The following is a 110024-nucleotide window of genomic DNA, read 5'->3' as shown; positions in this document are numbered from 1 at the left end:
GGATGGAGGACGGACTGGCCGACGACCACCGCGAGCGTGAGGAGCGCGACGCTCCCGGAGTCCACGAGGGGGAAGAGGGCGAAGGAGAAGGCGCCCATGAGGACCGCCCCGCTCAGCACGACGGGGCGGCGGCCGACCCGGTCGGACAGCGCCGACCAGCCGAGGATTCCGATGACGGCGAGTGCCGAGGAGAGGGTGAGCGCGTTGAGCACGGCCTGCCGTGGCTGTCCCGCCTGCACGGCGTAGGCGATCAGGTAGGTGGTCAGCGCCCCCTGGGCCACGAAGGCGCCGAGCCCGACCCCGACCGCGAGCAGCAGGTTGCGCGGGTGGTTCCGCAGGACGTCGAGCAGCGGCAGCTGCGGGCGCGGCGCGGACGCGGAGGCCGCCTCGCCGGCCGCCGCCGTGAAGACCGGGGTCTCGGCCACCTTCAGCCGGACGAAGAGGCCGACCCCCAGCAGCACGGCGCTGAGCAGGAAGGGGATCCGCCAGCCCCAGGCGAGGAACTGCTCGTCGCCGGTGAGCGAGGAGGTGGCGGTGAACGCGGCCGTGGAGAGCACCATGCCGCACGGTGCGCCGGCGTTGGTGAAGCTGGCCCACAGGCCGCGCCTGGTCCTGGCGTGTTCGGCCGACACCAGGACGGCACCACCCCACTCGCCGCCGACGGCCACGCCCTGGACCACGCGGAGGATCACCAGCAGCACGGCGGCCCAGCTGCCGATCTGCTCGGAGGTGGGCAGACAGCCGATGAGGAAGCTCGCCACCCCCATGAGGACCATGGTGATCACCAGCATCTGTTTGCGTCCGAGGCGGTCACCGAAGTGCCCGAACACCAGTCCGCCCAACGGGCGCGCCAGGTACCCCACCGCGAAGGTGCCGAAGCTGGCCACGGTGCCGGCCAGCGGGTCGAGGTCGGAGAAGAAGATCTGGTTGAAGACGACGGCGGACGCCGTCCCGTACAGCAGGAAGTCGTAGTACTCGATGACGCTGCCGATGAAGCTGGAGGCGACGGCGCGCCGGAGCTGCTGGGGATCGCCCGCCGCGCCGGACGGCGGGGCCGGGGGCGGGGTCGGGGACGAGGTGCTGGTCATGGTCGCCACCTAAGGGAGGACGGAGACGCGGGAGAAAGCGGGGACGGCGCGGGCACGACGGCGGCGGGCCGGGCGGGGACCGCACGGCCGGGGACGGCCGGCGGGGAGACGGACAGGCCGGAGCGCGCCGCGGGGTGTGGGCCCGCCACCCGCCGGAACCGGCCGGCCGGTGTCCCGTCGGCGTCTTGGAAGGTAGGAGCAATAATTGGCGTCGTCAATAGTTGTGTCAGCCCTCGCCCATGCCGCATGCTGGAGAGGTCAGGGAGCCGTACCGCCAGGGCCCCGCAGAGGCCGCCGGGGGGGGGAGACAGCCATCACCAGCACACCGCCAGAGACCGCGTCGATGCCCGCCGCCGGCGTCGTGGACGGTGACGAGCCGTGGATGCGCTCGCTCCACGCCGACACCGGATACCTGCTCTACCGCCTCGGTCTGCGCTCGGGACAGTTGTTCAACGCGACCCTCCAGGAGTCGGGGCTGCGGCTGCGCCATTACGCGATGATGCGCTTCCTGGCGACCGTGGAAGGAGCGCTCCAGCGGGAGCTGAGCACCCGCCTGGGGTACGACCCCAGCGCCATCGTGGGCCTCGTCGACGACCTGGAGTGCCGCGGACTGGCGGAGCGGCGCCCCTCCCCCACCGACCGCCGGAGCCGCATCGTGGTGCTCACCGAGGGGGGCCGGGACTTCCTCCGCAGGGCGGAGGATTCCAGCCGCCGGGTCCGCGACGAGCTGCTCGGCCCGCTGGACGAGCCGGACCGGCGCACCCTGCACGCGCTGCTGCTGCGGATCGCCGCCCCCGGGACCGCCGCGGCCGAACCGCCGCCGTCGTCCTGACCCTGACGCCCGGGCCGCTCCCCGCGCCCGCGGGTTGCGGCTGCCCCATCCGGCTGATCATGGCAGTGGGGCTCCCCGCGCCGCATGGCCGGCCCCGGCCCGGGTAAGCGCGGGACACCAACACCGAGGAGGTGCCCGTCATGGTCGTCGGCATCGTCGCCGTCTGCGTCGTCCTGGCCGTCCTGGCCTTCGTCCTGCCGCAGGTCTCCCGCCACCCCGAGCGCGGGACACAGCGTTCACTCGGAGCCGGCACCCGGGTGACCGGCAAGGCGCCGGGCCCGCTGGGCCGCCTGTTCAGCAAGCCGTTCCGCAGCAGCTCGCGCGCCGTCGGGCGCAGCGGCTCCGCCGGGCGCCGGGCCCGCGGTCGCATGCCGTTCTGAGCGGCTCCGGACGCCGTTCCTCCTCGCACCTGAGCGGGAAGGCGCCCCCGTCCCGTGCCGCCGCACCACCGCCCACCGGGCGGGGCGCGGCGGCACGGGACGGGGGCGCCGCACGTCGTGGCGCCGGCCGCGGCCCGCGGGGGTTCGGTCCCCCGGGGCCGCGGCCGGCCCGGTGTCACGGCCGCGGGGCGATCACCTCGGCGCCCTCCCGCACCTCGATGGCCATCAGGGGGCAGGAGTCCGCCACGTCCAGGACCTCCTCGTCCGGCTGCACCTCCGCGTTGCGCGGGCGGGCCCGGTCCTCCTCCAGGACGAAGAGCTCGGGCGCCGTGCCCACGCAGACGCCGGAGCCGAGGCACCGGCCCTGATCGACCTCGATGTGCCAGGTCATGTTCACCACCCGATCGGCAGGGTGCGCGGTCCGCGCACGATCATCTGTGTCTTCCACTCGACCTCCCCGGCCACATGGAGCCGCGGGAAGCGCCGCAGCAGGGCCCGCAGAGCCTCCTGGAGTTCCAGCCGGGCGAGCGGCGCGCCCAGGCAGTGGTGGGCCCCGTGGCCGAAACCGAGGTGCTGGTTGCCCTGACGGCCGAAGTCCAGGGTGTCGGGTTCACCGAAGCGGCCGGCGTCGCGGTTGGCCGCCGCCATGGACACCAGCACCGCCTCACCCGCCCTGACGAGTGTGGACCCGACCTCGATGTCCTCCGTGGCGTAGCGGGGGAAGGCCGCGCCCGCGCCGAGCGGCACAAAGCGGGTGAGTTCCTCGACGGCGCCCGGCAGCAGGTCCGGATCCTCACGCAGCCGCGCGAGATGATCAGGGTGGTCGAGGAGGGTGAGCACGAAGTTGGGGATCTGGGTGGCGGTCGTCTCGTGGCCGGCGACGAGGATGCCGATACACAGATCGATCAGCTCCAGCTCGGTGAGCCGGCCGTGGTCGCCGTCACGGGCGGTGATGAGGGCGCTCATCAGGTCGTCGCGCGGCTCCGCGCGGTGGGCTTCGATCAGCCCGGCCATGTAGCCGCGGAGTTCCTCACGGCTGGCCATGAACTCCTCCGCGGTGAGGGCGCTGGTGGACAGCGCGGCGTCGCTCCACGCCCGGAAGAGGGGCCGGTCCTCCTCGGGGACGCCGAGGAGGCGGCAGATGACGGCGACGGGCACCGGCAGCGCGTAGTCCTCGACGAGGTCCGCCGGCGGGCCGGCCTCCTCCATGGTGTCCAGCAGGTCCTCCGCCAGGGCGCGGACGGCCGGGCGGAGCCGCTCCACCCGGTGCGCGGTGAACGCCTTGGCGACCAGGGCCCGCAGCCGGGTGTGGTCGGGCGGATCCATGCCCAGGATGCCGCTGGTGGTGTGGGCAGGGCCCTGCCGGGGCTCGTCGTGCCGGGCGGCCTCGGCCCGGCTGAAGCGGCGGTCGCCCAGGACGAGCCGGGCCTCGGCGTACCGGGTGACGAGCCAGGCCGGCTCGCCGTGGGGCAGCCGGACCCGCACCAATCCCGGGGCCTCGCGTACCCGGGTGTAGGTGTCCGCCAGCCCCAGCCCGATGGGGTCGTTGAAGGGATAGCTGATCGGTGCGGTCTCGAACGTGGTCACCTGCGCCCCCTTTGGCTGGTGTCGCGCCGGACGGCAGCCCGGCGCCCCCACGGACCGTAGAAAGCCGCTACTCCCGAGTCAACAGCGCCTTTCGGCCCGGGAGTCGGCGGGCGGCCACGGATCCGGCGGGGGCGGGCGCTCCGGCGGTGACCGGTTCAGCCGATGCGGACGCCCCACATGAACGGCATGCCGCTGGTGCTCATCGGCTCGTAGCGGACGTTGGCGCCGGGCTTGGGAGCGTGCAGGATCTGGCCGTTGCCCGCGTAGAAGGCGACATGGCTGAGATCGGAGCGCATGATGACCAGGTCGCCGGGGCGCAGGTCGCTCTGCGAGTTGATCCGGGTACCGGCGTTGGCCTGGGCCTGGGACGTGCGGGGTATCGTGACGCCGGCCTGCGCGAAGGCCCAGGAGGTCAGCCCCGAGCAGTCGAAGGAGCTGGGGCCGGTGGCGCCCCACACGTAAGGCATGCCGACCCGGCTCTTGGCGGCCTCGAAGGCGCTGCCCGTGCGGGCGGTGGCGCTGCCCTGGCTGCCCAGGTCGGCACGGGCGCTGGTGCGGTTGGCGCGCGCCTCCTCGGCCTCCATCTTGGCCTTCTCCTCGGCCGTCAGCTTGTTGAGCAGCCGCTGCGCCTTGGCCAGTTTGCCCTGGATCTCCTTCTTCCGCTCCCGGAGCTCGCCGCGGGTGTCCTCCAGGGCACGCAGCTTCTCGGCCGCCTCGGTGCGCTGCTGCTGCAGCGTCCGCTGCTTGGCCTGGGCCTGCTTGAGCACGGCGAGCTGCTGGCTGCTCAGCCGGTCGAGGGTGGAGGCCTTCTCCAGGTAACCGTCGGGGTCGCTGGCGAGGAGGAGCTGGACGGAGGGGTCGATGCCGCCGCTGCGGTACTGCGCGGTGGCCATCGAACCGAGGCCGTCGCGGAGGTCGTTGAGCTCGGCCTGGCTGCGGGCCACCGTGTCCTGCAGCTTCTCGACCTCCTTGCGGAGCTTCCCCTCCTTCTCGTTGGCCCCGTTGTACTTCTCCGTCGCCTGGGTCGCCTCTTCGTACAACCGGTCGACCTGTGCCTTGACGCCCTTCGCCTTGGGGTCGGGCAGGGGGTCGGCCTGCGCGGTGTTCGCGGAGAGCGCCGCCGCGGCGGCGGTGACGCCGAGCACGGCCTTGTAGGTGCGCTGATGAGGCTGCTTGGGACGACGGTGGGACGCCACGGAGGGCAGCTCCTTATTCCTCGGCCGCCTGCCGGGAGGAGGGCCGCGCTCCCGGCTCCGCCAACCCGGCGGAATCGACGGTGCCTTCGCCGCCGTCCCGGCTGGACGGCCGACCACGCGAAGGGTTCGACGCCGGATCTTAACCTGCTAAGTTTCTTAGCTCCAAGCGCCGGGTACGCCCGGCCCGCCGGGCCCCTTCCCCGCCCCAGGACACGCCTCCTTCATCTCCGGACATCCGCCAATTCTGTTGACAGAATGCCGTTTCGGCCGCTTCCGCCCCGCACGTCCCGTCCGTCCGCGACGACCGGTCCGCGACGACCGGTTCGACGGGCCGGCCCGGCGCGGAAACAACGGACGGGGAGTCGAGGAGGGCAGCGGTGCGACCACTGGGGGAGCTGGAGGCGGAGATCATGGACCGCCTGTGGAACTGGGACCGTCCGGCCACGGCCCGGGAGTTGCTCGACGATCTCGGCACGACCCGGCCGATCGCCTACAGCACCGTCAGGACGGTCGCCGGCATCCTGGTCCGCAAGGGGCTGCTGCGCCGGGAGATGGCCGGGCGCGCCTGGCGTTACGCGCCCACCGCCACCCGGCCACAGTTCACCGCGGCGCTGATGCGCGAGGTACTCGCCGGCACGCCCGACCCCGCGGGCGCGCTCGCCAGCTTCGTGGAGCAGATCTCGGCCACCGAGACCGCCGCGCTGCGCTCGGCGCTCCGTGACGGGCCTGGGGGTGGGGGTGGGGGTGGCGGGACAGGCTGAGGCGGGCCGGCGCACGGCCGGCCGGCTTGTCCGCCCGTCCCCCGGCGCTCCTCCCCGTCCGGCTCTCCCACCACGGTGGGCGGGGGCCGGACGGGGACCGGGATCACGGGTTGCGCTCCCCCATCGTCCGCGCGAACGACCCCGGATCGGTGTCATGGCCGCGGAGGAACTCCCGGAACTCCCAGACGCCGCTCTCGTCGCGGAGGAACTCCGCGACCGTGGCGGCGGTGGCCCCGGCGACCCTCCCGAAGTCGTCCCGGGCCAGCTCCGTGTAGCCGTTGAGAACCTGCACGGAGCTGTTGGAGACCCCGCCGAACGTCCTCCGCCCCTCGCCCTGCTGGATCGCCACCCCGACGACCACGCGGGTGAAGGAGGGTGCCATCCGGTACAGCTCCAGGGTCATGGCCTCGTCGACGCCGAAACCCTGCCCGTTACGGCTGTCCCGGGTGAGGGTGATCGTGCCGTCCGGCGAGCGGCTGTCGAAGTGCACGAGGTAGACCGGCGGGCCGTACGGCTCCTCCGCCGCGTAGGCCCCGGCGATGATGTCGAGATCGACGGTGGGCTCACCGAGGGGACTCGGGTCCCATTTCAGCGCGACCTGGACCTTCTCCAGGCCTTTGTTGACACTTCCCGCGGAGCCCTTGCTGAGTTCGCTCACGGGCCTCCTCTCCCCCGACGACCGGTGTGGACACGTGGTGCGGGCGCCATCGTAGGGCGGCGGACCCGCTGTGTGCAGGCTGCCCCGTGTGGAGCTCCGGGAAAAGCGGCGAGGGCGCGTGCGGGGCCGGTGAAGGAGGCAGGGAGGGCGCACGGGCGGGGCGGCCGGCGCCCGGCCGCGGCAGGGGAGACGGAGCGGCGGGCGCGCGCCTGCGGGAGGCCCCACCGGGCACCCGCCGCGGCCCCGGGCGGTGGGGCCCGCGCACGCGGCGGGGGCGGCACCCGGGTGGGTGCCGCCCCCGCGCGCACGGGTCCGGTGGTGTGGCCGCGTTCAGTGGCGGGGGCGGCCGAACCAGGCCGCGCCGTCCTTCAGCGCCGCGAAGACGACGACCAGCGCGCCCACGATGATCCACAGGATGCCCAGCGGCACGTAGAAGATCCCGGTGACGATCATCAGCGCCCCGATCACCAGGGTGGCGATGCGCACCCCGCTGCCGCCCTTGCCAAACTTGGCGGCCACCACGATCCCGGCGATCGACAGGGCCACCGAGAAGAGGCCGAGGGCGAGCAGCAGGCCGGCCGACAGTCCCTCGGGCAGACCGCCCTGGTTCTCGACGGCGTCCCGCACCTCGGCGTTGTTCAGGGCGGCGCCGCCCGCCGTCACGAAGAAGCCACCGATGATGCCGAGTCCGCCGAAGACGAACAGCAGGACACGCGCCGCCTTGAGGGTGCCGGGCATCTGTTCCGGCATCTGGTTGCCCCCGGGGTGGCCACCGTAGGGCTGTCCGGGCTGCTGCGGGTACGGCGCCTGGCCGTACCCGCCTCCCGGGTACGGGGGCGGCGCCTGGCCGTAGCCCCCTTGCTGCTGCCCGTGGGCAGCAGGATTCCCCCCGCTCTGGGGCGGGCCGTACGGGTTGTTCGGGCCCGCATCACTCATATTCCTGTCCTTCCCGGAGTTTTCACAGGAGGTTGCCCCGGATTGATCTCATGAACCAGCGGAATGTCTCGGTCCGCTCACGATTCCTCACTCCTGACGCGCCGCGGCCCCGGTCGTCGGCGGGGACGCCGGTCCCAGGTGGCGGTGGTGAGGAGTTCGGACCCGGCCGGCGCAGCCTCGGGCCTCACCGTATCCCGGCCCGTCCGCCCGCCCGGCACCAGGTGGCGGCGGGTCCGGCGCACGGCCGGACGTGCGCCGGACCGGCACGGACCGCACGATGGATCCCATGACCGAGATCAACGAACCGCTCGTCCAGCACCCGCCGGTCACCGTCTGGCCGGTCACCGAGGGGGAGCCGCCGTTCCGGCTGGTGGAGATCCACGGTGAGCCGGCCGGCAAGGCCGGGTCGCTCGCGGATGTCGTCACCCTCGCGCACGACGCCGGGCTGGCGCAGGTGGATCTCGACGACCCCGCCGTGGTGCGCTGGGTCGGTGGCGGCAAGTACACCTGGATCCCCCACCACCGGCTCATCTGACGGGCCGGTGGGCCGCGGCCCACCGGGCGCCCCGGCCGGAAAGGGGACCGGCGGCGGGGGTCAGAAGCGCCCGCGCCCGCCGAGGGCGTCACGGACCCGGTCCACCAGTCCGGCTCCCGGCGCGAGCAGCCGGTTCGCGGGCGGGGTACCGGGGAGCCCCGGATGGGGCCGGGTGGGCGCGGTCCGCTCGGCCCGGCGGATCCTCGCGCCCAGCCCGGTGAGGAACCCGCCGGGACAGGACTCCCGCAGCAGCGGGAAGAGATGGCGTTCCTCGTCGTGGACGTGGCCGGTCACCTCGTTGATCAGCCGGACGACGAGGGCGTCGAAGCCGGGGTCGTGCGGCGGGCGGCCCTCCAGGTCCTTCAGCAGCCGTTCGATCTCCGCGTGGCCGGCGATCTCCCGGTCGGCGAGCGCGCCGCCCTCCGGGACGTGACGGCGCACGGCCGGATAGAGGTACTCCTCCTCGGCCACCGCGTGCCGGACGAGCGCCACGGTCACCCGGTCGAGCAGCACGCGGCGCGCCGGCCGCCCGGACGGCACCAGTTGCAGCTCCTCGAAGAGTGCGTCGACCGCGCGGTGATCGGCGGTCAGCTCCGCGACGGCGTCCGCGTCCTCGTCCATATCCGCCCTGCCTCCGTCCTGCCGGGCCACCCGCGGGGACGGCCGCCGGCCGGCCGGCGTCACGTCCACAGCGATCCCTTATAGTCATAATTGTCCGGCTCGCGGCGGATTCTCGCATGTCCGTGCCCGCGCGCCCTCCCCCACCTCCGCCCCCGTCACTCCTCACTCCTTCCGCGTTCCGATCCCGGAAAGGCCGTGCCATGGCCCCAGCCGCCCAGCCGGGCCTGCTCCGCCTGCTGCCGCGGCTGCTGCGCTGCGCGGGACCGCAGGAGATGGTCCGCGTCCTCACCGCGGCTCCGGACGGCGAGCCGGCGCCGCTCGCCGCCGGGCGCACCCACATCTACGTGAGGGGACGGGACGGTCTGGAGGAGTACGCAGCCCGCCCCACGGCCGCCCCCGGCCCGCGGCGCTCGGCGGCCGCCGTGCTGGCCGGAGGCCGGGGACGGCGGACCGGCGGGCCGCGGGCACCCGTCGCGCTGCTCCCGCTCACGGCGGACGGCCGGACGTTCGGGGTGCTCGCGGCCGGGCTCCGGCGCCGCCCGGAAGGGGGCACGTCCCCGGACGGCTCCGGACTGCGGCTGCTGGCCCAGGCCTGTGCCATCCGGCTGAAGGGCCTCGCCCTGGACTCCGCCGAGCCGCTGCTCCGGGCGGTGGAGGCGACCGGGGCCGGCGCCTTCGCCTGGGATCTCATGAAGAGCTCCGTCCACTGGGACGAGCGCGCCTGTGCCCTCTACGGCGTCACCCCGGAGGAGTTCGACGGCGCGGAGGAGACCTTCTTCTCCGCGCTGCACCCGGACGATCTGCCGGTGGTCCAGGCGGCGATCGCCCAGGTGACCGAGTCGGCCGTCAGCACCCCCGGCGCCGCGGCCACCTCCGCCTCGCCGGCCGGCGCTCCGGCCGGCGGCGGGAGCGCCTACCGGCTGGACTACCGCGTGGTGCACCCGGACGGCAGCCACCACCCGCTGCTCGAACACGGGACGGTGCTGACCGGCGGGGACGGGCGCCCGGCCTGCGCCCTCGGCCTGGTGCTGCGCGGGCCCTCCGACGGGGCGGCCACCGCGCCCTCCCTCTCCCCCGACCGGTCGCGGGACGCCTTCCTGCTGACGCTCGCCCGCTCACTCGCCCAGGCGGTGACGGTGCGGGACGTCACCCGGGTGATGACGGACCTCACCCGGCCGGCGCTCGGCGCGGAGGGCGTCGTCATCGGCGTCCTCGAACACGAGCACCTCAGAGTCGTGGCGGAGACCCCGGTCGCGCCGGAGTCCCGCCCGCTGCAGGCACCGGGCCTGGAGACCATGCGGCACGCGACGGAGCGGGACCAGCCACTGTTCCTCGCCGACATCAGCCGGCCGCGCGGAGCGGACCGGACCGGACCGCCGGGGCTTCCCTCCGCCGGGCCCGTGCCCCCGCAGGCGTGGGTGGTCCTTCCGCTGGCCGGCGCGGAGCGGTCCACCGGCGCCTGCCTGATCACCTTCGCCGGCCCCCGGGAGTTCGATGCCGGCGAACGGACGTTCTACACAGCCGTCGCGGCCCTCCTCGGCCAGAGCCTCGAACGCGCCCGCCGCTTCGACTCCGAACACCGCACGTCCACCGGCCTGCAACGCGCCATGCTCCCCCGCGGCCTGCCGGAACTCCCCTTTCTCGGGGCCCACGCCCGCTACCTCCCCGCGACGGGGGAGATGTACGTCGGCGGCGACTGGTACGACGTGCTGCCGCTGCCGGACGGCACGGCGGCACTGGTGATCGGGGACGTGCAGGGGCACGACGCGCACGCCTCCGCGGTGATGGGCCAGCTCCGGGTGGTCCTGCGCACCTGCGCCGACGCGGGCATGAGTCCCGGTCACGTCCTCGCCCGGGCCAACCGGGTCCTGGGCGACCTGGACACCGGTCTCTTCGCCACCTGCGTCTATCTCGTCCTGGACCCCGTCGACGGGTCGCTGGTCGGCGCCCGGGCCGGGCACCCCCACCCCCTGCTCCTCTCCTCCCGCGCGGCGGTGGAACTGCGGCTCACGGGCGGGCCACCGCTCGGGGTCGTCCCGCACGCCGGCTACCCCGTCACGCGGGCCCGTCTCGACCCGGGCGAGACCCTGCTCCTCTTCACCGACGGCTTGGTCGAACGGAAAGGCTCCGACATCGGCGACCGCGTCACACAGACCCTCACCGACCTGCGGGAATGGCTGCGTTCGGCCGAGGAGCGCCTGGGGGTGCCGGCCGACCTGGCCGACCTCGCGGACTTCCTGCTCCGGGAGGACGGGGACGCGGGGCGGCCGGACGACGTCGCCCTGCTCGCGGTACGCCGCGTCGACCGCTGAGACGCCCCCACCCGGGTCCCCGGGTCCCCGGCGCGCCGGGGAGCCGGGGACCCGGCGGAATTCCCCGCCGGCCGGTCCGGAAACGGGCTGCGCCACCCGGGTGACACTCATTTGCTTTCCGTCGCCACCCGTACCAGAGTCGGGCCGCCACCGGCTCCGCCGCCGTGTTATCAAAGCGACGGCACGGTGCCGCGCCCGCCGGCGAACGCGCGCCTTTCGCGGTGGCGGCCGGCGCCCCCGGAACCGAGCAACGCGAGAAACCCGAGCAATCCGATTCCTTCCCACGCCCCGGGCCGGTGGCGGAGAGGCGAACATGGCCGCGGACACCCAGACGAAGAGCGTGACCCGTCCCGGAAGGCCGTCCCCCGGGAAAGTGGCGGTCGACTGGCTGAGCACGACCGACCACAAGAAGATCGGCACCCTCTACATGGTGTCGGCGTTCGTCTTCTTCCTCTTCGCCGGGGCGCTCGCCCTCGTCATGCGCGCGGAACTGGCCCGCCCGGGCACCCAGATCCTCTCCCACGAGCAGTACAACCAGGCGTTCACGATGCACGGCACGATCATGCTGCTCATCTTCGCCACCCCGCTCTTCGCGGGATTCACCAACGCCGTCATGCCGCTGCAGATCGGGGCGCCCGATGTGGCCTTCCCCCGGCTGAACATGCTGTCGTACTGGCTCTATCTCTTCGGTTCGCTGATCGCGCTGTCCGCCTTCCTCACCCCGCAGGGAGCGGCGGACTTCGGCTGGTTCGCCTACACACCCCTGTCCACCAAGCCCTACTCGCCGGGGGTGGGGGGCGATCTGTGGATCATGGGACTGGCGCTCTCCGGGTTCGGCACCATCCTCGGCGCCGTCAACTTCGCCACCACCATCGTCTGCATGCGCGCGCCCGGGATGACCATGTTCCGGATGCCCATCTTCACCTGGAACGTGCTGCTCACCAGCGTGCTGGTGATCATCGCCTTTCCCGTGCTGGCGGCCGCGCTGCTCGCCCTGGAGGCGGACCGGCTGTTCGGGGCGCGGGTCTACGACCCCGCGAACGGCGGCGCGCTGCTGTGGCAGCATCTGTTCTGGTTCTTCGGTCACCCCGAGGTCTACATCATCGCGCTGCCGTTCTTCGGCATCATCACGGAGATCATCCCCGTCTTCAGCCGGCGGCCGATCTTCGGCTACATCGGGCTGGTCGGCGCCACCCTCGCCATCACGGGCCTCTCGGTGGCGGTGTGGGCGCACCACATGTTCCCCACCGGCGCGGTCCTGCTCCCGTTCTTCTCCTTCATGTCCTTCCTCATCGCCGTGCCGACCGGGGTGAAGTTCTTCAACTGGATCGGGACCATGTGGAACGGCTCGCTGTCGTTCGAGACCCCGATGCTGTGGGCCACCGGATTTCTCGTCTCCTTCCTCTTCGGTGGGCTGACCGGCGTGCTGCTGGCCTCCCCGCCGATGGATTTCGAGGTCACCGACAGCTACTTCGTGGTGGCGCACTTCCACTACGTGGTCTTCGGCACCGTGGTGTTCGCGATGTTCGCCGGATTCCATTTCTGGTGGCCCAAGTTCACCGGGAAGATGCTCGACGAACGGCTGGGGAAAATCCATTTCTGGACGCTGTTCACCGGCTTCCACGCCACCTTTCTCGTCCAGCACTGGCTGGGCGTCGAGGGAATGCCGCGCCGTTACGTCGACTATCTCGCGGCCGACGGTTTCACGACCCTCAACACCGTGTCGACGATCGGTTCCTTCCTGCTCGGCCTCTCCACCCTCCCGTTCCTCTACAACGTCTGGAAAACCGCCCGGTATTCGCCACGGGTCCGGGTGGACGACCCCTGGGGTTACGGCCGTTCGCTGGAGTGGGCCACCTCCTGTCCGCCGCCCCGGCACAACTTCCTGACGCTGCCCCGCGTCCGCTCGGAGTCCCCGGCGTTCGACCTGCACCACCCGGCGATCTCCCTGCTGGACGACGAGGAGAACGCCGGGCGCCGGGACGCGGTCGAGCCGGGCGGCGAGGCGGCCGGCCCGGCCGGCGGGGACCGCGACGGCGGCCGGGGCTGAGGTGGCCGTGCGACCCGACCCCGGAGAGGTGGAGGCCGGCCTCGCCCAGCTGGAGGGGTACCTGCGCGGCCGCTCCCACATCGCCGACGCGCACGCCGAGGCGGAGGCCTTCGCCGACCGTCTGCCCTGGCTGACCACCGCCCAGCGCGCCGAGGTCGTCGGGTGTTACGTCCAGGACCGGCTCGCGCTCACCCGGCGCCTCCTGGAGCACGTCGTGGGGCGCGCCGGCGAGTTGCGCGAGGAGTACGGCGCTCGGTACGAGCTGCTCCGCCGCCGGCTGGTGTGCGCCTCCGTGGCCGTGCTGCTGAGTGCGGTGGCGCTGAGCGTGTGGGCCCTGGCCGTCGCCGGCCTGGTGCGCTGAGACCGGGCTGCCCGTACCGCGCGCCGGCCGGGTCCCTGACGGCTCCCCGGCGGTACCCGGCCGTCCGCCGTCGGGCACCATGGGGCCATGACCCGACGCGCGTCCCGCCGGCCGGCCGCCGCACACCCTTCCCCGGGGCCCCTGCCCTGCCCCTGCGGGCTGCCCGCGGTCTACGACGCGTGCTGCGGACGGCTGCACCGCGGTGAGACGGCCGCGGCCACCGCGGAGCGGCTGATGCGCTCCCGGTACAGCGCCTTCGCCGTCGGCGACGAGCCGTATCTGCTGCGGAGCTGGCATCCGCGGACCCGGCCGGCGGCGGCCCCGGCCGATCCGGAGCTGCGCTGGCTGCGGCTGGAGATCCTGGCGACGGACGGTGGCAGCCCGTTCCACAGCGAGGGCCGGGTGTCCTTCCGCGCGCATCACATCCGGCGCGGCCGGGCCGGGGTCCTGGAGGAGGAGAGCCGCTTCGTGCGGGACGCGGGGGCCTGGGTCTATCTGGACGGTGCCGTCTCCGGCGAGAGCGGCTGAGGTCCGGCGGCGGTGACCGGCTGCGTTCCCCGCGACCCCCGTCCCGCTCATGGCCCGTCGGGGGTGCCGAACACCGTCCACGCCACCTGGTCCGGCACGGGCCGGACGGTGCGCCCGGCGACGGCGTTGAGGATGGTCGCGGCGCGCCAGGCGCCCAGGGTCAGGTCCGGCGCGCCGACCCCGTGGGTGTGGAGTTCCGCGTTCTGCACGTACAGCGCGCCGGTGACGGCGGGGTCGAGCGCGACCCGGTAGTCACCGTCGATCCGGTACCGCCCCCGCTCGTCCCGGTCCACCAGCGGCTCCAGCGGCCCGAGGAAGGGCGGACGGCGGGCCGCGTAGCCGGTGGCGGCCACGACCGCCGAGGTCCGCAGCGTGAAGGGGCGGTCCTGCTGGACGTGGTGGCAGCGCAGCCGCAGCCCACCGGGGGCCCGTTCCGCGCCGGTGACCTCCACCCCGGGGTGGAGGGAGGCGCGGGGCGCGGCGCCGCCGATGGTGTGCTCGTACAGCTCGTCGTGGATGTCCGCCAGGGTTTCCTCGCTGACGCCCTTGTGGAGCTGCCACTGCTCGCGCACCAGCCGGTCCCGTACGGGCTCCGGCAGGGCGCGGAAGTAGCGGATGTAGTCGGGGGTGAAGTGCTCCAGGCCGATCTTGGAGTACTCCATGGGGGCGAAGGCGGGGGTGCGGGCCAGCCAGCGGACGAACGGCCCGCCCGCCTCGCCGTCGCCGCTCCGCCGGCGCAGCAGGTCCAGGACGACCTCGGCGCCCGACTGCCCGGCGCCGACCACGGTGACATCGCCGGCGGCGGCCAGCCGGCTCCGGTGGGCACGGTAGGCGGCGCTGTGCACGATCCGCTCCGCCCCGTCGCCGCCCGGCGGGATCCGCAGCGCGTGGGGGAGCACGGGTTCCGTCCCGACGCCCAGCACGACCTGACGCGCCGTCACCTCGGCGCTCCGGCCGGCGGCCGAGCGGTGGGTCACGCGGAACACGCCGCCCGCGCCGTCCCAGGCGAGCGAGGTGACCCGGGCGTCGAACCGGCAGGAGGGAAGGCGCTCGGCGACCCAGCGGCAGTAGTGGTCGTACTCGCGGCGCGGGATGTGGAAGCGCTCGGAGAAGAAGAAGGGGAACATGCGGTCGTGCGCGCGCAGGTAGTTCAGGTACGACCAGGGGCTGGTGGGGTCCGCCATGGTGACCAGGTCGGCGAGGAAGGGCACCTGGAGAACGGTCCCCTCCAGCAGCAGCCCCGGGTGCCAGGAGAACCGCGGCCGGGTGTCCAGGAAGAGCGCGCGCAGCCCGGGGACACCGTCGGCCAGGGCGGCCAGGGAGAGGTTGAACGGGCCGAGACCGACGCCGAGGAGGTCGTACGGACCCTCCGCGGGGGCGCCGGGCGGCGCGGCGTGCGCCGGCGCGCCCTCCCGGGCGGGCTCACCGTGCGGAGCCGCCGGGTCCGGCGCGGTCTCGTGCGGCACGGCGCCTCCCGGGCTGCGGGGAGCCGGGGCCCCGGCTCACCGGCGGAAATCCAGGAGAGGGTAGCCGGGAGGGGCCCGGTTGCCAAGCCGCTGCGGCGGGCCGTTCCGCATGCGGAACGGCCGGTGGGGCCCCGGCGGTGCGCCGGGGCCCCACCGGTCCCTTCCGTCCGCCCGTGGCGGTCCGCCGGGCCGTCAGACCTGGCCGCGCCAGGCGCCGGTCTCCGCTCCGCGGGACTCGATGAACGATTTGAAACGCCCCAGGTCCCCCACGGCCTGCTTCCGGACGAAGCCCAGTTTGTCGCCGACGGAGTCCGCGATGCCCTGGGGGTCGTGGTCCAGCTGGAGCATGATCTTCGTCCGCGTGTCGTCCAGGCGGTGGAAGGTGACCACGCCCGCCTGCCGGACCTCACCGTCGACGGTGGTCCAGGCGACACGCTCGTCGGGGATCTGCTCGGTGATCTCGGCGTCGAACTCCCGCTTCATCCCGCCGATCTCCGTCACCCAGTGGGTCAGGGTCGGCGTCTTCTGCTCGATCCGCTCGACGCCCTCCATGAACCGCGGGAACTCCTCGAACTGCGTCCACTGGTCGTACGCGGTCCGCACGGGGACGCCGACCTCGATGGATTCCTCGACCTTCGACATGCCGGTCCGCTCCTCACCTCGTCGTGTCGGTACGCCGCTCCGCCTGCCCCGGGGGGTGGCGCTCGATGCGTACCGGAACGCGGAAATCCGGGCGATCCGTCCCTGAACGCACCGCGGGTGAAGGAACCGGCCCGCGGAACGGGCCCGTCAGTGGAGGAACTTCAGGCCCGCCACGCAGCCGATGATCCCGGCGAGCAGCAGCAGTTTCGCCACGGACACCGCCTCGCCCCCGGTGGCCATGGCCCAGGCGGCGGTGAGTACGGCGCCGATGCCCACCCAGACCGCGTAGCCGGTGCCGACGGGCACCTCCCGCAGCGCGTAGGCCAGCCCGGCCATGCTCAGGCCCAGGGCGGCCACGAAGAGCACGCTGGGGCCAGGTCGGCTGAACCCCTGCGACCGGTCGAGCGCCGTGGCCCACACGGCCTCCAGCACCCCCGACAGAATCAGCACGGTCCAGGCCATGCCCGCCCTCCCACTTCCCGCTCCGCGGCCCGGCTCCGGGAGACCGGGCCGTCTCCCCGTCAACCTCTCACACCCGGCGGCCGGGGCCGCCTCCGGACCGCGCTTGACATTCCGCGGCGCCGGGGCGGCCGTCCGCTGCCGTCGGAGCGGGGATGGCGGGTCCGCCGGGAAACCGCCCGAGAGGACTTCCGGCTTCCCCCCGACGGACCGCGCCGCGCGGAGCGCGCACGAGGCAGGCACGGCGTGGGGCCCCGGCCGGGCCGCCACCCGGAGCGCGCCGCCCAGGTACGCGCCCCCGTGAACGCCCGGGCGCTCCCCAGCCGGGAAACACCTGCGAGATCATGGTCGCTGTACACCACGGAGCCCTCTCCGTGACCCGACCCGAAGGACCGCACAGTGACCACCTCGGCCGCCCATCCCCCGATCTACCAGCAACTGCTGAACGAACACGGCGACGTGGTCGCCGACGCCCGGAACACCGCCGAGGAGATCCGGCGCGAGGCGGCCGAGGCCCTGGACTGGCACGGTCCGGGGATCCAGCGCCAGCGGCGGCTCCGGGAACAGCGGGGCTGACCACTCCCTCCCCGGCCCGCCCGGGACGGTTCGCCGTCCCGGGCGGTGAGCACGGCGCCCGCCGGCGGACGCCGGCGACCCCGGCAGCCGGCGCCGGGGCCGGAGCTGAGTCGGAGCCGGCGTTCCAGGAGGCGGTCTCCCTGGAGGTCAGCGCCCGCGCAGCCGCTCGGTCTCGCGGCGGTCGCGCTTGGTGGGGCGGCCGGCGCCGCGGTCCCGGTGAGGCACCACGGCCAGTTCCTCCCGCGGAGGCGGCGGCGGGCTCTTGTCGAGGTAGGCCTCGACGGCGGCCGGGGCTCCCACACGCTTGCGGAGCAGGGCCTTCACCACGACGATCCGCTCCCGGCCCGCCAGGCGCAGCCGCACCTCGTCCCCCTGCTTCACCTGATGGGCCGGCTTGACCCGCTCACCGTTGACCCGGACGTGGCCGGCCCGGCAGGCAGTGGCCGCCATGGACCGGGTCTTCGCCAGCCGCACGGACCAGATCCAGCTGTCGACGCGTACCGCTCCCTCGCCCGCAACCATGTGCCCGACCTTACCGCCGGAGCGGGCGGCCGGGCCCGCACGGGGACGGACGCCACAGGTCAGCAGTGCCGCCCGGGCACGGGCCGTCGTCCGGGCACGCTCCACCGCGTCGCGATCCCCCACGGCCGCGGGCGATGACCGCGGCCTTCCCCCGGGCAGGACGCGCCGGGCGGGGGCGGCGACCTCGGATCACACGGGGCCGGGCCTCCAGGTGACCCGCGCGACCTCATGGATGCGGTCCCGGACGCGGGATGAACACCTGTGCCCACAGATGTGGCCGGAGTCGCATTTCCGGCGGCACGGCGCCGGCCGCGGTTGCCGAAATCCAGTGCGCCGGAGCGGAAATATCGAAGATCCCGGGAGGCGCTCCGTCAGGAATATTCCGGAGGCGGCCCCCCTCCGGGAAACCGTGGTTCCACCGGATTTCCCCTCGCTCCGGAAACGTCGGGTGCAGCGCTTCACCGGACACAAACCCGCAGGCCAGAACGGTTGCGTGGAGCCGCGGACGGGCGGGTGGTGCCGCCATCACCGACATCGCGGGCACGCCGCCGGAAAATGCCGCCATAAGCCGTGGGCACGACGCTTTCCCGGCCACCGCCGAAGTGGGGGAACCGTTTCGGTGGACATAGCACGCTCAGCTGTAGACGTGGACAGGAGCGCGAAAGTGTGAGCATCATGAGGCCATGCCTTCAAAAACAGACCTGTCTTCCTCGCCCCCCGAGTACGCGGGGGTGCAGACGCGGGCGGACCACGGTGAATCCGTGGTCGCCCCGTGGGGGGAGGTCGACTTCGGGTCCGCGCCCCTGCTGTACCGGGCCATGGGCGAACTGTCCGCCGGCAACGGCGGCGTGGTGCTCGACATGGCCGACGTCACCTTCATGGATGTCGCCGGACTTCACTTCCTGCGGTTCCTGACCGCCTACGGACACGAGCACCGGGTGGCGGTGCGCACGGTCAACTGGGGCCGTCAGCCGCGCCGTGTGCTCACCGTGGCCGGTTCCCTGCTGCCCGAACCACCCCGGGGGGCGGGCCGGGAGGCCCATCTCACCGCGTAACGGCGCGGACCCCCGCCACACCGGGCCGGGATCGCGGAACCACGGCACGTGTGCCGGATGCTCCGCGCACCACGGGCCCTCCGACGCACCGGGACGGGACCCGGCCCCCGGCCTTCCCGCCCCACCCCTGGCCTCCCGGCCGGGGGCTTTTTCGTTTCCGCCGTTTCCACGGCCCCGGCCGCCGCGACTTCCGCATTCCTCACCTCGCCGGCACAGGTTTCCACCCCGGTTCCCGCAGCGCCGAATCTCCTGTCGCACAAGGGGATTCGAGCCGGAAATCCTTCCGGCGGCTGTTCCCCGGCGGGCTGACGAGGTATCCGGTACGCCGTGTCGCCCCCCGCGGCGCGGAAAACCCCGCAGCCGTTCCCCCGAGGAGAAGGCGGGACGGTCACGAGTCTCCACGGCGGCGGTGGAACAGCTGCCCGCGGGGTCCGGTGAGCACGGCCACGCAGGTGGGGCGAACGGTGTTCCCGCTCGCCGGAATCCTCGGCCTCATCCCCGGCGTCACCACCGGATATCCGACAACGGCCCTCGCGGGGCGCCTCTCCGAGGCGTTGCCGCCCGGGTTCTTCCAGCTCTCCGGCCCCCACGCACCGTCCGTCTGGTCTTCGATGCGGCCGGGCTCGTCATGGCGCCGAACGCGTCCTCCGCCCGGACCTGCCTCGTCGCCGGTGCCGCCGTCCACCTGGTCCTGTGAACGTACGGCCTGGTCGCCGGCAAGGACGGCGCGCGCCAGGATGCCCCGGCCCCACGGCCACCGTGCCGCCACCACCTTCTTCCGCGCCCGCCTCGGACCGGCCGGCGGCGGGTCGCGTCCACACCGCCGGCCGGTCCCCCGGATGGAGGCTCCCGCTGGCGGCGGCGGACGGGCGTGACCAGAGTGAGGACGCGGCGCGTCCGCACGTCCGCGCCGAGACACCCGCCGCCCCGCCGGGGAGCGGCCGACCCCGGGAGGCGATGTGGGGACGGGAACGAGCGGCGACAGCCCCGAGGGGCGGAAGGAGCGGGACGGCGCGCGGGGTGGCGGTGAGGAGGAGCGTCCGGCCGAGGGTGGGCTGCGCTGCCTGGTCACCGGCGCCTCGGGCTATGTCGGCGGCCGGCTGGTGCCCGCGCTGCTGGAGGCCGGGCACTCGGTACGCTGTCTCGCCCGCACCCCGGCCAAGCTCCGCGACCATCCGTGGGCCGGACGCGCCGAGGTCGTCCGGGGTGACGTCACCGACGCCGCGTCGGTGCGCTCCGCGATGCGCGGCATGGACGTCGCCTACTACCTCGTGCACTCCCTCGGCGGCGGCCCGGACTTCGAGGAGCGGGACCGGCGCGCCGCCACCGTCTTCGCCGGGGAGGCGCGGCGGGCGGGGCTCTCGCGGATCGTGTACCTGGGCGGGCTGACGCCGGCGGGCGTCCCCGAGCAGGACCTCTCGCCCCACCTGCGGTCACGGGCCGAGGTGGGGCGGATCCTGCTGGAGTGCGAGGTGCCGGCCGCGGTGCTGCGGGCGGCGGTGGTCATCGGCTCGGGGTCGGCCTCGTTCGAGATGCTCCGCCATCTCACCGAGCGGCTGCCCGCCATGGTGACGCCCCGCTGGGTGCGAACGCCGATCCAGCCCATCGCCGTCCGGGACGTTCTGCGGTACCTGGTGGGATGCGCGCGGCTGCCCGCGGAGGTGAACCGCGCGTTCGACGTCTGCGGTCCGGACGTCCTGACGTACCGGGAGATGATGCGGCAGTACGCGCGGGTGGCGGGGCTGCCCCGGCGGCTGGTCCTCCCGGTGCCGGTGCTGAGCCCGCGGCTGTCCAGCCTGTGGATCGGGCTGGTCACCCCGGTGCCGGGCCGGCTGGCGCGGCCTCTGACGGAGTCGCTCCGGCACGAGGTGGTCTGCCGGGAGCACGACATCGCCGGTTACGTCCCCGACCCGCCCGGGGGGCTGACCGGCTTCCGGCGGTCGCTGGAGCTGGCCGTGCAGCGGATCAAGGAGGCCGACGTGGCCACCCGGTGGACCGCGGCCTCCGTCCCGGGGACGCCCGGCGACCCGCTGCCCACCGACCCCGGCTGGGCGGGCGGCGATCTCTACACCGACCACCGGCGAACCGTCGTCGACGCCCCGCCCGAGGCGGTGTGGCGGGTGATCGAGGGAATCGGCGGACGGAACGGCTGGTACTCGGCGCCGGCCGCGTGGACCCTGCGGGGCTGGGCCGACCAGGTGGCGGGCGGGGTGGGGCTCCGGCGCGGCCGCCGGGACCCGCAGCGGCTCCGCGCGGGGGACGAACTCGACTTCTGGCGGGTCGAGGAGATCGAGCCGGGCCGGCTGCTGCGGCTGCGGGCGGAGATGCGGCTGCCGGGTCTGGCCTGGCTGGAGATGCGGGTCGGCCGGGACGAGCGGGGCCGCACGGTCTACCGGCAGCGCTCGGTGTTCCACCCCCGGGGTTTCGCCGGCCATCTCTACTGGTGGGGCGTCGCTCCCCTGCACGCCCTGGTCTTCGGCGGCATGGCGCGGAACATCGCCTCCGCCGCGGAGCGCGGGGCGGGCGACGGAACGGGGGACGGGTCCCCCGGCGCGCCGCCCCCGGCCGGGGCGGGGGCGGCGGCGGAGGGGCCGGCGGGACCGGCCCGGCGACGCGGTGGCGGGCCGGGCCGGGGGTGAGCGGCGGCGCGCCGGCGGGACCGGCCCCGGGTCACCAGCGGTGGTGCACCTGCGGGCGGATGCTGCGGTCGTACAGCTCACGGACGGCCGCCGAGGTCGCCTCCGGCAGGGGCGGCAGCGCGGCGGCGGCCGCGTTGGCCCGTGCCTGCTCGGGCGAGCGCGCCCCGGGGATCACGGAGGAGACGCCCGGCTGCTGGACGATCCAGCGCAGCGCCGTGGCCGCGGGCGTGGCGCCCTCCGGCGCCAGCCCGGCGAACTCGGACGCGGCCGTGACCCCGGTGGCGAAGTCGACGCCGGAGAAGGTCTCCCCCTGGTCGAACGCCTCGCCGTGGCGGTTGAACGTCCGGTGGTCGTCCGGGCCGAAGGCGGTCTCATGGGTGTAGCGGCCGGAGAGCAGCCCGGAGGCGAGCGGCACCCGCGCGATGATGCCGACACCCGCCTCGGCCGCCGCGGGCACCACCCGCTCCAGCGGCTTGAGGCGGAACGGGTTGAGGATGATCTGGACGCTCGCCGTCCCCGGCCGGGCGATGGCGGCCAGCGCCTCCTCACAGGTCTCCACGCTCACGGCGTAGGCGGCCACCCGCTCCTCGGCGACCAGGGTGTCCAGGGCGTCGAACACGGCGTCCGAGGAGTACACCGCCGTCGGCGGGCAGTGGAGCTGGACGAGGTCCAGGGTCTCCACACCGAGGTTGGCCCGCGACCGGTCGGTCCACAGGCGGAAGTTCTCCAGGGTGTAGTGCTCGGGGCGCTGCTCCACACGGCGGCCCATCTTGGTGGCGACGAAGGTGCCGGTGTCCGGGTGCTCGCGCAGCCAGCGGCCGATCAGCCGCTCGCTGCGCCCGTCCCCGTAGACGTCGGCGGTGTCGAAGAAGGTGACGCCCGCCTCGGCGGCGGCGTCCAGGACGGCGAGGGCGTCGGTCTCCCGCACCTCGCCCCAGTCCCCTCCGAGCTGCCATGTTCCCAGTCCGACGACGGACACCGCGCGGCCCGTCCTGCCCAGTACTCGCTGTTCCATGGCTCGATCATAAGTTCGGCCGGAGGGGGAGAATCCACGGTGCGGTCGCCGGGACCACCCGGGAGATTGCCGGATGGGCGGCCGGGTAGCCGCAGGTTTCACGGAAGAGGCCGACGACCTGCAAAGGACCGCGCATGAGCCCGGTGAAGAACATCTTCGTCATCGGAATGGACGAGTCGAACCTGGACACGTTGCGGGCCGTCCCGCATGCCGGGGAGTACCGGTTCCACCCGCTGCTGACGATCGAGGAACTCCAGATCGGCGACATCCCGATCGCGGACCTCATCGACAAGGCGCAGCGCGAGCTGGACGCCTTCGACGGCAGTGTCGACGCCGTCGTCGGGTACTGGGACTTCCCGGTGAGCACGCTGGTGCCGCTCCTGGCCGAGCGCTACGGGCTGCGGAGCACCAATCTGGAATCCATCGTCAAGTGTGAGCACAAGTACTGGAGCCGGCTGGAGCAGCGGAAGGTCATTGAGGAGCACCCGAAGTTCGCCGTGCTCGACCCGTTCGCGGAGGATGTCCGTCCGCCGTCGGGGCTGGAGTTCCCGATGTGGCTGAAGCCGGTGAAGTCCTTCTCCTCCGAACTGGCCTTCGGGGTGGACAACGAGAAGGAGTTCCACGACGCGATGGCCGAGATCCGGGAGGGGATCTCGCGCGTGGGCAAGCCGTTCGAGTACATCCTGGACCAGCTCGACCTGCCGGCGGAGGTCGCGGAGGCCGGCGGGCAGGCCGTGCTGGCGGAGGAGACCCTGACGGGCGAGCAGTTCGCCTGTGAGGGGTACGTCCACAACGGCGAGGTCACCGTCTACGGCGTGCTCGACTCGGTGAACTACCCCGACAGCTCCAGCTTCCTGCGCCACCAGTACCCGAGCCAGCTGCTCCCCCGGCACGTCTGCGAGCGCATCAAGGACGTCTCCACCCGGGTGATGCGGCAGATCGGCATGGACTCCGCCACGTTCAGCATCGAGTACTTCTACGACAAGGAGACCGACCGGCTGAACCTGCTGGAGATCAACCCCCGCCACTCGCAGTCCCACGCCGAGATGTTCGAGTACGTCGACGGCGTGCCGAACCACCACTGCATGCTCAGCCTGGCCCTCGGCCGGGACCCGCGGCTCCCGGACGCCGCCGGCCCGTACGAGGTGGCCGCCAAGTGGTACCACCGGCGCTTCGAGGACGGCGTGGCGCGCCGGGTGCCGACCCGCGAGGAGGTCGAGCGGGTGGAGGCCGAGATTCCCGGCGTGAAGATCGAGATCGTGCCCCGGCAGGGTGACCGCCTCTCCGCGATGCCCGGCCAGGACAGCTACAGCTTCGAACTCGCCCACCTGTTCATCGGGGCGGACAGCGAGCGGGAACTCCGCGAGAAGTACGACCGGTGCGTGGCGGCGCTGCCCTTCGAGTTCGACGCCGCGCCTGACGGGGAGCTGCACTGAGCGATGCGAACGGTCACCAGCCTGCCCTGCGCGGTCAGGGAAGAGGAACACGTATGGATACCGGTCTCCGACGGGACGCGGCTCTCCGCCCGGATCTGGCGCCCCACCTCCTCGGACGACGAACCGGTCCCCGCGGTGCTGGAGTACATCCCGTACCGCAAGCGTGACCTGTCGTCCGTCCGGGACTCGATCCACCACCCGTACATGGCCGGTCACGGCTACGCCTGCGTGCGGGTCGACATCCGCGGCACCGGTGAGTCCGAGGGCGTGCTGCGCGACGAGTACCTGGAGGTGGAACAGAGCGACGCGGAGGACGTGCTCGCCTGGCTCGCCGCGCAGCCGTGGTGCGACGGCACCACCGGGATGATGGGCATCTCCTGGGGTGCCTTCAGCTCGCTGCAGGTGGCCGCGCGCCGTCCCCCGAGCCTCAAGGCGATCGTCATCGCCTCGTTCACCGACGACCGGTACGCCGACGACATGCACTACATGGGCGGCTGCCTGCTCTCGGACAACCTCGGCGAGGCGGGCACGATGTTCGCCTACGCCACCTGTCCCCCGGACCCCGCCCTGGTCGGCGAGCGCTGGCGGGAGATGTGGCGGGAGCGGCTGGAGAACAGCGGCCCCTGGGTGGCCGAGTGGCTGCGCCACCAGCGGCGGGACGACTACTGGCGGCACGCCTCGGTCTGCGAGGACTACGGCGCCGTCCAGGTGCCGGTCCTGGCGTCGAGCGGCTGGGCGGACGGCTACTCCAACGCCGTGACCCGGCTGCTGGGGAACCTGGACGTGCCCCGCCGCGGGCTCATCGGCCCCTGGTCGCACAAGTATCCGCACCTGGGCGAGCCGGGCCCCGCCATCGGCTACCTCCAGGAGGTCGTCCGGTGGTGGGACCACTGGCTGAAGGGCGCCGACAACGGCGCGATGGACGGCCCGATGCTGCGCACCTGGATGCAGGAGAGCGTCCCGCCCTCTACCTCCTACGAGGAGCGGCCCGGCCGCTGGGTGGGCGAGCCGGAATGGCCGTCCCCGCACATCGAGCGGGTGTCGTACCCCCTGAGCCGGCACCGCGTGGGCGAGCCGGGCGAGACACCGCCCGAGGAGGAACTGACGGTGCAGTCGCCCCTCTCCGTCGGCCAGTTCGCGGGCAAGTGGGCCTCGTACAACGCGCCGCCGGACCTCCCCTACGACCAGCGGGAGGAGGACGGCGGGTCGATGGTGTTCGACACCGGCCCGCTCACCGAACGGGTGGAGATCCTCGGCGCGCCGACGGTGGAGCTGGAGCTCTCGGTGAACCAGCCGGTGGCGATGGTCGCCGCCCGGCTGTCGGACGTGGCCCCCGACGGCCGGGCCACGCGGGTGAGTTACGGGCTGCTCAACCTCACCCGGCGGGACGGCCGCGACGCGCCGGAGCCGCTGATCCCCGGTGAGCGGTACCGGGCCGTGGTGCAGCTCAACGGCACGGCGCAGGCCTTCCCGCCCGGGCACCGGATCCGGCTCTCGCTGTCCACCTCCTACTGGCCGCTGGCCTGGCCGCCGCCGGAGCCCGTCCTGCTGACGGTGTACTCCGGCGCCTCCACGCTGACGCTGCCGGTGCGCCCGACGGCCGAGCCCGACGAGGTGACCGACCAGCCGTTCGAGGAGCCGGAAGGGACACCGCCGCTGGCCACCACCCAGCTCACCCCCGGGGAGCAGCGCTGGACCGTCTCCCGTGACCTGGTCGGCTACAACGCGACCCTGGAGATCGTCAAGGACGCCGGGGAGGTGCGCTTCGAGGACATCGGCCTCGACACCCACCGCCGCGCCTACGAGCGCTACGACTCGGTGGCGGACGACTTCCTGTCGCCACGCGGCGAGTCCGCCTGGACGATGACGTTCCGGCGGGGCGACTGGGAGGTGCGGACCGAGACCCGTACGGTGCTCCGCTGCACCGGTACGGACTTCCTGCTCCACGCCACCCTCGACGGCTACGAGGGCGGGGAGCGGGTCTTCTCCCGCACCTGGAACGAGACGCTGCCCCGCGACCACCTCTGAACCCGGGACCGGGGACACCCCCGCGGCCCGGCACGGCGCGGCGCCCGGCCGGACACCTCCCGGACGGGCGCCGCGCCATGCTGTGCCGGGCCGGGCGGCACCGGGCGGGCCGGCCGGCCCCGCCCGGTGTCAGCGGGCCGGTTCGGGGTGGCCGAACAGCACCGCGTACTCCACGGGCAGCCGGGAGAGCAGCAGGTCCCGCTCCTCGCGGCCGAGGTACCCGGCCAGCGCCGACAGCACCGCGTGGGCGGCCACCCGGGCGCCCTCCTCGTCCTGTCCGGTCAGCCCCGCCACCTGGGCGATGAACCGGCGTACCCCCCAGTCGCGGGCGGCGGCCTCGGCGTCGTTCACCGGGTCGGCCAGGGGCTCGGGCATCTGTTCGGCGAGGCGCCCGGCGGCGTCGGGCGTCAGCCGGGTGCCCAGCGCGGCCAGGACGGCGCGGGTGGCCGCGTCCGCCTCGTCGGCGGTGTAGCCGCCGCGTTCGCGCACGGCATCGAGAAAAGCTCCGTAGGACATGGCCGGCTCACTCCTCCGGGGACCGGGGCCGGACGGGATCCGGGCCCGTGGTGACCTCGTCGTACGGCGGACCCGGGTGGCCGCCGTCCCGCGCGGGACGGCGTGCGTCCCCCTCGAGGTACCTGGTGCCGCCCGCTTCAAACCGGCGCCCGCCGGTGGCTCGCGGCCCCCGGCGGGACCGCCCCGGCCGGGGCACGGCGGGTCCGTGACACGGCGGCCGCTTCACCGCGGCATCCGGTGGCGGGGCGGGTGACGGCGGCGGGACAGGACCACCCCGAGCAGCACCAGCGCGGCCAGGAACACCGCGGCGCCGACGATCAGCAGGTAGAAGAGTCCTTTCACCACCACGCCGGCGATGCCCAGACCGACCGCGACGAGGACGAGGAACAGGAACAGGGCCATGAGGGCACTTCCCTTCGGCTGTCCGGTGTGACCGCGGATCAGCGCCGGGCGAGCCGGCGCTCCCCGGGGCGGTGCCCGTACGGGCGTTCGTAATGGCTGAAGACCTCTTCCTCGCGCTCGGCGAGGAGTTCACCGTCACGCGGGATGGAGGGGGCCGCTCGGGCGAGCTTGCGGGAGACACCCACCTTCACCCGGCCCGGCCCCACGGTGGCCCCGTCCAGGGGGACGAACACGAGCCGGCGCCGGGTGGGCAGCCCGGTGAAGACGGTGGCGAAGGCCGGCTGGTCCGTGGTGGTGTCCACATAGACGGCTTCCAGCTCACCGATCTTGCGCTCGTCGGCGTCCACCACGTCATGGCCCCGCCAGTCCCTGATGTTCTCGGCCTCGAACACCGTCTGCCTCCGTCCTCCGGCCCACCGTCCGGTGCGCCCTCCTCCGTCCTACCTCGGCCGGGCCCGGCGCGCGCGGCGAGAACCCGCGAGCGGCCCAATCGGGCCCCCCGACGGAGGTACGGAAGAGGCCCGGCCGAGCTGTCCGGCGCGGGCGGCCCCGGAGGGGCGGACTCCGTTCCGCCCGCGTCCCTCTGGTGGCGGAAGGAGGTGCCCGCAGGGCCTATCCTGGGCGCGTGGCGAGCGAAGAGGTGCAGCGCCTGGCGCGGGTCCGGATGCAGGTGACGGGCGAGAGCTTCGAACAGGCTCTGGCCGCCCTGGAGGGCCGGGACCCAGGCGGCACCGGACAGGACAGCGGTCCGCCGGCGGGATCCGCGGGCGGTGCGGACGGCGCGGGTGACACCGGCGGGGCGGACGGGGCGGAGGCCGCGGGCGGCCCCGCCCGTGAGGGCGCCCGGGTCATCGGTATGGCAGGACGCCGGCGGGCGGCGGAGGAAGCCCGCGGGGTACGGCGGCGCCCCGGGGAACGGCCGCGGTAGAACCCCCGGGACGGGGCGGAACCCCATCGAGGAGGGCGTCCCCCGCCCGGCGGTGCCCGGGGCGCCGCGCGTGCCCGGGCGGAGGACAGCCGGCCGTCAGACCGGTTCGGCTTCGCGGGCCGGCCGGTCGGGGACGAGCCGGGCCCGCCCGAACAGCAGGGCGTAGCCGCCCGGCAGCCGGGCCATGAGCCGGTCCAGCTCGCCGCGGTCCATCGCGTCCGCCACCACGCTCAGCACCGAACTGGTGTCCCAGCGGGCGGTCGCCGGAGTGGCCCCCTCGGTCCGGGCGGCGATCGCGTCCACGAACGCGGCGGCCGGCAGCGGAGGTGTCGCGGGTCCCCGCGCGGTGACCAGCCGGGCCGCCTCCGGAGGCAGCCTGCGGGCCAGCAGGTCGCGCTCCTCCCGGTCCAGTTGCCCGGCGAGCGCCGGCAGGACCGTCCGGCTCACCCGCTCGGCCTCCCGGCCGGTGGGGTACTCCCCGCGTTCGCGGACCCGCTCGACGAACTCACTCCAGCGCATACGCGCGCTCCTCCTCTTCCTTTCGTCAGGACGGCGTGTCACCGGCCCGGCATGACGGTGGCCGGCGTCCGGCGGCGCCCCGGGGACACGTGGTTCCCCCCGCGGGCCGGGCACAGGGGTGCCGCGGCCGTGGTCCCGGCCGCGGCACACAGGGGTGGGTCAGGAACGGATCTGCCTGCGCCCGCCGCCGCCCACGATCTGGATCTTGCGCGGCTTGGCCTGCTCGGCGACCGGGATGCGGAGCGTCAGCACCCCGGACTCGTAGGCGGCCTCGATCCGCTCGGTGTCGAGGGTGTCCCCCAGGAAGAGCTGCCGGCTGAAGCTGCCCTGCGGCCGCTCGGAGGCGATCACCTCGGCCCCCTCGGGTGCGGGCGAACGGCGGTCGGCGCGGACGGTGAGGACGTTCCGCTCGACGTCGAGGTCGATGCTCTCCGGGTCGACGCCCGGGAGGTCGAAGTGGACGACGAACTCGTCCCCCGAGCGGTAGGCGTCCATGGGGACACCCGCGGGGCGGGTGACGCTGTCGAACACCTGCTGGGCGAACCGGTCGAGGTCGCGGAACGGGTCGGTACGCATGAGCATCACGGGTCAACTCCCTCCGTATGGCACTGGAAGCGATGCCCTGGACACTTCTTATATACACCGCACGAGGAAAGTTGCCAAGCTGCCACTCAACCCTGAGGAAAGGGCAGGTCAGGGAGCGGGGTCAGAGGGTACGGGGCCGAGCTCTCCGGCCCGGGCGGGTGTCCGGGCGGGGCCCCGGGCCGCGGCGGGCCCGCCGCCCGGACACCGCCAGGGCGGGCGCCGGGGTCCCGGCACCCGCCCCCGCGGCCGCGCACCCGCCGTCAGCCGGTGTCCTCCTCCCGCACCAGCGCTCCCTCACCACCGCTCGGTGTGCGGCCGGAAGGAGGAGGCTCCCACGTAACGGCGCATGTAACCGGTGTCGTCGCGCTGGGTGAGGCCACACCGGAGGTAGGTCTCGTGGGCGCGGGCCAGGGCGTCCGGGTCGAGTTCCACGCCGAGGCCCGGCCCGTCCGGCACCCGGACGGCACCGTCGCGGAACTCCAGCGCGCCCGGGGCTATCACGTCGCTCTCCTTCCACGGCCAGTGGGTGTCACAGGCGTAGCTCAGATGCTCGGTCGCGGCCGCCACGTGCACCATCGCGGCGAGGCTGATGCCGAGATGGCTGTTGGAGTGCATGGACAGGCCGATCCCGAAGGAGCGGCAGGCGACGGAGAGGGCCTGGGTGTCGCGGAGCCCGCCCCAGAAGTGGTGGTCGGAGAGGACCACCCCGACCGCCCGGGCGCGGACGGCGGGTTCGAGATCGGCGAAGCGGACCACGCACATGTTGGTCGCGAGCGGCATGGGTGCCCGCGCCGCGACGCGTGCCATCCCCGCCGTTCCCGGGGTGGGGTCCTCCAGGTATTCGAGGACCCCGTCCAGCGCGTGGGCCACCCGGATGGCGGTGTCCGGCGTCCAGGCCCCGTTGGGGTCGATGCGCAGCGGATGGCCGGGGAAGGCGCCGGCGAGCGCGCGGACGGCCTCGGTCTCCTGCTCCGGCGGGAGCACGCCGCCCTTCAGCTTCAGGGACCGGAAGCCGTACGTGCCGACCATCCGCCGGGCCTGCCCGACCAGGGCCTCCGGGGTGAGCACCTCGCCCCAGTCGTCGCCCGCCGCGCCGAGGTGGGCGCCGAACTTGTAGAAGAGGTAGGCGGAGAACTCGACCTCGTCCCGGACCCTCCCGCCGAGCAGGTCGTACACGGGCCGGCCGAGCAGTCTGCCCTGGGCGTCGAGGGCGGCGACCTCGAAGAGCGCGTAGACGCTCGCCAGGGTCTTGCCGACCGAGAAGCCGCCGGTGAGCCCGTGCAGATCGGTGTGGACGGTCTCACCGACCACCCGTTCCACGATCCGCCGCAGACCCGGCAGGTCGAACACGTCCCAGCCCGGGAGCTGTTCGGCGACCTTCCGGGCCTGGGCGAGGAACCCCTCGTCGCCGTAGGACTCGCCGAGCCCGGTGACGCCGTCCTCGCCGACGAGCTGGACGACGCTGCGCAGCGCGTAGGGCTCGTGCACGCCCATGGCGTTGAGCAGCGGCGGGTCGGCGAAGGCGACGGGGGTGAGCACTGCCTCGCGGATCCTCATCGGCCGGCGCCCTCCCCGCCGGGGAGGGAGGCGAGGACGGCGAGCCCGTCATCCAGGATCCGCTCCAGCCGCCGGAGCTGGTCCGCCGACGGCTCGGCCAGCGGTGGCCGGACCGGTCCCACCTTCTGGCCGCGCAGCCGGGCGGCAGCCTTGACCAGGGAGACGGCGAAGCCGGGGGTCTCGTCCCGGAGCGCTACCAGGGGCCGGTAGAACCCCCGCAGCAGGGCGTCCATGGTGGCCCCGTCCTCCTCCGCGAGGGCGCGGTGGAAGCGCTGGGCGATCTCGGGGACGCAGCCGTGCACCGCGGAGGAGTAGCGCCGGACGCCGATGGCGGCGTAGGCGCGGGCGGACATCTCCGCGGTGGGCAGCCCGTTGAAGAAGAGGAAGTCCCGCCCCCGGCCGCCGGCGGCGCGGACGGCGGTGACGATTCTGCTCATCCGTTCGATGTCCCCGTGGCCGTCCTTGAGTCCGGCCACGGAGTCCACGGAGAGCAGGGAGACCGCCGCCTCCTCGGTGAACACGCTGGTGGAGCGGTGGTAGACGATCACCGGGAGAGGGGTGTCCGCCACCGCGTACCGCACGTGGGCCACCAGGCCCTCCGGCGGTCCGGTGACGAGGTAGGGCGGCATCAGCAGGACGCCGTCGGCGCCGGCCGCCGCGGCCGCCGCGATCCCCGCCCGCGCCGCGGCGGCGCCGCCGCCGGCCCCCGCCCACACCGGGACACGCCCGCCGGTGACGTCGAGGGCGATCCGTACCAGGGTGTCCAGCTCACCGGGCGTGAGCGAACCGAACTCCCCGGTGCCGCAGCCGACGAACAGGGCTCCGGCGCCCGCCTCCACGTGGAAGGCGACGTGCTCGGCGAAGACGCCGGGGTCGAGGGCGAGGTCGTCGGTGAAGGGGGTGAACGGGAAGGCCAGCAGGCCGTCGAGTGCGCGGGCGGGCTCGGTCATCGGATCCGGGTCCTCCTCGGTCGGTGGCGGTCGGTGGGGTCGTCGGCGGTCCGCCGCGGCCGGTCGCGGCCGGGGAACGCCGTGCCGCGGCTCATACGGCCGCGACCGGGTCCTTGGCGGAGCCCCCGGTGTCCCCGGTGTCCTCGTCGGGGCGGCCCGCCGTGTCGATCAACTCGTCGGCGCGTTCGCTCGGTTCCGGGGCCAGCAGGCCGAGGCCGCAGTAGAGGGTGAGCGAGACGAGGATCGGCGAGACGACGATCACCGTCTGGGAGCTGTCGAACCCGTAGTAGACGAGGGCGTAGGTGATCAGCCCGCCGGCCCAGGAGACCAGCGCCGCGCGCGAGCCGCAGCGGCGGAACCAGGGCAACATGCCGAGCAGCAGCGGGATCGAGATGGGCCCCATGAGGGCGGCGACCCAGGAGACGACGATGGCGAGGACGCCGCCGAGGTTCTTGGCCTGGGTGGCGACGATCATGCTGAGGGTGATGAAGGAGAACGTGGCGATCCGCGCGGCCAGCAGCTTCTCGTCGGCGGAGAACTCCCGCGCCCGCCGCCACATCACGGGCAGCATGTCGCGGGTGATGACGGAGGAGATGGCATTGGCGTCGGAGGCGACCATCGCCATGGTGTGCGAGAAGAAGCCGGCGAGCACCAGGCCGACCAGGCCGGCCGGGAGCAGGGTCGTGGTCATCACGGCGTAGGAGGTGGTCGGATCCTCCAGGCCGGGCACGATGAGCGGCGCCGCGAACATCGGGATCATCAGCACGAACGGCCAGACCAGGTAGAGCCCGGCGGAGAGCACGGCGCCCCGCCGCGCGGCGTGGGCGCTGGGCGCGGCCATGTAGCGCTGCGCCAGGTTCCACATGCCGCCGTTGTACTCCAGGGTCTTCACCAGGATGTAGACCAGCAGGAAGACGGTGGTGTACTTCGAGGTCGTCGGGGAGAGGTGGCCCTCGGGGAGGTCGCCCCAGAAGGTCCACAGCGCGGAGAAGCCGCCGAGCTCCCCGAGGACGACCCAGATCATGACCAGCCCGGCGAGGCCCTGGATCAGGAACTGGCCGAAGTCGGTGAGGGCGTCCGCCCAGAGGCCGCCGGCGGTGCAGTAGAGCATGGTGACGGTGCCGGTGATGGCGATGCCGGCCACCAGCGGGACCCCGGCGAAGGAGTTGAGCAGCACGGCGACCGCGAACCACTTGGAGGCGACGTCGAACACCTTGAGCAGGCTCCCGCTCCAGGCGAGGGCCTGCTGGGTGGGGATGTTGTAGCGGAGGGCGAGGTACTCCAGCGGCGAGGCGACCCCGAGGCGGGAGGCGAGCCGGTTCCAGCGGGCGGCGAAGAGCCAGCTGCCGATGCCCACGCCGATGCCGATGGTGGCGAAGGCCCAGAAGTAGACGGTGATGCCGTCGGTGTAGGCCACCCCCGCGAAGGCGACGAACATGACGGCGCTGTAGCCGGACATGTGGTGCGAGATGCCGGCGAGCCACCAGGGCATCCGCCGGCCGGCTATGTAGAAGTCCCGGACGGTGCGGACCCTGCGGTGCGACCACCAGCCGATGCCGAGCATCACCAGGAAGTACGCGCACACCACGATCCAGTCGAGAACGTGCATCGGTGCGACCCCTCTCTTTCACATACGTGAATGGAGTCACTCAGGCGAACAGGGTTCGCGCACCTGAATGGCGTTCGCGGAAGTTAGTATGACGTGGATCACGTGTCAACGGTTCGGACAAGGAGCGCCATGCCGCGATCGACCGCCACACCGGCCGCCGGCGGCGGGACGGGCAGCGGGACCGGCCGGGAGAGCGGCGGGGCGGCCGCGGCGGCCGGGGTGAAATCGGCCCGCCGCGCCATCGGCCTGCTGGAGACCTTCGCGGCGAACGGGGCCTGGCTGACCCTCGGCGAGCTGCACGCCATGACCGGGGTGCCGCGCTCCAGCCTGCACGGGCTGCTCCGCACCCTGCACGAGGCCGGCTGGCTGGAGGCCGACGGCGCAGGGCGCCACCGGCTGGGGGTACGCGCCCTCATCTGCGGCACGGCCTACCTCGACCGCGACCCGGTCGTGCCGTACGCCACCGAGGCGCTGGAGACCGTGCGCGACAAGACGGGCTTCACCGCGCACTACGCGCGGCGGGACGGCACGCAGGTGGTGTACCTGGAGACCCGCGAGTCACGCCGTTCCGCGCATCTCGTCTCGCGGGTGGGCCGCACCCTGCCGGCCCACGCCACCGCCCTGGGCAAGGCGCTGCTGGCCGAACTCACCCCGGACGAGATCGCCGCGCTGGTGACGGCCCCCCTCCCCGCGCTCACCCCGGCCACCCTCACCACTCTGGAAGCGCTCCAGGCCGCCTGCGCCGAGGCCCGGGAGCGGGGCTACGGGCTGGAGACGGAGGAGGGCACGCCCGGGGTGCGCTGCGCCGCGGCGGTCGTCCCGTACCGGATCCCCGCCACGGACGCGATCAGCTGTTCCATGCCCACCGACCAGGTCACCGAGGGGGCGGTGGCCGAGGTCGGCGCGCTGCTCACCGAGGTGGCCGGTGACCTGGGGCGGCGGCTGCGGCGGGCGGGTATCCGCTGAGTCCCCGCCACCCGCCGCGCGACGCGGTGCGGCGCGGCGCGACCGGTGTCCGCCGGGGGCTCAGCCGATGACCGCGCCGGTGGCCTGGAGGGCGGTGGTCACCGGCTGGAAGTAGGTCGTCCCCCCCGTGGGTGCAGTCGCCGGTGCCGCCGGAGGTCAGGCCGAGCGCGTCCGTGGCGGCGAAGAGCGGCCCGCCGCTGTCCCCGGGTTCCGCGCAGACATTGGTCCGGATCATTCCGCGGACCGGGCCCTGCGGGTAGTTGACGGTGGCGTTGACGCCCGTGACGGTGCCGGAGTGCACCCCGGTCGTGGCCCCGCTGCGCCACACCTGCCGGCCCACGACCGCGGTGGCCGCCCGGGTGATCCGCTGGGTCGCCCCGCCGCCGAGCCGGACCGCGCCGGCCCCGCCGGCCCCCGTCGCGTACCGGACGAGCCCGTAGTCGACGCCCGGGAACCGGGAGAGCACCCCCACGCCGACGACCTGCCGGTAGGCACCGGCCGACCACCAGGTCGTGCCGCTGCCGCCGCAGTGCCCGGCGGTCAGGAAGTGCCGGGCACCGTTCCGGGTCACGTTGAACCCGAGCGAGCAGCGGTACCGGCTGGACTCGATGGCCTCCCCGCCCAGCAGGTACGGGGTGAGCTCACCGTCCGTCCGCCGGAGCACCGCGGCCCCGCCGGCCGCGTCGACGACCGCCCGCAGCCGGGCCAGCTCTCCCCCGCCGACGGTACGGTCGGCCGTGACGACGAGCCGGTTGCGGCGCGGGTCGGTGAACCAGGCCGTGCCGGGGACGGCCGGCAGGCGGTCCGCGACGGCGTCCAGGTCGGCGGTCGAGTACCGCACGGTCCTCGGCTCGGCGCCGGCGGCGCGCACCGTCGCGGCGGCGGTCCCGGTGAGCACGTTGACCACGAGCCGCCGCGTGCCCGGTTCGTAGTACGCGCCGGCGGCCTTCTCCCCCAGCCGGGCGTCGAGGCGGGCGGAGAGGCCGGACGCGGCGCTGCCGGAGAGCGCCGCCGGGGCGGGAGGCCGGGGGCCGGCGGCTCCGGCGGGGACGGCCACCGCGAGGGCGAGAAGCGCGGCTCCGGCCCCAGCGAGGGCGGCTCGGGCCCGGGTGCGGCGGGCGCGTCGGGCGGGCCGGGGGTCGCGGTGCGTCACGAGCTGCCTCCGGAGGCGGGACCGGGACGGGGTGCCCGGTGCCCGTGGAGCGCCGGGCACCGGTGGCCGGGTGCGCGGCGGGCGGGTGCGCCGGGCGGCGCGCGGCTCCGGGAACGGCGAGGGCCGCCCGCCACCTCGATCCTGGCCCGGCGGACCACCGGGCGCGATGCCGCGGTGGTCAAACGGGTGATCACGCGCCGCGCTCCGCCGGACGCGCCGGCCCCGGCGCCCGGTCCGCCGCGCGGGCCGTCAGGGGGACGTGCCCGGGCGGCGTCCGCCGCGCCGCCCGCCCGGGCGCTCCCGTGCGAGTCGTTCCGCCTCGGCCCGCGCCTCCTCGGCCCGGCGGCGGTTCCGTCCCGCCTCCTGCCGGGCGCGGTCCGCGGGGGCCCGGGCCGCTCGTTCGGCCCGTTCCGCGGCGGAGAGCGAACGTTTCGCCCGGCGCAGTTCCTCCGCGAGGCCGCTGACCTCCGCCCGGGCCTGCTCCAGCCGCCCCCGCGCCTCCTCCAGCGTCTGTTCGGCGGAGCTGGCCCCGTCCTCGCTGTCGGCCGCGGCCCGGGCCAGCTCCTCGGCCGCGGCGCGGGCGCCGCGGGCCCGCTCCCGGCGCTCGCGCCCGGCCCGCTCCTGGGCCCGGGCGTGCTCTCCGAGGTCGGTGACCGAGGCCCGCCGCGCCTCTCCTGCCCCGGGCGCCGCTCCTCCCCCACGGCCCTCCGCCCGCTTCCGGCCGGAACCGCCGGAACGGCGCCCGGCGTCCCGGCCTGCGGGCGCCCGCCCGGGCGCCGCCTCGCGGGACGGCGGACGCAGCTCGTGCACGGTGGCCTCCCCGTCCCCGGTGACCTCGGGGGCGACGGGCTCCGCGCCGAAGCCGGCGGGCGCGGGCAGCGCCTTGGTCAGCCGCCCGGCGGCCAGGGCGCGCGCGGCTCCGGGATCGGCGAGGGCCGCCCGCAGGGTGTCCTCCACCTCCCGGAGCACGGCGTCGGAGACGGGGCGGCCGGCGTCCGCGGTGAGCTGTCCGGCCCGCCGGGACAGCGCGGCCACCAGCTGCCGCCGCCGGCCGGCGAGCTCCCGCATCCGGCCGGCGTCCGCCGGCCGCCGGTGCAGGGCGCGCAGTTCCTCCCCGAGCCGGAGCAGCGACGTGACGCGCGACCGGTCCTCGCGGGTGAGCAGATTCACGGCCCAGGCGGCCAGGGAGGGCCGGCGCAGCGCCCGGATCGCCCCGCGCTCGCCGCGGGGCGCGGCGGCCGCCGCACGGTCCCGGGCCGCGGTGAACTCCCCCGGTGACAGCGCGTAGAGCTCCTCGGCCAGCTCGTCGACACCCATGGGGCCATGGTCTCAGGAGCACACGGATCCGGTCCCGCCGCGACGGGGAACCCGGCCGGAACATGTCTCCCCGGGTCCCCCGCGGGAGCCTCCCCCGCGGCGGGGCGGGGGCCGTCGCCGGCGGGCGGGGACGTGGTCACCGGGCCGGTGGAGGGACCGCCGGGCCCGGGCGCCGGTCAGCGCGGTGCGGGGGCGGTACCGCCGCCGGCGCCGGACCGGCCGCGGACCTCCAGGCCGGCGAGGAGTTCCGCGGTGGCCGCGGCCACCGCGTCGACGGCCTCGTCGAACGCCGCGCGGTTGTGGGCCGCCGGGGCGCGGAAGCCGGAGATCTTGCGGACGTACTGGAGGGCGGCGGCACGGATCTCGTCCTCCCCGGCGTCCTCGGTGAACGGAGGGCGGAGCGTCTTGATGCTGCGGCACATGGGACCCAGTGTGCGGCCCACCGCGTCCCGCCGGTACGGCCACCGGGAATCCGGCCGTACCGGCGGGCTGAGGCGGGCCCGCGCCGTGCGCTCCGGGCGCGGTCCGGCGCGGTCGCCGGAGGGTCAGCCGCGCGGCACCACCTGGGACAGGACCTGCGGCAGCCGGTGCCAGTCGGAGGTGAGGACGCTGGCGTGGCGCGCGGCGAGCAGGGCCACCCGGTCGCGGGCCTCCGTCTCGGACGGGGCCGTCGCGTCGATGGCGGGGGCCACCGCGTGCGCACTGGTCATGATCAGCAGATAGTGGTTCCGGTCGTACCAGGCGGTGTCGATGGCGCCGCCGGCGTAGGCGGAGGCGTCACCGTCGAAGACGACGAACCAGGGGCGCAGCGAGGCGTCGCGGTAGCGCTCGCGCGGGTCACCGGCCTCGGCACGGTGGACGGCGGGGAAGGCGGCGGCCCGCCCCAGGGTTCCGGCGGCGGCGAGATCGCGCAGGTGGATGGCGTACTCACGGTCGGTCCAGAGGGTGTCCAGGGGATTGGACTCCTCGACGGTGCCGGGGATGAGTTCCACCAGGAACCGGCCGGCGAGCTCGTCGCGGCCGGGCCAGCCACCGGCCCGCACCGCCTCGTCCAGGGTGGCGTGCCCGGCGGCGACCTCGGCGGGGCGGAGGAGGGCGTCGCCGAGCTTCTCGCCGAGGAGCGTGTCGAGTTCTGCCGGGCCCATCCCCCGGTCGGCGCCGAAGCCGTCCTTCATCTCGATCTTGAGCAGCACGGGGCGGTGCCCCGGATGGGCGTCGTGCCAGGCGCGGATGTCGGCGAGGCAGCCGGCGAGGCTCTGGTTGCGGGGCCGGGTGCGCAGTTCGGCCGCGGTGGAGGCGTTCTCGCAGTTGTTGTCGTTGCCGACCGGATTCTCGTGGGAGACGCGCCAGCCGCGGCCCAGGGCGTTGGTCCAGACGTCGAGTTCGAGCAGGGCGGCACCGGAGTCGAGGGCGTCGGCGAAGTACTGGTGGGCCGATTTCTCGTAGGCGTTGTGCAGGCCGACGGAGGTGGTGGCCGCGTAGGAGGGGGCGGCTGCCGGGGAGGGGGCGCCTCCGGGGGCAGCGGCCGCGGCCGCCGGGAGGGACGCAAGGAGGACTGAGGTGAGAGCCGCCGTGACAGTGACGGTGACGGTGCGGATGCTGCGCATGCCGGTGACCTGCCTGTCCTGTGAGGGGTGATCAGGTACACGCCAGGCTAGGGAGATCGGCGGCGGGGCGGCAGGGGGCGTCCCGTTGGCAGGCCGGGTGTTCCCGGAGCCGTCATGGGCGGTCCGCCCGCCGCCCGCCGCGCGTTTCCCGGGCCTTCCCTGGCCTTCCCGGCACCGTCTCCTCAGGCACCCCCGCTTCCCCGGGCATCCCCGGCGCCGCCGGTGCCCTCGGCGCCTCCCGCCGCGTCTCCCGAGTCCTCGGCGCCTCCCGTGTCCCCTGCACCTCGGGTGCCGGCGGTGTCGCCGGCATCGCCGTGGTGCCGCGCCCCGGTGTCCCCGCCGCCGGCTCCACCGGCCCAGGCCAGGAGTTCCTCCGGGGTCCGCGGGAAGGACGGCCCGGTGACCCCGCCGTCGAGCAGCCCGTGCGCGCGCAGGACCCGGGCCGCCGCGTGCCCCCAGGTGGGGCCGAGCCCGGCGGCGGACAGCAGCGCGGGGTCGGCGAGCATCCCGGCGGCGGGGCCGGTGCGCGGGCCCCGCGGGGTGAGGAGCGCCGCCTCGTCGGCCCAGCGCAGCGCGAGGTCCACGTCGTGCGTGGCCATCACCACGGTGGTCCCGGTCGCCCGCAGCCGGTCCAGCACCGCCAGCAGCCGTTCACGGCCGCGCGGGTCGAGACCGGCCGTCGGCTCGTCCAGCAGGAGCACCCGGGGGCGCATCGCCACGGCCCCGGCGATGGCGGCCCGTTTCCGCTGCCCGTAGGAGAGCAGGTGGGTGGGGCGGTCGCGGAGCGCCGCGATCTCCAGCGCCGCCAGGGACTCGGCGACCCGCCGGTCCACCTCCTCCGGGGGCAGGCCGAGGTTGAGCGGGCCGAAGGAGACGTCCTGGCCGACGGAGGCGGCGAACAGCTGGTCGTCGGGGTCCTGGAGGACGAGCTGGACGGAGGTGCGCAGCCGCGTCAGCTCGGCCCGGCCGCCGCCCACGGGCCGCCCGTCGAGCCGGAGTTCCCCCGCCGAGGGGCGCAGACCGCCGCTGAGCAGCCGCAGCAGTGTGGTCTTGCCGCTGCCGTTGCGCCCGAGCAGCGCCAGGGACCGGCCGGGGTGGACGGCGAAGGTGACACCGCTGAGCACGGGCGGGCCGTCCGCGTAGGCGTACGCGGCGCGGGCGAGTTCGACCACCGGCGGGAGGCCGGTGCCGGCGGGGCCTCCGGCGGCCCGGGCGGCCGGCTCCGGATCGCGGCCGGGTGGTTCGCAGGTCACGGCAGCAGCCTTTCCAGAACGAGGGTGGCCGCGGCGAGGGCCGCGAGCAGCAGCAGGGAGCCGGCCAGGAAGGGGCGGGACACCGGGGCGCCGGAGACCAGCACCCGCAGGGTGCCGTCGTAGCCCCGGCCCGCGAGCCCCGCCTGCATCCGGGCGGCGCGGGCGAAGGCGCGCAGGAACACCGTGGCTCCCTGCCCGGCCAGGGAGCGCCAGGTGGCGGCGCGGGTGGTGTGGCCCAGCCGGGCCGCCTGCGCCTGCCGCACCCGGGCGAGGGTGTCCAGGAGCAGGAACGTGAAGCGGTAGGTCACCAGGGCCACATCGGTCACCGCGGGCGGTACCCCCACGCGGGTGAGGCGCGGCAGGACGTCCGACAGCGGTGTGGTGAACGCGAACAGCAGCAGCCCGAGGGAGGCGGCCGAGGTGCGCAGCAGCAGCCGCGCGGCCTCGGCCGGGCCACCGGGGGCCAGGCCGGGCGGCGCGCCGTCCCCGCCCAGCTGGACGAGGAGCGGCAGCGCCCCGGTGAGGCAGAAGCCGAGCGGCACCCGGTAGGCGCGCCAGAGCCGCCGCGGCTCCACCCGCGCCGGCCCGAGGAGCGCCGTCAGCGCCGCGAGGGCGACGAGCGGCGCGCCCGGCCAGGCGGGCAGGGACACGGCCAGAGCGGTCAGCCCCAGCGCGAGGACCGCCTTGTCCAGGGGGTGGCGGCGGCGCCAGCGATTGCTGTGCGCCGCCGCGTCGATCGGGAGCACCCGCTCACGCGGACCGGTGCGCGCCGGGCCCGTCCCGGCCGGATTCCCGCCCGCCGGGCGGGCCCTCCCGGCCGGTCGGGACCCCGTCGGGGGCGGGACGCCCACCGGCTCCGGCGGGGGCGGCGGCCTCGTCCGGGCCGGGGGTGCCAGGGGTGCCGGGGGTGCCGGGGGTGCTGCCCGGGCGGTCCGGGCCGCGCGTGGGGACGGCCGCGTCCGGCGGCCCCTCCTCCCAGGGGCCGTCCTCCCGTTCCCCCGGGATGTCCCCGGCCGGGTCTGCGCCGGTGCGGGCGGCCGCGGCCCGCTCCTCGCCCTGGCGCCGGCCCCGGCGCAGGCCGAGGCAGTAGGCCAGCACGCCGGCGCCGATGGCGGCCTGCAGGGCGAAGAGGCCCGACTCCACCTCGGTGGACGGGGGCTCGTAGAGCGGGGCGAACCACGGCTCGTAGCCGGGGGCCAGTTCCCCGATGGCGTCCTCGGCCTGCGCGTCGGTGCCGGTGAACGGCTCGGCCGCGTCCCCGCGGGCGCCCAGCACCAGCGGCAGGGCCGCGAGCGCCACGACGACGGCGAGCAGCAGCAGGTTGATCCGGGTGTGCCGGCTCACCGGGCCACCTCCTCCGGGGACCGTCCGTCCTTCCCGGAGGGCGCGGTGAACAGGCCGAGGCGGGCCAGCGCCGGCCGGTCGGCCTGCGTCAGCAGCCGGATCACCAGCACGGTGAGCACGCCCTCGGCGACGGCCAGCGGGAGCTGGGTCACGGCGAAGACGGAACCGAACTTGGCGAGCGCGGCGGGGAATCCGCCGGCCGGGTCGGGGAACGCCAGGGCCAGCTGGACGCTGGTGACGCAGTAGGTGACGAGGTCCGCGGTGAAGGCGGCGGTGAAGACGGCCGCGGTGAGCGGGGCGCCCAGGCGCCGCAGCAGCCGGTAGGCCCCGTACCCGGCCCAGGGCCCGGCCACCGCCATCGAGAAGACGTTGGCGCCCAGCGTGGTCAGCCCGCCGTGCGCCAGCAGCAGGGCCTGGAAGAGCAAGGTGATCGTGGACAGCACCGCCATGACCGGTGGCCGGAAGAGCACCGTCCCGAGCCCGGTACCGGTGGGGTGGGAGCAACTGCCCGTCACGGACGGGATCTTCAGCGCGGACAGGACGAAGGTGAAGGCCCCGGAGGCCCCCAGCAGCAGGGTGTTCCCGGGGTGTTCGCGGACCAGGCGGGTCAGCGACCGCGCGCCGTGGACGACGAAGGGGGCGGCTGCCGCGGTCCAGGCGGCGGCGTGCCAGGGGGGCAGAAAGCCCTCGGCTATATGCATGGGAAAGCGGACCTCTCCAGCACCTCGTGGATGGACGACACGCCCTGGCCGGTCTCCTGGCTGACGGGTCATGCCGCCCGGACTCCGCCTTCCCGGGCGCCGCGGAGCTCCGCGGCGTCCCAGTGGCTCCCCGAGGGGTGGAACCGGACTTCCCGATCACAGTGGCGAGGGCCGCACCGGCTTTTCACCGGTTTCCCGTGCACCAAGGCCCTGCGACAGTAGTGCGGGGCGCACGGCGAGGACAACCCGGCCCGGGCGGTCCGCCGGGCGCCGGGGGACACGGGGAGAGGACCGGCGGGGAGCACGGGGCGGGACGGGCACGGGCCCGGCCGCGGCGCGTGTTCCCGCCGCGGCCGGGCCCTTCCTCACATTCGGTGCGTCCGGCCGCCCGGGGCCGGCCGGGTCAGCCCTTCGCGGTGCCGGTCTCCTTCTCCGCGGGCGGCCCGTGGTGGACGTCCTTGCACCACTTCACCTTCGCCCGCACCTCGACATAGCGTCCGCTCACCCAGAACTCCCCGTGGCGCGCCAGGTACCAGATCGGGTCGCCCTCGATCAGCTGGGCACGGACCTTGCACTTGATGGGGATGTGGTCACCGCGGTCGCTCTGGCCCACCACCGAGGAGTCGGTGCTGGGGTACTGACGGTGGTTGAGGACGCTCGCCGTGACCTTCCCCACCGGCTCCTCCGGGTGGTGGGGGTCGGCCTGCACGGGCGCCGCGCCGAGGAGCGAGCCGCCGACGAGGAGGGCCGAAGCCGCCGCACCGGCCGCGAGCCCCGCGCCGCGGGACTTGAGCGAGTTGAACATGGCAACTCCTGTTCTGCGAGGAATGTGACAACCCGTCGCTTTCCGCTCGGTTCGTGGGCGAAACGGCGACGGCCCGAAGGTCCCCCGCAGGAGGGACCCCGGTCAGCGCATGGACGACGTGGTGTCACCACCCGGTGAACAGGAAGTGGTTGACGAGGAGCGCCGTCACCGCCTGAAGGAGCAGCCACCGGCGGTGGGAGCGGGCCGGCAGGAGGGCCGCCGCGGGCAGCAGCCAGAGCGTGAACGGGAGCCAGATGCGCTCCGTCTCGGCCTTGCTCATCCCGGAGAGGTCGGCCGCCAGGATCATGCAGAGCCCGGCCGTGGCGAGCAGGACCACACCGCCCGCGCCGCCCGGCCGGCCCGCCCGGTGGGCGCGGATGCCTCCCGGCAGGGCGGCGAGGGCGCGGCGCAGCCCGGCGACGGCCGCGAGCCCGGCCGTGATGACGGCGTTGGCGAGGTTCCCGAAGATCCAGTAGCCGTACGGGCGGATCCGGGCCACCCCCTGGTAGTAGCGGGTGACCAGGAGGTCGTACCCCTCGAACCACCAGAATCCGGCGGCCGTGAAGGCGGCGGTGACGGCGGCGCCCCCGGCCAGCGCGGGCAGCACCGGGCGGACCGTCCGGGCGTACAGCAGGAGGGCCACGACCGGGATCACCATCAGCACCAGCCCGTAACTGAGGTGGACGGTGACACCCAGCAGCACGCCGGCCGCCAGCGCCGTGCTCCGCGGGCGGCGGGCGCCGGGCCGGCAGGCCAGGGCGAACAGGGCGACGGACCAGGCGGCGACGGCCGCGAAGTATCCGTCCGCGGACACCCCGGCCCACACCGCGGCGGGCGCGAGCACGAGGAACGGCGCGGCCCGGCGCGCCCACCGCTCCCCCGCCACCGCACGGAGGGTGACCAGCACGGCCGCCGCGGCCGAACTGCCCGTGAGCAGCACCCACACGGCGGCCCAGGCCCCGCCGGACAGCCCGGCGAGGTCGAGGCCGACGAAGGTGTAGACGGCGCCCGGCGGATGCCCGGCCACATGGGCGGGCCAGTGGTCGGGCGCGGTGAGCAGGATGTGGTCGGTGAAGGTCCGCAGGGATCCCGCCGGGTCGGCGGCGATGCGCTCCACGGCCAGCAGGTACTCGTGCTTCTGCGTGAGGCGGCCCGCGACGCCGCGCTGCCACCCGTCGATCAGCGCCAGCGACAGCGTCCAGGCCAGCGACGCGGCCCAGGAGGCCAGGAGCAGCCGGCGCCACGGCAGCCGGCGGGCGAGCACCGGGCCGTGGACGGCGACGGCCACGGCCACGGCGGGCGCGGCGACCGTGCCCGGGCCCACGTGCGGCATCCAGTGGGCGTAGAGCGGCGGCCATTCGACGTAGAGGACGTCCACACGGCGCTGGATCAGGACGCCGGCGTAGGCCACGGCGGCCACGAACAGCGCGGCGGCGGCCGCCGTGATCAGGTCGGGGCGGGAGGTGTCCGGCCGCGCCGGCCGTGTGCCACGGCGGGTCGCGGGGCTCCTGAGGTGGGTCACCCGGTCACGCTAGGCGCCGGGCCCACCGCGCGGGCCGGACGCGCCCCGTCCGTCACCGTTCCGTCAGATCCGCGCGATCCCCTCCCGGCGGGCGCGGAACGGGACGGCGACGGCAACGGCGGCAGCAGCGGCGGCGATGTCAGCCTTTCGTCATGTGCCGGAGCGGGGCCGGCGGCCCGTCGCCCGCTTACGTTCGTCCCACGCGGGGCGACCGGCCCCGCCGGACACCCCGGAGGCCACCATGGACGACAGCGAGCGGCCCGCGCGGCCGGCGGACGGGCCGCGGGCGGAGGACGGGTCCCCCGCCCCGGCGCCGCGCGCGCGGCCCCCGGCGCTCCGGGGTCCCTTCCGGCCGGGGTTCTGGCGCAGCCCGCTGCGCGGGCCGTGGCTGACGTCCGTGCTGGGCGCCGTCCTGCTGCCGGGGATCGTGGTGCTGTTCCTGACCGGCCTGCTGTCGTACGCGGCGTACAACCCCGGGCTGCCGGGCAACGACACCACGCCGGACAAGGGGCTGCTCGGGGTCTGGCTCTTCCCCTGGCCCACGGAGCCGTACTGGCTCTACCGGTTCACCCAGGGGGTCCATGTGACGCTGGGCGTGGCGCTGGTGCCGGTGCTGCTGGCGAAGGTGTGGTCGGTCGCGCCGCGGCTGTTCACCTGGCCGCCGGCGCGCTCGCTCACCCACGCCCTGGACCGGGTGTCGCTGCTGTTCCTCGTCGGCGGCGGGCTGTTCGTCTTCGCCACCGGGATCCTCAACATCCAGCTGGAGTACCTCTTCCCCGGTTCCTTCTACCGGCTGCACTTCTACGGCGCCTGGGTCTTCATGGCGGCCTTCACCGTGCACGCCGCGGTCCGGCTGCCGCGCGTGGTGCGGGTGCTGCGCGGGCGGCCGGCCCGGACGGCCGAGGAGGACGCCTCCCTCACCGCGCTCGCCGCACCGGACCCGGAGCCCGCGACGCTCTCCCGGCGGGGGGCGCTGGCGGTGGTGGGCGGAGGCTCACTGCTGCTGGCCGCCACCACGGCCGGGCAGAGCGCCGGCGGGCCGCTGCGCGCCACGGCCGTCCTGGCCCCGCGCGGCCGGGAGCCGGGCACGGGGCCGAACGGCTTCCAGATCAACAAGACGGCGGCCGCCGCCGGCATCAGCGCCGCCGACACCGGCCCGGACTGGCGGCTCACGGTGCGCGGCGGGACGCGCGACCTGGTGCTGTCCCGGGCGGAGCTGCTCGCGCTGCCGCAGCGGGAGGCCGAACTGCCGATCGCCTGTGTGGAGGGCTGGTCGACGCCCGATCTGCGCTGGAGCGGGGTCCGGCTGGCGGATCTCGCCGCGCTCGCCGGCGCGGTGGACGACGGCGGGGGACCGGCCGGCGCCCCCGGGGTCTTCGTGGAGTCCGCACAGCGCGGCGGCGCCTTCCGGTCCGCCTCCCTGAGCGCGGGCCAGGTGCGGGACCCGCGCGCGCTGCTCGCCCTGCGGGTGGGCGGCGCCGGCCTGTCGGCCGACCACGGCTATCCGGCGCGGATCATCGTTCCCGCGAATCCGGGGGTGCACAACACCAAGTGGGTGACCCGGCTGACGTTCGGCGGCGGACGGTGACGCGGCGTTCCCCCCTGCCCGGGGGGCGCCGGGAGAACCGGGCGCCGCGAGGACCGCGGGGGTTCCGCGTCCGTGACGGTGAACCACCGTGGACGCTGCCCCTGCTGCTGGGGTCCTTCGCGCTGACGGCGTACGCCGGGGTGCGGCTGCTGGACCGGGACGCGGCGGGGGTCGTGCTGTGGCTCGTCGGGGCCGCGGTCCTGCACGACCTGGTGCTGCTGCCGCTGTACGCGGCGGCGGACCGTGCGCTGAGGACCCTGGCCGGACGGCGCCGGCCACGGCGCCCGGGTCCGGAGGCGGGTCCGGAGGCGGGTCCGGGCCCGGCGGGGCACCGCGCGGACCCGGCCGGCGGGGCCGGGGCGGAGCCCCGCACGGCCGGGGGCCGGGTCAACCACATCCGGGTGCCGGCGCTGTTCTCCGGGCTGCTGCTGCTCGTGTGGTGGCCGCTGATCACCGGCCCGCCGGACTGCTACACGGCGGCGACCGGGCTGGACGGTGAGGGGTTCGGCCGGCGCTGGCTGCTCGTCACCGCGGCCCTGTTCGCCGTCTCCGCCGGCTGGGCCCTGGTCTCGGCGGTCCGGGGCCGGGCGGCGGGGCCGGGCCGGCGGGACGCGGCGGGGCGGCGGACCCGCGTGACCTGAGCGCGGGACGGCGGGACGGGACAGCGGGGTGGGGCGGCGCGCGCGAGGCGCCGCCCCACCCTCGCGCACGGGCCGGAAGCGGCGGGCGGCGGGGACGGATCGCGTCGCGTGGCGCGGCGCGCCTCCTCAGGGGCACGGGTGGACGGGAACGGCGTTGCCCCGGGACCGTCCCGGGGCCGACCCGGGGCCGACCGCCACCCGGTGGGCGCGCGGCCCGGCGCGACGGCCGCTCAGGCAGGGCGCAGGGCCGTGAAACGCCGCCGGCCCGCGGACCACTCCTCGGTCACGCGCCACCCCTCCGCCGCCGCCCGGCGGGCCAGGGCGCGCGGTCCGAGCCAGGCCCAGGGGAAGACGGCCCCGCTGGAACCGCGCCCGTCGTCGAGACGGACGCGGGCGCACTCGTCCAGATCCGCGTGGGCGGTCTCGGCGATCAGCAGCCCGCCGGGGGTGACGAGTTGCGCCACCCGCCGCAGCAGCGCCGACGGGTCGCCGCCGATGCCGATGTTGCCGTCGATCAGCAGGGCGGTGTCCCAGCGGCCGTCGCCGGGCAGCCGGTCGAAGACCGAGCGGCGCAGCGCCGTGCCCCCGGCACGCACGGTCCGGGCGACGGCCGCCGGGCTCAGGTCGATGCCGAGACCGGGCACGCCCCGCTCGGCGAGGGCCGTGACGAGCCGGCCGGGGCCGCAGCCGATGTCCAGCACGGCGCCCTCACAACGCCGCACCACCGTCAGGTCGGCGGCGTCCGCCCGCGCGCACCAGCGCCTCACCTCCAGTTCCACCGCGGTCCCGTCGTCACGCCGCAGGTACAGCGGCCCGCCGCCGGAGCGGAGGGCGGCGTCGTAGGGGGCGGCGTGCCAGGCGTCCGTCCGCGGGCGGGGCGCGGGCAGGGGGGCGCTCACCGGGTGGCCGCCGGCCGGCACGCGTCGAGGGCGCGGGCGAAGTGCCCGCCCGGAGCGGCGGCCGCGACGGCCTCCGCGTCCGCGGGGGTGTCCACGTCACACAGCGGGGGCAGATCCCGGACGCGCAGGCCGGCGCCGGTCAGCCGGCGGCGCTGCGCGGCGCCGGTGTCCGGCCGGGACATCGGCACCCCGAGCAGCAGACCGGGGTCGGGCCGGGCCAGGCCGAGCGCCCAGAAGCCGCCGTCCTCGGCGGGTCCGAACCAGGCGTCGCCGTCCCCCCACTCCCCGGAGGTGAGCGCCGGCGCGAGGTGGGAGGGCGTGAGCTGCGGGGTGTCCATGCCGATGAGCAGGGCCGGCCCGCCGTCCAGCGCGAAGGCCGCGGCCAGCCGCTCGTCGAGCCCGCCGCCGCACTGCTCGGCCACCTCGATGCCGGGGGCAGCCACGGGCCGGGGGCGCCGTCCAGGACGAGGAGGCGCCGGCGCGCGGGCAGGGCCAGCACGGTCTCCAGGGTGTCGCGGAGCGCGGCGGCCGCCAGCGCCGCGGCTTCCCTCGGCGTGTATCGCGGGGTCAGCCGTGTCTTCACCCGTCCCGGGACCGGCTCCTTGGCGAGGACGAGCAGGGCGGCCGGACCGCTCGGCGGCGCGCTGGGCGGGTTCACCGGCCCGTCCTTCCCGTGGGCGCGGAGGCCCCGGGGGCCCGGTCCGGCGCGCGCAGGACGGCCCGCATGTCGCGGACCGCGCGGAGGGTGCCCAGCCAGGTGCCGGTGACCTTGGAGGAGCCGGTGCGGGGGCGGTAGGGGACGTCCGTCTCGCGGATCCGCCAGCCGGCCGCGGCGGCCCGGACCACCATCTCCAGCGGATAGCCGCTGCGCCGGTCGGTGAGGCCCAGGCCGAGCAGCGCCTCGCGGGGCGCCGCCCGCATGGGGCCGAGGTCGCGCAGCGCGGCGCCGGTGCGGCGGCGGACGCTGCGCGCCAGGACGCGGTTGCCCACGCGGGCGTGGAGCGGCCAGGCACCGCGGGAGGTGGGCCGGCGGCGGCCGAGCGCCAGGTCCGCCCGCCCCTCCCGCACCTGCCGGACGAGTCCGGGCAGCAGACCGGGGTCGAGGGAGGCGTCGCAGTCGCAGAAGCAGACGATGTCGGCGTCCGCGGCGAGGAGGCCCGCGTGGCAGGCGGCGCCGAAGCCGCGGCGGGATTCGGTCACCACGGTGGCCCCGAGGTCGCGGGCGATCTCCGCCGAGCCGTCGGTGGAACCGTTGTCGACGACGACGGCGCGCCAGCCGGGCGGGACTCGCTCCAGCACCCAGGGCAGCGCCTCCGCCTCGTCGAGGCAGGGCAGCACGAGATCGACGGGGGCGGCGGATCCGGCCGCGCCGGCGGCGCCGGTGACGGGGTCCGGCCGGCTCGTTCCAGCGGGTGTCATTGAGGTCACGGGCACCACCCTACGAAGACAAAAGCCTCATAACGGTGGTGAACTCCTTACAGAACACGGACGTCGCCCGGGGGCGGGCCCGTGGCCGCTCCGGGCTCCGGCCGCCGGTGCCACTCTGGGGCGATGCAGCAGACACCGCCGGGAACCCGGGTACTCGTGGTGGACGACGACCCCACCGTCGCCGAGGTCGTCACCGGATATCTGGAGCGCGACGGCCATGTCGTCGACCGGGCCGCCGACGGCCCGTCGGCACTGGCCCGGGCGGACGCCCGGCGGCCGGATCTCGTCCTGCTGGATCTGATGCTCCCCGGCATGGACGGCCTCACGGTCTGCCGCGGGCTGCGGGAGCGGGGCCCGATCCCCGTGATCATGCTGACGGCGCGCGGCGACGAGGACGACCGGATCCTCGGCCTGGAGGTCGGCGCGGACGACTACGTGACCAAGCCGTTCAGCCCCCGGGAACTGACGCTGCGGGTGCGCTCGGTGCTCCGCCGGGGCCGCTCCCCGGGCCGGGAGGGAGAAGCCGGGGCGCCGGGCGGCACGATCGCCTGCCCGGGGATCGAACTGGACCCCGCCGCCCGGCGCGTCGTGCGCCATGGCCGCGAGGTGCCGCTCACCGTCCGCGAGTTCGACCTGCTCGCCTTCCTCATGCGCCATCCCGGCCAGGCGTTCGGCCGCGAGGAGCTGACCCGGCGGGTCTGGGGCTGGGAGTTCGGCGACCTGTCGACCGTGACGGTTCACGTCCGCCGCCTGCGCCGCAAGGTCGAGACCGACCCCGGGGCGCCCGCCCTGATCACCACCGTCTGGGGCGTCGGTTACCGCTTCGACCCCCCGCCCGCGCCGGACACCCCGCCCGCGCGGGGGAACCGGCCGTGACGGGTTCGCCCCCGTCCGTGGCCGGGTGACGGCGCGCCGGGCGGGCCGCCGGACCGAGGGCCCTCCGGCGGCGCCGCACCGGGGGTCACCCCGCCGGCGCCGGCGCCGCCGCCGTGACCGGCTCCCGCTGCGGTGCGCGCGCGAACTCCGCCATGCCCTCGGCGAACCCGACGGACGGCCGCCAGCCGAGTTCGGACATCAGCCGCCGCGAGGAGGCCGTGATGTGGCGGACGTCGCCCAGCCGGTACTCCCCCGTCACCACCGGCTCCGGCCCGTCGTGCGCGCGGGCCAGCGCGGCCGCCGCCTCCCCGACGGTGTGCGGGGTGCCGCTGCCGGTGTTGTAGGCGCGGAAACCGCCCGCCGGCCGGCCGGCCAGCGCCGCGAGAGCCGCGGCGTTGGCCGAGGCGACGTCCCGGACGTGGACGAAGTCCCGCCGCTGGCCGCCGTCCTCGAAGACCCGCGGCGCCTCGCCGCGGGCCAGCGCCGAGCGGAAGAGGGAGGCGACCCCCGCGTACGGGGTGTCGCGCGGCATCCCCGGCCCGTAGACGTTGTGGTAGCGCAGCGAGACGGCACGGCCGCCGGTGGCCCGGGCCCAGGCCGCGGCGAGGTGTTCCTGCGCCAGTTTGGTGGCGGCGTAGACGTTGCGCGGGTCGGCCGGGGCGTCCTCGGTGACCTCGCCGGGGGCGAGCGGCAGGTCACAGACGGGGCAGCGGCACTCGAAGCGCCCGGCGTCGAGGGCGCCCCGCTCCCGGGGACCGGGGCGCACCGTGCCGTGGCGGGGGCAGTCGTAGCGGCCCTCTCCGTAGACCACCATCGAGCCGGCCAGCAACAGCGAGCGCACCCCGGCCTCGGCCATGGCGGCCAGCAGGACCGCGGTGCCCAGGTCGTTGCAGCCGACGTACTCCGCGGCGTCCGCGAAGTCCTTGCCCAGCCCGACCATCGCGGCCTGGTGACAGACGGCCGAGACCCCCCGCAGCGCCTGGGCCACGGCGTCCTTGTCCCGGACGTCGGCCCGGATCAGCCCGTCCCCGGGGTCCGGCGGCCGGGAGGCGTGGGCCCGCGGATGCAGCAGGTCGAGGACGACGGGCTCATGCCCCTGTGCGGCGAGGGCGGTGACGACATGTGAGCCGATGAACCCGGCTCCTCCGGTGACGAGTACGCGCATGGCGGCGACGCTAGGCGACGGGGAGGCCCGGCGGGCGGGGCGGCGCGGGGGTGGTCACCGGTTCGTAAGAACCCCGCGGGCGGGCCGGGCGCCCGGGCGGAACGCACAGAGGCCCGTCCGGTGCGACGGGGGATGCACACCGGACGGGCTCATGACTGTTCTACCGCATCGGGGCCGTCTTATGCTCCACAAAGGCGTTCGGTTTTCCGCCAATGGTGGCGCCGGCCGCCGTCGCCTCTCCCCGGCCGGCACGAAAGGGCACCGCGGCTCTCCTCACCGGGGCCCGGAGCGCCCCTTCGCCGGCGACCGCCCGGGCATCCCGCCGGCGCCCCTGCGGACCACGCCGCCGGCCCGGCGGAACCGGACACCCCCGATCGGCTGACGCCGGGCCGTGACCGCCCGGAAGGCCCCGGGCGCGTGGCTAGGGTGGGCCTCCCCCGTCGCCGACCTGCGAGGTCTGTGTGGAGAGCGTGAGCGCGGACGACCTGGCCGAACCCCCACCCCCGCGTGCCCAGGACGGGCCCCCCGCCGCGCGGCCGGCCGGCCGTCTCCCGCGGGGACGGTTCCCGGCGCTGCGGGACGGCGCCGGCGGAGCCGGGGCCTCCGCCGGGACCGGCCCACGGACGGGGCTGCTCGCCGGCTGCGCGGCCGCCGCCGTCCTGCTGGTCGCGGGGTCACCGTGGGCGGCACATCCGGCGGTACAGGCCTGGCGCACGGTCACCGTCGCCGTCACCGTCCAGGCGCTGCCCTTCCTGCTGCTGGGGACCGCGCTGTCCGGTGCGATCAACGCCTTCGTCCCGGAGCGGTGGTTCACCCGGGCGCTGCCCCGCCGGCCGGTGCTGGCCGTACCGGTGGCCGGGGCGGCCGGAATGGTGCTGCCCGGCTGCGAGTGCGCCTCCGTGCCGGTGGCCGGAAGTCTCATCCGGCGGGGTGTGGCGCCCGCGGCGGCGCTGACCTTCCTGCTCTCGGCGCCGGCCGTCAACCCGGTCGTACTGACGGCCACGGCCGTGGCCTTTCCCGGCTCCCCCGAGATGGTGGCCGCCCGCCTGCTGGCCTCGCTGATGGCCGCGGTGGTGATGGGCTGGCTGTGGCTGCGGCTGGGCCGGGAGGAGTGGATCCGGCTGCCCGCGCGGCGGGGGCACCGGCCGGGACACGGCCGCTGGGAGGAGTTCCGCCTCGGTTTCCAGCACGACTTCCTGCACGCGGGCGGTTTTCTGGTGGTGGGCGCGGCGGCCGCGGCCACCGTCAATGTGGCGGTGCCGCGCTCGGTGCTGGAGGCGTTCGCCGGCTCCCCGTGGCTCTCCGTGCTCTTCCTGGCCGCCCTGGCGGTCGTGCTGGCGGTCTGTTCCGAGGCCGACGCCTTCGTCGCGGCCTCGCTGACCGGCTTCTCGCCCACCGCGCGGCTGGTGTTCATGGTCGTGGGGCCGATGGTGGACCTGAAGCTGATCGCGCTGCAGACGGGCACCTTCGGGCGGGCCTTCGCCGTGCGCTTCTCCGCCGCCACCGCGGTGGTGGCCGTCGTGGCCGGCGTGGTGACGGGATGGTGGCTGCTGTGAGACGGAACGTCCAGGTGCTGCTGCTGGTCCTGACCGGGGCGGGGCTGCTGCACGCCGCCCTGCTCACGGACGTCTGCCTGCGGTTCGTGAAGGAGGGGCTGCGCCCGGCGCTCGTGGCGTCCGGCGCGCTGCTGGTGCTGCTGGGCCTGGTCGCCGCGGCCCGGGACGGCTTCCCCACCGCCCGGCGGGACCGCGCGGACCGGCGAAGTTCCGCTCCCGGCGCGCACGGGCACGGGCGCGCGCCCGGGGTGGCCTGGCTGCTCTTCTTCCCCGCGCTCAGCCTGCTGTTCTTCACCCCGCCCGCGCTGGGCGCGTACACGGCGGCGCGGGAGGCCCCGCCGCCGGCCACCGAAGCGGCACGCGCCTTCCCGCCGCTGCCAGGGGGGTCGCCGCTGCCGATGACGCTGTCGGAGTTCCGGCTGCGGGCCGGGCAGGACCGCGCGCGGAGCCTGGAGGGCCGTACGGTGCGGCTGCTGGGGTTCGTCACCCCGGCGGGGGACGGTGGCTGGTACCTGTCGCGGCTGGTCGTCAGCTGCTGTGCCGCGGACTCCCGCGCGGTGAAGATCCGGGTGTACGGGGCGCCCGCGCCGCCCGCGGACACCTGGGTGACGGTCACCGGCCGGCTCCGCCCCGGTCCCGTCCCGGCCGCCGAGGCGGCCCTGGACGCGGAGCGGGTCCGCGTGGCGCCGGAACCGGCCGATCCCTACCGGGACGCCGCCCCGCCGGCCGGTGACTGACGGCGGCGGTCCCGCCGGGCGGACGGGCGGACGGGCGGACATGGTGAGGCCCCGCGCACGGGGGAGAACGCGGGGCCTCACTCATCAGAACGGGGCGGGCGGGCAAAAGGTTCCGGGGCGCCGCGAAATTCCCGGAATCTCCTGACCGCTCCTGGCGGCGACCGCCGGAACGGGCGCGGTCAGGAGTGCGCGAAACCGGCGCCGCGGCCCGGCCGTACCGCGGGCGGCCCCGCCGTCCGGGGTCCGCCGGGGCGCCCGCGCCGGGTGGGACGGGTTGTCCTACCCGGCCCGTATCCTGGAGGACATGTCCCACTCCCGACCCCCTGTTCCCGTTCGCCCCGAGGCCGGCCGCGCCGGTCACGCGGCCGATCACGCCAACGCGGCGATCCGGGCCTTCGTGGCCGGCCGCACCTCCTGGTCCGCGGCCGACCTCGCGGAACTCGACCGGCTGCGTACGCGGTGGCGCCTGGCGCTCCGCCACGAGATCACCGAGGCGGCCTGACCGCGGCCGTGACGCCCTGTCACGCCGGCCCGGTCCACGGCCCCGTCAGCGGCCCCGTCAGCGGATCGGCATGCCCGACAGGGTGCGGGCGATGACGAGGCGCTGGATCTCGCTCGTCCCTTCGAAGATCGTGTAGATGGCGGCGTCCCGGTGCATCCGCTCCACCGGGTACTCCCGGGTGTAGCCGTTGCCGCCGAGGATCTGCATGGCCTGCGCCGTCACGGTCTTGGCGACCTCGCCGGCGTAGAGCTTGGACATCGATCCCTCGGCGGCGGTGAAGGGCTTCCCCGCGGAGGCCATCCACGACGCCCGCCACACCAGCAGCCGTGCCGCGTCGATCTGGGTGCGCATGTCGGCGAGCTGGAAGGCCACCCCCTGGTTGTCGATGATCGGGCGGCCGAACTGCACCCGGTTCCGCGCGTAGTCCAGGGCCACCTCGTAGGCCGCACGCGCGATACCGACCGCCTGGGCACCGACCGCAGGCCGGGAGGCCTCGAAGGTGGCCATGGCGGCGTTCTTCACCCGCTCGCCGCTCCGGGCCCGCTCCCGGGCGCGGGCGAGCCGCTCGTCGAGTTTCTCCTTGCCGCCCAGCAGGCAGCCGCCCGGCACCCGGACGTCGTCGAGGACGACCTCGGCGGTGTGGGAGGCGCGGATGCCGTGCTTCTTGAACTTCTGGCCCTGGCTCAGCCCGTTGGTGCCGGGCGGGACGATGAAGGAGGCGTGCCCCTTGGAACCCAGCTCCGGGTCGACCACGGCCACCACGACGTGGACGTTGGCGATGCCGCCGTTGGTGGCCCAGGTCTTGGTGCCGTTGAGCACCCATTCGTCCGTGGCCTGGTCGTAGACCGCCCGGGTGCGCATCGCGGAGACGTCCGAGCCGGCGTCCGGCTCGGAGGAGCAGAAGGCCCCGAGCTTCACGTCGTCGGCGTCCCCGTACATCTGGGGGATCCAGGTGCCGACCTGCTCCTCGGTGCCGTTGGCGAGGACCCCCACGGCGGCGAGGGCGGTGCCGACGATGGACAGGCCGATGCCGGCGTCACCCCAGAACAGCTCCTCCATCGTCATGGCGATGCCGAGGCCCGTGGGGTCGAAGTACTGCTGGGCGTAGAAGTCCAGCGAGTAGAGGCCGATCTTGGCGGCCTCCTGGATGACGGGCCACGGGGTCTCCTCGCGTTCGTCCCACTCGGCCGCGGCGGGCCGCATGACGTCCGCCGCGAACCCGTGGATCCACTCCCGGACGGCCTTCTGCTCGTCGTCGAGATCGAGCGCGAACTCTGCCATGTCCCCTCCACCTGCTTGTTACTTACGGTAACTCTACCCTGTTACCGACGAGTAGGGCATGTCAACCCCCTCCGCCGTCCCGGTTCCCGCGCAGGCGAAGTGTTACGTTGCGCGGGAATCGCGCAGAAAGCACGGGGTGGGAGAGGTGTCATGGAGACCAGTCAGCGGGAAGACCAGCAGCGAGCGGCCCTGCGCCGCCGCAAGGAACTGCTGGAGGCCGCCGACCGGGTGGTGCTGCGGGACGGCCCCGGCGCGTCGATGAACGCGATCGCCGCCGAGGCGGGCATCACCAAGCCCATCCTCTACCGGCACTTCGGCGACAAGAGCGGTCTCTACCGGGCCCTGGCGGTCCGCCACACCGACGCCCTGCTCGCCGGTCTGCGCGCCGCCCTGGACGCGCCGGCCGCGGACCGCAAGGAACGCGTCGCCCGGACCCTCGACACCTATCTGGCGGCCATCGAGGCCAGACCCCAGGTCTACCGCTTCCTGATGCATCCGGGCGAGGAGCCCGGCACCGCCGAGCAGGGTTTCGACACCGGGCGGCACACCGCCCCGCTGCTGCGCCGCATGGGCGAGGAGCTCGCGCAGGTCATCGCCGAGCGGCTGGTGCTCGGCGCCGACGGCGAGGAGCGGGCCCGGGTCTGGGGGCACGGCATCGTCGGCATGATGCACGCCGCCGGGGACTGGTGGCTGGGCGACCGGCCGCTGTCCCGTGAGGCGCTCGTCCGCCATCTGGCCGAGCTGCTGTGGGGCGCCCTGGCCGAGGCGGACGACCGGGTGGGGGCCCCGGGGTTCTGACCGCCGGACGGCCGCTCCGCCGGCCGCCGGAGCGCGGGCGCGGTTCCGCTCAGCCGCCCGCGCCCGAGGGCTCCGGTGCCCGGCCGGCCGGGTCCCCGTCCGGGCTCCGGCTCTCCCGGAACCACGCGGACCGGCGGACGGCCCGCAGCGCGCGCCGGTGGCGCAGCCCCGACAGCCGGTCGAGGTAGAGCCCGCCCTCCAGATGGTCCGTCTCGTGCTGGAGACACCGGGCGAAGAACCCGTCGCCGGCCACCCGCACCGGCGCGCCCGTGACGTCCGTGCCCGCCACCACGGCGTGGTCCCACCGGCGCGTGCCGGCCTCCACGCCCGGTACGGAGAGACAGCCCTCCGGGCCGGTCACCGTCACCCCGCCGGCCTCCACCAGACGGGGGTTGACCACATGACCGAGGTGGCGGCGGTCCTCGTCGTCCGGGCAGTCGTAGACGAACACCCGCAGCGGGACACCGATCTGATTCGCCGCGAGCCCCACCCCCCGCGCGGCGTACATCGAGGCGAAGAGATCCTCCACCAGCCGCGCCAGGTCCGGGCCGAACTCCGTGACGGGGGCGCAGGGCGCGCGCAGCACCGGATCGCCCAGCAGCCGCAAGGGCCGCACCGAGCCCGAACTGCCGGGTATCGCAGCGTGTCGCATGCGCCTCAGCCTACGTCGCGCGCCGTCCCGGGCGGCGACCGGCCGGGTGGCAGGTTCAAGGGCCCGCCCGGACCTCGATAGGCTGAGCGGCGACCGTGGCCTCCCGGCGGGTGCGTGGCGCGGAGGGAGGCGTTCCACCCGGCGGGCCGGGGGTGGGGTGCGGCGCCGGATGCAAGGAGGAGCAAGGACGATGGCAGGCAATTCGGAGCCGCTGTCGCCGCGGGCCAAACTCGCCGTGACGGCGGGCAGGGCCGCGGCGGCGGCGTCGCGGGCGGTGGGACGCGGCAGCGGTTCGGTGATCGGCGGGAAGGTCTCACTGAAGCTCGACCCCGATCTGCTGGGCAGGCTGGCGGCACACCTGGACGTCGTCCTGGTGTCGGCCACCAACGGCAAGACCACCACCACGCGCCTGATCGCCGAGGCGCTGCGCGCCGGCGGCCCCGTGGTCTCCAACGCGCTGGGGGCCAACATGCCCGCCGGCATCACCTCGGCCCTGGCCGGGGGCTCGGACGCGAGGTTCGGCGTCATAGAGGTGGACGAGAAGTACCTCGCGGGTGTCGCCAAGGACGTCACCCCGAAGGCGATCGCCCTGCTCAACCTCTCGCGTGACCAGCTCGACCGGGCCGCCGAGACGCGGATGCTGGCCGAGAAGTGGCGTGAGGGGCTCGCCGGGAACAAGGCGATGGTGATCGCCAACTGTGACGACCCGCTGATCGCCTGGGCGGCCTCCTCGTCGCCCAACGTCATCTGGGTCGCGGCCGGCCAGGCGTGGAAGGACGACGCCTGGTCCTGCCCGTCCTGCGGCGGCGTGCTGCAGCGCCCGGCCGACGACTGGTTCTGCGGCGAGTGCGGCTTCCGCCGCCCGATGCCGAGCTGGGCCCTCTCCGGCGACCACGTCGTCGACCCGCACGGCTCGGCCTGGCCGATCCACCTGCGGCTGCCGGGGCGCGCGAACAAGGCCAACGCCGCGACCTCCGCGGCCGTCGCCGCCCACTTCGGGGTCCCCCCGCAGGTGGCGCTGGAGCGGATGTACGAGGTGCGGGCGGTCGCCGGCCGCTATGACGTCGTCACCTTCCACGAGCGTGAGCTGCGGCTGCTGCTGGCGAAGAACCCGGCCGGCTGGCTGGAGACGTTCTCGCTCATCGACCGCCCGCCCGCTCCGGTGGTCCTCTCCGTCAACGCCCGCGGCGCGGACGGCACCGACACCTCCTGGCTGTGGGATGTGGACTACACCCAGCTCGCCGGTCACCCGATCTTCGTCCTGGGCGACCGCAAGCTGGACCTCGCCGTGCGCCTGGAGGTCGCCGCCCTGGACTTCCGCGTCTGCGACAACCTCGACGAGGCGGTGCGGGCCGCGCCGCCCGGCCGTATCGAGGTGATCGCCAACTACACGGCGTTCCAGGACCTGCGCCGCCGCGTGGGCAACTGACCGGCCCCACCCCTCAGGAGAGCGAGCATGAGCGACAACAGCCTGCGGCTGGTCTGGATCTACCCGGACCTGCTGAGCACCTACGGCGACCAGGGCAACGCCCTGGTGGTGGAACGACGGGCCCGCCAGCGGGGCCTGGACGTCGCCCGGGTGGACGTCCGCAGCGACCAGCCGGTGCCCACCTCGGGTGACATCTACCTGATCGGCGGGGGCGAGGACCGGCCGCAGCGGCTGGCGGCCGAGCGGCTGCGCCGGGACGGCGGCCTGAACCGGGCGGTCTCCAACGGCGCGATCGTCTTCTCGGTCTGCGCCGGCTACCAGATCCTGGGCCACGAGTTCATCAACGACCTCGGCGAGAAGGAGCCGGGGCTGGGGTTGCTGGACGTGGTGTCCACCCGGGGCGAGGCAGCCCGGTGCGTCGGTGACGTCCTGGCGGACATCGACGCGCCGCTGCGCCTCCCGCCGCTGACGGGATTCGAGAACCATCAGGGCGTCACCCATCTCGGGCCCACCGCCCGCCCGCTGGCCCGGGTCCGCTTCGGCAACGGCAACGGCACCGGGGACGGCACGGAGGGCGCGTACAACGACACCGTCTTCGGCACCTACATGCACGGCCCGGTGCTCGCCCGGAACCCGCTGATCGCCGATCTGCTGCTGAAGCTGGCCCTGGACGTCAACGCGCTGCCGCCGGCCGACGACCGGTGGTACGAGGCGCTGCGGGAGGAGCGGATCGCCGCGGCGACCCAGCCCGCGTAAGACCTGTCCGGGGCTGGGGCCGGAGGCGGCCCGGGCCACGCGGCCCGGGTGAGCGGGGTGCGGCCGGCCGCATGGCGGAAGGGCCGGCGGCAGGGGCGCCTCCCGGCCCGGCCGGAGCTGGGGACGCGACGAGCGGCGGCAGGCGAGGGCGTTCCGTGGACGGGGGCGCCGGCCGCCGCGTCTCCGGCGTGATCCGCCGGACGGTCCCCGGCCCCGGAGGTCCGGCCCCCGCCGGCGCCGTCAGGTCCCCCGCGGCAGCCCGGAACGGCGGGACCCCCGGGGCCGTGACGGGAGGGCGGCGAGGCGGTGAAAGGTTGGGTCCGCTCTGCGGACACCGACCCGCCACACCGTCCCGCGCTTGTAGGGTGGCCGTGATCCAACCGGACGACGCTGTCCGGTCCTCCGGTTGAGCTGCAGAGGTTTTGACACGCGATGCGTATTGGTGTGCTCACGTCCGGCGGTGACTGCCCCGGGCTGAACGCTGTCATCCGGTCCGTCGTACACCGCGCGGTCGCCGACCACGGCGACGAGGTCATCGGCTTCCACGACGGCTGGCGCGGTCTGCTGGAGGCCGACTACCGGAAGCTCGACCTGGACGCGGTCTCCGGCATCCTCGCCCGCGGCGGCACCGTCCTCGGCTCCTCGCGGGTACAGCCCGCACATCTGGTGGACGGCGTGGAGCGGGCCCGCGGCCACCTCGCCGAGCTGGGGCTGGACGCCGTCATCCCGATCGGCGGCGAGGGAACCCTGAAGGCCGCGCGGCTGCTGTCCGACGCGGGGCTGCCCGTCGTCGGGGTGCCGAAGACCATCGACAACGACATCGCCGGCACCGATGTCACCTTCGGCTTCGACACCGCGGTGGGCGTCGCCACCGAGGCCCTGGACCGGCTGAAGACCACCGCCGAGTCCCACCAGCGGGTACTGATCGTGGAGGTCATGGGGCGGCACACCGGCTGGATCGCCCTCCACTCGGGCATGGCGGCCGGAGCGCACGCCATTGTCGTCCCCGAGCGCCCGTTCGACATCGACGAGCTGACCGCGCTGGTCGGCAAACGGTTCCAGGCGGGGAAGAAGTTCGCGATCGTGGTGGTCGCCGAAGGGGCCAAGCCGCGCGCGGGCTCCATGGAGTTCGACGCCGGGGGCAAGGACGTCTACGGGCACGAGCGGTTCGCCGGTGTCGCCCGGCAGCTCTCCGTCGAGCTGGAGCGGCGGCTCGGCAAGGAGGCCCGCCCGGTGATCCTCGGCCACGTCCAGCGCGGCGGCACCCCCACCCCGTACGACCGGGTGCTCGCCACCCGCTTCGGCTGGCACGCGGTGGAGGCCGTGCACCGCCGCGAGTTCGGGCGGATCACGGCGCTACGCGGTACCGAGATCGCCCTGATCCCCATCGCGGAGGCCGTGGACAGCCTCAAGACCGTCCCCCCGCACCGGTACGCGGAGGCCGAGACGGTGCTGTGACCCCGGGCCGGACCGGCGGGCCGGGCACCGTTCCCTCCGGTCGGCGGGCGTCCCCGGGGCCGCCCGCCGGCCGGGGGCGCGCGGGTGCGGGTCCGTGTGCGGGCCTGTCTCCGCGGGGGTGCCGGCCCCGCCCGGCGTCCGGGGGAAAGGCGCACCGCCCGTCCGGACCGCCCCCGGCCGGAGCCCCGGCCGGGGGCGGTTCTACCCTGGTGACCGCGGGGCGCGCGGATCGCAGGAAACCCCCGCGAAAGGGAGCGGACGGATGGACCACGGCGGACACGGCATGACCATGGATCTGCCGCCCTTCACCCTCGCCCGCGGCCTGGAGTTCACCGGGGGGCCGCTCTTCCTCACCGGCTGCCTGCTGGCGCTGGCCCTCTACGGCTGGGGCGTCGCGCGGCTGCGGCGGCGCGGGGACGCCTGGCCGGTGGGGCGCGTGATCGCCTGGGTGCTGGGGGTGGCGAGCATCGCGCTGGTGATGTGCACCGGACTGAACGACTACGGCATGGTCATGTTCAGCGTGCACATGGTGCAGCACATGGTGATCTCCATGGTGTCGCCCATCCTGCTGCTGCTCGGCGCGCCGGTGACGCTCGCCCTGCGGGCCCTGCCGACGGCGCCGCGCGGCCGGAAGGGCCCGCGGGAACTGCTCGTGTCGCTGGTGCACAGCCGCTACGTCCGGGTGATCTCGCACCCGGCGTTCACCATCCCGGTGTTCATCGCCAGTCTCTACGGGCTGTACTTCACGCCCCTCTTCGACCGGCTCATGGGCAGCCCGGCCGGTCACGCGGCGATGATGGCGCACTTCCTCGCGGTGGGCCTGGTCTTCTTCTGGCCGATCATGGGCGTGGACCCGGGTCCGCACCGGCCCGGGTACATCATGCGGATGATGGAGCTCTTCGCGGGCATGCCCTTCCACGCCTTCTTCGGCATCGCGCTGATGATGGGCACCGAGCCGATGGTGGGGACGTACACCACTCCCCCGGCGTCCCTGGGCATCGACGCCCTCGCCGACCAGCAGGCCGCCGGGGGGATCGCCTGGTCGTTCAGCGAGATCCCGTCGGTGATCGTGCTGGTGGCGCTGCTCTACCAGTGGTACCGCTCGGAGGAGCGGCAGGCCCGCCGCTCGGACCGGGCCGCGGACCGCGACGGGGACCGGGAGCTCGCCGCCTACAACGACTACCTCGCGTCACTCCACTCCCGCGCTCGGTAGCGGTCCGGCCCCTTCCCGGGGGACGATGGGGCCCTGGCCTCGGGTCCGCGGTGCGCGGAGCCGCCGGGAGGAGGACGGTATGCCCGGATCGGTGAAGGCGATGGTGATCGCCACGGTCGCCGCGCTGGTGATGGTGGTCGCGTACACCGCGTCGCTCGGCGGCAGCGGCTGGCTCTGGTTCGGCTGGATCGTGCTGGCGGGCGCCACCGCGGCGGCGGTGGCGGTGAGCGGGGGCCTTCCGGGGCGGGGCCGGCGAGGGTGACCGCGCGGGGGCGGCACCGGCGCGCCCCGCGGCACGGCGTTGCGGCGCCGGAGCACGCGGGCCGGGGGGCTGCGAGGGGTCTTCAACCGCTGCTCCGCACAGCCGCGTGAGTGAGCGAACGTGCGGGAACGGGCCCGCACCCCGGGGGCGGGGGTGCGGGCCCGTTCGGTTTCTCAGGCGGCCGGCGCGGGCTCCCGCGCCGTGGTCCCGGACGCCTCCAGTTCCGCCCGGTAGGCCGCCAGCCGGGCCGTGCGGCCGACCGTGAGGGCGCCGACGAGCCGGCCCTGCCGGTGGTAGGCGATCTCCAGCCGGCCGCCCGCCCGGTCGTGTTCGACGACCCGCGTCTCGTCCGCGGCGGACGGCAGACCCACCGACCGGATCCGCGCTCCGTGCAGGTCGGACCAGAAGGACGGCACCGCCGTGAACGGGGGTGGTGCCCCGGTCGCCAGCAGGGTCGCCGCCGCGGCCGCGCCCTGTTCCACGGCGTTCGTCCAGTGGCCGAGGGCCAGGCGCGCGCCGTCCGCGAGCGGTTGCGGCGCCCGGGCGACGTCCCCCGCCGCCACCACCCCGGGTACGGCCGAACCGTCGGGGCGCAGCGCTCGCAGGCTCGCGTCGCAGTGCACGCCCCCGCCGGTGGCCACCCCGGAGCCGGCCAGCCAGCCGGCCGCCGGGACGGAGCCCAGCGCCAGCAGCACCACGTCGGCGGGGAGACGCTCACCGGTGGACAGCTCGACGCCGGTGACGCGCCCGTCCGCCCCGGCGCGGAAGCCCGTCACGGTGGTCCGCGTCCGCAGGGCGATGCCCGCCTCGCGGTGCAGGTCCGCCACGTAGTCGCCGGCGACGGTGCCGGCGGCCCGTTCCAGCGGCCGGGCTCCGGCTTCCACCAGCGTGACCTCGAGCCCGCGGGACCGGGCGGCGGCCGCGACCTCGCCGCCGAGGAACCCGGCGCCCGCGATGACGAGCCGCCGGCCCGGGACCAGTTCGGCGCGGAGCGCCAGCGCGTCGTCCAGGCCACGGAGGGTGCGCACACCGCGCGGCGGCCGGCCGAGGCCGGCGGGCGCACCGCGCGCGGCCGCGCCGGTGGCGAGGACCAGGCCGTCGTAGCCGAGCCGCGTGCCGTCCATGAGGGTGACCGTCCTCGCCGCGGGGTCGAGGCGGACGGCCGGGCGGCCGAGCAGCCGGCGGGCGTCCAGGCCGCCGGGCAGCGGCAGTGCGGTGGCGGGTGGTCCGGCCGGCGCGGTGAGCACCTGTTTGGAGAGCGGCGGCCGGTCGTAGGGCGGGTGCCGCTCGGCGCCCACGATCGTCAGGGATCCCGTGTAGCCGCCGGCGCGCAGCGCCCCGGCGGCCCGCAGCCCGGCGAGGGACGCGCCCACGACCACGATCTCGCGGAGCGCCTGCCGCGCCATCACGCGTCCGGGGTGACGGTGACGGCGCGCACCGGGCAGACGGCGGCGGCCTTCCCGGCCGCTCCGAGCAGCGCGCCGGCGGGCGCGGGGTCGTGGACGAGGCGGTCGTCCTCGTCGAAGGAGAAGATCTCCGGTGCCGCGAAGACGCACTGGCCGTGGCTCTCGCAGCGGTTCATGTCCACGGTGATTCGCATGACTGGCTCCGTTGGGTCGGGTCCGGTGCCGCTGGCGCCCGGTGGCGCGCCCCGTGCTCCCGGACGTGCCGGGCGGGCGCGCCGGCGGGGGTCAGCGGACCGGCGGGTTGAAGCGGGAGTAGCGCGGCTCGCTCCAGCGCAGCGGGGACGCCGAGGGGACCTCGCGCACCGCCTCGACGGAGAACTCCACGAGCCGCTGGGCGCCCGGTGTACGCGCGATCTCCGCCGCGTCCCAGACGGTGCGCGCGGTGCCGGACAGGTGGAGGGACGCCCCCGTTGCCCAGTCGGGGACGAGGAGGCCCGCCGCGGGGTTGAGCAGCAGGTTGCCCAGGGTCAGGAACATGGCGTTCCCGGTGTAGTCCGGCCAGCGCAGCAGGGACGGGGAGAGCACCTGGACGAACCCGGGGTTGCCGCCGCGGTGCGAGGCGTCGGCGTCGCCGTCCGCGGAGGCGGTGGCGATGAAGAAGGTGTCGGCCCGGAGTACCGCCTCCTGCTGCGCCGCGTCGAGCGTTTCGCCGGTGGTGACCGCGCGGGGCTCCGGCCCGCCACCGGGTGCCCGGTGGTACTCCCGTTTCTGCAGGTACTTGGGGCAGTTGGCGACGACCTGGTCGAGATCGACGCGCAGCCCGCCGCCGGCGCGGTGGGCGCGGCCGTTGAGCCGCATCCGGCGCCGGGTGGCCGGCTCGATGGCGAGCATTCCGACGCGCAGGGACCCGGCCGCGCCCAGGGACCCGGCCAGCGGGTCCCCGGGCGGGGGCAGGGCGTCGGCCACGAGGGTGCGGGGGCCGGGGACCTGGAGGAACCCGGGCTCCCCCGTGAGCTGGGTGGCCCAGAGGCGGCCCGCCGGGTCGGCGGCGCCCACCACGATCATCGGCTGCTGCGCCAGGAACTCCCGCGCGACGGGCGGGACGGCGTCCTGGACGGCGCCGAGGGAGAACGCGGCCTGGTCGGTGAGTCCGGCTCTCCGCTGCACCGCGAGTTCGCCGCTGTGATAGGTGGCCACGAGGGCGTCCTTTCCTCAGGCCCGGGCCTCGGGCCCGGGGTGTACGGCGGCCGCGCCCGGGGGGTGCCGCGGGGCCCGGGCCGCGGTCCGCCGGGTTCGGTGCCGTGGGCGGGACGGCCGGCCGGAGGGCTCGCGGCGTGCGGCGCGGTGCGCTGCGTGCTGTGCGGCGTGGGGCGGCGCACGGGAGGCGTCGCCCGCCCTGCCGCATGCGCCCCGGGTGGTGCGGCGCGGGCCGGTCAGTCCGCCCCGCCACGGTCCTAGAAGAAGCCGCAGGTCGGGGCGGAGCCGCTGGGGGCGGTGGCGGACTCCGCGCCCGTCGGCGCGTAGACCTCCAGGCGCGTGCCGTCGGGGTCGGTGAAGAAGATGCCGCCGGAGGAGGCACCCTCGCCGTGCGGAACGACGCCCTCGTAGGCGAACTCGGCGCCGAGCGCGCGCAGCGCCTCCTCGGTGGCCCTGACCTCCTCGACGGTGTCGACCTGGAAGGAGAGGTGGTGCAGTCCCGGCCGGTCGGCGGCGAACACGCCCTGGCTCTGCTGCCAGAGCGTCACCAGCAGGCGGCCGTCCCGGCCGAGGAAGGCCCAGCGGCGGCCGTCCTCCTTGCCCTCCGCCATCACCGCGAAGTCGAAGACCTCGCGGTAGAAGGCGAGCGAGCGGTCCAGGTCCGTCACGTTCAGCCCGACGTGGCCGGTCTGCAGGTTCTTCGCCTTGCTCATGGTGATCAACTGCCTTCCCTCAGGGCCGCGACCGAGCGCGCAACCGGTGAAAATGACTTTAACGGTTAGCCGAAGAGGCCGCAACCGCTGATCTTGGAATGACCGGTTATCGTTGATGGGGTGATGCCGTCGCGCCGAAGGGACCCGCACCGTGTTCTCATCCGCTGATCCCGACCCGCGGCCGCTGACCGGTGAGCCGCTCGCGATCGACCTGCTCAACACCCGCTGGATCGACGCGGCGGGCCGGCACGACCTGCTCGCCTCCCCGGAGGGGACGGCCCTGTGGCTGAGGACGCCCCGGGTACGCGAGGCGCTCGGCGACGCGCCCGTGGTCTCCGGCCACGCCACCCGTGACCGGCTCCACCAGGCCCGCGCCGCCCTCGAGGAGGCCGTCGCCGCCCCGGAGCGGCCGACGCCCTCGGCCCTCGCGGCCGTCAACGAGGTCCTCTCCCACGGCAGGCTCCGCCAGGTCCTGCGCGCCGGGGGACCGGACACCGTCATCGAGGTGGACGACCCGGGCTGGTTCCCTGCCTGGGCCGCCGTCGCCGACTTCCTGCGGCTGGTCGCCGACCGTCCCGACCGCATCCGCGCGTGCGGCAACGACGAGTGCGTCCTGCACTTCTACGACGTCTCGAAGAACGGCACCCGCCGCTGGTGCTCCATGAGCGGCTGCGGCAACCGGGCCAAGGCCCGGCGCCACCACGCCCGCCACCGCCCGGCCTGACCCGTTCCCGCCCCGGCCTGACCCGTTCCCGCCCCCGGCCGGAGCCGGAACGGAGCGGGGAACGGAAGCGGAGCCGGAACCGAAACGGCGGCGGACGGGCCGCCCGTCCGCCGCCGCTTCCGCGGGCCCCGCGCCCGCCGCCCTCACTGCCCGGGAACGGACTCCACCCGGTACTCCGCGCTCCCCGCCGCCCGCTCCCGCAACTCGGCGCGGCGCACCTTGCCGGAGGTCGTGCGCGGCAGGACGGGGGCGAACTCCAGTACCCGCACCCACTTCTCGGGCGGCAGCTCCTCGCGCACGCGCCGCAGGACGCGCAGCGCGGTCCGCTCCCCCGCCGGATGGCCCGGCGCGGCGACCACGAAGGCCTTGGGCGCCCACAGGCCGGCCGGGTCGGGCACCGGGACGACGGCGGCGTCGGCGACCGCCGCGTCCCGCAGCAGCACCTCCTCCAGCTCACGCGGGGAGATGCGGTGGTCGAACGACTTGAACATGTCGTCGGCGCGCGCCAGATACGTCAGCGACCCGTCGGGAGAGCGGACCGCGAGATCGCCCGTGTGGTAGTGACCGTTCGCCAGCACCTTCGCGGTGCGCTCCGGGTCGCCGGCGTACCCCCGCATCAGGCCGAGGGGCGGATCGGCCAGGTCCAGGCAGATCTCGCCCGGCATCCCGTCCGGCACCTCGCGGCCCGTCTCCGGGTCGAGCAGGACCACGGTGTGACCCGGCAGGGGATGGCCCATGCTGCCGGGCACGGGGCGGCGCCCGGGCGGATTGCCGATCTGGCCGGTGGTCTCGGTCTGCCCGTAACCGTCGCGCAGGTCGATCCCCCACTCCCGGGCGACCAGGCCGATCAGCGAGGGCTCCAGCGGTTCGCCGGCCGCGACGGCCTCCCGCAGCGCGGGGGGACGGTCCCCCAGGCCGAGCGCCGCCATACCCCGCCAGACCGTCGGCGGGGCGCAGAACGTGGAGACCGACCGGGTGCGCAGCACCTCCAGGACGTCCGCGGGGCCGCTGCGGGCGGCGTCGAGGGCGACGACCGTCGCCTCGGCGTTCCACGGCACGAAGAAGGAGCTCCACGCGTGCTTCGCCCAGCCGGGGGCAGAGACGTTCAGGTGCGTGTCGCCCGGGCGGACACCGTTCCAGTACATGCCGGACAGATGGCCGATCGGATAGCTGACGTGCGTGTGCTCCACCATCTTCGGCCGGGAGGTGGTGCCCGAGGTGAAGTACCGGAACAGCGGGTCGTCCGCCCGGGTCGGGCCGTCGGGCGTGAACGCCCCGGTGTCCGTGGGGCCTTCGGGGTCCGCGGGATCCGCGGAATCCTCGTAGTCTGCCCACCCCGGTGCCGTCCCGCCCACGGCGATGCCGGTCCACCGGCGGGCGCCGCCGGCCGGGGGAGCGGCGAACCGGCCGGCCAGCCCGGCTTCCGCGACGACGTACCGGACGTCCGCCCGGTGCAGCCGGTCGGCCAGCTCCGCGGGGGTCGCCGTGGTGTAGGTCGGGACGAGGACCGCGCCCAGCCGGATGGCCGCGAGCATCGTCTCCCAGACCTCCACCCGGTTGCCGAGCATCAGCAGCAGCGGGTCGCCGCGGCGCACCCCCAGGGACCGCAGCCGGCCCGCGACCCGCTCGGAGCGCCGCGCCAGGTCGTGAAAGGTGAACACCCGGTCGGTGCCCGGGCCGCCGGGGCCGACGACGCGCAGCGCGGCGCCGTCCCGGCGGGTGACGGCCAGGACGTCGAACCAGTCGAGGGCCCAGTTGAACTCCGCCGGGCGGGGCCAGCGGAACTCCGCCACCGCCTTGGACGGATCGGTGCGGTGCAGCAGCAGGAGGTCGCGGGCGGCGCGGAACGCCTCGGTCGCGGAGGAGCCGGTCATGCCGCACCACCCGGCGCCGTGGCCACGTCCGCCCGCCCCGCGGCCCGGCCCGGGACGGACACCGGCTCCGGCACCGGTGGCGGGCCGCCCGCCGGACGCTCCAGGGGGCGCAGCGCGTCCGCCGCGATCGCGTCGGCGTCGCGGTAGAACAGCGTGGCCAGTCCCGGACGGCTGGAGCCGACCTGGGTGAACCACCGCGTGTGCTCGGTGGGGATGCCCAGGGCGTACAGGTCGGGCTGCGCGGTCCCCTCCGCGTCCACGACGTGGAACGGGGCCGGTGTCACCTCCATCCCACCGGTCACGAACCGGCGGCCGGCGGGCCCCTGGACGGCAAACGTCCGGACGATCCCCTCTGCGCGGAGCTGGCGGATGAGGGGCGAGGTGTCCCGGTGCAGGTCAGGGGTGGGGATACGGGCGTCGATCAGGGTCCGGACGTACCGCCGGGAGCCCGCCACCCGCGGTGAGTCCACCACGAACGCGCCCGCCCGCTCGTCGGCACCGAAGCGGGTGCCCGGGCCGGCCACCTCCACGAGCCCCTGGCGGATCAGTGCCCGCAGCTGCTCCACCCGGTACATCGGGGGGCCCGCCGACAGCAGTGCGTTGACCGGCAGGAAGCGGCGGTGGAAGGACTCCGTGTGCGACTCGGGGAGCAGCCCGCCGAAGTCCACCGCCTCGCGGACCATGGTGCGGATGTCCCGTAACACGTCCAGCGCGGCCTTCAGCGGGCCGTCCACCGTGCCCTGCCCGGCCGCCGCCAGATCCTCGTCCATCACCTTCAGCAACCGCGCCCGGAAGTCCTCCGGGGAGGCGAACCGCTCCTCCCCGAACGGGCGGGCCAGGGCGTCCAGGTCGAGGGGCGGCTCGTGCGCCAGGCCCGCCCGGGCGAGCAGCGCCGTCCGGTCGGTACCGGTGCGCAGCGCCCGGGCGTGCGCCTCGGCGAAGGCCGCCGCCTCACGGGCGCCGCGCGCCACCCTGACCTGGGTGACCCGGTGGACGTGCTCGACCTCCTGACGCAGCAGCGGCAGGACGTCCTCGGCGAAGTCCAGCTGGCCGCTGCCCCCGGCGGCCCGCCGGGCGGCGCGCGCCGACGCGAGCGCGTCCCGGGTGAGGAACAGGGGCCGGTGGCTGTGGGACGGCTCCTTCTGGTTGCGGCCCCGGGCGGGGATGGGGAGCCCGCTGCGCGACCCCGCCACGATGCCCGGTTCACGGCCGCTGGGGTGGTACTCCAGGGCGCCGTCCGGCCCGGCACGGAACATACCGCCGCGGCCCACGGTCAGGGAGAGCATCACGTCGTAGAAGGAGAGCCCGAGCCCGCGGACGCCCACCGCGCCGCCGGCCGGGACGGTCTCCTCGTCCAGCGGCAGGTCGGCCGCCGAGTCCCCGCACAGGTACCGGGTGCCGGGGGTGCGGCGGGCGAAGTCGAGCATCGCCCGTTCGAACTCGTCCGGTTCGTTGACGGGGTGCCCGGTGGCCAGGACGACCCGGTCGGCCTCCAGCAGATGGGGGGCGGTGTCCAGGGTGAGCAGGTGGCCGCCGCCGGCGGCGGGCCGCACCGCGGTCACCCGGCCGGTCACCGGGACGAGTTCGACGTGGCCGGGCAGGCCGCGGGTGATCGTGGCGAGAACGTCGGCGAGGTACCGCCCGTAGCGGACCCGCGGGGCGTAGTCGTCCGGGCCCAGCGGCTCCTCGCCCTGCCGGGCCCGCTCGGCGATCCACTCACCGAGGGAGGGCCCCGCGCCGGGCCGGGCGGGGCCCGTGTCCGGGTCGCCGGAGTACATGGTCACCTGGGAGACGACGGTGTTCATGGTGAACCAGTCGTCCTGGTCGGTGCGCCACACCCGGCCGGCGCCGACCTCCGTCCCGTCGATCAGGTGGACGCGTACGGGCCGGGGCGGGCCGCCACCGGACCGCCCGGCCTCCGCGGCGGTCCGGACGGCGAGCCGCTCCAGGACCGAGATGCCGCGCGGGCCGCTGCCGACGATGGCGATGACGAGAGGACGGCGATCGGATATGTGTCCGGGCACGGGAGCTTCCTTGGTGGTGTGGAGGAACGGCCGGTCGTGGGCGGGTGGGGACGGCGGGAGCGGGCGGTCGCGAGAGGGTTGACGCGGTGGTCCGGGGCGGGGCGCGGTGTCAGCCGGGCAGCGCGCGGGCCCGTCCCTCGCCCTCGCCGGCGGTCAGCGCGGCCCGGTCGAAGGCCTGCTGGGTGTGGGACAACATGCCGAGCAGATCGTCGGCGCGGAGCCGGTCGCGCCCGGCCACCGGCGAGGGCCGCAGCGGCATGGCGCCGGTGGCGTGCCACTGGAGGGAGCCCCGGGCGTCGATGTACGAACGGGAGCGCTGGGCGTTGTCGGCGTGCAGGCAGTAGGGGACGTCCAGGACACCGCGGCGGAACGCCTCGGTCAGCGCCCGGCCGGTGTCCGGATGGATCTCCAGCACCGCCTCGACCAGCGCCCGGGCCTCCCGCAGCACCCCGAACTCCGTACCGGCGGCGGCCGCGCCCCGGTGCCCGGCCGCCGCCGCGGCCCCGTGCCCGGCCGCCGCCGCGGCCTCCTCGAGGGCGTGGACGTTGTCCTGGACGGTCGGGATGCGGTGCGCCTCGGCCGGTGTCTTGACGATCAGGCGCTCCGTGCCGGTCAGCGCCGCCAGCCGCGCGCTGTCCCGCAGCAGGGCGAGCGCGCCGCCCGTGGTGCGGGGGAAGACCCCCATGTAGGTGTAGAGCACGACATGCCAGTCGAGGCCGTCCAGGTGTTCGGCCGCCAGGGTGCGCAGCGCGGCGAGGGCCTCGACGTCCTGGCCGTGGTGGGTCTGCTGCGCGTAGCTCAGGGAGACGCTCCGCAGCCCGTGCCGGCGGAAGAACACCCCCTCCAGCACCGAGAGCGCCACCAGCAGGCCCGGCGGGCAGAGCTGCCCCAGCATGCAGCCGCCGAAGCTCTCCAGATGGGCACCGGGGTGCCCGGCGAGCAGCTCGCAGCTGCGCGCCCAGGCGTCGACGGAGGTCCGCAACGGGGTCCGGCTGTACGGCAGGCAGTACGACACCGGGCCGCCCTCGGTGGCGTCCAGCCCGGCGTCGAGCATCGTGCGGATGATGGCGTGCGGGTCGGCGGAGCCGTGCCGCACCTGGACGGCGAACCCGTCGCCCGCCACGTCCGAGACGAGCCCGCGGGTGGTGGCCGCGCCGTGGGCGACGATCGGGTAGCCGTTGAGGTCGGTGCCCTCGGCCAGGGCGAGCCGGGCCGACGTGTGGTCGCCGACCCGGGTGTAGCTGTCGATGGTGAGGGTGCCGGCCGTGCGGGCGCGGGCCCGTTTCACGGCGCGCAGCCCCTCCCGCATCCGGGGGAGGTCGGCGAAGCCCATGCGCGGCTGCACGACGAGCTCACCGGACCGCCGCGCCGCGCCGACCGCGGCGGCGAAGGTGACCGGCCGTTCCGGGGGGCTCACCGGGCCGCCGCGGCCGCGAGGGCGGGTGTGGCGTACCGGTCCAGATAGCTGCGGAACTCGGCGACCCCGGCCGTGTCCTCGAAGACCGCGTCGAAGCCCGCCGCCATCAGCTCCGGACCGTGGGCCCCGGCCCCGGCGCCCGTGACACCGAGCTTGCCCCCGATGACGACGCGCAGGCCGCGCAGGTCCGGCTCGTCCCGCAGCCGGCGGACGGCGCGGGCACCGTCGAGCGCCCCGTGGCCGTTGACGCTGCTGAGGACCACCAGGTCCGGGCGGACCCGGCGGCACTCCTCGACCAGCAGGTCGTCGGGGACGCAGGAACCGATGTTGGTCACCCGGTGCCCCAGCTCCTCCAGCAGCAGTTGCAGGAAGACGAGGTTCCAGGTGTGGGAGTCGGAGGAGACGCTGGAGACGAGCACGCGGCGGCCGCGGCGCTCCGGGGCGCCGGTGGTGTTCCGCGCCGGGGCGTCCTGCCCAGGATCTCGGAGTGACGGGACGTGGTACAGGGACACGGCATTGCTCTTTCGGGTCGGCGCGAGGTGCGGGTGGGCAGGCGGGACGGGCACGCCGGGGCCGGAGGACGGCCACGGGCCGCGGCGACGGACGACGGCGCCGGGGCGGGCCGGCGGAACCGGGCCCGGCGGGGCCTGCGGCTGCGTGAACCGGGGCCGGGCGGCCGGCCGGGGTACGGAGGCCGCCCCGCCCCGGGCGGTCACGGGGCGGCGGTGACGCCGACCGGCCGGACCGGCTTCTGCGGGGTGCGGGCGGCGGCCGGGCGGGTGCGGATGGCGAGCACGGTGCACCCGGTGCGGCTGGACATCTGGTGCTCGGTGCCGGGCCCCTCGACCACCAGGTCGCCCTTGACGTAGGAGATGCCGTCGCTGTGGTCGAGCACACCGTCCAGGACCAGCATCAGCTCGTGGCCGAGGTGCTCGTGGAAGTCGCCGTGCGCGCCCGGCGGGAAACGCAGCAGCAGACCCACCGAGTCCTCCCCCTCGGACTCGTCCGGAGCCCACAGGACGTGGTGTTCCACGCCCGCCCGGCCGGGCTCGGACCACGGCACCCAGTCCAGGTCCCCGAGTTCGAATCCGCTGCGGAACACGTTCGGAATGTAAGCGATGTCGGACACTGAATTGCCCCTCCTCGGCCGGCATGTCGGCACCCGGCCAACTCACCGGTGAATTCTGCATTTGCCTTGAGGCTATGCAGCCGAAGACACCGCCGATACGCGCATGTTCCGATGGCCGGTATCGCAGTTTCCGATGGGGGTGCCGAGCACGTTCCGGTGACGCGCCGGGAATTCTCCCGGGCGTCACCGGGGGTTGGCTGCTGCGGACCGGGGCCGGCATCCACGCGTCGGCGTGAATGCCGGGAGCGGCGGCCCCGGAGGAGGAGCGGCGGGTGCGGCCGCGGGGGACGGCTCAGGCCGGCTGGCCCGCCTTCTCGCGCCCGATGCGGGCGGCCATGTCACAGACCGCGGAGACCGCCGACCGCGCGGGCCCGTGAACGGACCGGATCGCCCGCACCCGCAGCCGGACGCTCGGCAGCCAGGACACCACGGCCATGCCGTCGTTCGCCGCCGCGCCGGCGACCTCGGCCGGGAGCATGGCGATGCCGTAACCGGTGCGGGCCAGATCACGGGCGCCGCCCATCGAACCCGCCTCGATGACCGGCGGATCGATGCCGTACCTCTCGCGCACCGCCTCGACCAGCACCTGATGGGAGGCGCAGTCCGGGTCGACGGCCAGCACCCGCAGGGAGGACAGGGCCGCGGCGGGGTCAACGGCATCGGCGACGGACGCGGAGGCGACCGGTACGGCCCCGAGGTCCGGGAGTTCCTCCACGGTGATCCCGGAGGCGGTGGAGGTGTCGACGAAGCAGTCGCCGTGCACCAGCGCCAGGTCCACCTCGCCGCCGCGCACGGCCTCCTGCGCCCGGCTGATGGCGAGTTGCTGCGGCGACACCTGAATCTTCGGATAACGGTAGCGGCACTCGCGGATCAGCGAGCCGATCCTCGTCTCCAGCAGCAGTGCCGAGGCCCCCACGGCGGCGCGCCCCTCGAGTTCCCCCGAGGGATTGAGAGCGGCGGCCATCTCGTCGACGACATGGAATATGCGATGCGTGTAGTCACGGAATATCTCACCGGACGGGGTCAGCCGGACCCCGTGCGGTAACCGCTGAACCAGTTGCATACCGACCCTGGTTTCCAGGGACCGGATGTGCGACGTCACGCTCGACTGCGCGTATCCAAGGCTTCGGGCAGCCTTGGTGAAGGAGCCCAGACGGGCCACTTCGCGGAAAGTCCTGAGTTGATAGAGAGCAAGATCCAACGACACATCTCCCCCATGCGCAAGACACGGACTCGCCACCTTTCGGCGCGAAGCCGGCGCGCGCATGAGCCCCCGCCGGGTCCGGTCAGCCCCCGTCCGGCGGAGGACTCCTTTCTCAGGCGGTCCCCGTCCGGTACTTTCACGATGCCAAACGCCTCACTTGACACCAGAACATTACACTAGGTCATCCTCGAACCCCTGCTGCCGAACCATCCCCCGACCGGACGAGGACCACCGTGACCCTCCAGCCCCCCGCTCCCGCGCCCGCCGGCGTGCCCCCGCTCCACGGCGAGCCCCTGCCCCTGGAGTTCTCCAACACGGTCTTCCCGGTCCGGGGTGAGCTGCGGGACGGCATCGGGACTCCGGAACGGCTGGGGTGGTGGCTGAGCGCCAACGGGGGACGGCTGAAGACCGACCTGCCGGCCCCGGCGCTGCGGGCGCTCACCCCGGGCGACGTCGCGTACTTCGTGCTGCTGCGCGACGCGCTCCGGCGGCTGGTCGGTGCCCACGTCCGCGGCCACGCGCCCGACGCCTGGGACGTCGCCCAGCTCAACCGGGCCTCCAGCCTCGACCGTTCGTGGCCGCTGCTGTGCTGGGCCGGGGAGGAGCCGCCGACCCGCGTGGAGATGTGCACCACCACCCCCCTCGCGGCGGTCCAGGCCGAGATCGCCCACGCGGCGATCGCGCTGCTCTCCGGGACGTCCCCCGCGGAGCCGAGGGCGTGCCGGGCCCCGGGGTGTGTCTTCTTCTTCGACCACGCGCGCTCCCGGCGTGAGTGGTGTTCGACCGGCTGCGGCAACCGGGCCCGGGTCGCCCGCCACCACGCCCGGCGCCGGGCGGCGGGCTGAGCGGGGCCGGCGGCGCCGGCGGGGACGCCCGCGGGGGCCCGCCGGGCCGCGAAGCCCTAACGGGCCATCCCCGCCGGCCCGTTAGACCCGGGACGCGCGGGCGACGAACCGGACGGGTGAGGCGCCATCGGACTTCCCGATCACCGCCATCGGTGAACCCCTCGATGACCCGCGTCCTGGCCGCCTTACGTTCCTTGGCAGTACCGCACGCCGTGGCGCCGACTCCTGTGACGAGTGCCGCCAGGGCCCGGACCCCAAGGAGCGACCCATGTCCCGCACCACACCCCGGCGGCGATCGCTGCTGACCTCCGCCGCGGCCACCGTGGCCCTGGCCGCCTTCGCCACCGCGGTCCCCGCCGTCCAGGCCGGCGCCGCCGAGACCGCCCCCTCCGCCTCCCCCGCGTCGGGGGACCTGGACTTCGCGCGGGGCGCCAACGACCACGTCCTGTACTGGAACACGGCGCTCATGGACCTCTTCCGGCACCGGGGCGGCACCCCGGGTCCGCTCGGCCGGGGCGGCGCCATGATGGACCTGGCCGTCTACGACGCCGTCAACTCGGTCAGGACCATCGGCAAGCCCTACCTCACCAAGGACCCCGCGGCCGCCGGCCGGTACGGCGCGCTCAACTCCGCGATCGACCACGCCGCCTACACCGCGCTGCGGGACGCCTTCCCCGACCACCCGGTCGCCGACCTCGACGCCAAGCTCCGCACGGCACGCGCCATGCCCGACCCGGGCACCGCGGCGGAGCGCGACCTCGGCCGTGACCTCGGAGTCAGGACCGCGCGGGCCGTCATCGCCGACCGCGCCGGCGACGGCTCCGGCGACACCACGCCCTACGTCCCGAACCTCGCCCCGGGGCACTGGCGGCCCGCCGAGGGCAAGCCCGCGGGCGCCCCCAACTGGGGCAAGGTCAAGCCGTTCGCCCTGTCCTCCGGTTCCCAGTTCCGGCCGGGGACGATCGGCGGCTTCGGCTCCGCGGAGGAGATGCTGCGGAGCCCCGAGTACGCGGCGCAGGTCAACGAGATCAAGCGGATCGGCGGCAGGGACTCCTCCGGGCGGACCGCGGAGCAGACCGAGATCGGCCACTACTGGGCCAACGACATCGACGGCACGTACAAGCCGATCGGCCAGCAGTACGACCACACCGTGGCCGTCTTCCGCACCCACCGTCCGCAGGGCACCTCCTTCGAGAGCGCCAAGCTCTTCGCGCTCACCTCGGTGGCCCTCGCCGACGCGGCGATCGCCGTCTGGGACTCCAAGTACCTGACGGACTGGGACGTCTGGCGGCCCGCCGACGCGATCCGGCGGGCGGACGAGGTCCCCAACCCGGACATCGTCGCCGACCCGGACTGGGAGCCGCAGGAGCAGGACCTCCTCGGCAACAGCTTCTCCCCGAACTTCCCGTCCTACGTCTCCGGCCACACCGGCATCGCCGCGGCCTGGGCCCGCATCGTGGCGAAGTACTTCGGCACCGACGACCTGGCCTTCACCGCCGGCACCGACGACCCGCTGGCCCAGGGCGTCACGCGGTCCTTCACCAGCCTGAGCGGAGCCGCCCGGGAGAAGGCCGACAGCCGCAAGTACCTGGGCATCCACTTCCAGTGGGACAACGATGCCGGGTTCACGCTGGGCACCAAGGTCTCCGACAGGGTGTTCGCGACCGTCGCGAACTGACCCCGCTCCCGCCCGGCGGCCGGGCCGGCGTCACCGCCCGGCCCGGCCGTCCGCGCGGGCCCGGCGGCTGTGCCGGGCCACCCGCACCCGGTTGCCGCACCCGGTGGTGCACCAGGCGCGGCGGGCGTGGCTCCGGACGAAGTAGAGGATGCAGCCGGGGGCGGGGCAGGCCCGGATCTTCTCCCTCTCCGCGCCGGAGAGAAGCTCCACGGCCGCCCCCGCGACCTCCCCCAGCGCCACCCGCCGGGGATCGCCCTCGGACCACCGCACCCTCGCGGGGCGGTCCTCGTCCCCGCTCAGCTCCGGCCACCGGGCGGCGAGCCGGGCGGCCCCGTTCACCACCGCGACCGGCCCGGGCTCCGGCGGGCGTCCGGCCACCTGGGAGGCGGCGAGTTCCCGCAGGGCGTGGCGGAGTTCCCCGAACGCGGCGACATGCGCCGGCGTGGCGGGGGGCGCCGCGGCGAGTTCCCGGACCAGCGCGGGACTGAACTGCGCGTGGTGCGCGGTGAGCCAGTCGTCCAGGTCTCCCGGCCGGGTCAGGGCGTCCACGAGACGGCCGCGCACCCCGCCCTGGATGTAGGTGGTGTTCACCAGTTCCAGGGGCAGCGGCTCGCCGCGCAGCGGAAGGCGCCCGATCGCGCCCCCGTCCGGCTCCCGCCTCGTCGTGTCACCCATCGTTCCATCCTGCCGTCGTCCGCCGTCTTCCGAATACCCACCCCGAGCTAATGGAACCGGATAGCATTCATGCGTTAGCTCACCGGTGCTCCAGGAAGGAACACTCCCGATGACCGATTCCGTGGTGACCGAGGTCTCGCCGCTGCGGCGGGCCACCTCCGCGCTGGCGGGCAAGGCCCCGGCCCCCGCCGCGAAGGCCACCGTCTCCGTGGCCACCCTGGGCGGTGTGGTCGCCCTGGTCCTGCTGGTCGCGATCGGTGTGGCGATCGGCCAGACCGTGCTCATCCCGCCGCTCGCCGCCAGCGCCGCCCTGGTCTTCGCCGCGCCCGCCCTGCCGCTGGCCCAGCCCCGCAGCGTGATCGGCGGGCAGTTCACCTCCGCCGTGGTCGGCTTCCTCACCCTCGCGGCGGGCGGCGCCTCGGCGTGGTCCGCCGCCGTGGCGGGCGGACTGGCGATCGGCGCGATGGCCCTGGTGCGGGCGCCCCACTCCCCCGCCGCCGCGACGGCCGTCATCGTGGTCCTCACCCAGCCGGACCCCCTGCTCTTCCTGCCGCTCCTCGTCCTGGCCACGGGGGTTCTGGTGGCCGTCGGGATCCTGGCCGGACGCAGCGGCAGGACGGCCCGCTACCCCACCTACTGGTGGTGAGACCCCTCATGACCAGAAGGTACGGGCAGCTGCTCTTCACCCCGGCGGCACGACGCCACCAGCAGGAGCACGGCAGCCACCGGGGCTACGCGGCCATGACGCGGGGACCGGCCGGAGCCGACCGGCTCACCGCCGACGAGGCCGGGTTCGCCGCCACCAGGACGAGCTTCTACCTGGCCAGCACCAGTTCCTCAGGCTGGCCCTACGTCCAGCACCGGGGAGGGCCGCCCGGCTTCCTGCGGGCGACCGGCGACCGGACGCTCGCGTTCGCCGACTACCGGGGCAACCGGCAGTACATCACCGTGGGCAATCTCGACGGCGACGACCGGGTCGCGCTCCTGCTGATGGACTACCCCTCCCGGACCCGGCTGAAGATCCTCGGCCGGGCACGGACGGCCGGGGCCAAAGACCTCCCGGACGGGGAGGTCCCCATGCCCCCGGACGGCTACCGCGCCAAGGTCGAACGTCTGGTCCTCGTCGAGGTGGAGGCGTTCGACTGGAACTGCCCCCAGCACATCGAGCCCCGCTACACGGCGGCGGAGCTGGAGGAGACGCTGGCCCCGATGCGCGAGCGGATGGCGGCGCTGGAACGCGAGAACGCCCGCCTGAGAGCCGGGAGTCCGGACCCGGCCGGCGCCGGCTGACCGCCCCGGGCGCCGCCGCCGGCCCGGCCACCCACGGGCCGGCGCCCCGCCGGTCCCCGCATGAGCCCGCCCCTACGGGTTACAGATGACTGCAGAAGACCCGGCGCCTCCCCGGGGCCGCGCGCCGGTCCCGGGGAGGGCGCGGGGTGGCGGCGGGGCCGGTGGAGTGAGGGGCGAACCGTGTTCTACTACCTGCTCAAGCACGTACTGCTGGGCCCGGTGCTGCGGCTGGTGTTCCGGCCCCGGATCGAAGGGCTGGAACATGTGCCGGCGGAGGGCGCGGCCGTCGTCGCCGGCAACCACCTCTCCTTCGCCGACCACTTCCTGATGCCGGCCGTCCTCTCCCGCCGCATCACCTTCCTCGCGAAGGCGGAGTACTTCACCGGCCCGGGCATCAAGGGACGGCTGACCGCGGCCTTCTTCCGCAGCGCGGGGCAGATCCCCGTGGACCGCTCCGGCCGGCGGGCAGGCCGGGCCGCCGTCGAGGAGGGGGTGAAGGTCCTGGAGGGCGGAGAGCTGCTCGGCATCTACCCCGAGGGAACGCGCTCCCCCGACGGACGGCTCTACAAGGGACGGGTCGGGGTGGCGGTGATGGCCCTGCGCACCGGGGCGCCGGTCGTGCCGTGCGCCATGCAGGGCACCTTCGAGGTGCAGCCGCCCGGGCGCAAGCTGCCGCGTCCGGGGCGGCGCCGGGTCACCATCCGGTTCGGGAAGCCGATGGACTTCTCGCGGTTCGCCGGGATGGAGGGGGAACGAGCCGTGCTCCGCGCGGTGACGGACGAGATCATGTACGAGGTGCTCCGGCTCTCCGGGCAGGAGTACGTCGACCGGTACGCGACCGACGTCAAGAAGGCGCAGAAGGACAAGCCGGGAACGGCCGGCGGGACCGGGCGGGCGAGCGGGACCGCCGGGCACGGCTGACGCCGAACGGCCCGGGGCCGGCCGGCGCTCCCCTGGACGGGGGTACGGACGCCCCGCGAACCAGCGCCCCTGCGGGACGGCCGACGGACCCGGGCGAGGAACACCGGCCGCCGCCCGGCCCGGGGAGTCCACGGACGGCGGTGGACCGGCGCGCGTGAGGAACACCGGATATCGTCCGCCGACGCCCGCGCCCCCGTACGGGGGACGCCGGCGCGCGTGAGGAACACCGGCCACGAACCCGGCCGCACTCCCGCCGTACGGTCAGCGCCCGCCCGGGGTCTCCCCGCCGGAGCCGTGGTGGCGCGCGGCGATCCCGAACCCGCTCCGTTCGCCCGCAGCGGACGCGGAGCCGCTCCGCAGCGCCGACACCGTGCTGATGACGGGCTCCTCCGCCGGCCCCTCCCCGGCCTCCCCGGGCTCCGCGGATTCCAGTCGCTCCAGGTCGGCGGCGGACACCAGCGCCACCAGCGGCTTGCCATGGCGGGTGACCACCACCCGCTCACCGCCGTAGACGACGCGATTGATCAACTCGGCCAGCTCCGCACGGGCTTGCGTCACCGGAATCTCGTAGGCCATGCTCCCCATCGTAGGAGACGTACAGGAGGTACGTTCTGTACGTTCAGTACGCGATGCACGCCGGTTCCGGGACCGGCCCGTTTCCGCGCCTCGCCGGGTACGGCGGGGTGGCGACCGAAGAAAGGGGGGACCGCCCGTGCAGTCTCCGACCGACCGCTCCGTGCTGCCCGAGTTCACCGAGCACACGCCCGACGGGATCCGCGTCCAGGACCCCTACTCCCGGCTGCTGGAAGGGCGCATCGTGCTGCTGGGCACGGCGCTCGACGAGACCGCCGCCCAGGACGTGATCGCCCAGCTGCTGCACCTGGAGTACGCCGCGCCCGGCCGGGCCATCTCCCTCTACATCAACTCCCCCGGCGGCTCCGCCTCCGCGATGACGGCCGTCCACGACACCCTGCTCTTCCTCAGCTGCCCCGTGGAGACGGTCTGCGTGGGGCAGGCCGTCGCCGAGGCGGCGGCGGTACTGGCGGCGGGCGAACCGGGACACCGGCTGATCCTCCCCGGCTCCCGGGTGGTGCTCCGTCAGCCGCGCCTCGCCGAGCCGGTCGAAGGGCAGGTGGACGATCTCGCCCTGCGCGCCCGGGAGATGAACCGCGAGCGCGAGATACTGGAGGCGCTGCTGGCCCGGCACACGGGCCGGCCGGCCGCGCGGATCAGCCGGGACATCGAGCGCGAACTGGTCCTCCCGGCCGCCGAGGCCGTGGCCTACGGTCTCGCCGACCACCTCGTCACCCGCCGCGCGCCGGCCGGCGGGCGGTGATCCGCCGTGCTGCCCGAACTGCCCCCGCTGCCCGCGCTCACCCGGGCCGAGGGTGAGGTCGTCGACGGCTTCCTGGCGGCCGCCGACCTGCTCGGCCGGATCAATCCGGCCCGGTCCACCGACACCTACGGCAGCCTGCGGGCCGCGCAGGCGCTCGTCACCCGGGCAGGGCGGCTGCGCGACGCGCTCGCCGTGATGCACGCCAGGGGCGAGACGGAGCTGCACACGGCGATCCTGGCGCGGGCGCTGCGGGTCCTCGACGGGGAGCGCCGCACCGGGCGCGTCACCCTGCCGCCCGGGGGACGCTGACGGCCCGTCGGGGAGAGTCCGCCCGCCGGGCCCGCCGACCGCCCTGCCCCCTCACCGAAGACCCGAAGCCGGCAGTGAACATGACAGGCCGGAGAGGCTCCGTCCCCGGTGCGCCCCATCCTCGACATCGGCGGAACAACCCCAGCTCAGGACGGTACGGCCGCATTGGTTCCCGTCAACGTCCGCCCCTTTTGCGGCAGTCGGGGCAGGAGTGAGAACTTTCACAAAGGGCCGTTTCCGTGACGGATCGCGGCACGGGATGCGTAACCATCGCCGACGGCAAGCCCCCGCCGCCGAGGCGGGGCGGTCCGGGTGGACGCCGAATCCTGCCACCGCCCGGATGACAGGTCGAACCAGTGGACCGGCAGGAGTGGAGGACCCAGCAAGCCGGGCCCGACCGGATCCGTCCGGGCGGCCCTTGGGGTGAAGCCGCACACCGCGGCCGGGCATCTTCGCCTGCCCGAACCCGACAGGCCATCCCTCACAGGCGACTGACGAAGGGTTGCGCATGTCCGCGCACGGAAACGTCCAGAAGCACGACAGCCCCACCGGCACGACCGGCACCACAGCCACCACGGGCACCACCGGTCCCGCCCACCGGACGGCCGTCCGGCTCACCCGGGCGGGCGCCGTCTCGGCGCTCACGCTCGCCGCGTTCGGCGGGTCCCTGCTGGCGCCCGGCGCCGCCCCCGAGGCCCAGGCCGCCACGGCCGGCACCAAGGCGCTGAAGGTCGCCGCCTCGAAGAAGGGGTCCCCCTACAAGTACGGAGCCGCGGGGCCGAGCCGCTTCGACTGCTCCGGCCTCACCCAGTACGCGTTCAAGAAGGCCGGCAAGAAGCTGCCGCGCACGGCGGCCGCCCAGTACAACAAGACCCGCCACATCTCCGCGGGCAGCCGCGCCAAGGGCGACCTGGTCTTCTTCCACTCCGGGGGCAGCGTCTACCACGTGGGCGTCTACGCCGGGAGCGGAAAGGTCTGGCACTCCCCCAAGGCCGGCTCGGTGGTGAAGCTGGAGAAGATCTGGACCAAGAGCGTCCGCTACGGCCGGGTGGGCTGAGCCTGGTCCCGGCCGTACCGTCCCGCGCGGTACGGCCGGGGCCGCCCGGCGCGGGCCGGGAAGAACCGGCGGGACCTCAGCCGGCGGGGGCCGTGGCGGCGACCGTCCGCACCGCCTCATTGATCTGCCCGGCCGTCAGGTCGGCGCGGGCGGTGAGCCGCAGCCGGGACACCCCGTCGGGCACCGACGGGGGACGGAAGCAGCCCACCGCCAGACCGGCGGCACGGCAGTCGGCCGCCCACTGCACGGCCCCCTCCGGGGACGGCGCCCGGACCGAGACGACGGCGGCGTCCGGCGCCACGGCGGCCAGACCGGCCGCCGTCAGCCCTGTGTGGAGCGCCCCCGCCGCGGACCGGGCCCGGGCCGCCCGCTCCGGTTCGCGGCGCAGCAGCCGCAGCGCGGCCAGCGCGGCCCCGGCGGCGGCGGGCGCGAGACCGGTGTCGAAGATGAACGTCCGCGCGGTGTTGACCAGATGTGCGATCACCCGGGCCGGGCCGAGCACCGCCCCGCCCTGGCTGCCCAGCGCCTTGGAGAGGGTGACGGTGACGACGGTGTCCGGCGCCCCCGCGAGGCCGGCCGCGTCCGCGGAGCCCCGGCCGCCCGCGCCGAGCACCCCCAGCCCGTGCGCGTCGTCCACCAGCAGGGCCGCGCCCCGCTCCCGGCAGACGGCGGCGAGCGGGGCGAGCGGCGCCGCGTCGCCGTCCACGGAGAAGACGGCGTCGGTGACCACCAGAGCGCCGAGGCGCCCGCCGGGCCCGGTGGTGCGGCCGGCCGCGCCGCCGGCCGGAGGGGGGTCTCCGGCCTCGTCGAGGACGCGCGCCACGCCGTCCGGGGCGGCGTGCGGGACCACCCTGGTGGTGGCCCGGGAGAGCCGGCAGCCGTCGATCAGCGAGGCGTGGTTGGCGGCGTCGGAGACCACGAGGGAGCCCCGGCCGGTGAGCGCCGTGACGGCGGCCAGGTTGGCGGCGTAACCGGAGGAGAGGACGAGCGCGGCCTCGAAGCCGCAGAACGCGGCCAGTTCGACCTCCAGTTCGGCGTGGAGCGCGGTGGAGCCGGTCACCAGCCGGGAGCCGGTGGCCCCGGCCCCCCACCGGTGGGACGCGGACGCGGCCGCGTCCGTCACCTCCGGGTGACGCGCCAGGCCGAGGTAGTCGTTGGAGGCCAGGTCCAGCAGCGGTGAGCGGGCCGGCCGGGGGCGCACCACCCGGTCCGTGCCGTTCTCCCGCCGGGCGGCCGCCTCCGCGTCGAGCCAGGCGAAAGGGTCCCGCTGGTACTGCTCCTGAGGCATCGGCCGCTCCTCGCGACTGTGGGGTGTGCCCAAAACCTAGTCCCGCGGCGGGCGGAACACGGTGTGGTGATACCCACACGCCGCTCAGCCCGCGTTGTGGGATCCCTCCTTGGCCCGGCCCGCCCGGGTAGGCGAGGATCTTCGGCATGGAGCTGCTGAACACGCTGGTGGACAAAGGGCTGCGCGGCGAGACGCCCACCCGGGACGAGGCCCTCGCCGTGCTGGCGACCTCCGACGACGACCTGCTCGACGTGGTGGCCGCGGCGGGCCGGGTGCGCCGCCACTGGTTCGGGCGGCGGGTGAAACTCAACTACCTGGTGAACCTCAAGTCGGGGCTCTGTCCCGAGGACTGTTCCTACTGCTCGCAGCGGCTGGGCTCCGGAGCGGGGATCCTCAGGTACACCTGGCTGAAGCCGGAGGAGGCCGCCGAGGCCGCCGCGGCCGGGGTGGCCGGCGGCGCCAAGCGGGTCTGCCTGGTGGCGAGCGGCCGCGGCCCGACCGACCGGGACCTGGAGCGGGTGTCGGACACCATCGCGGCGATCCGCGAGCGGAACGAGGGGGTCGAGGTCTGCGCGTGCCTCGGGCTGCTCTCCGGCGGGCAGGCCGAGCGGCTCCGCGCGGCGGGCGCCGACGCCTACAACCACAACCTCAACACCTCCGAGGCGGAGTACGCCTCGATCTGCACCACGCACGACTACGCGGACCGGGTCGCCACGGTCCGGCAGGCCCGGGGCGCGGGGCTCTCCGCCTGCTCCGGCCTGATCGCGGGGATGGGCGAGTCGGACGAGGACCTGGTCGACGTGGTCTTCGCGCTGCGCGAGCTGGACCCGGACTCCGTGCCGGTCAACTTCCTCATCCCCTTCGAGGGCACCCCGCTGGCCGGGACCTGGGAGCTCACCCCCCGGCGGGCGCTGCGCATCCTGGCCATGGTCCGCTTCGTCTGCCCCGACGTCGAGGTGCGGCTGGCGGGCGGGCGTGAGGTCCATCTGCGGTCGCTGCAGCCGCTCGCGCTCCACCTGGCCAACTCCGTCTTCCTCGGTGACTACCTCACCAGCGAGGGCCAGGCGGGGAAGGCCGACCTGGACATGATCGCCGACGCGGGGTTCGAGGTGGAGGGCGCGGACACCGTGACGCTGCCGGCGCACCGGTCGGGCACCGGCGGCGGGAATGGCGGCCGCCCGCCCGGCGGGGTACCGGCCCGGGACGCCGGGGAACCGGCGGCGACGGCGACGGCGACGGCGGACCCCACGGCCCCTGACACCGCCGCACGCCCCGCTCCCGCGCCGGCCGGCGGCCGGGCCGGTGGCGAGGCCCGCACCGATCTGGTCGCGGTGCGCCGCCGCGGCGCCGGCACCGGCCTGCCGCCCAATGCCTGAGCCGGCCCCGGGACCGGCCGGGCTCCCCCCGGCCGGGGCGCTGACCACCGCGGAACTGCTGGAACTGGACCGCCGCCACGTCTGGCACCCGTACGGCCCGATGCCCGGCCTGCGCCCGCCGCTGGTGGTGGACTCGGCCTCGGGGGTGCGGCTGCGGCTCGCCGAACCGGCCGAGGGCCACGACGAGCTGATCGACGGCATGTCCTCCTGGTGGTCCGCGGTGCACGGCTACGGCCATCCGGTGCTGACCGGGGCGGCGCGGGCGCAGCTGGAGCGGATGAGCCATGTCATGTTCGGCGGCCTCACCCATGAACCGGCGGTCCGGCTGGCCGCCCGGCTGGTGGAGATCACCCCGGAGCCGCTCCGCCATGTCTTCCTCGCGGACTCCGGCTCGGTGGCGGTCGAGGTGGCCGTCAAGATGTGCTTGCAGTACTGGCGTTCGCTGGGCAGACCGGCGAAGCGGCGGCTGCTGACCTGGCGCGGCGGGTACCACGGCGACACCTGGCAGCCGATGTCGGTCTGCGACCCGGACGGCGGGATGCACCACCTGTGGTCCGGTGTGCTGCCCCGTCAGGTGTTCGCCGACGCCCCGCCGCCCGGTTTCGGCGCCCCGGCCGACCCCGGGTACGCGGACCACCTGCGCGGGCTGATCGCCCGTCACGCGGACGAGCTGGCGGCGGTGGTCGTCGAGCCGGTGGTGCAGGGCGCCGGGGGGATGCGCTTCCACTCCCCCGCCTATCTGCGGGTGCTGCGCGAGGCGTGCGACGAGTACGGCGTGCTGCTGGTGCTGGACGAGATCGCGACCGGCTTCGGCCGCACCGGTGAGCTGTTCGCCGCGGACCACGCGGGGGTGGCGCCCGATGTGCTCTGCCTGGGCAAGGCCCTCACCGGCGGCATGCTGACCCTCGCGGCCACGCTGTGCACCCCCGAGGTCGCCGGGGGCATCGCCCGCGGAGAGGTCCCGGTGCTGGCGCACGGCCCGACCTTCATGGGCAACCCGCTGGCCACGGCGGTCGCGGGCGCCTCGGTGGACCTGCTGCTCTCCCGGGACTGGCGCGGCGAGGTGGGCCGTATCGAGCGCGGCCTGCGCGAGGGGCTGGCCGCGGCGGAAGGGCTGCCGGGCGTGCGCGACGTCCGGGTGCTGGGCGCCATCGGTGTCGTCCAGCTCGACCACGAGGCCGACCTGGCGGCGGCCACCCGCGCCGCGCTGCGGGAGGGCGTCTGGCTGCGTCCCTTCCGTGACCTCGTCTACACGATGCCGCCGTATGTCACGGACGCGGCGGACACGGCACGGATCTGCGCGGCCGTGTGCGCGGCAGCGGCGGCGGGCTGACGCGGGAACGGGCCTTCCCGGAGCACCACCCCGCCGGCCCGGTGCCCGCGGCCGGGACGGCCCGGGGGCACCCCACAGAACGACACGCGAACAGGTGAGGAGGCGAGAGGCGCATGGCCGTCACCGTCGTCAGCGGTACCGGGACCGGCGTCGGCAAGACGGTGGCCACGGCCGCGCTGGCCGCCGCTGCGCTGGCGGCGGGCCGCACCGTCGCCGTGCTCAAGCCGGCCCAGACCGGGGTGGCGCCCGGGGAGCCGGGGGACGCGGCGGAGACGGCCCGGCTCGCCGGGCCGGTCACCACCGCCGAACTCGCGCGGTTCCCCGAGCCGCTGGCCCCGGACACCGCGGCGCGCCGGTCGGCGCTGCCCCCGGTGCACCCGGAGCGGATCGCCGAGGCCGCGGAGAAGCTGGCCGCCGGCCACGACCTGGTGCTGGTGGAGGGAGCCGGGGGCCTGCTGGTGCGCTACGACGCGGCGGGCGCGACGCTGGCGGACGCCGCCCGGCTGCTGGGCGCGCCGGTGCTGGTGGTCGCCGAGGCCGGGCTGGGCACCCTCAACGCGACCGCGCTGACCGCGGAGGCCCTGCGGTCCCGGGGGCTGGCGTGCCCGGGTGTCCTCGTCGGCAGCTGGCCGGCCGCCCCCGGCACGGCCGAGCGCTGCAACCTGGGCGATCTCCCGGCCGTCGCCGGGGGCCCACTGCTGGGCGCGGTCCCCGCCGGGGCCGGCGCCCTGGAGCCGCCGGCCTTCCGCGCCCGCGCCGCCTCCTGGCTCGCCCCCGCGCTCGGCGGTACGTGGGACGCCGCCGCGTTCACCGCGCGCCACGGAGCCTGACGGCCTCCCGCGCGCCCCGGTCGCCGGTGACGGACCGCGGCGCCCGGTTCCGCCCCGGCGGCCGTCCCGCGGTTCGGCTCCCGCAGCGGCCAGGACGTGCCGCGCTTCCTCCGCGAGGCCGTGGACGAGCTGGGGCAGAGCGTGGTCATGGTCACCCACGACCCGAACGCGGCGGCCACCGCGGACCGGGTCCTCCACCTCGCCGGCGGGCGCGTCGTGGACGAGATGACGGAGCCCACGGCGGAGCGCGTCCCGCACCGTATACGCCTGTCCTCCGCGCCGGCGCCGGCCACCCGTGCCGGTGGCGGGGGCGCCGGCGGCGGGGAGGACGGCGCGGGCGGCGCGGGCGGCGCGGGCGGCGCGGGCGGCGCGGGCGGCGCGGGCGGCGGAGGAGCCTGATCCATCCGAGTGCGCCGCCCGGACCGGCCCCCGGCCGGAGCGCCGGCGGGTCCGGGTGCCGCCCCGCCGGGCTCCGGTACCGCCGCCGCCAGGCGGACCACCCGTTCCGCCCCCGCCGGGGGCTGGGCCGCTCCTTTACGATGGTGTGCATCCCGGGCCGCGTCCGGCCCCCGACCGAAAGGTGTGAGCGTCCGCCCATGGGCGAGCCTCCCAGTTGCCACTGTCATCCGAACCTCCTCGACCCACCCCGCCCGGGGAAGGAGGTGAACCGATGACCGAAGTGCTGCTCCTCCTCCTGGCGCTCCTCCTCTCCCTGGCCTGCGGCGCGTTCGTGGCGGCGGAGTTCTCCCTGACCACCATCGAGCGGAGCGAGCTGGAGCGCGCCGTGGAGCGCGGCGACCGGGGCGCGGACAGCGCCCTGAAGGCCGTCCGCAATCTGACCTTCCAGCTCTCCGGCGCCCAGCTGGGGATCACCGTCACCAACCTGATCGTCGGCATGCTCGCCGAGCCCTCGATCGCGGCGCTGCTCCGTACGCCGCTCACCGCCGTCGGGATCCCCGAGCGCGCGGTGGGCACGGTCGCCCTGGTCACCGGCACCGCCCTGTCCACTGTGGTGATCATGGTGGTGGGCGAGCTGGTCCCCAAGAACTGGGCGATCTCCAGCCCGCTGCCGGTCGCCCGGCGGGTCGCCACCCCGCAGCGGATGTTCAGCGCGGCCTTCCGCCCGCTCATCAGCCACCTCAACAACTCCGCCAACCGCATCGTGCGCCGGATGGGCCTGGAGCCCACCGAGGAGCTGGCCTCCGCGCGCGGCCCGCAGGAGCTGATGGCACTGGCCCGGCACTCCGCCAAGGAGGGCGCCCTGGAGCCGGACACCGCGGAGCTGTTCGTGCGCACCCTGAACCTCGCCGAGCTGAGCGCCGAGAACGTCATGACGCCGCGGGTGCAGGTCATGGCGCTGGACGTACAGGCCACCGCGGAGGACGTCGCCAACGCCACCCGCGCCACCGGCCTGTCCCGCTTCCCCGTCTACCGGGCCAGTCTGGACACCGTCGTGGGCATCGCCCACATCCGGGACGTGCTGGCGGTGCCCGCCGAGCGGCGCGCCCGCCACCCCGTCACCGAGCTGCTCCGGGAGCCGCTGCTGGTACCGGAGTCGCTCACCGTCGACCGGCTGCTGGACCGGCTCTCCGGCAAGCGCAGCATGGCCGTCGTGATCGACGAGTACGGCGGCACCGCCGGGGTGGTCACCCTGGAGGACATCGTCGAGGAGGTCGTCGGCGAGGTGCGGGACGAGCACGACCCGCTGGAGGTGCCCGACCTGGCACCGGCCGGCACCGACGAGGAGGGCAGGCCCCTCTACGCCGCCGACGGCTCCGCCCGCACGGACCAGCTGGAGACCATCGGCCTGCGCGCCCCGGAGGGCCCCTACGAGACGCTCGCCGGTCTCGTCGCCACCGAGCTGGGCCGGATACCGGCCGAGGGAGACCGGGTGGAGGTGGCCGGCTGGCGGGTCGACGTGCTCGACGCCACCGGCCGCCGGGCCGCGCGGGTGCTGCTCCACGCGCCGCTGCCCGAACGTGAAGGCGAACCGCACGAGGAGGCCGCCCGATGACCGCGATCCAGCTTCTGGTGGGTCTGCTGACCTTGGTCGCCAACGCCTTCTTCGTCGGCGCGGAGTTCGCGCTGATCTCGGTGCGGCGCAGTCAGGTCGAGCCGCTCGCGGAGGAGGGCGACCGGCGGGCCGGCGCCGTGCTGTGGGCGCTCAAGCACGTCTCCGCCCTGATGGCGGCGGCGCAGCTCGGCATCACGGTCTGCACGCTGATCCTGGGTGTCGTCGCCGAGCCGGCGATCGCCCACCTGCTCGAACCGGTCTTCGACGCGGTGGGGGTGCCGCACGGCCTGGTGCACCCCATCTCCTTCGTCATCGCCCTGGCGGTGGCGACCTATCTGCACATGCTCCTCGGCGAGATGGTGCCGAAGAACGTCGCCCTGGCCGAGCCCGTGCGGGCCGCGCTGCTGCTGGGCCCGCCGATGGTGGCGCTCTCCCGTGCGCTGCGCCCCGTGATCTTCACCATCAACGCCTTCGCCAACGCGCTGCTGAAGCTGTTGCGGGTGGAGCCGAAGGACGAGGTCGCGGCCACGTTCTCGGACGACGAGCTGGCCCGGATGGTGTCCGACTCCAGTGAGGCCGGGCTGCTGGACGAGCGTTCCACGGAGCGGCTGCGGGACGCGCTGGAGCTGGGCCGTCGTCCGGTCGGCGAGGTGGTCCTGCCGGTGGACCGGATCGTCTCCGCCCCCCTGGGGGTGACCCCGGAGGGGCTGGAGCGGCTGGCCTGGGAGTCGGGCTTCTCCCGCTTCCCCGTCGTCGGCTCCGGCCGCCGCATCCTGGGCTACCTCCATGTGAAGGACGCGCTGGACGCCCGGCCCCGGGACCTGCCTTTCCCCGTGGCGGCGATGCGCCCGATCGCCCGGGTACGCTCGGACACGCCGCTGGACGACGTGCTGGGTGCGATGCGGAGTTCGAGCACGCATCTGGCCGCCGTGATCGGTCCCGACGGCCGGCCGGCCGGACTGGTCACCATGGAGGACGTGCTGCGCGAGCTGGTCGGCCGGGCACCCGCCGGCTGAGCGGCCCACGGCCCCGCCCGGAGGGCGGCGCTCCGCCTCCGGGCGGGGTGCCGCCCTCCGCCCTTCCGCGGAAGGCGGAAGGCGGAAGGCGGAAGGCGGAAGGCCGAAGAGGAGGGCCAGGGCCGTGCGAGGCGGGTCCCGAGGACCCGTCCCCCACCTCCCACGGAGGGCTGCCCGGCCGGGAGCGAGGGTCTGCCCGCCGTGCGCCGCGCCGGTTCCGGCGGCGCCGGCAGGGGCGGCGGCCCGCTCAGTCCCGGACGCCGGAGGAGCGGACGCCGACGGGGAGGGAGAACCAGACCTCCTTGCCCCACGCGGTGTGGTCCGCGCCCCAGGCGCAGGCGAGCTGGGCGATCATCGCCATGCCCCGGCCGCACTCGTCGTCCGGGGTGGCCGGCCGGATCCGGGGGAAGCCGGGACCGGCGTCGCCCACCCCGCACCACCAGCGGGAACCGCCGTGGACCACGGTGAGCTGCACCGGGCCCCGGGTGTGCCGCAGGGCGTTGGCCACCACCTCGCTGACGAGGAGTTCCGCGGTGTCCGCGAGGTCGCCCAGCGCCCAGGAGGAGAGCGTGTGGCGTACCGCGCGCCGGGCGAGCGCGCAGGCCTCGCCGGACCGGGGCAGCGGCCAGGGTCCGGCCCGTCCGGCGGGCTCGGCGAAGACGGCCGCGAGCGGGCCGGGGAGGGCGTGGGCCGGCGGGGAAGAGCAGCCCCCGGACGGTGCGCCGGGCTGGGATCGGTACATGGGTACTCCACTACGGCCCGGTGTCCGGCGACAGCGAGCCCGGCGGATCGAACGCGCCGCCGGGGAGGCGCGGGAAGAACCCCCGGGACCACCGGGTCCCGGACCTCCGCCACGGGGGCGGGAGCGGGGGCGGGCGGCCGGAGTTACTTCCGGGTAGAACCCTAGGACGGGCTTACCGGGAAGTAAAGCGCCGGGGAACGGCCCGGTCCGGGGCGGTGGCGGGCGGGGCGTAGGATTTCCGCCGTCATGCAGACCGATGAGACCAGCGCCCCCGCCGCCCGTCCGGGCGGCCCGGGCCGTTACACCAGCTTCGTGGCCCTCGGTGACTCCTTCACCGAGGGCATGTCCGACCGGCTGCCGGACGGCAGCTACCGCGGCTGGGCCGACCGCCTCGCGGCGGACCTCGCCGCCGCGACCCCCGGCTTCCGCTACGCGAACCTGGCGGTGCGCGGCAAGCTGATCGGCCAGATAGCCGACGAGCAGGTGAAAACCGCCGCCGCGATGAACGCCGATCTGGTGACCCTCGTGGGCGGGCTGAACGACACCCTGCGTCCCTCCTGCGACATGGGCCGGGTCCGCGCGCGTCTGGAGGAGGCCGTCGCCGTGCTGGCGCCGAACTGCGGCCGGCTGGTGCTGATGCGCAGCCCCGGGCGGAACGGCCCGTTCCTGGAGCGTTTCCGCCCGCGCATGGAGGAGCTGTTCACCATCCTCGACGAGCTGGCCGAGCGCCACGGCGCGCTCGTCGTGGACCTCTACGGCTCGGGGGCGCTCGGCGACCCCCGGCTGTGGGCCGTCGACCGGCTCCACCTCACCGAGGAGGGGCACCGCAGAGTGGCCGAGGCCGTGTGGCAGGCCATCGGCCTGGAGCCGCGGTGGGACTGGACCGAGCCGCTGCCGCCGGCGGCTCCCCCGGGCTGGTACCGCCGCCGGGCGGCCGACCTGCGGTTCGCCCGCGAGCACCTGCTGCCCTGGATCGGCCGCCGGCTGACGGGCCGCTCCTCGGGGGACGGCTTGTCCCCCAAGCGGGGCGACCTGCTGCCGTACCCGTACGAGCTGTAGGCCCGTCCACCGGACCGCGCCGGAGGACACCCGGTGGCGCGGGGGCCGCCGCGGCCGGCACCGGTACGCGGAGGACGCCGGGCCGGCGGGCTCCGGCGACCGGTGGCGGCGGCACGGACCGGCGTGGGGGCCGGCCGCTCCGGCCCGCCCCGGACGGCGTGCCCGGGACGGGCCGGTCCCCGGCCCCCGTGGGGCGCGGAGCGGGGGCGGGGCGGAGCGGCCCGGGCCGTAGAATGCCGTCACGTGACCTCCAAGCCCCGCATTCCCAACGTCCTGGCCGGCCGCTACGCCTCCGCCGAGCTCGCCGCCCTGTGGTCCCCCGAGTACAAGGTGACGCTGGAACGGCAGCTGTGGCTGGCCGTCCTCCGCGCCCAGCGGGACCTCGGCGTCGAGGTGCCCGAGCAGGCCCTCGCCGACTACGAGCGCGTGCTGGACCAGGTGGACCTGGCCTCGATCGCGGAGCGCGAGAAGGTCACCCGGCACGACGTCAAGGCCCGGATCGAGGAGTTCAACGCCCTCGCCGGGCACGAGCACGTCCACAAGGGCATGACCTCCCGCGACCTCACCGAGAACGTCGAGCAGCTGCAGATCCGCCGCTCGCTGGAGCTGGTCCGGGACCGGGTGGTGGCCGTGCTGGCGCGGCTGGCGCGGCTGGCCGCCGACCACGCCGAGCTGGTGATGGCGGGCCGATCGCACAACGTCGCGGCGCAGGCCACGACGCTCGGCAAGCGGTTCGCGACCGCGGCGGACGAGCTGCTGGTCGCCCACGGCCGGCTGGAGGAGCTGCTCGCCCGGTACCCGCTGCGCGGGATCAAGGGCCCGGTCGGCACCGCGCAGGACATGCTCGACCTGCTCGGCGGTGACCTCGGCCGCCTCGCCGAGCTGGAGCGGCGCGTCGCGGCGCACCTCGGTTTCGCCGGCGCGTTCACCTCCGTCGGGCAGGTCTATCCGCGCTCGCTGGACTACGAGGTGGTGACGGCCCTGGTGCAGCTGGCCGCCGCGCCGTCCTCGCTCGCGCGGACCATCCGGCTGATGGCCGGGCACGAGCTGGTCACCGAGGGCTTCCAGCCCGGCCAGGTGGGTTCCTCCGCGATGCCGCACAAGATGAACACCCGCTCCTGCGAGCGCGTCGGCGGGCTGATGGTGATCCTGCGCGGGTACGCCTCCATGACCGGGGAGCTGGCCGGCGACCAGTGGAACGAGGGCGACGTGTCCTGCTCCGTGGTCCGCCGGGTGGCGCTGCCGGACGCCTTCTTCGCCCTCGACGGGCTGCTGGAGACGTTCCTGACCGTGCTCGACGAGTTCGGGGTCTTCCCCGCGGTCGTCTCCCGTGAACTCGACCGCTACCTGCCCTTCCTCGCCACCACCAAGGTGCTCATGGGCGCCGTGCGGGCCGGGGTCGGCCGGGAGACCGCGCACGAGGTCGTCAAGGAGCACGCCGTCGCCTCCGCACTGGCGATGCGGGAGAAGGGCGCCGAGCGCAACGAGCTCCTCGACCGCCTCGCGGCCGACGAGCGCATCCCGCTGGACCGGGAGGCGCTGGCCGCGCTGATGGCCGACCGGCTCTCCTTCACGGGCGCCGCGGCGGACCAGGTGGCCTCGGTCGTCGCCCGGGTCGGGGAGATCACCGCCGCCCGCCCGGAGGCCGCCGGGTACACGCCGGGGGCGATCCTCTGACCGGCGCGGAACCGGGCGGGCCGCCCCGTACGGCGCCCGCCCCGGTGCCCCGTCCCGCACGGCGCCCCTCACCGCAGGAGCTGGAGGCGGCCCGCGACCGCACGGTCGACGACGTGATCGCGGACGGGCTGCGGGTGCTGTTCTGCGGGATCAACCCGGGCCTGATGTCGGCGGCCACCGGCCACCACTTCGCCCGCCCGGGCAACCGCTTCTGGCCGGTGCTGCACGCCTCCGGCTTCACCCCGCGCCGGCTCCGGCCCTGGGAGGAGCGTGAGCTGCTCCTCCACGGCCTCGGCATCACCAACGTCGCCCCGCGCGCCTCGGCCCGCGCCGACGAGCTCAGCGAGGAGGAGATGCGGGAGGGCGGCCGGGCGCTCACGGCGAAGGTCGCGCGGCACGAGCCGCGCTGGCTGGCGGTGCTGGGCATCACCGCCTACCGGGTCGCGTTCCACGACAAGGGGGCGGTCGTCGGCCCGCAGGAGCGGACGATCGGCCGTACCCGGATCTGGGCGCTGCCCAACCCCAGCGGCCTCAACGCGCACTGGACGGCGGCCACGATGGCGGAGGAGTTCGCCCGCCTCCGGCGCGCCGCCGACGGGGAGGAGCCGGCGCCGCCCGCGCGGTGAGCGCCGCTCCGGCGGCGGGACGTCCCCGGGAGCGGGGCGGCCCCGGCGGCCGGGTTCATGTCCTGCCCCCGGCCCGGCTCATCCCGGCTCCCGCCCGGCTCCGGCCCGTGGTCGCGGTGGCCTGGGAACCACGGCCCCCGCCGGTGCCGTCCCCGGGCCCGAACCGGCCGTCTCCCCCGCCGGGAGCCGGTGCGGGAGCACGGGGCGAGCCGCGGGCCCCGTCCGGGTGTGGCAGTCTTCCCGTCAGTCGGCAACGGGAGGGTGAGGTATGGACCAGGTCACCGTCGTCACCGGGGGCAGCCGCGGCATCGGCGCAGCGGTCGCCGTCCGCCTGGCACGGGCCGGGCACGCGGTCGCCATCGGCTACGAGAACGCGCGGGAGGCCGCCGGGCGGACGGCGGACGCGGTCCGTGACGAGGGGGTGGAATGCCTGGTCGTCCAGGTGGACACCAGCGTCGAGGCGCAGGTGGAGGCCTTGTTCGACACCGTCGCCGAACGGCTGGGGCCGGTCACCGGGCTGGTCAACAACGCGGGGATCACCGGCCCGCTGGGCCGCTTCGCCGAGACGGGCCCGGAGGTGATGCGGCGCGTCATCGACGTCAACGTCATGGGCGCCCTGCTGTGCGCGCGGCGCGCGGTGCGGGAGATGTCGACGCGGTACGGCGGCCGGGGCGGCGCGATCGTCAACATCTCCTCCGGCGCGGCCACCAACGGCGCCCCGGGTGAGTACGTGCACTACGCGGCCAGCAAGGCGGCGCTGGACGCGATGACGGTGGGGCTGGCGAAGGAGACCGGGCCCGAGGGGATCCGGGTCAACTCGGTGCAGCCGGGCATGGTGCTGACCGACATCCACGCCGCGATGGGCGACCCCGAGCGCCCCTGGCGGAACCCGGAGCGGGTGCCGCTGCGCCGCCCGGGGCGCCCCGAGGAGGTGGCGGACGCGGTGGCCTGGCTGCTCTCCCCCGGTGCCTCGTACACCACGGGCGCGATCCTCCGCGTCTCCGGCGGATTCTGAGCCGGGCCGGGCGCATCCGGCCGCGGGCCGGGTGCGCGGTGCGGTCCGGTGGGGCCACCCGGGCGGCGCCGGTCCGCGGCGGACCGCCGTGCCGCCGGCCCGTCAGGCATGCGGTTCGTCAGGCATGCGGTCCGTCAGTCGTCCGGGCCGCCGGGCACGGCCCCCCGGGGCGTGCGGTCACGGCCCCTTCCCCCGCCCACGCGTGGGCTGTTCACTGTCCGTTCGGGTGGATCACATCCGGCGCCGGTACCAACGGAGGTCACGCCCGTCCCGCTCCGGGACCGGGCGTGCCGGACGGTCCGGACGGTCCGGACGACACGAGGAGGCGGCCGTATGACAGGGGTACCCGGGGCTGGGAACGGTGGCGGACCGGCGCGGCGGGCGGTGCTGCTCGGCGGCGCGGCGGTGCCGGCCGCGCTCGCCCTGCCCGCGGCGCCGGCCGCGTCGGCGGTGCCCGGGGCACCCGCCCTGGCGCGGCGGGGCCGCCCGGCCGCCCGGTGGGGCACGCAGACCGGTGAGGTGGGGGCCGGTTCCGCTCTGGTCTGGGTCCGGTCCGACCGGCCGGCGCGGATGACGGTGGAGGTGTCCGCGACGGAGTCGTTCCGCACCGTGCGGCGGTACCGGGGCCCGCTCCTCGGCCCCGGCACCGACTTCACCGGCACCACGGCGCTGCCGGGTCTGCCGGCGGGCACCGAGATCCACTACCGGGTGCTGCTGACCGACCCGGACGACCCGCGGCGCGCGGGCGAGCCGGCGCTCGGCTCCTTCCGCACCGCGCCGGCCGGCCGGCGCGCGGGCGTGCGCTTCCTGTGGTCGGGTGACCTGGCCGGGCAGGGCTGGGGCATCAACCCCGACCGGGGTGGCTACCCCATCTTCGACGAGATGCTCCGCCGCGACCCGGACTTCTTCCTGTGCAGCGGCGACACCATCTACGCCGACGGCCCGATCGCGCCCGCCGTCCCCCTCCCGGACGGCCGTGTCTGGCGGAACGTCACGACGGAGGAGAAGGCGAAGGTCGCCGAGACACTGGACGAGTTCCGCGGCGCGTTCCGCTACAACCTGCTGGCGGAGAACCTGCGTCGGTTCAACGCCCGGGTGCCGTCCGTCGTCCAGTGGGACGACCACGAGGTGGTCAACAACTGGTATCCCGGCGAGCTCCTCACCGACGAGCGCTACACCGAACGGCGGGTGGACGTCCTCGCGGCCCGCTCCCGGCGCGCCTTCGCCGAGTACTTCCCGGTCTCGGGGGTGCGCCCGGACGGCGGGGGACGGCTGTACCGGGTGGTGCGGCGCGGCCCGCTGCTCGATGTCTTCGTCCTGGACATGCGCACCTACCGGGACGCCAACTCGGCGAACACCCAGCCGGAGAACACCCAGGGGATCCTCGGGGCCCGGCAGCTGGCCTGGCTCAAGCGGGAGCTGTCCCGGTCCGGGGCGGTGTGGAAGGTGATCGCCTCGGACATGCCGCTGGGCCTGGTGGTGCCCGACGGGGAGGCCGCCCAGGAGGCGGTCGCGCAGGGCGACCCGGGCGCGCCGCTCGGCCGCGAACTGCAGATCGCGGAGGTACTGCGGCACATCAGGGACCGGCGGATCACCGGCACGGTGTGGCTGACGGCGGACGTCCACCACACCACCGCGATCCACTACGACCCCGCGCGGGCCGCGTTCCAGGACTTCGCCCCCTTCTGGGAGTTCGTCTCCGGGCCGCTCAACGCGGGCGGGTTCCCGGCGACCGCGCTGGACGGCACCTTCGGGCCGCGCCGCGTCTTCCTGAAGGCTCCCGGCCGGGCGAACGTCTCGCCGCTGGAGGGGGGCCAGCACTACGGGGAGGTGGAGATCGACGGCGGCAGCGCGGAGATGACGGTGCGCCTGCTGGAGGAGGGCGGCACCGTGCTCCACTCCACGGTGCTGCGGCCGGGCCGCGTCGGCCAGTGACATCGGCCGGTGACACCGGGTACGCCCACGGGCTCCCCGGCGGCGGTGCGGGCGGGACCTCCGACCTCCCCGTCCCGGCCCGCCGCTCCGCCGGGACAGCCGGGCACATCCGGCACCCCCCGACATTCGGAGCATTCCGGGCAGGATGCCCGGAATCACCCTTAACCCGCTGGTCACACATCGTTCGTGATCACGCAACAGCGGCACGTCACCGTAGGGTCATGACCCACAGGACCTCCGCGAAGACCCGGCGGCCGCACCACTGGCGCCGGGATGCCGTCGAACTGGCCGCGCTGTTCACCGCCGTCGCGGTCGCCGACGCGGTCGCCAACATGATCGTCCATGGGCCGGACGGCCGTGTGCTGCTCGTGGTCTCGGCCGTCACCCTCGTCGTCACCGCCGCCTTCCACAGCTGGTGGGCACACCGGCACGGGCACTCACCGCCCGCGGCCGCCCCCGCCCCCGCCTCCGGGGGCATGGCCGGGGCGGAGGGAGATCCGGAGGCCACCGCGCTCTGGCGGGTGCGGGCGACCGTCCGCGACACCCCGGGCAGTCTCGCCGCCCTGTGCACGGCGCTGGCCGGCGCCCGGGTGGACATCCTCTCCCTGCAGACCCACCCGCTCTCCGACGGCACCGTCGACGAGTTCCTGCTGCGCGCGCCGGAGGAGCTGACGGCCACCACGCTGAACGGGGTGATCACCGGGGCGGGCGGCCGCGACGTGTGGACCGAGCGGGCCGACGCGCACGATCTCGTGGACACCCCGGTCCGGGTGCTGCACCTCGCCACCCGCACCGCGCTGGACACCGCCGAGCTTCCGCTGGCGCTGCGGGAGCTGCTGGGCCGGTGCACCATCAGTTCCCGGCCGGGGCCCGCGGTGGCGGCGCCCGGCCCGGACGGGGCCCGGGAAAACGCGGCGGGCGCCGCGCGCGGGGCGGGCGGCACCGCCGTCGTGGACGGTGAGGGCGTCCTGGAAGGGACCGTGATGCGGCTGCCCGATCCCTCGGGCGGCGTGCTCACCGTCGAGCGGCCCTCGCTGCCGTTCACCCCTTCGGAGTTCGCCCGCGCCCGGGCGCTGGTGGAGCTGGACGCGCGGCTCGGCCCGCGGACGCCGCCCGGCCGGGACGTGTGGACCCTGCCGGACGGCGGTGAGCTCACGGTGCGGCGGGCGGACGTCCGTGACATACCGGCGGCCCGTGAGCTGCACGGCCGCTGCTCCGAGGAGACGCTGCGCAGGCGGTACCACGGGCCGGTGGAAGGCGCCGACCGCTATCTGGACCATCTGTTCAGCCCGCGCTTCGGCCGCACCCTGGCCGCCCAGTCGTCCTCCGGCCGGATCGTGGCGGTGGGCCATCTGCTGTGGGACGGGGACGAGACCGAGGTCGCGCTGCTGGTGGAGGACGCCTGGCAGCGCCGGGGTGTCGGCGGCGAGCTGCTGCGGCGGCTGGTCGCCCTCGCCGGTGAGGCGGGGTGCGAGAGCGTCTACGCCGTCACCCAGGCCGGGAACGCCGGCATGGTGGCCGCGATGCGCGGCCTGGGCGTCCCCCTCGACTACCAGGTGGAACAGGGCACTCTGGTGATCACCGCGCGGCTCAGGCGGACGACGGCCCCGGATACCCCGCCGCCGCACGGCCCGCAGCTGCCCGGCCTGCCCGCGACGCGCTGACCCCGGCCCCGTCCCGGGCCGCGCCGCCCGCCGCTGCTCCACCCGGCACCGCACCGTCCGTGGCCGCCCGATCCCCCGCGGCCCGGGCGGAGCGGGTGAGGGCCTGGTCGAGATCGGCCCAGAGGTCGTCGGCGTCCTCCAGCCCGACCGACATCCGCAGCAGCCGGTCGCTGACGCCGGAGGCGTGCCGGTCGCCCTCCCCGACGATGCGGTGGCTGATCGAGGCCGGGTGCTGGATCAGGGTGTCCACGCTGCCGAGGCTGACCGCCGGGGTGATCAGCTCGACCCCGGCGGTCACCTCGTGCGGGTCGCCGGCCGTCTCGAAGGCCACCATCGCCCCGCCCAGCCGCGGGTAGTGCACCCGCGTCACCCGCGGGTCGGCGGCGAGCCGCCGGGCCAGTTCCGCGGCCGTCGCCGACGCCGCGCGCACCCGGACCGGCAGCGTGGCCAGCCCGCGCAGCAGCAGGTAGCCGGCGAGCGGGTGCAGCACCCCGCCGGTGGCGAAGCGGACCTGGCGGAGCTTGCGCGCGAACTCCTCGTCGCAGGCCACCACCCCGCCGAGGACGTCACCGTGACCGCCGAGGTACTTGGTCGCGCTGTGCAGCACGAGCCGCGCGCCGTGCTCGGCGGGCCGCTGGAGGACGGGGGTGGCGAAGGTGTTGTCGGCGAGCAGCGGCACCGCGCCGCAGGAGTGCGCGACGGCGGAGAGGTCCAGCTCGGCGAGGGTCGGATTGGCCGGGGACTCCACCATCACCAGCCCGGTGTCGGGGCGGATCGCGTCCGCGATGCCCGCCGGGTCGGTCCAGGTGACCTCGTTGCCCAGCAGCCCGGCGGTCAGCAGGTGGTCGCTGCATCCGTACAGCGGCCGGACGGCCACGACGTGCCGCAGCCCCAGGGAGTTCCGCACCATCAGGCAGGCGGTGAGCGCCGCCATGCCGCTGGCGAAGGCGACCGCGCTCTCGGTGCCCTCCAGCCGGGCCAGCGCCGTCTCGAACCGCGCCGTCGTCGGGTTGTCCAGGCGGGCGTAGACCGGGGGCCCGTCCGGCCGCGCGCCGGTGGCGGCGAACGCGTCGATGCGCGCCGCCTCGGCCCGGGTGTCGTAGGACGGGTAGGTGGTGGACAGGTCGAGCGGGGGCGCGTGCAGGCCGAGTTCCGCGAGATCCTCGCGGCCGGCGTGGACGGCTTCGGTGGACAGGGAGCGGCGGACGGGCGGGGTGGGCCCGGCGGGTGTCTCCATCATCTCCATGACCGACATGCTGAACACCCGCCGGGGAGAAGCGGGGAATTCCCGTGCTACGTTCGGCCGATGTCCGATTCGGTGGTTCTCGATCCGGTGGATCTCCATATTCTGCGGTCGCTGCAGAACGATGCCCGGACCACCTACCGGGAGCTGGCGGCAGAGGTCGGCGTCGCCCCGTCCACCTGCCTGGACCGGGTGGCGCGGCTCCGCCGCAGCGGGGTGATCCTGGGCAACGCGCTCCGGCTGGACCCGGCGAAACTCGGCCGGGGGCTGGAGGCCCTGCTGCTGGTGCAGGTCCGGCCGCACCGCAGGGAGCTGATCGGCCCGTTCGTGGAACGGGTGCGGGCGCTGCCGGAGTCCCGGGCGCTGTTCCATCTGACCGGGCCGGACGACTACCTGGTCCATGTGGCCGTCACCGGCACCGCCGATCTGCAGCGGCTGGTGCTGGACGAGTTCACCGCGCACCGCGAGGTGGCCCGGGTGGAGACCCGGCTGATCTTCCAGGAGTGGGAGTGCGGGCCCCTGCTGCCGCCGGGCTGAGCGGAGCCGTCCGCCCGCCCCCGCCCACCGCGTGGCGGGCCGGTCCGGCGGCTGTCCCGTTCGCGGCCCCTCGCGGCACCGCCGCGCGGCACCGTCCGGCCCGGGACGGCGCGACAGGCCGCCGGGCCGGACGGTGGTGACGGGACCGGCCCCGGCGTACGAGGATGCCCCCATGTCCGAAACCACCAGCAGCCCGCTGCCCCGCCGGATCGCCGACGCCTATCTCGACGCCCTCGTCGAGCTGGACCCCCTCACCGGCACCTATCTGGGGGTCGCCGAGAGCCACAGCCGTCTCCCGGACCTCTCCCCCGCCGGCCAGGAAGACGTCGCCGCGCTGGCGCGCACCACGCTGGAGCGGCTGGCGGCCGCCGAGGAACTGCCCGGCGCGGAGGACGCGGCCGAGCGCCGCTGCGCGCGGCTGCTCCGGGAACGGCTGACGGCGCTGCTGGCCGTGCACGACGCGGGGGAAGGACTGCGCGCGCTCAACAACCTCGCCTCGCCCCCGCAGGAGATCCGTTCCGTCTTCACCATCACCCCGGCCGCCACCACCGGGGACTGGGCGAGGATCGCCGAGCGGCTGCGGGCCGTGCCCGCCTGCCTCGACGGCTACCGCGCCTCCCTCGCCGAAGGGCTCCGCCGCGGGCTGACCGCCGGGCCGCGCCAGGTGGCCACCGTCGTGGAGCAGCTGGACTCCTGGGTGGGCGCCGACCGGAGCTGGTTCGCGTCGTTCGCCGCGGACGGCCCGGCGGAGCTGCGCACCGAACTCGACACGGCCGCCGCCCTCGCCACCGGGGCCTTCGAGGATCTGCGGGACTGGCTGCGGGACACCTACGCGCCCGCCGTGCAGGGCACGCCGGACATCGCCGGCCGGGAGCGGTACGCCCGCTGGGTCCGCTACTTCAACGGCACGGACCTGAACCTGGAGGAGGCCTACGCCTACGGCTGGTCGGAGTTCCACCGGCTGCTCCGCGAGATGCGCGCCGAGGCGGAGAAGATCCTCCCGGGCGCGGCCACCCCGTGGGAGGCCATCCGCCACCTCGACGAGCACGGGCAGCACCTGGAGGGCGTCGAGGCGGCCCGCGACTGGCTCCAGGGCCTGATGGACGAGGCGATCGAGAAGCTGGACGGCACCCACTTCGACCTCGCGGAGCGGGTGAAGCGGGTGGAGTCCCGGGTCGCCCCGGCGGGCAGCGCCGCCGCCCCGTACTACACCCAGCCCTCGGTGGACTTCTCCCGCCCGGGCCGCACCTGGCTCCCGGCCACCGCCGAGGACCGCTACCCCGTCTACGACCTGGTCTCCACCTGGTACCACGAGGGCGTTCCCGGCCACCATCTCCAGCTCGCGCAGTGGACCCATGTCGCCGACCGGCTCTCCCGCTACCAGGCCACGGCCGGCATGGTCAGCGCCAACGCGGAGGGCTGGGCCCTGTACGCCGAGCGCCTCATGGACGAACTGGGTTTCCTGACCGACCCCGAGCACCGGATCGGCTATCTCGACGCGCAGATGATGCGCGCGGTGCGCGTGATCATCGACATCGGGATGCACCTGGAACTGGAGATCCCGGCCGATTCCCCGTTCCACCCCGGCGAGCGCTGGACACCGGAGCTGGCCGGGGAGTTCTTCGGCCGCCACTCGGGCCGGCCGAAGGAGTTCGTCGAGAGCGAGCTGATCCGCTACCTCGGGCTGCCGGGCCAGGCCATCGGGTACAAGCTCGGCGAACGGGCCTGGCTGCGCGGGCGTGAGGCGGCCCGCGCGGCGCACGGTGACGGGTTCGACGCCAAGCGCTGGCACATGGCCGCCCTCTCGCTGGGCTCCCTCGGCCTGGACGCCCTGGAGGAGGAACTCGCCCTGCTGTGAGCGTCCCGCAGGCCCCGGCCCGCCCTTCCGCGCGGTCCGGGGCCTGCCCGTGCCACCGCCCCCCTCGCGGCCCGCGTCCCTCCCGGCCCGCCGTCCGCCACGCTCCCGGCGCACGCCGGCCGGGTACCCGGCTCACACCGCTCCTGCCTGCGCTTCTGTGCATCGGGGTACCGGCCGCAGTACCGTGGCGGACATGCCCGCACTCAACATTGACTTCAGCGACGAGGAGCTCAGCCAGCTCCGCGAGGCGGCCCAGGAGAGAGGCGTCACGCTCAAGGCGCTGGTGCGCGAGGCCGTCACCGACGACCTCGCCCGGCGGCAGGCCATGGCGGAGGCGAGCCGGATCTTCCGGTCCTTCGTGGTGGACAACGCGGACGCCTTCGACGCGGCCTTCCCCGAGGACGCGCCGGCCGCCGCCGCGGGGCGCCGGCGCGGGGCCGCCTGAGCGTGGAGCTGCTCATCGACGTCCGCTGGCTGCTCGCCCGCCAGACGGAGATCCTGCCCACCGACCCCGGCGTCGACGACTACTCCGCGCTGGCCGCGGCCGTCGCCCGGCACCGCGTCAACACGCCGCGCCTCGGTGAGCACGCCGACGCCGCCTGGCGCGCCGCCGCCCTCCTCCACACGATCGTCCAGCTCAGACCGCTGCCCTCACGTAACGCGCTCTTCGCCTGCGGTGTCGCGGTCGCCTACATGCACGCCTCGCACGAGGGCATCGACCCGCCCTACGGCGCGCTGATCGAGCTGGTCAAGGACCTGCAATCGGCCGACGCGACCGTGTACGGGGCGGCCGGGCTCATCCGGTCCTGGCGCATCTGACCCGCCCGGGGCCGCGCGGCCGGCGGTGGACCGCCCGGGGACGGTGCGCCCCGCGCCCCGTTCCGCCGGTGTCAGCCGGGGTGGCGGAAGCCGCCCTCGGAGTCGATGACCTGGCCGGTGACCCAGGCCGCCTCGTCCGTCGCGAGCCAGGCGATCAGCCGGGCCGGGTCGTCCGGGAGACCCCACCGGCCGGCCGGGAACATCGCCGCCACGGCCGCGTACGCCTCCCCGGAGAGATAACCGGTGTCCACCGGCCCGGGGTTGACGGTGTTCACGGTGGCCGACAGCGGCGCGAGCGCGGTGGCCAGGGTACGGGTGGCCGAGGCGAGCGCCCCCTTGGCCAGGCCGTAGGCCACCTCGCCCGGCATGCCGCCACCGTGGTCCTGGCCGGAGGTCATCATCATCACGCGCCCGCCCGCGCGCTCCGGTGCGGGCAGCGCCGCCCGCAGCCGGGCCCAGCCCTGGACGAGCAGGATCACCGAGCGGGTGTCGGTGGCCCAGTGGGCGTCGAGCATGGCGGCGTCCACAGTGTCGAGATCGCCGTCGAAGCCGCTCAGCGCGTGATTGGCGACGAGGATGTCGATCCGGCCGCCGAGCGCGTCCGCCGCGGCCCGCAGCAGTTCGGCCGGCGCGCCGGGATCGGCGAGGTCGGCCGGCCCGTGGGTGACGGTGGCGTCCGGGTCGCCGAGCGCGTCGCGGACCTCCGCGGCCACTCCCTCGGGGCCGGCCGGGTCGGCGCCCCAGGGTTGGCCGGCGTCGTGCGCCGTGTGGTGGTGCAGATGGACGCTCGCGCCGTACGCGGCGAGGCGGCGCGCCACGGCGAAGCCGATCCCGGCGCGCCGGGAGGCGCCGGTGACGAGCGCGGTCCGGCCGCGCAGCGGCAGCGGGTCACGGCGGAGGGCGGCGGGCGGGGGCACGGGGAGGGAGGGCTGTCCGGTCACGGCCCGCCATCCTGCCGGGCGCGGTGCGGCGCCGTCACCCGTTTATCGGCGCGCCGCCGGACGGCCCCGGTGGGGGATGTCCGGCACGGCGGCGCCCGCGCGCCCTGAGATGATCCCTCCGCCGGCGTCCGTGCCGGCCGGAGCGGTACTGTGGAAGGTGGGCGATGTTCGCGAGATCCCTGGGGGACGACGGCGCGGAGCTGCGTCCGCTGGAGCCGTGGCAGGCGGCGGAGTTCCTGGCCCACATCGACCGGGGCCGCGAGTTCATCGGACGCTACATCGGGCTGCCGGATGTGATCACGGACCTCGCGTCGGCCCGGGAGTACCTGCGGACCTACGCGGAGAAGGCCGCCGCGGACACCGGCCGGGTCCACGGGATCCACTGGGACGGGGAGCTGGTCGGCGGGGTGCTGCTGCGGACGATGGACGTGGCACGGGGCATCGCCGAGGCGGGCTGCTGGCTGGAGCCGTCGGCGGTGGGCCGGGGGCTGGTGACCCGGGCGGTGCGGGTGCTGATCGACTGGGCGGTCGACGAGCGGGGCATCCACCGCGTGGAGTGGTGGGTCGCCTCGCGGAACGAGCCCAGCATCGCCGTGGCCCGCCGGCTGGGGATGTCCCGGGAGGGTGTCCTCCGGGAGAGCTACCCCTACCGGGGCAAGCGGCACGACATGGAGATCTGGTCGGTCCTGGCCCCTCAGTGGCGCGCGGCCCGCCCCACCCCGGCGGTCTGAGCGGCGCGCCCGGCGGGTCCGTCAGCCGTGCCGTCCCCCGGTGTGGTGGCGGACGGCCGAGCCGGTGCGGGACTTGACGACCTCCAGCTGGACGGGCACGCGCCGCCGCAGGTCGGGGACGTGGCTGACGATGCCGACCGCGCGGTCCCGCTCCCGCAGCGCGTCCAGCACGTCGAGCACCTCGTCGAGGGTCTGCTCGTCCAGGCTGCCGAAGCCCTCGTCGATGAAGAGGGTGTCGAGGGGGGTGCCGCCCGCCTCCTCGGTGACCACGTCGGCCAGGCCGAGGGCGAGGGCGAGCGAGGCGAAGAAGGTCTCGCCGCCGGAGAGGGTCGCCGTGTCCCGCTCGGCGCCGGTCCAGGCGTCGACGACATGCAGGCCCAGACCGGAACGGGCCCGGCCGGAGGCGCGGGCGTCGGAGTGGACGAGGGTGTAGCGGCCGGCGGACATGCGCCGCAGGCGGGCGCTCGCGGCGGCGGCCACCTGCTCCAGCCGGGCGGCCAGCACATAGGACTCCAGCCGCATCCTGCGGGTGTTCTCCGCGGAGGTGCCGGCGGCGAGGGCGGCCAGGCGCGCCACGCGCTCGTAGGTCTCGCGGAGCGGGGCGAGCCGCCGGGCGCCGTCCAGGGCCTGCGCGGAGAGGCGGTCGAGGTCGGCGGCGCGCCGCTCGGCCTCGGCCCCGGCCGCGGAGGCGGCGCGCAGCCGGGCGGTGGCGGCCTCCAGCGTGGCGCGCGTGGCGCCGGGGTCGGCGGGCGGCAGGGCAGCGGCGGCGGAGATCTCCGGGTCCGCCAGATCCGCGGCGACCGCCGTGGCCTCGGCCTGCCAGGCGTCGAGGCGGTGCCGGAGTTCCCGCAGGTGGGCGTCGTCCAGGGCGGCCTCGGTCACCGCGGCCAGGGTGTCGAACCCCTGCTCGAAGGCGGCGTCGGCGAGCCGGGCGTCGGCCTCCTTGAGCCGCGCGGCGGCGCCGTCCGCGGCCCGGGCGGCGTCGGCGGCGCCGGCCAGGGCGGCGGCTTCCCGTTCCAGGCCGGCGACGCGCTCGGCGAGGCCACCGGCACCGCCCCGGGCACGCGCCAGCTCCTCGTCCAGGGAGCGGAGCTCGGCGGCCAGGCCGTCCCGGCGGGAGGAGCGGGCGGCGGCGCGCTGGCCGGCCTCCCGGCGGACGGCGAGCCGCCGCTCGCGCTCGGCTTCCGCCCGGGCCAGGGCCTCACGTGCGGCGGGCAGGTCCGTGGCCAGGGCACGGGCCCGCGCGTGGTCCCCCCGGAGCCGCTCCGCGGTTCCGGCGAGCGCGGTGGTGGCCTCCCCGTCCGCCTCCGCGCCGGCGGCGGCGCGGGCGTCGCGGAGGGAGCGCAGCTCCCGCTCGGCCTCCTCGCGCGCGGCGTCGGCCCGGCGGTACGCGGTGTGCGCGGTCTCCTCCTCGTCCCGGCCGACGTGCCCGTCCGCGCGGGGCGCGGGCCGGGGGTGGTCGGTGGAGCCGCAGACGGCGCACGCCTCACCGGGGACCAGGCCGGCGGCGAGTTCGGCGGCGACGCCGAGCAGCCGGCGTTCCCGGAGGTCGAGCCACCGCTGACGGGCCTCGCCGGCGCGGTCGCGGAGGTCCCGCAGCAGCTCACCGGCGCCGGCGGCGCGGGCGGCGAGGTCGTCGCGGCGGCGGGCCGCGGCGAGCCGCCGTTCGGCCTCGGCCGCCGCGGCGCGCAGGGTCTCGGCGCGGGTCACGGCCTCCTGCGCGGTGTCGATCCGCGCCTGGTGGTCACGGCGGACGGCGTCCCAGCCGTCGAGCCAGCCGTCCGTCTCCCGCAGCACGTCCTCGTCGGCCTCGGCCTCGCGGTCGAGCTCCCGCTGCTCCCGGGCGATCTCGCCCGCCCGCCGCTCCGCCCGCCGGGCGGCGGCGAGCCGGCCCAGTTCCTCCCGGTGCGCCCGTTCGAGGGCGGTCAGCCGGTCGGCGCCCGCCTGGGCCAGGTCAGGGGGGAGCAGCAGACGCGCCCGGTGCTCGGCTGCGGCGGCGGCGCGGTGGTCCCGTCCGGCAGCGTCCCGCAGGTCCAGCACGGGCAGGACGCGGGCCGCGGCCCGGGCGCGGTCCAGCCGCTCCCGCGCCCGGTCGCGTTCGGCCCGTTCCGTCTCCAGCCGCGCCGCGCGGCGCCTGGCGTCGGCGTGGAGCCGCTGGAGCCGGGCCCGTTCGGCGACCGCCTCGTGCTCCCGCTGCGCGGCCTCGTGGGCGGTCTCGGCCGCGCGCACCGCCATGGCGGCGATCTCCCGCGCCTCGCGGACGTGCGCGCGGGCGACCGCGGCCCACTCCAGCACCGCGCCGGCCAGCCCGGGACGGCCCGGCGTCACGTCCGGCAGCGGGTGGCCGGCGAGGCCGGCGCCGGCGGCCTGGGCCATCCGGTGGGCGAGGGCGAGGAGCTGTTCGTCGGCGGCGGTGACCTCGCGTTCGGCGGAGCGGCGCGCCTGCGCCAGGTGATCCTCGACGGCGGCGAAGCGGCCGGTGTCGAAGAGGCGGCCGAGGAGCGCCGCGCGGTCCTCCGCGCCGGCCCGCAGGAAGCGGGCGAAGTCGCCCTGCGGCAGGAGCACGACCTGGCAGAACTGATGGCGGTCCAGCCCCAGCAGCTGCTGGATCTCCTCGCCGGTCTCCTGGTGCGAGCGGCTGAGCCCCCGCCAGCCGGCGGGGGTCCGCTCGCGCAGCCAGGTCTGGGCCTTGTCCCGGGTGTGCCCGGTGCCGCGCTTCTTGGGGCGGAGCTGCTCCGGGCGGCGGGTGATCTCCAGACGGCGCCCGCCCGCGGTGAGGTCGAGGACGACCTCGGTCGGGGTGTCCGCGGCGGCGTGATCGCTGCGCAGCGCGGGCAGGCTCCCCTGCCGGGCGCCGGGCACCCCGCCGTAGAGGGCGTAGCAGACGGCGTCCAGGACGGAGGTCTTGCCGGCGCCGGTGGGACCGTGCAGCAGGAACAGCCCGGCGGCGGAGAGCTCGTCGAAGTCGATGTCGTGGGCGCCGCCGAAGGGGCCGAACGCGCTGACGCGGAGCCGGTGGAGCCTCATCGGCCGCTCTCACGGAGCGCCTGCCCGGCGCGGACGGTGTCGAAGGCCTCCTGGAGCACGGCGCGTTCCCGCGGGTCCGGGCCGCCGCCGCGGACATGGCCGACGAAGTCCTCGGCGATCTCCTGGTCGGTGCGGCCGCCGAGGCGTTCGGCGTAGGACGCGCCGGGGTCACCGGGGTCCCGGTCGGGTTCGAGGACGAGGTTCAGCAGGTGCGGGAAGCGGCGCGTGAGCCGGGCCATGGGCTCGGCCGGGCGCACGGGGTCGGTGAGGGTCGCCTCGACCCAGGCGTCCTCGGCCGTCTCCAGCGCCGGGTCGACGAGGAGGTCGTCGAGGCGGCCCCGGATCCGGGCGAGCGGGCGGGGCACGGGGCAGTCGGCGCGTTCGGCGGTGACGGCGCCGTCCGCGCCGAGGTCCACCAGCCACACGGACTTGCGGTGCGCGGCCTCGGAGAAGGAGTACGCCAGCGGGGAACCGGAGTAGCGCACGCGGTCGGTGATGGTCTGGCAGCCGTGGAGGTGGCCGAGGGCCACGTAGTCGACGCCGTCGAAGACCCCGGCGGGCACCGCGGCGACGCCGCCGACGGTGATGTCCCGTTCGCTGTCGCTGGCGGTGCCGCCGGCGACGAAGGCGTGGGCGAGGACGACGGACCGCGTGGTGGCGGGCCGCGCGGCCAGATCGGCGCGGACCCGGTCCATGGCGGCGGCGAGCACGGCGGCGTGGGACGGCCTCTCCACCCCGAACTCCTCCCGCACCAGCGCCGGTTCGAGGTACGGCAGCCCGTAGCAGGCGACCTCGCCGTGTTCGTCGGCGAGCACGGCGGGACGGCCTGCGGCGCGGGGGTCGGTCCGCAGGTGGATCCCGGCGCGCTCCAGCAGGCCCGATCCGACGCCGAGCCGGCGGGCGGAGTCGTGGTTGCCGGAGATCATCACCACGGGGACACCCAGCGCGGCGAGCCGGTGCAGCGCCTCGTCGTACAGCTCGACGGCGGCGAGCGGCGGCACGGCACGGTCATAGACGTCCCCGGCGACGAGGACGGCGTCGGCCCGCGTCTCCCGCGCCGTGGCGACGAGGTGGTCGATGAACGCGGCCTGGGCGCCGAGCAGCCCGACCCGGTGGAAGGAACGGCCCAGATGCCAGTCGGAGGTGTGCAGAAATCTCACGGCAGGAACCTCACGCGCAGCTGTCTCCCCCGGTGCCCTCGGTGGTCGGCGCCGCCGGGGCGGCGGCCCGGGACACTCTAGTCCTCCTGTCCGGCCCGCCGCCCGCGGGCGGGGCCGGCGCCCGGGGCCGAGGGGGGTTCGCGAGGGTTCGCGGGGGTTCGCGGAGGCGGCGGGACGGGCTCCGCGGGGGCGCCGGGCGGCGGCACGAGTTGCCGGGTCTTCCCCGCCACCGCACGATGGTCACAGCGGGAGTCGGAGGCACCGTCAGGACGCGTCCTGGCCGATCACCACTGGAGTCGCCATGGCCCCGTACTTCGCGAGAGCAGCGGAATCACTGGTCTCCGACGCCCTCGAAGGTTTCGCCCGGGCCCACCCGGGCCTGGTGGAGCATGTGCCCGAAGGCGGTTTCGTGCGGGCGCTGCACACCTCCCCGGCGCGCAGGGTCGGGTTGCTGTCGGGCGGCGGCTCCGGGCACGAGCCGCTGCACATCGGCTTCGTCGGGGCGGGCATGCTGGACGCCGCCTGCCCGGGCATGGTCTTCTCCTCGCCGCACAACCGGCAGGTGTTCACCGCCTCGATGGCGGTGGCCCGGGAGGACGGTGTGCTGCACCTGGTGAAGAACTACACCGGGGACAAGATCAATTTCGGGATCGCGGCCGAACGGCTGGCCGACGAGGGCATCGCGGTGGCGCGGGTCCTGGTCGACGACGACGTCGCCTCGGAGTCCGAGGACATCGCCGTCGGCCGGCGCGGCACGGGCGGTGCCGTGCTGGTGGAGAAGATCCTGGGTGCGGCCGCCGACGAGGGGACCGGGCTGCTGGACCTGGCCGACCTGGGCACCCGTCTCGCGGGCCGCTGCCGCTCCATCGCCGTCGCGTCGGCGGCGCACACGGCTCCCGGTGACGGCGCCCGGGCGTTCGACATCCCCGTCGGCCAGCTGGAGTTCGGCGTCGGTATCCACGGCGAGCGGGCCAACCGCACCGTGGTCCAGGAGCCGCTGGACAGCCTGCTGGACACGATGGCCGAGTCGCTGCTCGGGTCGCTGCCGCTGGAGCGAGGGGAATCGGTGATCGGCCTGGTCAACGGCCTGGGGGCGGTGACCGGTCTGGAGCTGTACGCGATCGCCCGGGAACTGGGCCGGGTGCTGGACACGAACGGTGTGGAGCTGCGGCGCAGCCTGGTGGGGCACTACGTGACCGCCCTCGACATGCGCGGCTTCTCCCTCACCCTGCTGTCCGCCGACGACGCCGTCGTCAACTGGTTCGACGCGCCGGCGCAGACCGCCGCGTGGTGCCGCTGACCCCTCCCGGGCGAGGAGCTGATGACATGACTTCCAGTACGGTCTTCGACCGGGCCTTCACCGACGCCTGGATCCGGCGGTTCGCCGCGTCGGTGGCGGCCACGCAGCAGGAGCTGACCGCGCTCGACCAGGCCGCGGGTGACGGGGATTTCGGCTCCAATCTGGGGTCGGGCCTCACCAGTTCGCTGCGCCTGCTCGACGAGGCGCCGGACGGTGACCCGGCCGACGCCTCCGTGCCGCTCACCGTGACCGCCACGGCCTTCCTGGACAGCGTGGGCGGGACGAGCGGCCCCATGTTCGGGCTGTTGTTCCAGCGGATGGCCACCGCCGTCCAGGAGGCCGGCCCGGCCCTGACCACCGCGGCCCTCTCGACCGGCACCCGGGACGGACTGGAGGTCATCCAGCGGGTGGGTGAAGCGACCGAAGGGGACAAGACGCTGGTCGACGCGTTGGCGCCGGCGGCCGAGGCGCTGGGAGGCTGCGCCGCGGACGTGCTCCCCGACGCCGCCCTCGCCCTGGCCGCCGAGGGGGCCTGGGTGGGGGTGCGGAACACCGCCCTGCTCCGGGCACGGCGGGGACGCGCGAGCTACATCGGCGACCGGGCCTCCGGCGTACCGGACCCGGGCGCCGTGGGCATCGGGCTGCTGTTCGCCTCGGCGAGGGGCGGGGTCTCCGAGCTCCGCCCGCTCCTCGCCGAGCTGCCGCCGCACGAACCGGTATGACCGGGCCGGTCAGGCCCCTCCCGCCCCGGGGGACGCCCCCCGCGGGCGGGTGGGGCCGCCCGCCGGCGCGTCGCGGGGCGGCACGACCCGGGCGGCGGCCCGCCCCTCGGGGATGGGGGGCCGGCTCTCGCCCCAGGCGAGCAGCCGGGGGTCCTCCAGCGTGTCCACCCAGAGGTCGGTGAGCGCGAGGGACTCCTCGTCCGGGCGGGGCCCGACGCCGACCACGCGCATCCCGGCCCGTACCGCGGACTGCACCCCGACGAGCGAGTCCTCCACCGCGAGGCACGCCGCCGGGTCGGTGCCGGTGGCCCGGGCGGCGGCGAGGTAGACGTCCGGGTGGGGCTTGGGGCGCATCCCCTCCCCGGGGACGACGACGTGGTCGAAGTAGAGCAGGAGCCCGGCGGTGTCGAGGCAGGTCTCCACGACGTCCCGGGGGCAGTTGCTGGCCACGGCGAGCGGCGCGAACTCGTGGACCAGGGCCACCAGAGCGGCGGCCCCCGGGGAGGTGACGGGGTCCTCGGCCACGAGCGAACGGAAGCTCTCCAGCAGCTGGTCCGTCATCTTGTCGGCCAGTTCCGGCCGCCCGGCGGTCTCCGCCAGCAGGCGGCCGCAGTCGGTGTAATGAATTCCCTTGGCGCGTTCGGAGAATTCCTC

The 110024-nt window shown here is 75.4% G+C and carries 107 protein-coding genes, 3 pseudogenes and 1 riboswitch (2 of these 111 cut by a window edge); of the genes and pseudogenes, 55 read left to right on the top strand and 55 right to left on the bottom strand.

Annotated elements, in window-relative coordinates; translation table 11 throughout:
• On the bottom strand, positions 1–1088 hold the 5' portion of the coding sequence (locus tag HCK00_RS14455) for an MFS transporter (RefSeq protein ID WP_168102316.1). It extends 316 nt beyond the left edge of the window; the window shows 1088 of its 1404 coding nt (coding positions 1–1088); the start codon lies at positions 1086–1088; the stop codon falls past the left edge of the window.
• Between the two features lie 343 nt (positions 1089–1431).
• On the opposite strand from HCK00_RS14455, the gene HCK00_RS14450 reads away from it, so the two are divergent.
• Positions 1432–1920 carry a MarR family winged helix-turn-helix transcriptional regulator gene (locus HCK00_RS14450; protein ID WP_240965564.1) on the top strand — a complete coding sequence of 163 codons (489 nt, stop codon included), beginning with the start codon at positions 1432–1434 and terminating at the stop codon, positions 1918–1920.
• A gap of 140 nt (positions 1921–2060) precedes the next feature.
• Positions 2061–2300 (top strand): DUF6411 family protein, encoded by a 240-nt coding sequence (locus HCK00_RS14445; protein WP_168102315.1) that lies wholly within the window; start codon positions 2061–2063, stop codon positions 2298–2300.
• Between the two features lie 175 nt (positions 2301–2475).
• Here the strand turns inward: HCK00_RS14445 and HCK00_RS14440 are convergent, their stop codons facing one another.
• The 3 genes from HCK00_RS14440 to HCK00_RS14430 all read right to left on the bottom strand — a co-directional run bounded on the left by HCK00_RS14440 (position 2476) and on the right by HCK00_RS14430 (position 5083).
• Positions 2476–2691: a ferredoxin gene (locus tag HCK00_RS14440; protein ID WP_206320348.1), complete on the bottom strand. Its 216-nt coding sequence runs from the start codon at positions 2689–2691 to the stop codon at positions 2476–2478.
• 2 nt (positions 2692–2693) lie between these two features.
• Entirely contained in the window at positions 2694–3887 is a 1194-nt protein-coding gene (locus tag HCK00_RS14435; protein WP_168102313.1) for a cytochrome P450, read from the bottom strand.
• A gap of 155 nt (positions 3888–4042) precedes the next feature.
• On the bottom strand, positions 4043–5083 hold the full coding sequence (locus tag HCK00_RS14430) for a C40 family peptidase (protein ID WP_168102312.1): 1041 nt from the start codon (positions 5081–5083) through the stop codon (positions 4043–4045).
• A gap of 377 nt (positions 5084–5460) precedes the next feature.
• Here HCK00_RS14430 and HCK00_RS14425 point away from each other — a divergent pair, with 377 nt between their 5' ends.
• Complete coding sequence (locus HCK00_RS14425) at positions 5461–5844, top strand: BlaI/MecI/CopY family transcriptional regulator (RefSeq protein ID WP_168102311.1); 384 nt, start codon at positions 5461–5463, stop codon at positions 5842–5844.
• Positions 5845–5947: 103 nt separating this feature from the next.
• Here HCK00_RS14425 and HCK00_RS14420 read toward each other — a convergent pair whose 3' ends face one another.
• A complete protein-coding gene (locus HCK00_RS14420; protein WP_168102310.1) occupies positions 5948–6502 on the bottom strand; it encodes a TerD family protein in 555 nt (184 codons plus the stop codon).
• A gap of 330 nt (positions 6503–6832) precedes the next feature.
• On the bottom strand, positions 6833–7438 hold the full coding sequence (locus HCK00_RS14415; protein ID WP_168102309.1) for a hypothetical protein: 606 nt from the start codon (positions 7436–7438) through the stop codon (positions 6833–6835).
• A 286-nt stretch (positions 7439–7724) separates the two neighbouring features.
• Between HCK00_RS14415 and HCK00_RS14410 the strand changes: the two genes are divergently transcribed.
• A complete protein-coding gene (locus tag HCK00_RS14410; RefSeq protein ID WP_168102308.1) occupies positions 7725–7973 on the top strand; it encodes a hypothetical protein in 249 nt (82 codons plus the stop codon).
• Between the two features lie 60 nt (positions 7974–8033).
• On the opposite strand, the gene HCK00_RS14405 is transcribed toward HCK00_RS14410, so the two are convergent.
• On the bottom strand, positions 8034–8594 hold the full coding sequence (locus HCK00_RS14405; protein ID WP_168102307.1) for a hemerythrin domain-containing protein: 561 nt from the start codon (positions 8592–8594) through the stop codon (positions 8034–8036).
• A 200-nt stretch (positions 8595–8794) separates the two neighbouring features.
• Here HCK00_RS14405 and HCK00_RS14400 point away from each other — a divergent pair, with 200 nt between their 5' ends.
• The 4 genes from HCK00_RS14400 (at position 8795) to HCK00_RS14385 (ending at position 13845) form a co-directional block, all read left to right on the top strand.
• Complete coding sequence (locus HCK00_RS14400) at positions 8795–10906, top strand: SpoIIE family protein phosphatase (RefSeq protein WP_168102306.1); 2112 nt, start codon at positions 8795–8797, stop codon at positions 10904–10906.
• Positions 10907–11219: 313 nt separating this feature from the next.
• Complete coding sequence (ctaD, locus tag HCK00_RS14395; protein ID WP_168102305.1) at positions 11220–12956, top strand: aa3-type cytochrome oxidase subunit I; 1737 nt, start codon at positions 11220–11222, stop codon at positions 12954–12956.
• 7 nt (positions 12957–12963) lie between these two features.
• On the top strand, positions 12964–13317 hold the full coding sequence (locus HCK00_RS14390; protein WP_311765320.1) for a hypothetical protein: 354 nt from the start codon (positions 12964–12966) through the stop codon (positions 13315–13317).
• 87 nt (positions 13318–13404) lie between these two features.
• Complete coding sequence (locus HCK00_RS14385; protein ID WP_168102303.1) at positions 13405–13845, top strand: YchJ family protein; 441 nt, start codon at positions 13405–13407, stop codon at positions 13843–13845.
• Between the two features lie 47 nt (positions 13846–13892).
• Here HCK00_RS14385 and HCK00_RS14380 read toward each other — a convergent pair whose 3' ends face one another.
• From HCK00_RS14380 to HCK00_RS14370, 3 genes are all read right to left on the bottom strand, one after another.
• The gene (locus tag HCK00_RS14380; protein ID WP_168102302.1) at positions 13893–15311 is read right to left on the bottom strand and encodes a lysine N(6)-hydroxylase/L-ornithine N(5)-oxygenase family protein; all 1419 of its coding nucleotides are present in this window, start codon (positions 15309–15311) and stop codon (positions 13893–13895) included.
• Between the two features lie 192 nt (positions 15312–15503).
• Positions 15504–15953, bottom strand: a complete 450-nt coding sequence (locus HCK00_RS14375; RefSeq protein WP_168102301.1) for an SRPBCC family protein — start codon at positions 15951–15953, stop codon at positions 15504–15506.
• Between the two features lie 147 nt (positions 15954–16100).
• Positions 16101–16415, bottom strand: coding sequence for a DMT family transporter (locus tag HCK00_RS14370; RefSeq protein ID WP_168102300.1), 315 nt, complete (start codon positions 16413–16415; stop codon positions 16101–16103).
• A gap of 396 nt (positions 16416–16811) precedes the next feature.
• On the opposite strand from HCK00_RS14370, the gene HCK00_RS14365 reads away from it, so the two are divergent.
• On the top strand, positions 16812–16988 hold the full coding sequence (locus HCK00_RS14365; RefSeq protein WP_168102299.1) for a hypothetical protein: 177 nt from the start codon (positions 16812–16814) through the stop codon (positions 16986–16988).
• Between the two features lie 147 nt (positions 16989–17135).
• Here the strand turns inward: HCK00_RS14365 and HCK00_RS14360 are convergent, their stop codons facing one another.
• Positions 17136–17510: an Hsp15 family ribosome-associated heat shock protein gene (locus tag HCK00_RS14360; protein ID WP_168102298.1), complete on the bottom strand. Its 375-nt coding sequence runs from the start codon at positions 17508–17510 to the stop codon at positions 17136–17138.
• A gap of 683 nt (positions 17511–18193) precedes the next feature.
• Between HCK00_RS14360 and HCK00_RS14355 the strand changes: the two genes are divergently transcribed.
• Positions 18194–18565, top strand: a complete 372-nt coding sequence (locus HCK00_RS14355; protein WP_168102297.1) for an STAS domain-containing protein — start codon at positions 18194–18196, stop codon at positions 18563–18565.
• A 1055-nt stretch (positions 18566–19620) separates the two neighbouring features.
• Positions 19621–21204, top strand: coding sequence for an SDR family oxidoreductase (locus HCK00_RS14350; RefSeq protein WP_168102369.1), 1584 nt, complete (start codon positions 19621–19623; stop codon positions 21202–21204).
• 31 nt (positions 21205–21235) lie between these two features.
• On the opposite strand, the gene HCK00_RS14345 is transcribed toward HCK00_RS14350, so the two are convergent.
• Positions 21236–22219 (bottom strand): aldo/keto reductase, encoded by a 984-nt coding sequence (locus HCK00_RS14345; RefSeq protein WP_168102296.1) that lies wholly within the window; start codon positions 22217–22219, stop codon positions 21236–21238.
• Between the two features lie 134 nt (positions 22220–22353).
• Between HCK00_RS14345 and HCK00_RS14340 the strand changes: the two genes are divergently transcribed.
• Entirely contained in the window at positions 22354–23655 is a 1302-nt protein-coding gene (locus HCK00_RS14340) for an ATP-grasp domain-containing protein (RefSeq protein ID WP_168102295.1), read from the top strand.
• Positions 23656–23658: 3 nt separating this feature from the next.
• A complete protein-coding gene (locus HCK00_RS14335; protein ID WP_168102294.1) occupies positions 23659–25683 on the top strand; it encodes a CocE/NonD family hydrolase in 2025 nt (674 codons plus the stop codon).
• Positions 25684–25812: 129 nt separating this feature from the next.
• On the opposite strand, the gene HCK00_RS14330 is transcribed toward HCK00_RS14335, so the two are convergent.
• From HCK00_RS14330 to HCK00_RS14320, 3 genes are all read right to left on the bottom strand, one after another.
• On the bottom strand, positions 25813–26199 hold the full coding sequence (locus tag HCK00_RS14330) for a DUF2267 domain-containing protein (RefSeq protein WP_168102293.1): 387 nt from the start codon (positions 26197–26199) through the stop codon (positions 25813–25815).
• A gap of 222 nt (positions 26200–26421) precedes the next feature.
• The gene (locus HCK00_RS14325; protein WP_168102292.1) at positions 26422–26601 is read right to left on the bottom strand and encodes a hypothetical protein; all 180 of its coding nucleotides are present in this window, start codon (positions 26599–26601) and stop codon (positions 26422–26424) included.
• Between the two features lie 38 nt (positions 26602–26639).
• Positions 26640–26993 (bottom strand): PRC-barrel domain-containing protein, encoded by a 354-nt coding sequence (locus HCK00_RS14320; RefSeq protein ID WP_168102291.1) that lies wholly within the window; start codon positions 26991–26993, stop codon positions 26640–26642.
• Between the two features lie 233 nt (positions 26994–27226).
• On the opposite strand from HCK00_RS14320, the gene HCK00_RS14315 reads away from it, so the two are divergent.
• Positions 27227–27529, top strand: a complete 303-nt coding sequence (locus tag HCK00_RS14315; RefSeq protein WP_168102290.1) for a hypothetical protein — start codon at positions 27227–27229, stop codon at positions 27527–27529.
• Positions 27530–27625: 96 nt separating this feature from the next.
• Here the strand turns inward: HCK00_RS14315 and HCK00_RS14310 are convergent, their stop codons facing one another.
• The 5 genes from HCK00_RS14310 to HCK00_RS14290 form a co-directional block, all read right to left on the bottom strand.
• Complete coding sequence (locus tag HCK00_RS14310) at positions 27626–28048, bottom strand: DUF2267 domain-containing protein (protein WP_168102289.1); 423 nt, start codon at positions 28046–28048, stop codon at positions 27626–27628.
• A gap of 159 nt (positions 28049–28207) precedes the next feature.
• Entirely contained in the window at positions 28208–28630 is a 423-nt protein-coding gene (locus HCK00_RS14305; RefSeq protein ID WP_168102288.1) for an Hsp20/alpha crystallin family protein, read from the bottom strand.
• 297 nt (positions 28631–28927) lie between these two features.
• On the bottom strand, positions 28928–30190 hold the full coding sequence (locus HCK00_RS14300; RefSeq protein WP_168102287.1) for a glucarate dehydratase family protein: 1263 nt from the start codon (positions 30188–30190) through the stop codon (positions 28928–28930).
• Positions 30187–31140 (bottom strand): 5-dehydro-4-deoxyglucarate dehydratase, encoded by a 954-nt coding sequence (locus HCK00_RS14295; RefSeq protein ID WP_168102286.1) that lies wholly within the window; start codon positions 31138–31140, stop codon positions 30187–30189. Before HCK00_RS14295 ends, HCK00_RS14300 begins: the two co-directional genes overlap by 4 nt.
• Positions 31141–31231: 91 nt before the next feature.
• Positions 31232–32749 carry a sodium:solute symporter family protein gene (locus tag HCK00_RS14290; RefSeq protein WP_168102285.1) on the bottom strand — a complete coding sequence of 506 codons (1518 nt, stop codon included), beginning with the start codon at positions 32747–32749 and terminating at the stop codon, positions 31232–31234.
• A gap of 129 nt (positions 32750–32878) precedes the next feature.
• Between HCK00_RS14290 and HCK00_RS14285 the strand changes: the two genes are divergently transcribed.
• Positions 32879–33715 (top strand): IclR family transcriptional regulator, encoded by an 837-nt coding sequence (locus tag HCK00_RS14285; RefSeq protein WP_168102284.1) that lies wholly within the window; start codon positions 32879–32881, stop codon positions 33713–33715.
• On the opposite strand, the gene HCK00_RS14280 is transcribed toward HCK00_RS14285, so the two are convergent.
• From HCK00_RS14280 to HCK00_RS14235, 10 genes and pseudogenes are all read right to left on the bottom strand, one after another.
• Positions 33660–34868, bottom strand: a complete 1209-nt coding sequence (locus HCK00_RS14280) for a S1 family peptidase (RefSeq protein ID WP_311765319.1) — start codon at positions 34866–34868, stop codon at positions 33660–33662. The genes HCK00_RS14285 and HCK00_RS14280 overlap by 56 nt on opposite strands.
• A 249-nt stretch (positions 34869–35117) precedes the next feature.
• Positions 35118–36185, bottom strand: a complete 1068-nt coding sequence (locus HCK00_RS14275; protein WP_168102283.1) for a hypothetical protein — start codon at positions 36183–36185, stop codon at positions 35118–35120.
• Positions 36186–36361: 176 nt separating this feature from the next.
• Positions 36362–36607 (bottom strand): DUF2277 domain-containing protein, encoded by a 246-nt coding sequence (locus HCK00_RS14270; protein ID WP_168102282.1) that lies wholly within the window; start codon positions 36605–36607, stop codon positions 36362–36364.
• A 123-nt stretch (positions 36608–36730) separates the two neighbouring features.
• On the bottom strand, positions 36731–37792 hold the full coding sequence (locus HCK00_RS14265; RefSeq protein WP_168102281.1) for a phosphatidylinositol-specific phospholipase C domain-containing protein: 1062 nt from the start codon (positions 37790–37792) through the stop codon (positions 36731–36733).
• Positions 37793–38145: 353 nt separating this feature from the next.
• Positions 38146–38964, bottom strand: a pseudogene (locus tag HCK00_RS14260) (energy-coupling factor ABC transporter ATP-binding protein); the annotation flags it as partial.
• Between the two features lie 77 nt (positions 38965–39041).
• Complete coding sequence (cbiQ, locus tag HCK00_RS14255; RefSeq protein WP_168102279.1) at positions 39042–39791, bottom strand: cobalt ECF transporter T component CbiQ; 750 nt, start codon at positions 39789–39791, stop codon at positions 39042–39044.
• Positions 39792–40044: 253 nt separating this feature from the next.
• Positions 40045–40389, bottom strand: a pseudogene (locus tag HCK00_RS28875) (energy-coupling factor ABC transporter substrate-binding protein); the annotation flags it as partial.
• Entirely contained in the window at positions 40386–41090 is a 705-nt protein-coding gene (locus HCK00_RS14245; RefSeq protein ID WP_168102277.1) for an energy-coupling factor ABC transporter permease, read from the bottom strand. The gene HCK00_RS14245 and the pseudogene HCK00_RS28875, both read right to left, overlap by 4 nt.
• A 29-nt stretch (positions 41091–41119) precedes the next feature.
• A riboswitch (cobalamin riboswitch) is annotated at positions 41120–41312 on the bottom strand.
• A gap of 181 nt (positions 41313–41493) precedes the next feature.
• Entirely contained in the window at positions 41494–41895 is a 402-nt protein-coding gene (locus tag HCK00_RS14240) for an SH3 domain-containing protein (RefSeq protein WP_168102276.1), read from the bottom strand.
• Positions 41896–42019: 124 nt separating this feature from the next.
• The gene (locus HCK00_RS14235; protein ID WP_168102275.1) at positions 42020–43417 is read right to left on the bottom strand and encodes a hypothetical protein; all 1398 of its coding nucleotides are present in this window, start codon (positions 43415–43417) and stop codon (positions 42020–42022) included.
• A gap of 241 nt (positions 43418–43658) precedes the next feature.
• Between HCK00_RS14235 and HCK00_RS14230 the strand changes: the two genes are divergently transcribed.
• Positions 43659–45005 carry a molybdopterin-dependent oxidoreductase gene (locus HCK00_RS14230; RefSeq protein ID WP_168102274.1) on the top strand — a complete coding sequence of 449 codons (1347 nt, stop codon included), beginning with the start codon at positions 43659–43661 and terminating at the stop codon, positions 45003–45005.
• 95 nt (positions 45006–45100) lie between these two features.
• Positions 45101–45646, top strand: coding sequence for a hypothetical protein (locus tag HCK00_RS14225; RefSeq protein WP_168102368.1), 546 nt, complete (start codon positions 45101–45103; stop codon positions 45644–45646).
• Between the two features lie 230 nt (positions 45647–45876).
• Here HCK00_RS14225 and HCK00_RS14220 read toward each other — a convergent pair whose 3' ends face one another.
• From HCK00_RS14220 to HCK00_RS14210, 3 genes and pseudogenes are all read right to left on the bottom strand, one after another.
• A complete protein-coding gene (locus HCK00_RS14220; RefSeq protein WP_311765318.1) occupies positions 45877–46545 on the bottom strand; it encodes a class I SAM-dependent methyltransferase in 669 nt (222 codons plus the stop codon).
• A pseudogene (locus HCK00_RS14215) lies at positions 46542–47203 on the bottom strand (TIGR04282 family arsenosugar biosynthesis glycosyltransferase). Before HCK00_RS14215 ends, HCK00_RS14220 begins: the two are co-directional and overlap by 4 nt.
• On the bottom strand, positions 47200–47964 hold the full coding sequence (locus tag HCK00_RS14210; RefSeq protein ID WP_168102366.1) for a glycosyltransferase family 2 protein: 765 nt from the start codon (positions 47962–47964) through the stop codon (positions 47200–47202). Before HCK00_RS14210 ends, HCK00_RS14215 begins: the two are co-directional and overlap by 4 nt.
• A 132-nt stretch (positions 47965–48096) precedes the next feature.
• On the opposite strand from HCK00_RS14210, the gene HCK00_RS14205 reads away from it, so the two are divergent.
• Complete coding sequence (locus HCK00_RS14205; protein ID WP_168102273.1) at positions 48097–48849, top strand: response regulator transcription factor; 753 nt, start codon at positions 48097–48099, stop codon at positions 48847–48849.
• A gap of 85 nt (positions 48850–48934) precedes the next feature.
• Here the strand turns inward: HCK00_RS14205 and HCK00_RS14200 are convergent, their stop codons facing one another.
• Positions 48935–50014 carry an NAD-dependent epimerase/dehydratase family protein gene (locus HCK00_RS14200; protein ID WP_168102272.1) on the bottom strand — a complete coding sequence of 360 codons (1080 nt, stop codon included), beginning with the start codon at positions 50012–50014 and terminating at the stop codon, positions 48935–48937.
• A gap of 470 nt (positions 50015–50484) precedes the next feature.
• Here HCK00_RS14200 and HCK00_RS14195 point away from each other — a divergent pair, with 470 nt between their 5' ends.
• The 3 genes from HCK00_RS14195 (at position 50485) to HCK00_RS14185 (ending at position 52809) form a co-directional block, all read left to right on the top strand.
• A complete protein-coding gene (locus HCK00_RS14195; RefSeq protein ID WP_311765317.1) occupies positions 50485–51570 on the top strand; it encodes a permease in 1086 nt (361 codons plus the stop codon).
• Positions 51567–52307 carry a TIGR03943 family putative permease subunit gene (locus HCK00_RS14190; protein ID WP_168102271.1) on the top strand — a complete coding sequence of 247 codons (741 nt, stop codon included), beginning with the start codon at positions 51567–51569 and terminating at the stop codon, positions 52305–52307. The genes HCK00_RS14195 and HCK00_RS14190 overlap by 4 nt, the downstream gene beginning before the upstream one ends.
• 304 nt (positions 52308–52611) lie before the next feature.
• Entirely contained in the window at positions 52612–52809 is a 198-nt protein-coding gene (locus tag HCK00_RS14185; protein ID WP_168102182.1) for a hypothetical protein, read from the top strand.
• Between the two features lie 57 nt (positions 52810–52866).
• Here HCK00_RS14185 and HCK00_RS14180 read toward each other — a convergent pair whose 3' ends face one another.
• Entirely contained in the window at positions 52867–54090 is a 1224-nt protein-coding gene (locus tag HCK00_RS14180) for an acyl-CoA dehydrogenase family protein (RefSeq protein ID WP_168102270.1), read from the bottom strand.
• Between the two features lie 150 nt (positions 54091–54240).
• Between HCK00_RS14180 and HCK00_RS14175 the strand changes: the two genes are divergently transcribed.
• Positions 54241–54888, top strand: coding sequence for a TetR/AcrR family transcriptional regulator (locus tag HCK00_RS14175; protein ID WP_168102269.1), 648 nt, complete (start codon positions 54241–54243; stop codon positions 54886–54888).
• A 49-nt stretch (positions 54889–54937) separates the two neighbouring features.
• Here HCK00_RS14175 and def read toward each other — a convergent pair whose 3' ends face one another.
• Entirely contained in the window at positions 54938–55540 is a 603-nt protein-coding gene (gene def / locus HCK00_RS14170) for a peptide deformylase (protein WP_168102268.1), read from the bottom strand.
• Positions 55541–55730: 190 nt separating this feature from the next.
• Here def and HCK00_RS14165 point away from each other — a divergent pair, with 190 nt between their 5' ends.
• The 5 genes from HCK00_RS14165 to HCK00_RS14145 all read left to right on the top strand — a co-directional run bounded on the left by HCK00_RS14165 (position 55731) and on the right by HCK00_RS14145 (position 60658).
• Entirely contained in the window at positions 55731–56969 is a 1239-nt protein-coding gene (locus tag HCK00_RS14165; protein ID WP_168102267.1) for a MurT ligase domain-containing protein, read from the top strand.
• A gap of 27 nt (positions 56970–56996) precedes the next feature.
• Positions 56997–57725 carry a type 1 glutamine amidotransferase gene (locus tag HCK00_RS14160; protein WP_168102266.1) on the top strand — a complete coding sequence of 243 codons (729 nt, stop codon included), beginning with the start codon at positions 56997–56999 and terminating at the stop codon, positions 57723–57725.
• Between the two features lie 432 nt (positions 57726–58157).
• Positions 58158–59183, top strand: coding sequence for a 6-phosphofructokinase (locus tag HCK00_RS14155; protein ID WP_168102265.1), 1026 nt, complete (start codon positions 58158–58160; stop codon positions 59181–59183).
• Between the two features lie 262 nt (positions 59184–59445).
• Positions 59446–60396 (top strand): cytochrome c oxidase assembly protein, encoded by a 951-nt coding sequence (locus HCK00_RS14150; protein ID WP_168102264.1) that lies wholly within the window; start codon positions 59446–59448, stop codon positions 60394–60396.
• Between the two features lie 79 nt (positions 60397–60475).
• A complete protein-coding gene (locus HCK00_RS14145; protein ID WP_168102263.1) occupies positions 60476–60658 on the top strand; it encodes a hypothetical protein in 183 nt (60 codons plus the stop codon).
• A 173-nt stretch (positions 60659–60831) separates the two neighbouring features.
• Here the strand turns inward: HCK00_RS14145 and HCK00_RS14140 are convergent, their stop codons facing one another.
• The 4 genes from HCK00_RS14140 to HCK00_RS14125 form a co-directional block, all read right to left on the bottom strand.
• The gene (locus tag HCK00_RS14140) at positions 60832–62064 is read right to left on the bottom strand and encodes an NAD(P)/FAD-dependent oxidoreductase (protein ID WP_168102364.1); all 1233 of its coding nucleotides are present in this window, start codon (positions 62062–62064) and stop codon (positions 60832–60834) included.
• On the bottom strand, positions 62064–62258 hold the full coding sequence (locus HCK00_RS14135; RefSeq protein WP_168102262.1) for a ferredoxin: 195 nt from the start codon (positions 62256–62258) through the stop codon (positions 62064–62066). The genes HCK00_RS14140 and HCK00_RS14135 overlap by 1 nt, the downstream gene beginning before the upstream one ends.
• Positions 62259–62349: 91 nt before the next feature.
• Positions 62350–63261 carry a pyridoxamine 5'-phosphate oxidase family protein gene (locus tag HCK00_RS14130; RefSeq protein WP_168102261.1) on the bottom strand — a complete coding sequence of 304 codons (912 nt, stop codon included), beginning with the start codon at positions 63259–63261 and terminating at the stop codon, positions 62350–62352.
• A gap of 257 nt (positions 63262–63518) precedes the next feature.
• Positions 63519–63974: a VOC family protein gene (locus HCK00_RS14125; protein ID WP_168102260.1), complete on the bottom strand. Its 456-nt coding sequence runs from the start codon at positions 63972–63974 to the stop codon at positions 63519–63521.
• Between the two features lie 151 nt (positions 63975–64125).
• Here HCK00_RS14125 and HCK00_RS14120 point away from each other — a divergent pair, with 151 nt between their 5' ends.
• Positions 64126–64698, top strand: coding sequence for a CGNR zinc finger domain-containing protein (locus tag HCK00_RS14120; RefSeq protein ID WP_168102259.1), 573 nt, complete (start codon positions 64126–64128; stop codon positions 64696–64698).
• 143 nt (positions 64699–64841) lie between these two features.
• Here HCK00_RS14120 and HCK00_RS14115 read toward each other — a convergent pair whose 3' ends face one another.
• The 6 genes from HCK00_RS14115 to HCK00_RS14090 all read right to left on the bottom strand — a co-directional run bounded on the left by HCK00_RS14115 (position 64842) and on the right by HCK00_RS14090 (position 72349).
• Positions 64842–66572: an AMP-binding protein gene (locus HCK00_RS14115; RefSeq protein WP_168102258.1), complete on the bottom strand. Its 1731-nt coding sequence runs from the start codon at positions 66570–66572 to the stop codon at positions 64842–64844.
• On the bottom strand, positions 66569–68596 hold the full coding sequence (locus HCK00_RS14110; protein WP_168102257.1) for an FAD/NAD(P)-binding protein: 2028 nt from the start codon (positions 68594–68596) through the stop codon (positions 66569–66571). Before HCK00_RS14110 ends, HCK00_RS14115 begins: the two co-directional genes overlap by 4 nt.
• Positions 68597–68705: 109 nt before the next feature.
• Positions 68706–70013 carry a methylaspartate mutase gene (locus HCK00_RS14105; protein ID WP_168102256.1) on the bottom strand — a complete coding sequence of 436 codons (1308 nt, stop codon included), beginning with the start codon at positions 70011–70013 and terminating at the stop codon, positions 68706–68708.
• Positions 70010–70525 carry a cobalamin B12-binding domain-containing protein gene (locus HCK00_RS14100; RefSeq protein ID WP_375781965.1) on the bottom strand — a complete coding sequence of 172 codons (516 nt, stop codon included), beginning with the start codon at positions 70523–70525 and terminating at the stop codon, positions 70010–70012. The genes HCK00_RS14105 and HCK00_RS14100 overlap by 4 nt, the downstream gene beginning before the upstream one ends.
• A 200-nt stretch (positions 70526–70725) precedes the next feature.
• Complete coding sequence (locus HCK00_RS14095) at positions 70726–71115, bottom strand: cupin domain-containing protein (protein WP_311765316.1); 390 nt, start codon at positions 71113–71115, stop codon at positions 70726–70728.
• 319 nt (positions 71116–71434) lie between these two features.
• Positions 71435–72349 (bottom strand): LysR family transcriptional regulator, encoded by a 915-nt coding sequence (locus HCK00_RS14090; protein WP_311765315.1) that lies wholly within the window; start codon positions 72347–72349, stop codon positions 71435–71437.
• Between the two features lie 230 nt (positions 72350–72579).
• Here HCK00_RS14090 and HCK00_RS14085 point away from each other — a divergent pair, with 230 nt between their 5' ends.
• Positions 72580–73191 (top strand): CGNR zinc finger domain-containing protein, encoded by a 612-nt coding sequence (locus HCK00_RS14085; RefSeq protein WP_168102254.1) that lies wholly within the window; start codon positions 72580–72582, stop codon positions 73189–73191.
• Between the two features lie 268 nt (positions 73192–73459).
• Positions 73460–74869: a vanadium-dependent haloperoxidase gene (locus tag HCK00_RS14080; RefSeq protein ID WP_168102253.1), complete on the top strand. Its 1410-nt coding sequence runs from the start codon at positions 73460–73462 to the stop codon at positions 74867–74869.
• Between the two features lie 30 nt (positions 74870–74899).
• Here HCK00_RS14080 and HCK00_RS14075 read toward each other — a convergent pair whose 3' ends face one another.
• Positions 74900–75544: a CGNR zinc finger domain-containing protein gene (locus HCK00_RS14075; protein ID WP_168102252.1), complete on the bottom strand. Its 645-nt coding sequence runs from the start codon at positions 75542–75544 to the stop codon at positions 74900–74902.
• A 109-nt stretch (positions 75545–75653) separates the two neighbouring features.
• Between HCK00_RS14075 and HCK00_RS14070 the strand changes: the two genes are divergently transcribed.
• From HCK00_RS14070 to HCK00_RS14060, 3 genes are all read left to right on the top strand, one after another.
• The gene (locus tag HCK00_RS14070) at positions 75654–76190 is read left to right on the top strand and encodes an HPP family protein (protein WP_168102251.1); all 537 of its coding nucleotides are present in this window, start codon (positions 75654–75656) and stop codon (positions 76188–76190) included.
• Between the two features lie 8 nt (positions 76191–76198).
• Positions 76199–76834: a pyridoxamine 5'-phosphate oxidase family protein gene (locus HCK00_RS14065; protein WP_168102250.1), complete on the top strand. Its 636-nt coding sequence runs from the start codon at positions 76199–76201 to the stop codon at positions 76832–76834.
• A 180-nt stretch (positions 76835–77014) separates the two neighbouring features.
• A complete protein-coding gene (locus HCK00_RS14060) occupies positions 77015–77755 on the top strand; it encodes a lysophospholipid acyltransferase family protein (RefSeq protein WP_168102249.1) in 741 nt (246 codons plus the stop codon).
• A gap of 261 nt (positions 77756–78016) precedes the next feature.
• Here the strand turns inward: HCK00_RS14060 and HCK00_RS14055 are convergent, their stop codons facing one another.
• Complete coding sequence (locus tag HCK00_RS14055; RefSeq protein WP_168102248.1) at positions 78017–78331, bottom strand: type II toxin-antitoxin system Phd/YefM family antitoxin; 315 nt, start codon at positions 78329–78331, stop codon at positions 78017–78019.
• A gap of 136 nt (positions 78332–78467) precedes the next feature.
• Here HCK00_RS14055 and HCK00_RS14050 point away from each other — a divergent pair, with 136 nt between their 5' ends.
• The 3 genes from HCK00_RS14050 to HCK00_RS14040 all read left to right on the top strand — a co-directional run bounded on the left by HCK00_RS14050 (position 78468) and on the right by HCK00_RS14040 (position 80457).
• Positions 78468–79091, top strand: coding sequence for an ATP-dependent Clp protease proteolytic subunit (locus tag HCK00_RS14050; RefSeq protein WP_311765314.1), 624 nt, complete (start codon positions 78468–78470; stop codon positions 79089–79091).
• Positions 79092–79097: 6 nt separating this feature from the next.
• Entirely contained in the window at positions 79098–79400 is a 303-nt protein-coding gene (locus HCK00_RS14045; protein WP_168102246.1) for a hypothetical protein, read from the top strand.
• Positions 79401–79908: 508 nt separating this feature from the next.
• The gene (locus HCK00_RS14040) at positions 79909–80457 is read left to right on the top strand and encodes a C40 family peptidase (RefSeq protein WP_168102245.1); all 549 of its coding nucleotides are present in this window, start codon (positions 79909–79911) and stop codon (positions 80455–80457) included.
• 76 nt (positions 80458–80533) lie between these two features.
• On the opposite strand, the gene HCK00_RS14035 is transcribed toward HCK00_RS14040, so the two are convergent.
• Positions 80534–81745: an 8-amino-7-oxononanoate synthase gene (locus HCK00_RS14035; RefSeq protein ID WP_168102244.1), complete on the bottom strand. Its 1212-nt coding sequence runs from the start codon at positions 81743–81745 to the stop codon at positions 80534–80536.
• Positions 81746–81891: 146 nt separating this feature from the next.
• Here HCK00_RS14035 and bioB point away from each other — a divergent pair, with 146 nt between their 5' ends.
• The 6 genes from bioB to HCK00_RS14005 all read left to right on the top strand — a co-directional run bounded on the left by bioB (position 81892) and on the right by HCK00_RS14005 (position 88314).
• Positions 81892–83121, top strand: coding sequence for a biotin synthase BioB (bioB, locus tag HCK00_RS14030; RefSeq protein ID WP_168102243.1), 1230 nt, complete (start codon positions 81892–81894; stop codon positions 83119–83121).
• Complete coding sequence (locus HCK00_RS14025) at positions 83114–84454, top strand: adenosylmethionine--8-amino-7-oxononanoate transaminase (protein WP_168102242.1); 1341 nt, start codon at positions 83114–83116, stop codon at positions 84452–84454. Before bioB ends, HCK00_RS14025 begins: the two co-directional genes overlap by 8 nt.
• A 113-nt stretch (positions 84455–84567) precedes the next feature.
• The gene (gene bioD, locus HCK00_RS14020; protein WP_168102241.1) at positions 84568–85284 is read left to right on the top strand and encodes a dethiobiotin synthase; all 717 of its coding nucleotides are present in this window, start codon (positions 84568–84570) and stop codon (positions 85282–85284) included.
• A gap of 96 nt (positions 85285–85380) precedes the next feature.
• On the top strand, positions 85381–85683 hold the full coding sequence (locus tag HCK00_RS14015; protein ID WP_168102181.1) for a hypothetical protein: 303 nt from the start codon (positions 85381–85383) through the stop codon (positions 85681–85683).
• A gap of 271 nt (positions 85684–85954) precedes the next feature.
• The gene (locus tag HCK00_RS14010; RefSeq protein ID WP_168102240.1) at positions 85955–87298 is read left to right on the top strand and encodes a hemolysin family protein; all 1344 of its coding nucleotides are present in this window, start codon (positions 85955–85957) and stop codon (positions 87296–87298) included.
• A complete protein-coding gene (locus HCK00_RS14005) occupies positions 87295–88314 on the top strand; it encodes a hemolysin family protein (protein ID WP_168102239.1) in 1020 nt (339 codons plus the stop codon). Before HCK00_RS14010 ends, HCK00_RS14005 begins: the two co-directional genes overlap by 4 nt.
• 247 nt (positions 88315–88561) lie before the next feature.
• On the opposite strand, the gene HCK00_RS14000 is transcribed toward HCK00_RS14005, so the two are convergent.
• Positions 88562–89056 carry an ATP-binding protein gene (locus tag HCK00_RS14000; RefSeq protein WP_168102238.1) on the bottom strand — a complete coding sequence of 165 codons (495 nt, stop codon included), beginning with the start codon at positions 89054–89056 and terminating at the stop codon, positions 88562–88564.
• A gap of 246 nt (positions 89057–89302) precedes the next feature.
• Between HCK00_RS14000 and HCK00_RS13995 the strand changes: the two genes are divergently transcribed.
• From HCK00_RS13995 to HCK00_RS13970, 6 genes are all read left to right on the top strand, one after another.
• A complete protein-coding gene (locus HCK00_RS13995; protein ID WP_168102237.1) occupies positions 89303–90115 on the top strand; it encodes an SGNH/GDSL hydrolase family protein in 813 nt (270 codons plus the stop codon).
• A gap of 243 nt (positions 90116–90358) precedes the next feature.
• On the top strand, positions 90359–91792 hold the full coding sequence (gene purB / locus HCK00_RS13990; protein ID WP_168102236.1) for an adenylosuccinate lyase: 1434 nt from the start codon (positions 90359–90361) through the stop codon (positions 91790–91792).
• 44 nt (positions 91793–91836) lie between these two features.
• Entirely contained in the window at positions 91837–92418 is a 582-nt protein-coding gene (mug, locus tag HCK00_RS13985) for a G/U mismatch-specific DNA glycosylase (RefSeq protein ID WP_168102235.1), read from the top strand.
• A gap of 268 nt (positions 92419–92686) precedes the next feature.
• Positions 92687–93433, top strand: coding sequence for an SDR family oxidoreductase (locus HCK00_RS13980; protein WP_168102234.1), 747 nt, complete (start codon positions 92687–92689; stop codon positions 93431–93433).
• Positions 93434–93766: 333 nt separating this feature from the next.
• Entirely contained in the window at positions 93767–95368 is a 1602-nt protein-coding gene (locus tag HCK00_RS13975) for an alkaline phosphatase D family protein (protein ID WP_168102233.1), read from the top strand.
• 221 nt (positions 95369–95589) lie between these two features.
• Entirely contained in the window at positions 95590–97032 is a 1443-nt protein-coding gene (locus HCK00_RS13970) for a GNAT family N-acetyltransferase (RefSeq protein ID WP_168102232.1), read from the top strand.
• Here HCK00_RS13970 and HCK00_RS13965 read toward each other — a convergent pair.
• Positions 96959–98278, bottom strand: a complete 1320-nt coding sequence (locus HCK00_RS13965; RefSeq protein WP_168102231.1) for a trans-sulfuration enzyme family protein — start codon at positions 98276–98278, stop codon at positions 96959–96961. The two genes, HCK00_RS13970 and HCK00_RS13965, sit on opposite strands and share 74 nt — an antisense overlap.
• Before the next feature lie 60 nt (positions 98279–98338).
• On the opposite strand from HCK00_RS13965, the gene HCK00_RS13960 reads away from it, so the two are divergent.
• The 4 genes from HCK00_RS13960 to HCK00_RS13945 all read left to right on the top strand — a co-directional run bounded on the left by HCK00_RS13960 (position 98339) and on the right by HCK00_RS13945 (position 101489).
• On the top strand, positions 98339–98812 hold the full coding sequence (locus HCK00_RS13960) for an Lrp/AsnC family transcriptional regulator (protein WP_168102230.1): 474 nt from the start codon (positions 98339–98341) through the stop codon (positions 98810–98812).
• Between the two features lie 172 nt (positions 98813–98984).
• Positions 98985–100670, top strand: coding sequence for a DUF885 domain-containing protein (locus HCK00_RS13955; protein ID WP_168102229.1), 1686 nt, complete (start codon positions 98985–98987; stop codon positions 100668–100670).
• 193 nt (positions 100671–100863) lie between these two features.
• Positions 100864–101115 carry a hypothetical protein gene (locus HCK00_RS13950; protein ID WP_168102228.1) on the top strand — a complete coding sequence of 84 codons (252 nt, stop codon included), beginning with the start codon at positions 100864–100866 and terminating at the stop codon, positions 101113–101115.
• A 2-nt stretch (positions 101116–101117) separates the two neighbouring features.
• The gene (locus HCK00_RS13945; protein ID WP_375781964.1) at positions 101118–101489 is read left to right on the top strand and encodes a toxin Doc; all 372 of its coding nucleotides are present in this window, start codon (positions 101118–101120) and stop codon (positions 101487–101489) included.
• A gap of 71 nt (positions 101490–101560) precedes the next feature.
• Here HCK00_RS13945 and HCK00_RS13940 read toward each other — a convergent pair whose 3' ends face one another.
• Positions 101561–102430 (bottom strand): SDR family oxidoreductase, encoded by an 870-nt coding sequence (locus HCK00_RS13940; protein ID WP_168102227.1) that lies wholly within the window; start codon positions 102428–102430, stop codon positions 101561–101563.
• A 164-nt stretch (positions 102431–102594) separates the two neighbouring features.
• Here HCK00_RS13940 and HCK00_RS13935 point away from each other — a divergent pair, with 164 nt between their 5' ends.
• The gene (locus HCK00_RS13935) at positions 102595–103161 is read left to right on the top strand and encodes a GNAT family N-acetyltransferase (RefSeq protein WP_168102226.1); all 567 of its coding nucleotides are present in this window, start codon (positions 102595–102597) and stop codon (positions 103159–103161) included.
• A gap of 21 nt (positions 103162–103182) precedes the next feature.
• On the opposite strand, the gene HCK00_RS13930 is transcribed toward HCK00_RS13935, so the two are convergent.
• Together HCK00_RS13930 and HCK00_RS13925 are read right to left on the bottom strand one after the other, a co-directional pair.
• The gene (locus HCK00_RS13930; RefSeq protein ID WP_168102225.1) at positions 103183–106188 is read right to left on the bottom strand and encodes an AAA family ATPase; all 3006 of its coding nucleotides are present in this window, start codon (positions 106186–106188) and stop codon (positions 103183–103185) included.
• On the bottom strand, positions 106185–107348 hold the full coding sequence (locus tag HCK00_RS13925) for an exonuclease SbcCD subunit D (protein WP_168102224.1): 1164 nt from the start codon (positions 107346–107348) through the stop codon (positions 106185–106187). Before HCK00_RS13925 ends, HCK00_RS13930 begins: the two co-directional genes overlap by 4 nt.
• A gap of 301 nt (positions 107349–107649) precedes the next feature.
• Here HCK00_RS13925 and HCK00_RS13920 point away from each other — a divergent pair, with 301 nt between their 5' ends.
• Both HCK00_RS13920 and dhaL read left to right on the top strand, forming a co-directional pair.
• Positions 107650–108648 carry a dihydroxyacetone kinase subunit DhaK gene (locus tag HCK00_RS13920; protein ID WP_168102223.1) on the top strand — a complete coding sequence of 333 codons (999 nt, stop codon included), beginning with the start codon at positions 107650–107652 and terminating at the stop codon, positions 108646–108648.
• Positions 108649–108674: 26 nt separating this feature from the next.
• The gene (dhaL, locus tag HCK00_RS13915; RefSeq protein ID WP_168102222.1) at positions 108675–109370 is read left to right on the top strand and encodes a dihydroxyacetone kinase subunit DhaL; all 696 of its coding nucleotides are present in this window, start codon (positions 108675–108677) and stop codon (positions 109368–109370) included.
• A gap of 9 nt (positions 109371–109379) precedes the next feature.
• Here dhaL and HCK00_RS13910 read toward each other — a convergent pair whose 3' ends face one another.
• Positions 109380–110024, bottom strand: partial view of an HAD family hydrolase gene (locus HCK00_RS13910; protein ID WP_168102221.1) — the 3' portion only. 135 nt of this gene lie beyond the right edge of the window; only the last 645 of its 780 coding nucleotides appear in the window; its start codon lies beyond the right edge, outside the window — the gene reads right to left on this strand; the stop codon is at positions 109380–109382.

The organism is Streptomyces zingiberis (assembly GCF_012034935.1).
Taxonomy (GTDB): domain Bacteria; phylum Actinomycetota; class Actinomycetes; order Streptomycetales; family Streptomycetaceae; genus Streptomyces; species Streptomyces zingiberis.
The sequence above is the reverse complement of the archived record's forward strand: the minus strand, read 5'-3'. Positions and strand labels throughout refer to the sequence as shown.

What these genes read in the sequence shown, in the direction of transcription:
- HCK00_RS14230 (WP_168102274.1), top strand. Translation starts at nt 43,659, where the DNA reads ATGGACGACAGCGAGCGGCCCGCGCGGCCGGCGGACGGGCCGCGGGCG.
- HCK00_RS14145 (WP_168102263.1), top strand. Translation starts at nt 60,476, where the DNA reads ATGCCCGGATCGGTGAAGGCGATGGTGATCGCCACGGTCGCCGCGCTG.
- HCK00_RS13965 (WP_168102231.1), bottom strand. Translation starts at nt 98,278, where the DNA reads ATGGAGATGATGGAGACACCCGCCGGGCCCACCCCGCCCGTCCGCCGC.
- HCK00_RS14200 (WP_168102272.1), bottom strand. Translation starts at nt 50,014, where the DNA reads ATGCGCGTACTCGTCACCGGAGGAGCCGGGTTCATCGGCTCACATGTC.
- HCK00_RS14150 (WP_168102264.1), top strand. Translation starts at nt 59,446, where the DNA reads ATGGACCACGGCGGACACGGCATGACCATGGATCTGCCGCCCTTCACC.
- HCK00_RS14175 (WP_168102269.1), top strand. Translation starts at nt 54,241, where the DNA reads ATGGAGACCAGTCAGCGGGAAGACCAGCAGCGAGCGGCCCTGCGCCGC.
- HCK00_RS14205 (WP_168102273.1), top strand. Translation starts at nt 48,097, where the DNA reads ATGCAGCAGACACCGCCGGGAACCCGGGTACTCGTGGTGGACGACGAC.
- bioB (WP_168102243.1), top strand. Translation starts at nt 81,892, where the DNA reads ATGGAGCTGCTGAACACGCTGGTGGACAAAGGGCTGCGCGGCGAGACG.
- HCK00_RS14445 (WP_168102315.1), top strand. Translation starts at nt 2,061, where the DNA reads ATGGTCGTCGGCATCGTCGCCGTCTGCGTCGTCCTGGCCGTCCTGGCC.
- HCK00_RS14160 (WP_168102266.1), top strand. Translation starts at nt 56,997, where the DNA reads ATGAGCGACAACAGCCTGCGGCTGGTCTGGATCTACCCGGACCTGCTG.
- bioD (WP_168102241.1), top strand. Translation starts at nt 84,568, where the DNA reads ATGGCCGTCACCGTCGTCAGCGGTACCGGGACCGGCGTCGGCAAGACG.
- HCK00_RS13960 (WP_168102230.1), top strand. Translation starts at nt 98,339, where the DNA reads ATGTCCGATTCGGTGGTTCTCGATCCGGTGGATCTCCATATTCTGCGG.
- HCK00_RS14440 (WP_206320348.1), bottom strand. Translation starts at nt 2,691, where the DNA reads ATGACCTGGCACATCGAGGTCGATCAGGGCCGGTGCCTCGGCTCCGGC.
- HCK00_RS14065 (WP_168102250.1), top strand. Translation starts at nt 76,199, where the DNA reads ATGACCAGAAGGTACGGGCAGCTGCTCTTCACCCCGGCGGCACGACGC.
- HCK00_RS14185 (WP_168102182.1), top strand. Translation starts at nt 52,612, where the DNA reads ATGTCCCACTCCCGACCCCCTGTTCCCGTTCGCCCCGAGGCCGGCCGC.
- HCK00_RS14360 (WP_168102298.1), bottom strand. Translation starts at nt 17,510, where the DNA reads ATGGTTGCGGGCGAGGGAGCGGTACGCGTCGACAGCTGGATCTGGTCC.
- HCK00_RS14370 (WP_168102300.1), bottom strand. Translation starts at nt 16,415, where the DNA reads ATGGCCTGGACCGTGCTGATTCTGTCGGGGGTGCTGGAGGCCGTGTGG.
- HCK00_RS13950 (WP_168102228.1), top strand. Translation starts at nt 100,864, where the DNA reads ATGCCCGCACTCAACATTGACTTCAGCGACGAGGAGCTCAGCCAGCTC.
- HCK00_RS14155 (WP_168102265.1), top strand. Translation starts at nt 58,158, where the DNA reads ATGCGTATTGGTGTGCTCACGTCCGGCGGTGACTGCCCCGGGCTGAAC.
- HCK00_RS13920 (WP_168102223.1), top strand. Translation starts at nt 107,650, where the DNA reads ATGGCCCCGTACTTCGCGAGAGCAGCGGAATCACTGGTCTCCGACGCC.
- HCK00_RS14070 (WP_168102251.1), top strand. Translation starts at nt 75,654, where the DNA reads ATGACCGATTCCGTGGTGACCGAGGTCTCGCCGCTGCGGCGGGCCACC.
- HCK00_RS13955 (WP_168102229.1), top strand. Translation starts at nt 98,985, where the DNA reads ATGTCCGAAACCACCAGCAGCCCGCTGCCCCGCCGGATCGCCGACGCC.
- HCK00_RS13930 (WP_168102225.1), bottom strand. Translation starts at nt 106,188, where the DNA reads ATGAGGCTCCACCGGCTCCGCGTCAGCGCGTTCGGCCCCTTCGGCGGC.
- HCK00_RS14345 (WP_168102296.1), bottom strand. Translation starts at nt 22,219, where the DNA reads ATGGAACAGCGAGTACTGGGCAGGACGGGCCGCGCGGTGTCCGTCGTC.
- ctaD (WP_168102305.1), top strand. Translation starts at nt 11,220, where the DNA reads ATGGCCGCGGACACCCAGACGAAGAGCGTGACCCGTCCCGGAAGGCCG.
- HCK00_RS14290 (WP_168102285.1), bottom strand. Translation starts at nt 32,749, where the DNA reads ATGCACGTTCTCGACTGGATCGTGGTGTGCGCGTACTTCCTGGTGATG.
- HCK00_RS14035 (WP_168102244.1), bottom strand. Translation starts at nt 81,745, where the DNA reads ATGCCTCAGGAGCAGTACCAGCGGGACCCTTTCGCCTGGCTCGACGCG.
- HCK00_RS14040 (WP_168102245.1), top strand. Translation starts at nt 79,909, where the DNA reads ATGTCCGCGCACGGAAACGTCCAGAAGCACGACAGCCCCACCGGCACG.
- HCK00_RS14265 (WP_168102281.1), bottom strand. Translation starts at nt 37,792, where the DNA reads ATGCGCAGCATCCGCACCGTCACCGTCACTGTCACGGCGGCTCTCACC.
- HCK00_RS14055 (WP_168102248.1), bottom strand. Translation starts at nt 78,331, where the DNA reads ATGGCCTACGAGATTCCGGTGACGCAAGCCCGTGCGGAGCTGGCCGAG.
- HCK00_RS14210 (WP_168102366.1), bottom strand. Translation starts at nt 47,964, where the DNA reads ATGACACCCGCTGGAACGAGCCGGCCGGACCCCGTCACCGGCGCCGCC.
- HCK00_RS14245 (WP_168102277.1), bottom strand. Translation starts at nt 41,090, where the DNA reads ATGCATATAGCCGAGGGCTTTCTGCCCCCCTGGCACGCCGCCGCCTGG.
- HCK00_RS14010 (WP_168102240.1), top strand. Translation starts at nt 85,955, where the DNA reads ATGACCGAAGTGCTGCTCCTCCTCCTGGCGCTCCTCCTCTCCCTGGCC.
- HCK00_RS13970 (WP_168102232.1), top strand. Translation starts at nt 95,590, where the DNA reads ATGACCCACAGGACCTCCGCGAAGACCCGGCGGCCGCACCACTGGCGC.
- HCK00_RS14115 (WP_168102258.1), bottom strand. Translation starts at nt 66,572, where the DNA reads ATGACCGGCTCCTCCGCGACCGAGGCGTTCCGCGCCGCCCGCGACCTC.
- HCK00_RS14005 (WP_168102239.1), top strand. Translation starts at nt 87,295, where the DNA reads ATGACCGCGATCCAGCTTCTGGTGGGTCTGCTGACCTTGGTCGCCAAC.
- HCK00_RS14300 (WP_168102287.1), bottom strand. Translation starts at nt 30,190, where the DNA reads ATGAGGATCCGCGAGGCAGTGCTCACCCCCGTCGCCTTCGCCGACCCG.
- HCK00_RS14125 (WP_168102260.1), bottom strand. Translation starts at nt 63,974, where the DNA reads ATGAGCAAGGCGAAGAACCTGCAGACCGGCCACGTCGGGCTGAACGTG.
- HCK00_RS14075 (WP_168102252.1), bottom strand. Translation starts at nt 75,544, where the DNA reads ATGGGTGACACGACGAGGCGGGAGCCGGACGGGGGCGCGATCGGGCGC.
- HCK00_RS14415 (WP_168102309.1), bottom strand. Translation starts at nt 7,438, where the DNA reads ATGAGTGATGCGGGCCCGAACAACCCGTACGGCCCGCCCCAGAGCGGG.
- HCK00_RS13975 (WP_168102233.1), top strand. Translation starts at nt 93,767, where the DNA reads ATGACAGGGGTACCCGGGGCTGGGAACGGTGGCGGACCGGCGCGGCGG.
- dhaL (WP_168102222.1), top strand. Translation starts at nt 108,675, where the DNA reads ATGACTTCCAGTACGGTCTTCGACCGGGCCTTCACCGACGCCTGGATC.
- HCK00_RS14385 (WP_168102303.1), top strand. Translation starts at nt 13,405, where the DNA reads ATGACCCGACGCGCGTCCCGCCGGCCGGCCGCCGCACACCCTTCCCCG.
- HCK00_RS14135 (WP_168102262.1), bottom strand. Translation starts at nt 62,258, where the DNA reads ATGCGAATCACCGTGGACATGAACCGCTGCGAGAGCCACGGCCAGTGC.
- HCK00_RS14330 (WP_168102293.1), bottom strand. Translation starts at nt 26,199, where the DNA reads ATGTCCTACGGAGCTTTTCTCGATGCCGTGCGCGAACGCGGCGGCTAC.
- HCK00_RS13935 (WP_168102226.1), top strand. Translation starts at nt 102,595, where the DNA reads ATGTTCGCGAGATCCCTGGGGGACGACGGCGCGGAGCTGCGTCCGCTG.
- HCK00_RS14240 (WP_168102276.1), bottom strand. Translation starts at nt 41,895, where the DNA reads ATGTTCAACTCGCTCAAGTCCCGCGGCGCGGGGCTCGCGGCCGGTGCG.
- HCK00_RS14275 (WP_168102283.1), bottom strand. Translation starts at nt 36,185, where the DNA reads ATGGGTGTCGACGAGCTGGCCGAGGAGCTCTACGCGCTGTCACCGGGG.
- HCK00_RS14285 (WP_168102284.1), top strand. Translation starts at nt 32,879, where the DNA reads ATGCCGCGATCGACCGCCACACCGGCCGCCGGCGGCGGGACGGGCAGC.
- HCK00_RS14340 (WP_168102295.1), top strand. Translation starts at nt 22,354, where the DNA reads ATGAGCCCGGTGAAGAACATCTTCGTCATCGGAATGGACGAGTCGAAC.
- HCK00_RS14325 (WP_168102292.1), bottom strand. Translation starts at nt 26,601, where the DNA reads ATGGCCCTGTTCCTGTTCCTCGTCCTCGTCGCGGTCGGTCTGGGCATC.
- HCK00_RS14355 (WP_168102297.1), top strand. Translation starts at nt 18,194, where the DNA reads ATGCCTTCAAAAACAGACCTGTCTTCCTCGCCCCCCGAGTACGCGGGG.
- HCK00_RS14405 (WP_168102307.1), bottom strand. Translation starts at nt 8,594, where the DNA reads ATGGACGAGGACGCGGACGCCGTCGCGGAGCTGACCGCCGATCACCGC.
- HCK00_RS14310 (WP_168102289.1), bottom strand. Translation starts at nt 28,048, where the DNA reads ATGCGCTGGAGTGAGTTCGTCGAGCGGGTCCGCGAACGCGGGGAGTAC.
- def (WP_168102268.1), bottom strand. Translation starts at nt 55,540, where the DNA reads ATGCGACACGCTGCGATACCCGGCAGTTCGGGCTCGGTGCGGCCCTTG.
- HCK00_RS13995 (WP_168102237.1), top strand. Translation starts at nt 89,303, where the DNA reads ATGCAGACCGATGAGACCAGCGCCCCCGCCGCCCGTCCGGGCGGCCCG.
- HCK00_RS14410 (WP_168102308.1), top strand. Translation starts at nt 7,725, where the DNA reads ATGACCGAGATCAACGAACCGCTCGTCCAGCACCCGCCGGTCACCGTC.
- HCK00_RS14295 (WP_168102286.1), bottom strand. Translation starts at nt 31,140, where the DNA reads ATGACCGAGCCCGCCCGCGCACTCGACGGCCTGCTGGCCTTCCCGTTC.
- HCK00_RS14400 (WP_168102306.1), top strand. Translation starts at nt 8,795, where the DNA reads ATGGCCCCAGCCGCCCAGCCGGGCCTGCTCCGCCTGCTGCCGCGGCTG.
- HCK00_RS14335 (WP_168102294.1), top strand. Translation starts at nt 23,659, where the DNA reads ATGCGAACGGTCACCAGCCTGCCCTGCGCGGTCAGGGAAGAGGAACAC.
- HCK00_RS13980 (WP_168102234.1), top strand. Translation starts at nt 92,687, where the DNA reads ATGGACCAGGTCACCGTCGTCACCGGGGGCAGCCGCGGCATCGGCGCA.
- HCK00_RS14000 (WP_168102238.1), bottom strand. Translation starts at nt 89,056, where the DNA reads ATGTACCGATCCCAGCCCGGCGCACCGTCCGGGGGCTGCTCTTCCCCG.
- HCK00_RS14270 (WP_168102282.1), bottom strand. Translation starts at nt 36,607, where the DNA reads ATGTGCCGCAGCATCAAGACGCTCCGCCCTCCGTTCACCGAGGACGCC.
- HCK00_RS14025 (WP_168102242.1), top strand. Translation starts at nt 83,114, where the DNA reads ATGCCTGAGCCGGCCCCGGGACCGGCCGGGCTCCCCCCGGCCGGGGCG.
- HCK00_RS14165 (WP_168102267.1), top strand. Translation starts at nt 55,731, where the DNA reads ATGGCAGGCAATTCGGAGCCGCTGTCGCCGCGGGCCAAACTCGCCGTG.
- HCK00_RS14450 (WP_240965564.1), top strand. Translation starts at nt 1,432, where the DNA reads ATGCCCGCCGCCGGCGTCGTGGACGGTGACGAGCCGTGGATGCGCTCG.
- HCK00_RS14080 (WP_168102253.1), top strand. Translation starts at nt 73,460, where the DNA reads ATGTCCCGCACCACACCCCGGCGGCGATCGCTGCTGACCTCCGCCGCG.
- HCK00_RS14305 (WP_168102288.1), bottom strand. Translation starts at nt 28,630, where the DNA reads ATGCTCATGCGTACCGACCCGTTCCGCGACCTCGACCGGTTCGCCCAG.
- HCK00_RS14140 (WP_168102364.1), bottom strand. Translation starts at nt 62,064, where the DNA reads ATGGCGCGGCAGGCGCTCCGCGAGATCGTGGTCGTGGGCGCGTCCCTC.
- HCK00_RS14375 (WP_168102301.1), bottom strand. Translation starts at nt 15,953, where the DNA reads ATGTCGAAGGTCGAGGAATCCATCGAGGTCGGCGTCCCCGTGCGGACC.
- HCK00_RS14180 (WP_168102270.1), bottom strand. Translation starts at nt 54,090, where the DNA reads ATGGCAGAGTTCGCGCTCGATCTCGACGACGAGCAGAAGGCCGTCCGG.